The following is a 98516-nucleotide window of genomic DNA, read 5'->3' as shown; positions in this document are numbered from 1 at the left end:
CCGGCGACCGGCCTGCCGGGGGCCGTCGACGCGGCCGCGTACCCGCTCCCGAAGGAGGTGGACGCCGTGCCGCACTCGCGCTGAGCACGGTGCTCCGGTGGACTCGGCCCCCGCTCACCATGCCGCCCTGGAGGGTGAGTTGAGGCGGGTCGTCGGCAACCGCGACAGCCGGGGCGCATCGGCACGGAGATGTCAGCTGGTGGCCCACGGTGCCTCGGGGAGCTTCGCGCGGCCGTCGCGTCCGGAGAACTCCAAGGTGGTCGGGGTCCCCAGGCCCGGCATCCGCATCGTCACCCGTCGCAGGCCGCCGTCACCGTCGACCCAGTACGTCAGCGGCGACCGTCCGCCGTCGGGCCCCGCACCGGGCGTGGCACCCTGGGCGCGCGGCCCGGCGAACCGGTCATAGCTGCGGCCGTCGACGTGGTCGCGCCCCAGCCAGCGGGCTCCGGACTGTGCGAGCAACAGCGGGTTGTCGGGGCGGTCCGCGCCGAGCCCGATCAGCAACTGGAGCCCGGCGTCCAGGGGATCGGTCGTGTAGGAGCGCGCGGACCAGCCCGAGCGCGGGATGTGCTCGGCCTGTTGCCAGGCCGGGCTGTTGTCTCCCTTGGGTGCGGGGGCCAGGCCGAGGCCGCCGGTGTCCCAGACGATCAGCCCGTGGTCGAGCTGCCCGGTGGCGGGTCCGGAGGTCCCGGAGGAACCGGAGGCCCCGGTGACCTGGTAGCTCCCCACGGCCCGGTGGGTTCGGTAGTCCACGACCCCCTTGACCCGCACCACCACTCCGCCGCCCTCGGTGGCCGTGAGGGTCACCGCCACGGGACTGGCCTGGTACAGATTCAGCCGCGACAGCGCCAGCCTGGACGCCTCCTCCGTCGTCACCGGCCGCTCGGTGGCGGTGTCGTCGGAGAAGGTCCGGTAGGCGGCCAGGCCGCCCACTGCGACACCGCACGCCGTGATCGCGATCAGTGTTCTCAACCAGAGGGCCCGACGCGGCGTACGGCCGTCGGTCTTTCTCTTCCGAGCCATGCGGTCGCCTTCTCTCTTCGGTCGGTCACGCAGGAGGGCGGGTTCGCGAACCGCTGGTCCGCGAACCCGCCCAGTCCGGCCCGGGGGTCACCGGTGCCGGTTGCCCCGTTTCGGGGCTAGCGGTGCTGTGCCCTTCGCCTGCGCATCAGTACGACCAGAGCCCCGCCGAGGGCGGTGAGCGCGGCGCAGCCGGCCAGGGCCAGCAGAACCGCCTGGCTCATGCCGGTGGACGCCAGGCCCGAGTTGGACGCGTGGCCCGGTGCACCTGGTACACCCGGGGCGCCCGGAGCCCCCGGCGAACCCGGTTTGCCCGGTGCCGGCGTCGTCGGTGTCGGCGTCGGCGTCGGAGTGGGGCCGGGCAGCCGCTCGTTGACCGCGGTCACCGAGACCCCCTCGTCGAGGTTGTCGGAGGTCAGTACCAGCGGCCCGAACACCGCCACATCGGGTACGGCGTACCCTTCGGGCGGGCTGACCTCCTGCCAGTAGTACGTCCCCGGCGCGCCGGCGCCCTGGCAGATGCCGTCGGTCCCGGTCAGGCAAGGCTTGTCGACCGGCGTGTCCGGCTCCTTCCCGGTGGCCTGCAAGCCGTCGGAACCATTAGTCTCCTTCCACAGCTGGAACTTCGCCTTCGCCAGCGGCTTGCCGTCCTGGTCGTGCTTGACCAGGCGCAGCGCGCCTTCCTGTTGCCGGAAACCGAAGTCGTAGGTGTGGTCGTTCTCCCCGGGCCCGCCGGTGGTCAGCGCCCGCTCCGGGAACTTCGCGTCGCGCGGGACGATTCCCTTGGAGTCGATGAAGTGGTTGTCGCCGACATCCGCCTCTGTGGGCACCCACTGGTAAAGCGGGCCGCCCTTGGCGTAGTCGGCCGGTTTGTCGAGGCGGATGGTGTACTTGGTCCTCGGCTTCAGGCCGCCGGTGACATTGGAGTCGTCGAAGTAGTACTCGCCACGCGCCGTCGTCTCGGTCGTGCCCACGAGCTTGCCAGACTCGTCGTACAGGTTGACGGTCGCGCCCACGACCGGCCGCTGGCCCGGGTTCTGGATGCCCTTGCGCTCGGGGTCGTACCAGACCCGGTTGCCGATCTGGAGCGGGGCCTGATCGCAGAGCACCTCCAGGTCGCCCATCGAGGCACCCTTGCCGAACGGGGCCGCGGTCCCCTGCGGGTTGAGGCGCAGGCCGAACTTCGGGTCCTGCGTGCCGTCACGCTGGAGGAATGACGTGCCGTAGCCGAAAGCGGTGTGGTTGGGGTCGAAAGCGGAGGTCGCGATGGTGTTCTCGACCTTGGAGAGCGCCATGCCGGCGAACGCCGTGTTGTGGTGACCACCCCAGCCGGTGTCGAAGAACCGGGTGCCCCGGGGGGAGAGCCCACAGCCGTTGTTGGTGTCCATCACGTACCCGCCGTCCGCCAAGCACGCCTTGTTCAGGTCGCCGCCGGACATGACGTTGGCGACCGAGCCGGGCGTGGGGCCGGCCGGCGCGCGGTCGCCGAAGCGGTCGCGGAAGGCCAGCAGCATGGAGCCGTCGGACTCGAAGTCGATCTCGCCCAACTCCGGCTCGGGCTGGGCCAGATAGCTCTGGCATGCCTGGCCGTTCTGCGAGGTCGGGAAGGTGTTGGTCCAGGGGAACCAGCCCGCGCCGTCGCAGGGAGGTCCGCCGACCGTGGACTGGCGCGGATAGTCCAGTGGCTGGTCCAGCACCGGCTTCTGGAACGCTCCGGTGCCGAGGTCGAAGGGCATGACCACCGCGCGCAGGTCCGAGACCTTCCCGGTGGACTCGCCCGAGCAGACCCCGCCGAGGTAGCCGGTGCCGTCCTGCATCCCCAGGCCGAAGGGGCGCCAGTCCACCGCCGCCGGACAGCCCGGGTCCGGGATCGCGTAGACGGCCTTCGGCGCCGCCGCGGTCGCCACCGTGGCGTCATAGCGGTAGAGCTTGCGGTTGTTGAGGTTGACGACGAACAGGTCCTTGCCGTCATCGGTGATCTTGATGCCGCCCAGGCTCTCCTTGCCCGGTACGGCGAGGAAGGCGTCGTCAGTACCCGAGCCGTGCGCCGTCGTCCCCGCGTCCGGGACGACGGTGAACAGGGTGGTCTTCTTCTGCGCGCGATCGGTCACGTAGATGCCCCCGGCGCCACCCGGACCGTAGTCCGTGGTGCGCTTGGCCACCGCCGAGGAGAACACCCGTCGGTCGGCCTTGTTCCACGCGATGCCGAACAGCGTGCCCGTCTCGGCGTTGGTGGCGACGTTCGTGACATTGACGTCGACGCCGTCCTGGCCGCGCGCGTCGTACGGGAAGGAGACCAGCGTGCGCTGAGCCCCACCCTCGCGCGTGGTGGGCTGACAGGTCGTCATCAGCGGTGCGTTCTTCTGGCAGTAGTCACCGGGACTCCAGAGCCCGGTGGTGTACGCCACGGTCTTCCCGCCGGAGAGGTCGACGAACTCCTCGTTACTGCTCAACTGGTTGGGCGCACCGTCCAGTCCCTGGCGCGAGGCAAAGGCCGGGAACAGCACACCGGGTTTCGGATTCACCACCTGCACCCGGTACTTGCCGTTGGTGGTCCCGCCCGCCGCCGGGGTCAGAGTCACGGTGCCGTCGGCCGCCGTCACCCCCTCGATACCCGCCCCGGCGTCGTCGGTGAGGGCCACCTTGACGCCCGCGATGCCTGGTTCCAGCGCGGGCTTCCACACGCCGCTGGTGTCCACGGCCCGGATCACCCGGACCGTCACCGACCCGTCGTCCGCCTGCGAGTACGCCGCAGGCGCCATGGCTAACGAGCCACTACCGATTCCCAAGGCGAGCGCGACCACGCAGCCAACAGTGCGGCGACCGAGCACGCTCGGCCGCCGCCGACGTGACTCGGGCGCGGCTCCCTTCACTTGTTCATTTGTAGATGTCATCTCCTGCTCTCAGCGTTCAGAAGGGCCCGAAGCCCTGCTCGTGGGGGAGTACATAGAGATGCGGAGAACCGCCTTGCCAGCGATCTTAGAAGGGCTTTGGGCAAGATCGTGGCGGAATGGCGAACTCGTCCTCCGCCAAACCCTCGCGCAACGGCCGCTGAGCGCATCGCAGTCGGGGTGGCGAGGTGGCGAGCGAAGCTCCCACGCCTGTCGCACCGGTCGCTGCAGACGCGGACGCCGTCGCGGATGCCTCGTCGGCAGACACGTGAGGTTTACGGGGCCCGGTCGGACGCGACATCCACCGCACCGAGCCGAACGCCGTGCTGTCACACGCGCAGTGGAAGAAGGCGACCCGGAGGATCACCATGTCCGCCGTGACGAACGAGCCCGCAGCGCACTGTGCGACCCCGTCGCCACACTTCCCCGGTCCAGGCACTGCGCCTGTTCACGGGGCCGTCGGCCGTTCCGGGCGGTTCTGGTGGCCGACGTCGCGGACGAGGTCCAGGCCGAGGACGCGGTCGAGATGGGCGAAGGTCTCGAACTTGGCACCGGCCGGCACATCGGACCGTCCCGCGACGTCGGCCAGCAGATCCAGTACGGCGTCGACACCGAGATCGTCGAGGAGCGCTGCATGTGACTGTCGCAGCAGGTCGGCGGGGATCGGTCTGGACGGCTCCTGCGCCCAGTCGGCCACCTGCTGACGCCACTGCCGCAGGGTGCGCCGGGCGTCGGCCAGCGCTCCACCGGTGACCGTGACAGGTGTGCCATAGGGGCGGCCGAGCAACAGCAGGCGCACGGCCAGTGGGTCGGCGACCTCCGGTACGAGCACGTCCGGAAGATCCGGGGAGAGAAGGTGGCCAGGGTCCGGGACACCATCGTCCAGCGGCGTCGTACTGACCTGCCCCACATCGATCCGGACCCCGCCCATGGCGTCGTCCGTGTCGGCGCCCTGGGCGACCACGTGTACGTCGGCGGGGCCACCGAGCGCCCGGTCCGGATGATGGCCTGCGACGACGACGGGCGGATGGATGCCGAGCACCGCCATGACGCGGTCGAGCGCCCGCGCCTGATCAGGCGTCAGGTCCGGGGTGGTGAGGACCGTGACGACCTGCAGGCCGTTCAGCTCCGCGGTGCGCGCCAGCACGTCACCGACCAGCGGCACACGCAGGTACATCGGACCGGCCCCGGTGCCGATGGCCGGCAGATGGACGCAGCTGCGCAGCAGGCGGCGGGGGGCGGCGGGGATCTCCACGAGGTGACCGGTGCGGGTGTCGGCGATACGCAGCATGTTCGGAGGCTAGTCGCGGGCACCACCCACACGTGGGAGAAACCGGTCGGGGCAGCGGTGTTGCACATCATGGGGCCGCACGCGCAGCGGGGATGACGGGCCCGCACCACTTCGGCCCGTCCGCACCATGGACGCCGCCGACGGGCACGTTGCGCGGGACGACCGGCCGGCACGTGGGGTTCACGGTGGCCCGGGTGATCCGGCCCCACAGCGGATCCGGTACGGCCGTCAGCCGCGTGGCCATGGGCCGTGTCCGGAGAGCGGCTACCGCGCCGTTGTCGGCACCGGCCGGCGTCCGAGGAAGGCCACGAGCCGGTCGACGGCAGACGCGTTCGCGTCGACGCGAACGATCTGGCCGAAGGGCAGGTTCTCGCCCCGGTACTGCGGCGGCAGGGTGACCTCCGCGCGGGCGAGGGTTTCTGCCGCTTCCTGGTCGGTGTAGGGGATCGGCTGCCCGGTGGCGACCGCCAGGTCCCAGCCATGGGTCAGGTACTCCATGAGGGTCATGCTGAACACCGCTTCGCCCGGCATTTCGCCGCCCGTGACGCTGACCCGGCGGTCGAAGCCGTACTTCTCCCAGCCCTCGACGACGCCGGCAGCGGCGGCGCGGAACTCGCGGGCGGGGTCGGCGCCGCACATGTGGTTGGCCGCATCGACGTCGTGGGGCCGGCCCTGGGCGCCGGCCTCGAACACGATGAGCCACCCGACGATGTGATTGATCAGGGCCTCGACGTCGTAGTCGTCGCACGGAGTCGGAAGGCTCAGCTGGTCGGCTCCGACTCCCTCGATGACGTCGCCGGTCTTGGACAGCACACCCGCAAGGAGATCGACTTCACTCATGGTCGGAGCCTAGGCGGGACCGAGGAAGGAGTCTTGAAGAAACCCGACACCGCGGCCTCGTTAGCATGGTTCCGTGACCCCGCCGACCGATCAGGACACTCGCGGCATCGTCGACCCCCGCACCGGATTCGAGCACTTCGAGCTGACCCGGCACCCGCCCTCGCCCGACCTGGCCTGGGCGGTGGACTGCTACTGGGTCGTTCGCTGGGACATGCCGGACGGGGAGTCCTACGAGCAGCGCGTGATCCCGCACGCCGCCGTACATCTGGTGTTCGAGGCCGGTGCCGCCACGATCGAGGCCATTTCGCCGCACGAGTTCGTGCGACGGCTGGAGCGCCGTGGCCAGGTCTTCGGCGTCAAATTCCGGCCGGCGGGATTCCGGCCCTTCCTGCGTGGCCGGGTGTCCGCCGTCGCCGGGCAGCGGTTCGCGGCGTCGGCCGTGTTCGGCACGGAGGCCGACGACACGGCGCGTGTGCTGGCCGGGGCCGACGACGTGAACGGGGCGACGGCCGTCGTCGAGAGCCTTCTCCGTTCCCTTGACGCACAACCGCTGCCCGCGACCGGGCCGTTGAACGCCGTGGTCGGCCTCATCGTCGCCGACAGGTCGCTGACCAGGGTCGGCGATCTCGCCGATCGGCTGGGAATGAACACGCGCAAGCTGCAACGGCTGTTCGCCGATCATGTGGGTCTCAGTCCCAAGTGGGTCATCAACCGGTGCCGGATCCACGAAGCCGCGGAGGCGGCCATGCGAAGGGCATCCATCGACTGGGCGGAACTGGCCACCGAACTCGGTTACAGCGACCAGTCCCACCTCGTCCGTGACTTCACCGCCACCGTGGGCACCTCCCCGGACCAGTACACCCGCCGGGCCGCGCGACCCCCGACGCACTGACCGTCACCCCGCCTCACGGTCGGGACGCCGAACCGCACGGATGTCCCCCGTACCGACCGCGCCCGCTCCCGGCCGGAGCGCGGCGCGCCACGACTGCCGACGGCGGGAGAGGGTCAGCGCTCCTCGGTCAGCTGCTCGTCCAGTTCGTCGAAGAGCAGCTCGCTGTGGCCGGTCTGACCGGTCCGGTACGCGGATCGCGCCACCAGGTGGGCGGCGACCGGGCCGGTCATCAGCTGGAAGAAGCCGATCAGCGCGAGGGTGGCGAGATCCATGCCGCTGCGCAGCCGCAGGGCCACCCCGGCGAGGACCAGGAGCATGCCGAGCGTCTGTGGTTTGGTGGCGGCATGGCTGCGGGACAGCACGTCGGGCAGCCGCAGCATCCCGATCACACCGAGCAGACAGATGACCGCACCGATGAAGACCAGCACCGCACCGGCCGTGTCGAGGATCTGGAGCCGGGCACTCACCGGGCATCCCCCTGGCGTCCGTCGCTGCTTCCGGTTCCGTCCGCACCTCGCCGCGGCGTCGGCCGGTCGCGTGCGGCGATGAAGCGGGCGATGCCGACCGACCCCGTGAACCCGAGAAAGGCCAGCACCAGCATGATCGGGAAGTAGAACGGGTCGCGCGCGAAGGCGGACTTGGCGCCGAGACCCGCGATGATGAGGGCGGCGCACACATCCAGCGAGATGGCCCGGTCCAGCATGGAGGGGCCTCGCCAGATCCGGCTGAGGAGCCCCGCTCCGGCGATGAGGATCACGACGACGGCCGCGGTGAGCAGCACCCGGTCGACGGACTCCGGCACGCTCATGTGCCGTCCCCCCTGTCGTGCCTGATCGGTGGCGGTGGTTCGGCGACGCGGGCGATCTCGTCGGGGGTGCCGAAGGCTCGTACCGTCAGCTCCTCCAGCCGCCAGACGGAGTGCCGCGCCGCGTCGAGTGCGGCGGGTCTGTCCGCATCGAGGACATGCAGGAAGACGGTCGCGGTGGCGCGACGCACTTCGACGACCGATCCGCCGGGCACATTCGACACGGCGACGGCGGTGGCCGCGAGCATCAGGTCGGAGCGGCAGCGCAGCGGTACGGCGATGACGGCGGCCCGGTGCGGATGGTCGACGAAGATCTGCCGGGTGACGCGTACACCCGAGGTGTACATGTCGTAGAGCAGATAGCCGGCCAGCATCAGGATGCCCCATGGGTGCAGGCGGAGCCCGAGGTCGACCCGGGGCAGCGGGAAGGCCAGGCAGACAGCGACCGCGACGAGCACACCGGTCAGTAGGTTGGCCCAGTTCAGGCTGGACCACAGCAGCACCCAGATGAGGGTGAGCCAGGCGATCAGTGGGAGGTCGAGCACCCGTCCCCGCCCGCCGAACTCACAGCTGAAGGGCGGCAGGTCCTTGTTCCGGAAGGACAGCTTGATCAGGCGTTTCACCGACCGAGCACCGCCTCGACATAGGGGGCGCGTGCGAGGAGTTCGGCGGCCGCGCGGTCGGTGTAGGAGGTCAGCGGCCCGGCGAACACGGTGAAGGCGAGTCCGAGGGCGACAGCTGCTGCGGTGGCCGCGGTCATCGGCCGCGGCAGTTTCGTGGTGGTGGTCACGGCGTGTCCGTGCAGGGTGGCCGCAACCGCGCGTCCGGCGGGCTGATGGCGGGGGCTGACCGGTTCGTCGCCGCTGCCCGGGATGTGGTCGGGGCCCTCGTCGGCGTCGGTGTCGTCCTCGTCGGAGTCGGACTCCAGAACGGTGCCGTACGCGGCCTGCCCGGGGGGCGCGGCCCGCCAGAACGCCAGGTTCCAGACCTTGGCCATCACGTACAGGGTGAGGAGGCTGGTCACGGCCGACCCGACGACGAGGATCCACGCCCAGACGCTGCCGTCGGCGACACCGGCCCGCATCAGCCCGAGCTTGCCGATGAATCCGGACAGCGGCGGGATGCCGGCCAGGTTCATGGCGGGTACGAAGAAGAGGACGGCGAGCAGCGGGGCGGCCTTGGCCAGTCCGCCGATCCGGGTGAGTTCGGTGGTGCCGCCCCGGCGTTCGATCAGCCCTGCCACCAGGAAGAGCGTGGTCTGGACGGTGATGTGGTGGGCGACGTAGACGATCGCGCCGCCGTACGCGTCCCGGGTGGCGAGGCCGATACCGAAGACCATGTAGCCGATGTGGCTGATGAGGGTGAAGGAGAGCAGCCGCTTCAGGTCGGTCTGCGCGACGGCTCCGAGGATGCCCACGACCATCGAGGCGAGCGCGGCGGCCATCAGCAGGTCACCGAGCCGGTTGCCGGGGAAGAGCAGGGTCTCCGTACGCAGCATGGAGTAGACACCGACCTTGGTGAGCAGACCGGCGAAGACCGCGGTGACGGGTGCGGGCGCGGTCGGATACGAGTCGGGGAGCCAGGCGGCGAGCGGGAAGACGGCGGCCTTGATGGCGAAGACGGTGAGCAGCATCCCCTGGATCAGGGTCTGTACCCCGAGCGGGAGTTCGGCGAGCCGTCCGGCCAGCTGGGCGAAGTTGGCGGTGCCGGTCGCCGCGTACGTCATGGCGATGGCGGTGAGGAACAGCATCGACGAGAACAGCGAGATGATCACGTAGGTGGAACCTGCGCGGACGCGGGGTCCGGTGCCGCCGAGGGTGAGCAGGACGAAGCTGGCGACCAGCATGATCTCGAAGCCGACATAGAGGTTGACCAGGTCACCGGCGAGGAAGGTGCAGGAGACCCCGGCAACCAGGATCAGATACGCGGGGTGGAAGACCGCGACGGGTGTCACCTCGTCCCGGTCGGCCATGCCCTGGCCCAGGGAGTAGACCAGCACACAGAGCGTGATGGCGGAGGAGACGGTCAGCATCAGCCCGGACAGCCGGTCGGCGACCAGGGTGATGCCGAGCGGTGGTGCGAAGTCGCCGAGGTGGACGGAGAGCGGGCCGCGGGTGTCGGCGACGATCATCAGGGTGAGGGAGAGTCCGAGTACGGCGCTGAGCACGGCGACGCTGATGAGGCGTTGGACCTGTTTGAGCCGGGTGCCGAAGGCGAGGCTCAGGCCGGTGGCGCAGAGCGGCAGCAGCACCGGCAGGGGGACGAGTGCGTTCATCCGGTGGCTCCCGGGTCGGCGTCGGCGGGGTGGTCCTGCTGCTGGGCGTAGTCCGCGGGGTCCGCGCCCAGTACGTCGTGCCAGAGGTCTCCGGTGGCGTACCGGCCGCGGGCCTGCAGGGCTCGGTCGGCGCGCAGCCTGGCCCTCAGGCGGCGGCGCTCCTCGCGGTACCGGGCGCGTTCCTCGTCCGTGACGGCCGGGGCGGCCCGGTAGCGCTCACGCAGTTCGTCCCGCTCCCCCAATACCTCGGAGCGCAGCGCGATGCGCCGGTCCTCCAGGTCGTCGTGGACCTCGTCCGTGCCGGTCAGCTGGTGGCTGCGGTAGGCCATGGCGAGGAGGAACGCCGTGGTGGCGAGGGTGATGACGATCGCAGTGAGTGCGATGGCCTGCGGCAGGGGGTCGGTGACCTGTCCCAGCGGGACGCCGTAGAGGAGTGGTTCCCGGCCGGCCGATCCGCTCGCGGCGAGGACGAGCAGATTGATGCCGTTGCCCGCGATCACCGCGCCGAGCAGGATGCGGGTGAGGGGCCGGGTGAGCATGAGGATGCCGCCGACCGCGCACAGCACCGAGGCGGTGGCCAGGAGCGAGAAACTGACCGTCATCCGGGCCTTCCTCCCGTACCGGGTGCTGTTCCCGGCGGGGTGGAGGTGCTCGCCGCGGTTGCCTTTTCGACCGCTGCGCGCTCGATCTGCCGGTCGATCTTGGCGCCGAGGGCGCGCACGATGTCCAGCACCACGCCCAGGACCAGCAGATAGACGCCGAAGTCGAAGAGGACCGGGGTGCCGAGGTGGTACTCGCCGATCAGGGGCAGCCGGCCGTGGTGGGTCCAGGCGTGCAGGACCGTTCCCTCGCCGAGGCCGAGCAGGGCGACGCCGGTGGAGATGAACAGGCCGAGGCCGGTGAAGAGTCCGGGCTGCAGCGGCGCGGCCTCGGCGAGTTCGAAACGGCCGCCCGCCAGGTAGCGGGTGATCAGGGCGAGCCCGGCGACGAGCCCGCCGACGAAGCCGCCGCCCGGCATGTTCTCGGCGCAGAACAGCAGATAGACCGAGAGCACCAGGATCGGGTGGAACAGCAGCCGGGCGACGACCTCGAAGACGATCGAGCGGTGCTCGGGTGCGAGAGTCGAGCCGGCCGCCAGCCAGCTGCGCTCCGGCGCCCCTTCGTCGCCGTGTGGGAGTCCCGTCATCTCGGGGGCCGTGAGCGACCACGCGGTGCGCCCGTGCAACTCCTCCCGCAGCGACGATCCCTCGGTGCGGCGGTGCAGGTAGATCAGGCTCGTCACCCCGATCGCGGCCGCGGCGAGCACGGCGGACTCCCCCATCGTGTCCCAGGCGCGCAGGTCGACCAGGATGGTGGCCACGACGTCCTTGAGGCCGTGGTGAGCGGTCTCCTCCACCATGGCCGCGCCCGCCGGGGCGGCCATGCGGGCGGCCGCGGCGACCCACACCACCACGCCGAGCGTCGCCGCTGCGGCCAGCGCCACCGGAATGCGTACGGCACGCCGCCAGGTACTGACCGACTCCTGGAAGTGCACCGGCATCCGCCGCAGCACCAGCACGAACACGATCATCGACACGGTTTCGACGCAGAACTGGGTGAGCGCCAGGTCCGGGCCGCCCTGGACGACGAAGAGCAGCGCCGCGCCGTACCCGGTCAGCCCGGCCAGGACCACGGCCTTCATCCGGCGCCTGACGGTGAGACAGAGGAGTGCGGCGGCACAGGTCAGCACGGCGATGGCGCCCTGCAGCGGGAGGTCCCAGACCCTCGGGACGGCCGCCCCGTGCCAGGGCCGGTCCACTCCGAGAACGGTGAGCTGGCCGGCCAGCATCACGAGCAGGGTGGTGGCGAGGTAGACGGAGAGCGAGCCGCGCTGAACGAGGCCGGTGAGCTGGAGGGAGAGCCGTTCCAGGCCGAGCAGCAGGTGCCCGAAGACGCTGTCGGCGGTCGGCCAGGCGATCCGCCGGGACAGCCGGGTCACGGTGGTGCGTACGGCGAAGAGCACCACGCCGCCCGCCAAGGCGACGGCCGAGAGCAGGAGGGCGGTCCCGAATCCGTGCCAGAGCGAGAGATGGTACGGATGCGGGGATGGCGGGAACGTGTCCGCGTACGCACTGAGCAGCCGGTCGGTCCATCCGACGCCGGGTCCCAGCACCAGCCCGCAGACCGCGAGCAGGGCGGGCGGCGCGAGGAACGCCCAGCCGACCCGGTGCACCGGGGTGTCCTCGACCCCGGGTTTTCGGGCGAAGGCGCCCCAGACGAACCGCACGGTGTACGCGACGGTCAGCGCCGAGCCCGCGACCGTGACACCCAGCGCCCAGCGGTCGGCGGTGTCTCCGTGCAGCAGCGCCTCGAACGCGGCCTCCTTCGCGGCGAAGCCCAGCAGCGGGGGCAGTGCGGCCATGGACGCCGCGGCCGACACCGCGACCGTGCAGACGTGCGGCAGCGCCCGGCCGACACCGGAGAGCTTGCGCAGATCCCGGGTGCCGGCCGCATGGTCGACGATTCCGGTGACCAGGAACAGCGGTGCCTTGAACAGGGCGTGGGCCAGGATCATGACGGCGGCGGCCAGTGCGGCGTCCCGGTTGCCGACCCCGGCGAGCAGAGTGAGGAAGCCGAGCTGGCTGACGGTGCCGTAGGCGAGGACGAGCTTGAGGTCGTTCAGGCGCAGCGCGCGCCAGCCGCCGAGCAGCATGGTCGCGGCGCCGAGGACGATCACGACGGGGCGCCAGACCGGCACGTCGGCGAAGCCGGGCGCAAGCCGGGCAACCAGGTAGACACCGGCCTTCACCATCGCGGCGGCGTGCAGATAGGCGCTGACGGGGGTGGGCGCGGCCATGGCGTTCGGCAGCCAGAGGCTGAACGGCCAGATCGCCGACTTCGACAGGGCCCCGCACAGGATCAGCACCACGGCGACCGAGACGGCGAGGCTCGCCCCGGGCGGGCCGGCGAGGATGGCGGAGATCCGGTAGGTACCAGCCGACTGACCGATGATCAGGAAGCCGACGAACATCGCGAGGCCGCCGAGCGTGGTCACGGTGAGCGCCTGGAGCGCGGAGCGGCGGCTGTGTTTTTGCTCGCTGTCGTACCCGATCAGCAGGTACGAGAAGACCGTGGTCAGTTCCCAGAACACATAGAGCGAGATCAGGTCGTCGGCGAGGACCAGGGCGAGCATGGCGCCCGCGAACGCCAGGAGGTTCCCGGCGAAGCCGGCCAGCTGTGGGGTCCCGTCCGTGAAGTACGAGGCGCAGTACAGCAGGACGAGCGTGCCGATTCCGGCCGCGAGCAGCACCATCAGTTCGGCGAGTGCGTCGAGCCGCAGATCGACGGTGACGTCGTACGCCGGCATCCACTGCCACGACGAGGTGACCGAGCCGCCGGACGCCGCGGTGTTCCACTGTGTGGCGGCCCATACGGTGGCGGCGGCCGGTGGCAGCGCGAGCACGATGAAGGCGCGCCTGCCCAGCGCTCGTACCAGCGGGCGCGCGCAGGCGGCCAGGACGAAGTGGCAGACGACGAGCGCGGTCATACGGCCCCGGGGGGCGTTCCGCGCCCGCCCCGGTCGGGCGTCCGGGGCCTGGGTGATGCGTCACGGGCAAAGGGCACTAAATACAGATATATCCCCGACCGTGCTTCACCCGTACGGCGCGCCGCACCCCTCTCGGCGCGGTGGGTTCACTTGTGCTCGCCGCAGACCCCGCCGTGGTCGCAGTGCGGCGCGTTCCCGTGCGTTCGCAGCCGCGCGGCATCACCCGGATCTCCTGGCGCGGCCCGCCGTGGGTGACCGCTTCGAGATCGCCCGCAGATGGAATACGCCGTCGGCATGCGGCGGGACACGGGTCGGCACCTCCGGCTCCTCGTCGGGGGCACCGTCGGTGCGGTGGTACTGCAGGGCGCCGCTCGGGCAACGGTGGATGACGTCGGCGATGTCGTCGGCCGGGGCGTTCCCGGGCTGGATCCACGGCTTGCGGCCGGTGCCGAAGACCGTTGGGAGACCGCGGGCGCATTCGGCGGCGTGCAGACAGCGGTGGACGTCACAGCGGACGGTGACGCCTTCACCGTCGTACGACCTGGCCACGGGGCGCGGGGGTCGTTCGGTGACCACCGTTGACCTTCCCGGCGCGGTTCGTGACTCCGTACGGACACTTCGCGCGTCCCTCGTGGTCACCCGGCCCACTGCTCGGACCGGTCCGGACCGGGCATCTCCGGGTCTTGACAGTGGAGATGTGTCTGATCAGTGATGCACTTGTGAGCCCACTTCCCTTTCATTTTTGCAGTGTGACTAACATCTATGTGTCGGAGTTCTCAACGGATTTGACCAGTCGCGAGGCTGGCATCATCGTCAAGGAGCACGCCCTGCGCACGCGCGCCTCACGGCGGACCGAATCGACCACCATGTCGCTGCGGACGGCCCTGCTCGTACCGGCCGTCGTTCCCGGCGTCGCTCCGACCGCTCTCTGGGCCGTCACCAGCGGTCCGACCCTGCTGGACTTCCAACCATAGGCGGTTCAGGGCCAGTTGGCCCAGAAGGTGGGCCGGCCGTCCGAGGCCAACTGCCCGCCCGGCGCTCACTCGTCGACGACGGCGGCAGCGATCAGCAGAAGGCCGTGTACGGCTACGACACGGACCTGATCGTGGCACGCCGGACGAGATCAGGACCGCTCTCGACCTCGATCCGCAGGTACCGCCGCTGGTCGGCCACGTCCGTCGGCGACCGTTCGGCCGGGACATGCTGCCGGCCCTGGTGGACCCCCTGAGGAACTCGCCCGTCGCGCCCGGCTGACCGTTCGTTCCCCCTTACTTTTCTCGCTCTGGAGAGATCTGAGATGGCATCACCCCTGCGTGTCCTGATTCACGGCGGCGGCATCGGCGGACTCACCCTCGCCACCGCGCTGGCCCGGCGCGGCCACACCGTCGAGGTCGCCGAGTTCCGCGACAAGCTGGACCCGCTCGGCGTCGGCATCATCCAGCCGTCCAACGCCCTCCATGTGATGCGGGAGATCGGGGTTCTCGACGACTGCCTCGAGGCGGGCTTCGAGTGGGAGATCCTGACCATCGCCGACCCGGCGGGCAACACGCTCGCCGAGATACCGCAGCCGCGGATGGGCGACGCCCCCTCCAACAACGGCATCCCGCGCCCCGCCCTGGCCCAGGTGCTCAGCGCCGCCGCCGTCGCCGCCGGGGCCACGATCCGCTTCGGCACCACCATCACCGAGCTGACCGACGACGGCTCCGGCGTGGACGTGGCCCTCTCCGACGGCTCCACCGGCCGCTGGGACCTGGTGGCCGGCTTCGACGGCATCGGTTCGCCGCTGCGCACCCGGCTGTACGGGGACCGTTACGCCCCCGAGTACACCGGCTTCGCCAACTGGCGCGTAACGGTGCCCCGGCAGCCCCGGGTGCGGGGTGTGGTGATGGGCACCGCGGGCAAGGAGGCCAAAGCGCTGCTCACCCCGATCACCGATGAACTGATGTACCTGGGTGCGGTGTTCGCGGAGTCCGAGGACTTCCGGCCGGACCCGGAGCGGGCCCATGAGCAGCTCACGGAGCGGCTGGCGATGTTCTCCGGACCGGTCGCCGAGGCGCTCGCCACCGTCACCGACCCGGCCGCGGTGGTGTACTCCCGGATCTCCCAGGTGACGGTCGAGGAGCCGTGGCACGTCGGCCGGGTGGTACTGGCCGGTGACGCCGCACACGCCTCCACCCCGCACATCGCGCAGGGTGCGGCGATGGCCGTCGAGGACGCGCTGGTGCTCGCCGAGTCGCTGGACGCCGAGGCCGATGTGGCCGCGGCCCTCGATGCGTGGGAGGCGCGCCGCCGTCCCCGGGCCATGTGGGTGCAGGCCATGTCGCGTGCGGTACTCAAGCAGGAGACGGGCACCGGAACCACGCCCGAGGAGGACGAGCTGCTGAAGGTCGGCATTCCGGGCGCGGCGCATGTACTGGTGAAGCCCTACTGATCCGCACTGATCCGCGCGTTGCCGGACGGGCCCGGCATGCCCGGCCCGTCCGGCGCGTTCACGGCAGTACCGCCACCCCGTCGATCTCGACGAGAGCCTGCTCGTCCCAGAGTCTCGCCACGCCGATGACCGCCATCGCCGGATAGTCACGGCCCGCCAACTGCCGCCAGATGCGGCCCAGTTCCCCGGCATGGGTCCGGTAGTCGGCCACGTCGGTGGCGTACACGGTGACCCGGGCCAGGTCCGCCGGGGCGCCGCCCGCCGCGCGCAGGGCGGTCAGCAGATTGGTGAGCGCCGTCGCGAACTGCTCGGGCAGGGCTGTGCCGATGACCTTGCCGTCCTGGTCGAGGGCGGTCTGCCCGGCCAGGAAGACCAGTTGGCCGCCGGTGGCGGTGACGGCGTGCGAGAAGCCCGCGGGCGGCGAGAGTTCGGCGGGGTTGATCCGGTGGACCGGACTCATGCGGACGCCTCCCGGTTCGCGTACAGCTCCTTGGCGATGATCGTGCGCTGGACCTCGCTGGCGCCCTCGTAGATCCGTGGCGCGCGGACCTCCCGGTAGAGGTGTTCGAGGAGATGGCCGCGGCGCAGGGCGCGGGCGCCGTGCAGTTGTACGGCGGTGTCGACGACGTACTGCGCGGTCTCGGTGGCGTACAGCTTCGCCATGGCCGCACGGCGCGGCACTCCGGCCTCCCCCGCGTCGTATGCGGCGGCGGCCGCGTACACCAGGAGCCGGGCGGCCTCGGTGCGGGTGGCCATCTCGGCGACCTGGTGGGAGACGGCCTGGAGGTCCTTCAGCGGACCGCCGAACGCGGCGCGTTCGGCGGTGTACGCGACCGTGGCATCGAGGGCGGCGCGGGCCATGCCGACGGCGAAGGCGCCGACGCTGGGGCGGAACAGGTTGAGGGTGTTCATGGCGACCCGGAAGCCGCGGTCCGGTTCGCCGAGCACATCGTCGGGGGTGACCGGGACGCCGTCGAGGACCAGGGCCCCGATGGGGTGCGGCGAAAGCATGTCGAGTGCGGTGCCGGTCAGTCCGGGCCGGTCGGCGGGGACCAGGAACGCGGTGACGCCACGCGATCCGGCGCCCTGGGTCGTACGGGCGAATACGGTGTAGAAGTCGGCCTCGGGTGCGTTGGAGATCCAGCACTTCTCGCCGGTCAGCCGCCAGCCGTCGGGGGCGTGTTCGGCATTCAGGGCCAGGGCCGCCGCGTCGGAGCCCGCGCCAGGTTCACTGAGCGCGAAGGCGGCGACGGCGCGGCCGGCGCGCACCTCGGGGAGCCAGCGTTCGCGGTGGGCCGGGGTGCCGGCCTGGACCACGGGGTGGGTGCCGAGGCCCTGGAGGGCCAGTGCGGTTTCGGCCTCCGTGCAGCCGCGGGCCAGGGACTCGCGAAGCAGGCAGAGGTCGAGGGCGCCGGAGTTCAGCAGCCGGTCGAGGAGGCCGGACTCGCCGAGTGCGGCAATCAGGGGGCGGTTGACGTGGCCCGGTTCGCCTTTTTCGGCGAGGGGGCGCAGTTGCTGCTCGGCAAGGGCTCTTAGCTCTTCACACCAGGCGGTTTGTGCCGGATCGAGCGAGAATGCCGTCATACCGGCGCCTCTCTTGTCGCGTCTCGTCTTCTCTTCTTATCGCGGACCGTTGACTACCGTCACCCAAACGATACGCTCCAGAGGCGACAAGGGGGCGATCCGTCATGGACCCGAAGACCTCAGCGCACCTCGACACCTTCGCCAGGGAGCACCTGCCACCCGCGGACCAGTGGCCGGAACTGCTCTTCGACCTTCCCGAACTGCAGTATCCGGCCCGCCTCAATTGCGCGGCCGAACTGCTGGACCGTACGGTCGACCGTTTCGGCCCCGGGCGCCCCGCCTTCCGTACCCCCGACGGCGGAGTCTGGAGCTACGGGGAGCTGCAGGACCAAGTGGACCGGATCGCCCATGTCCTCACCTCCGATCTGGGGGTCGTACCCGGCAACCGCGTCCTGCTGCGCGGCCCCACCACGCCCCATCTGGCCGCCTGCTGGCTCGCGGTGCTGAAGGCGGGGGCGATCGCCGTCACGGTGCTGGACCGGCAGCGGTCCGCCGAGCTCGCCACCATCTGCTCGATCGCCCGGGTGAGCCACGCACTGTGCGACTTCCGGGCGGTCGACGACCTGGTGAAGGCTCAGGTGCCGGGGCTGCGGATCACGGCGTACGGAGGTGGCGCCCCGGACGATCTGCTGAACTTGGCCGGGGCCAGGACGGGGCCGTACCGTCCGGTGGACACGGCGGCGGACGATGTCGCACTGATCGCTTTCACCTCGGGCACCACCGGGCGCCCCAAGGGCTGTATGCACTTCCACCGGGATGTGCTCGCCATCGCCGACACGTTCTCGCGCCATGTCCTGCGCCCCACGTCCGACGATGTGTTCGCGGGCAGTCCGCCTCTCGGCTTCACCTTCGGGCTCGGCGGTCTGGTGGTCTTCCCGCTGCGGGCCGGTGCCAGTGCCCTGCTGCTCGAACAGTCCGGCCCGGCGCAGCTGCTGCCCGCGCTCGCGGCCCACCATGTCTCGGTGCTGTTCACCGCGCCGACCGCCTACCGCGTGATGCTCGACCACATCGACGAGCACGATCTGAGCGCGCTGAGGCGCTGTGTCTCGGCCGGTGAGAACCTCCCGGTCGCCACTTGGCGATCCTGGTACGAGCGGACGGGTCTGCGCATCATCAACGGCATCGGCGCCACCGAACTGCTGCACATCTTCATCTCCGCCGCCGACGACGCGGTCCGCCCCGGCACCACCGGAGTTCCCGTGCCCGGCTGGCAGGCCCGGGTGCTGGACCGCGAGGGCAGGCAGGTGCCGGACGGGGAGCCCGGACTCCTCGCCGTCCGCGGTCCGGTCGGCTGCCGCTATCTCGCCGATGAGCGCCAGCGGAACTATGTGGCGCACGGCTGGAATCTCACCGGCGACACCTATGTGCGCGAGCCGGACGGCTACTTCCGTTACGTAGCCCGCGCCGACGACATGATCATTTCCTCCGGCTACAACATCGCGGGCCCCGAGGTCGAGGAAGCACTGCTGCACCACCCCGCGGTGGCCGAGGCCGCGGTGGTGGGACGGGCGGACGAGCTGCGCGGCCAGATCGTGGTGGCGTACGTGGTGCTGCGCGAGGGCGCGGATCTGGACGCCGACGAGCTGCGCACGTACATGAAGAGTGAACTGGCCCCGCACAAGTGCCCGCGCGTCATCGAATTCCTGCCCGCTCTCCCCCGCACCGCCACCGGGAAGCTGCAGCGCTTCCGGCTGCGGGACGACTGACCCGGAAATACGAGTGCCTCGCTCCACGCACACCCGGCAGGATGAGGGATGACCTGGACCTTCACCGATGATGTCGACGCCTTTCTCGACGCGGCCGGCGCCTCGCTGGCCGCCCGGCCCGCCGAGAACACCCTGGTTCTGACCGTCACCGCGACCCTGCGCCACAGCGGCCCGCACGCCTACGGGGACGCCGCCCCGCTGCTGGGCTGGTGGCGCGGGGCGGACGGCGAGGTCGCGGGGACGCTGGTGCAGACCCCGCCGCATCCGCCGGTACTGACAGCCGTCGCCCCGGAGGCGGTCGCTCCGCTGGCCGCCTCGCTCCCCCTGACGACCGTCAACGCGGACCGGGCCATCGCCGAGGTGCTGGCCGCTGCCTGGCCCGGCCACAGGGTCGTCCAGGAGCAGCGGCTCTACCGGCTGGAGACGCTGATCCCGCCCTCCCCCGCCCCCTCGGGCCGGCCCAGGACCGCCACCACCGCCGACCGGGAACTGCTGGTGCGCTGGCACCTCGCCTTCGCCGATCAGGTCGGCCAGCCCGGCACCCATGCCGAAAGGGTGCTGGACGAGCGGACGGCGTCCGGCAGGCTGACCCTCTGGGAGGTCGACGGCGTGCCCGTGTCGATGGCCGGCGTCTCACCGCAGATCGCGGGCATGGTGCGGGTCGCGGCGGTCTACACACCTCCTGAGCATCGCGGCCGGGGGTACGCGGCCGCGGTGACGGCGGAGATCAGCCGGGCGGCACGGGAGGCGGGCGCGCAGGAAGTGCTGCTCTTCACCGACCTCGCGAACCCGACCAGCAACGGCGTGTATCAGCGCATCGGTTACCGGGTGGTCTCGGACCGGCTGCTGATCAGCGCGGCGGAGCGATGAGCGGACCGCCAAAACCCGCGCGGCCGGTTGCGGCGAATGCGGTGCTGTGGCGGCGGTACAGGAACGGGATGCCCATCATGGGACCCCGCACCCCGTTGCCCGTCCCTGCCGCACATGCCTGCCCGTCATCCCAGAGTGAGCCGTGGCTTCGGTGCGTCCGTACGGCCCGTCGGCGGGGTGCGGCTGCCCGCGCGGTACGGGAGCGGCCAGGGCGCGCCCGGTCCGCTGTAGCCCTGGTCGGCCGCCGCGTGCAGCGTCCAGTGCGGGTCGTAGAGATGCGGACGGGCGAGGGCGCAGAGGTCGGCCCGGCCCGCGAGCAGGAGTGAATTCACGTCGTCCCAGGAGGAGATGGCACCGACCGCGATGACGGGCACGCACAGGGTGTTGCGGATCCGGTCGGCGTACGGGGTCTGGTAGGAGCGGCCGTACTCGGGGCGCTCGTCGGGGACGACCTGACCGGTGGAGACGTCGATGGCATCGGCCCCGTGGGCGACGAAGGCGCGGGCGATCTCCACGGCGTCCTCGGCCGTGGTGCCGCCCTCGGCCCAGTCCGTGGCGGAGATACGGACGGTCATGGGCCGGTCGTCGGGCCAGTCGGCGCGCATCGCGTCGAAGACCTCGAGGGGGAAGCGGAGCCGGTTCCGGAGCGACCCGCCGTAGCGGTCGGTGCGGTGGTTGGTGAGCGGCGAGAGGAAGCCGGAGAGCAAGTAGCCGTGGGCGCAGTGGAGTTCGAGCAGGTCGAAGCCGCAGCGGTCGGCGCGCCGGGCCGCCGCCGCGAACTGTTCGCGTACGGCGTCGAGTCCGGCCCGGTCCAGGGCGTGCGGGACCTGGTTGACGCCGTCGGCGTACGGGATCGCAGAGGCGGCGGTGAGCGGCCAGTTGCCGTGGTCGAGGGGCTGGTCGATGCCCTCCCACATCAGTTTGGTGGAGCCCTTGCGCCCGGAGTGGCCGAGCTGGATGCCGATGGCCGTACCGGGTGCGCTCGCATGGACGAAGTCGGTGATCCGGGTCCAGGCGGCAGCCTGTTCGGGGGTGTAGAGGCCGGTGCAGCCGGGGGTGATGCGGCCCTCGGCGCTGACGCACACCATCTCCGTCATGACGAGCCCGGCGCCGCCGAGCGCACGTCCGCCGAGGTGGACGAGGTGGAAGTCGCCGGGGACGCCGTCGACGGCCGAGTACATGTCCATGGGTGAGACGACGACACGGTTGCGGAGTTCGAGGCCGCGCAGCCGCAGCGGGGTGAACATCGGCGGGGTACCCGGGGCGCAGCCGAACTCCTCCTCGACGGCGGCGGTGAAGGAGGCGTCGCGCAGCCGCAGATTGTCGTGGGTGACGCGGCGGCTTCGGGTGAGGAGGTTGAAGGCGAACTGGCGGGGCGGCTGGTCGACGTAGGTGCCGAGCTCCTCGAACCAGCGCAGGCTGGCCGCGGCGGCCCGCTGGGTCGATTCGACGACCGGCCGCCGTTCGGCCTCGTACGCGGCCAGTGCGCCTGGCAGGTCGGGCTGTTCCTCGATGCAGGCGGCGAGCGCGAGGGCGTCCTCGACGGCGAGTTTGGTGCCGGAGCCGATGGAGAAGTGCGCGGTGTGGGCGGCGTCACCGATCAGGACCGTGTTGCCGTGCGACCAGCGGGCGTTGACGACAGTACGGAAGGTGAGCCAGGAAGAGTTGTTGGAGCGCAGCGGACGGCCGCCGAGCGCCTCGGTGAAGATCTTGGCGCAGCGCAGCGTCGAGTGCTCCACGTCGCAGGTGTCGAGTCCGGCGGCGCGCCAGACCTCCTCGCGCATCTCGACGATGACGGTGGAGGCGTCGGCCGAGAAGGGGTAGCCGTGGAGCTGCATCACCCCGTACGCGGTCTCGGCGATCTCGAAACGGAAGGCGTCGAGAGCGAAGTCGGCGGCGAGCCAGATGTAGCGGCAGCGGTGGGTGGTGAGGCGGGGGCCGAAGGTCTCGGCGTGAGCGGCCCGGGTGAGGCTGTGCACACCGTCGGCGGCGATCACCAGGTCGTATGCGGCGGCCAGCTCGGCGGCCGGCGGGGCCTCGGTGCGGAAGCGGAGCCGTACGCCGAGGGAGTCGCAGCGTTCGTGCAGGATCTCCAGGAGTCTGCGTCGGCCCAGCGCCGCGAAGCCGTGGCCGCCGGAGGTCTGGGTCACGCCGCGGTGGACGATGTCGATGTCGTCCCACCGTACGAACTCGTCCTGGAGTGCCCGGTAGACGACGGGGTCGGCGTGCTCGATGCCGCCGAGCGTCTCGTCGGAGAGGACGACGCCGAAGCCGAACGTGTCGTCGGGTGCGTTGCGCTCCCAGACGGTGATGTCGCGTTCCGGGTCGAGCCGCTTGAGCAGGGCCGCGGCGTAGAGTCCGCCGGGGCCGCCGCCGATGACCGCGATCCGCTTCACGCCGGTCCGATTCGCGGCGGGCACCGTCGCGACGGAGGGCCCGGTTCCGGTCACGCTCGTGTCGGGCGGCATCGTGCTACCGGCCTTGCCACTTCGGCGGCCGCTTCTCGGTGAAGGCGGCGTGGAATTCGGCGTAGTCGTCACCGTGCATCAGCAGGGCCTGGGTCGCGGCGTCCATCTCGACCGCGGCAGCGAGCGGCATGTCGAGTTCGGCGGTGAGCAGCGCCTTGGTCTGGGCGAGGGCGAGGGCCGGTCCGTCGGCGAGGCGGCGGGCGAGCGCTGCCGCGCGCACATCCGCCTGGCCCTCCTCGGTCAGCTCGCTGATCAGTCCGATCCGTTCCGCTTCGGGTGCGCGAACCTGTTCGCCGAGCATCAGCAGCCGGGTGGCATGGCCGAGGCCGACGACGCGCGGCAACAGATAGGCGGCGCCCATGTCGCCGCCGGAGAGACCGACCTTGGTGAAGAGGAAGGCGAAGCGGGCGGACGGATCGGCGATCCGGAAGTCGGCGGCCAGCGCAAGAACCGCGCCGGCACCTGCGGCCACGCCGTGTACGGCGGCGATGACGGGGAAGGGGGTTTCACGTAGGGCCCGCACCACCTGCCCGGTCATGCGGTTGAAATCGAGGAGCTGGGCGGTGTCCATGGCGAGTGTCGCGCCGATGATGTCGTCGACATCTCCGCCTGAGCAGAAACCGCGGCCCTCCCCCGCGAGCACCAGAGCGCGCACTGTGCGTTCGCGGGACAGTTCGGCAAGCAGGTCGCGCAGGTCGGCGTAGGCACCGAAGGTGAGAGCGTTGAGTTTCTCGGGGCGGGCGAGGGTGACGGTGGCAACTCCGTCGTCCGTCGTCAGCCGCAGATGGCGCCAGTCATCCGTATGGGGGGCGGAGCTGGGAAACGGGCTCATCGAGGGGGCTCCCCTTCAGCCGTCGGGCTGCTACCTGCGAACGAACTTATCACTCGTACGTGACTCTCGTCACGAGCACGCAATAGGCGGAGCGTGAGAACTCAGTGCCGAACGTCCCCTTCGTACCGGTCGGCGGTCCCTTGCCTGTGCCGTTGCAATTCGTAAGGTTGAAACCGAGAAGTCTTGACTTCCAGAAAGTTCGTGAACTCCGGAACGGAAACCGTGCTGTGCCCTCCGATGTCCCCCTCCCCGCCTCCTGGCGGATAGCCCTGCCGCATTCGACGGTGGCCGTACCGGTCGCCCGCGCCCTGATCCGTACGGCACTGGCGGACATCGAAGCACCGGCCGATTCCGATACCGCCGAGCTCCTCACCGCCGAACTGGTCGCCAACGCCGTGGAGCACACCCGCAGCGACGAACCCATCGAGCTGGTGGTGGAGCTCCTGCCGACCGGCTGCCAGGTGGAGGTGCACGACCGCGACCCGGCGCCGCCGGGCGATCTCTCCCATCCTGAGCCCGGCAGTGCGCCGGACCCCTGGCAGGAACACGGCCGGGGTCTGCTGCTGATCCGTACGCTCAGCTCGTCCTGCGGTCACCGCACGACGGAGCACGGCAAGGCGGTGTGGTTCACCCTGCCGTCCCGTGCGCCTCGGAGCTGACCGGACATCTCGGCGCCGACCGGCCGCCCTCATCGACCCGCGTCGGCAGCGGCCAGCCGGGAACGGCTGCGGCCGTAGAAGGCGTACACCGCCGCACCGACGATCAGGAAGGCGGCGAACTGCACCCAGGTCGCCCAGCCCGTCCCGTACATCAGATAGAGGCAGAAAACGACGCCCAGGAGCGGGCTCACCGGGTAGAGCGGCACCCGGAACGAGCCCGTCACCTCCGGGTTTCGACGGCGCAGCACGATCACCGCGATGTTCACCGCGACCATGGTGCCCAGCGTGCCGATGGTCGTCAGATTCACCACCACGTCGAGCGACGAGAAGGCCGCCGGGATCGCGAAGACGACCGCCACGATCCAGGTGTTCGCGACCGGCGTCGCCGTCCGCGGCGAGACCCGCTCGAAGACCCGCGGGATCAGACCGTCTCGGGACATCGACATCAGGATGCGGGTCTGCCCGTACATCACCGCGAGCACGACGGATGCGATCGCGACGACCGCTCCGAAAGCGATGATTCCACCGCCGACGGTCGAGTCGGTGACCTGGTCGACGACGATCGAGAGCGCGGCCGGCTTGTCGGCGACGGCCTCCGGGCCGAGGGCACCGATGGCCGCGAGCGCAACGGCGCAGTAGAGCAGGGTGACCACGCCGATGCAGACCATGATCGCGATCGGGATGTTCCGCCGCGGGTTCTTGACCTCTTCGCCCGCGGTGGTGATGGCGTCGAAGCCGATGTACGAGAAGAAGGCCAGCGACGCACCGGCGGTGACCCCGCCCGCCCCGTGGGCGACGAACGGCGTGAGATTCCCGTGCTCGAAGGCCGTGAAGGCGATGACGCAGAACATGATCAGAATGGCGATCTTGAGGACCGCCATCGCGGTGGTGGCCCCCGCACTCTCCCGGACGCCGCGCACCAGCAGGGTGGCGGCCATCATGACCACCAGGACCGCGGGCAGATTGATCACTCCGCCGTCGCCGGGCCCCGCCGAGAGGGCCTCAGGCAGCTGCCGGCCGAACAAACTGTTCAGCAGCTCATTGACGTACTGGCTCCAGCCGACGGCCACCGCGGAGACCGAGACCCCGTACTCCAGCAGCAGACACCAGCCGACGAGGAACGCGATGCGTTCGCCGAGGGTCGCGTAGGCGAAGGAGTACGAGCTGCCGGACACCGGGATCGCGCTGCCCAGCTCGGCGAAGGAGAACGCGGTGAAGATGCAGGTGATCGCGGCGAGCACGAAGGACAGCACGACCGCAGGGCCCGCCTCGGCGACGCTGTCGGAGAGACCGACGAAGATGCCGGTGCCGACGACGGCGCCGACACCGAAGCACACCAGCTGGAAGAGTCCCATGGTGCGCTTGAGGCCGTGCCCCTCCAGGTCGGCGCCGGACTCGGCGATCAGCTGGTGGGGGCTCTTGACGCGTGGCCCGGAAGGGCGCGGGAAGCTCGGTGGGCGCAGCGGACTCACGGGGATGGTCTCTTCTCTGGTGAAGCATGTGGGGGATGTGCACCCGGGGCCTTGTGGGGGAGCTCCGAGCTCTGGTGACACACACGAAAATGGGGTTCGAGCGTGCGAGCTCGAACCCCACCAAGAGACAACATATTAGTCGCCTTCGCGCATGTTCACCCAATCGGGTGCATGGTCATGCAGCGTTCAGCTTGCGGCCGCCAGGGTTGCCACCAGAATGGCCTTGATCGTATGCATCCGGTTCTCGGCCTCGTCGAAGACGACCGAGTGCGTGGACTCGAAGACCTCGTCGGTGACCTCCAGCTCCGTCAGCCCATGGGCGGCCTCGATCTCCCGCCCGACCTTGGTGCCGAGGTCGTGGAAGGCCGGGAGGCAGTGCAGGAACTTCACGTCCGCATTGCCGGTGGCGCGCAGGACGTCCATGGTCACGGCGTACGGCGCGAGCGCCTCGATGCGCTCGCCCCAGACCTCCTTGGGCTCACCCATGGAGACCCAGACATCGGTGGCGACGAAGTCCGCGCCCTTGACGCCCTCGGCGATGTCCTCGGTGAGAGTGACCGTCGCACCGCTGGCCTCGGCCAGCGTGCGGGCCTCGGTGATGATCTCCTCGGCCGGCCAGTACGACTTCGGCGCGACGATCCGCACATCCATGCCCAGCAGGGCGCCGGTGACCAGGTAGGAGTTACCCATGTTGAAGCGGGCGTCACCGAGGTAGGCGAAGGCGATCCGCTCCAGCGGCTTCTCGCTGTGCTCGGCCATGGTGAGGACGTCGGCGAGCATCTGGGTCGGGTGCCAGTCGTCGGTGAGTCCGTTGAAGACCGGAACGCCGCCGTGCGCAGCCAGCTCCTCGACGGCCATCTGGCTGTCACCGCGGTACTCGATGCCGTCGAACATCCGACCGAGGACGCGGGCCGTGTCCTTCACCGACTCCTTGTGCCCCAGCTGCGAGCCCGAGGGGTCGAGATATGTCGTGGACGCACCCTGATCCGCGGCCGCCACCTCGAAGGCGCAGCGGGTGCGGGTCGAGGTCTTCTCGAAGATGAGCGCGATGTTCTTGCCGCGCAGCCGCTGCACCTCGGTCCCCGATTTCTTGGCGGCCTTGAGCTCGGCCGCGAGGTCGATCAGGCCGCGGAACTCCTCGGCCGTGAAGTCCAGCTCCTTGAGGAAGTGGCGGCCTGCGAGGTCTATGGCCATGGGACTGCTCCTGGGTCGGATGAGGATCGTGCATACAGCGACCCTGGAAGTCTATACGAAGCATTGCATCGCTATACGGAGGCTCTTGCCTCGCACGCCGACTCCTGTGCGGAGACTCTTCGTGCGGAGTTTCTTTCCTTGCGCCGTGTCGCGCACCGCTGCACCAGGTCGTGCGCCGCTACACCGGATCACGCACCACGGGGCAGCTCATGCAGCGGGGGCCGCCCCTGCCCCGGCCGAGTTCGCTGCCGCGGATCTCTATGACCTCGATGCCCTCCTTGCGGAGATAGGTATTCGTGGTGGCGTTGCGCTCGTACGCGACGACGACGCCTGGCTCGACGGCCAGCACATTGCAGCCGTCGTCCCACTGCTCGCGCTGGGCGGCGCGCACATCCTGGGCGGCTGTGAGGACCCGGATCGAGTCCAGGCCCAGGGCGTGCGCGATCGCGTCGTGCATGTGCTCGGGCGGATGGTCGGTGACCTTCAGGTCCCTCGGCCCTTCACCGGGCTGGATGGTGTACGAGCGGAGCATGCCCAGGCCCGCGTACTTGGTGAAGGTGTCGCCGTCGATCATCGTCATGACCGTGTCGAGGTGCATGAACTCCCTGCGCTTGGGCATGTCGAGCGCCACGATCGTGTGCGCCGAGCCGGCGTCGAACAGTCCACGGGCCAGCATCTCCACCGCCTGCGGGGTGGTGCGCTCGCTCATCCCGATGAGTACGGCGCCGTGGCCGATGACCAGTACGTCGCCGCCTTCGATGGTGGAGGGATAGTCGTCCTGCCCCTCGGACCAGTGATGGAAGACGCCTGCGTCGGGGCCGGTGAAGAGGGGGTGGTGGCGGTAGATCGCCTCGAAGTGGACGGTCTCGCGCTGCCGGGCCGGCCAGCGCATCGCGTTGATCGACACCCCGTCGTATATCCAGGCCGAGGTGTCCCGGGTGAAGAGATGGTTCGGCAGCGGGCCGAGCAGGAAGTCGTCCAGGTCCATGACGTGGAAGCGGACGGAAGTCGGCTCGCGGTGCCGCTCCAGGAACTCCCGCTTGGTCATCCCGCCGACCAGCGCCTCGGCCAGCTCGGCGCTGGGCAACTCCTCGAAGGCGGCCCGCAGATGCTCGGTGGCGAGCGGGCCGTACTCCTTCTCGCCGAAGACCCGGTCCAGGACGAGCCGCCTGGCCACCGGGATCTCCAGCGACTCACGCAGCAGATCGCCGAAGAGGTGCACCTCCACGCCTCGGTCGCGCAGCACGTCCGCGAAGCCGTCGTGCTCCTGGCGGGCGCGGCGCACCCAGAGCACGTCGTCGAAAAGGAGCGCGTCCTTGTTGCCGGGGGTGAGCCGCTTCAGCTCAAGATCGGGGCGGTGCAGGATGACGCGGCGCAGCCGCCCGGCCTCGGAGTCGACATGGAATCCCATGCATCCATCCTCACCGTGCGGAGCGCCGTTCACCCGGCGAATCGCCAGCGGTTTTCCGTTGATCTCATCGCAAAGCCCGCCGGCACCACTGTCTACAGCCGCGGGTCGACCGGCTCCGACTCCAGGGCCAGCACCGCGAACACCGCCTCGTGGACCCGCCACAACGGCTCCCCGTCGGCCAGCCGGTCCAGCGCTTCGAGCCCCAGCGCGTACTCCCGGAGCGCCAACGACCGCTTGTGGCCGAGGAACCGGCCGCGCAGCCGCTCCAGGTTCTCCGGGCGGGTGTACTCGGGGCCGTAGATGATCCGGAGGTACTCCCGGCCGCGCACCTTGATGCCCGGCTGGACCAGCCTGCCCTTGCCGTCCCGTACGAGCGCGGCAAGCGGCTTGACGACCATGCCTTCGCCACCGCGGCCGGTCATCTCCAGCCACCAGTCGATGCCGGAGCTCACCGACGCCTCGTCACCGGTGTCGACGACGAGCCTGCGGGTGACCTGGAGCAGCCCGGTCGGATCGTGCTCGACCAGCCGGTCGAGCCAGGCCAGCTGCTCGTCGTGCGGTACGGAGGCCAGCGAGCGGCCCTGCACGGCGAGGATCTGGAACGGCGCGAGCCGCACCCCGTCCAGGCCCTGGGTGCTCCAGCAGTAGCGGCGATACGCCTCGGTGAACGCGGTCGCGTCCGCGGCCCGTCCCTGCTGGCGGTCCGCGAGCGCGCCCACGTCCACCCCACGGGCCACCGCTGCCGCGAGGGCCGCGTTGGCCTCCGGGAAGACCGCCCCGGATGCGGCACCGACCGCGGCATACTGCGAGCGCAGCAGCCCGGCCGCCTTGAGAGACCACGGCATCAGCTCGGCGTCGAGCAGCACCCAGTCGGTGTCCCACTCCTCCCAGAGTCCGGCGGCGGTGACGGCGGTGCGCAACCTGCCGAGGATCACCTCGGTCAGTGCGACGTCGTCGAGGAACGGCCTTCCGGTGCGGGTGTAGAGCGCCCCGGTCGGACCTCCTTCGCCGCCGGAAGGGTGGGAGGTTCCCCCTGCGCCGAACCTCTCACGGGCGGTGTTCGCGTCCCGGCAGACCAGCGCCACCGCACGCGAGCCCATGTGCTTCTCCTCGCACACGACCTTGGTGACACCGTCCGCCCGGTACTGGGCGAAGGCCTCCGCCGGGTGCTCCAGGTAGCCGTCCTCGTGCGAGGTGGCGGTGGGCGCCATGGTCGGCGGGAGGTAGCCGAGCAGCCGCGGGTCGACGGCGAACCGGCTCATGACTTCGAGCGCCGCCGCGGCGTTCTCCTCGCGGACCGAGATGCGGCCCATGTGCCGGGTCTCCACGGTCCGACGGCCGTGCACATCGGCGAGGTCCAGCGGCCTGCCCTCCCTCCCCCCGGGCGCCTCGGTGGTCAGCGGCTTGGCCGGCTGGTACCAGACCTTCTCGGCCGGTACGTCGACGAGCTCGCGCTCCGGCCAGCGCAGCGCGGTCATCTTCCCGCCGAAGACCGCACCGGTGTCCAGGCAGATGGTGTTGTTGACCCAGGAGGTGTTGGGCACCGGGGTGTGGCCGTAGACCACAGCGGCACGGCCGCGGTACTCCTCCGCCCACGGGTAGCGCACGGGCAGGCCGAACTCGTCGGTCTCACCGGTGGTGTCCCCGTACAGCGCGTGCGAGCGGACCCGCCCGGAGGTGCGCCCGTGGTACTTCTCGGGCAGCCCGGCGTGACAGACGACGAGCTTGCCCTCGTCGAGCACGTAGTGGCTGACGAGCCCGTCGATGAACTCCCGCACCTGCTCGCGGAAGGCAGGATCCTTCTCGTCCTCCCGCTCCAACTGCTCGATGGTCTCGGCGAGTCCATGGGTGTGCTGGACCTTGCGTCCCTTGAGGTAGCGGCCGAGCTTGTTCTCGTGGTTGCCCGGCACGCACAGGGCGTTGCCCGCCGACACCATGGACATGACGCGGCGCAGTACCCCGGGGCTGTCGGGGCCGCGGTCCACGAGGTCGCCGACGAAGACCGCCGTACGCCCTTCGGGGTGCGTGCCGTCGATGTAGCCGAGCTTGCCGAGCAGGGCCTCCAGTTCGGAACTGCAGCCGTGGATGTCGCCGATGATGTCGAAGGGTCCGGTGAGGTGGCGGAGGTCGTTGTAGCGACGCTCCAGCACCACTTCGGCGCGCTCCGCCTCCTCCTCGGTGTGCAGAATGTGCACCTTGCGGAAGCCCTCGCGCTCCAGGCCGCGCAACGAACGGCGCAGTTCGCGGCGGTGGCGCTGGATGACGTGGCGCGGCATGTCGGCGCGGTCGGGGCGGGCCGCGTTGCGCGCGATGCAGACCTCTTCGGGCAGGTCGAGAACGATCGCGATGGGCAGCACGTCGTGGCTCCTGGCCAGCTGGACCAGTTGCTTGCGGCTCTCGGACTGGACGCTGGTGGCGTCCACGACGGTCAGCCGCCCGGCGGCGAGCCGCTTGCCCACGATGTAGTGGAGGACGTCGAAGGCGTCACGGCTGGCGCTCTGGTCGTTCTCGTCGTCGGCGACCAGGCCACGGCAGAAGTCCGAGGAGACGATCTCCGTGGGCTTGAAGTGCTTACGGGCGAAGGTGGACTTGCCGGAACCGCTGGCTCCGATGAGCACCACGAGGGAGAGGTCGGTCACCGGCAACGTGCGCGAAGTACTGGTCATGCGACTTTGGCCCCCTTCTCGGTCTCGTTGGCAGTCTCGTGCCAGGACTCGTTCTTGCTCTCGTTCTCGTTCCTGCTCTCATCGGCCGCGGTCATCGTGAACACAGCCATCTGCGTGGGCGGCCCCACCTCGGGGTCATCGGGCCCCACGGGCACGAAATCAACCCCGTATCCATGCCGCTGCGCCACCTCGTGGGCCCAGTCCCGGAACTCGGCCCTGGTCCACTCGAACCGGTGGTCGCCGTGGCGCACATGCCCGGCCGGAAGGGTCTCCCAGCGGACGTTGTACTCGACGTTCGGCGTCGTGACGAGCACGGTCCGCGGTCGGGCCGAACCGAACACGGCGTACTCCAGCGCCGGCAGCCTCGGCAGGTCGAGGTGCTCGATGACCTCGCTGAGCACGGCCGCGTCATACCCCTTGAGCCGCTTGTCGGTGTAGGTGAGCGAGCCCTGCTGAAGCGTGACCCGTCCGGCCTGCCGCTCCCCCATCCGGTCCAGCTTCAGCCGTCGTGAGGCAATGGTGAGGGCGCGCATCGAGACATCGACGCCGACGATCTCCGTGAAGCCCACGTCCTTGAGCAGTGCCTGCACCAACTGGCCCTGACCGCAGCCCAGGTCGAGAATCCGGCTCGCCCCGGCGGTGCGCAGCGCGTCGAGGATCGCGGTGCGCCGCTGCTCGGCGAGCGGCACCGGCTTCTCCTCGGTGTCGGTCGTCTCGTCCACCGCGTTGTCGATGCTCTCGACGTCCAGGTCGTCCGACTCGGCGAGCCGCACCAGTTCGAGCCGCTGCATCGCCTGCCGGGTCAGCCCCCAGCGGCGGGACAGATAGCGGCTGGTGATCAGCTTCTGCTCGGGGTGACCGGCCAGCCAGCCCTCACCGGCGCGCAACAGCTTGTCCACCTCGTCCGGTGCGACCCAGTAGTGCTTGGCGTCGTCGAGCACCGGCAGCAGGACATACAGCTGCCGCAACGCGTCCGCCAGCCGCAACTCGCCTTCCAGCACCAGCCGCACGTACCGCGAGTCCCCCCACTCCGGGAACTGCTCGTCCAGAGGTACGGCCACGGCGTCCACGCTCGCCCACCCGAGCGGCCCGAAGAGCTTGCGCACCAGTTCCGCGCCGCCGCGCGCCGGCAGTGCGGGCACCTCGATCCTCAGTGAAAGCGGTGCCTGTACACGTTCGGGCAGTGCGCGGCACACACCATTCAGCGCGGTCTTGAACACCGTGCTCATAGCGACGGAGAGCAGCGAGGACGCCGCGTACGGACGGTCGTTGACGTACTGCGCGAGCGCCGCATCGGGGGCGCCGCCCCGGCCCTTGCCCTTGCCGCGCCGCACCAGCGCCACGGGATCCACCTCCAGCAGGAGCCCCGCTGTGCAGCGCTCGGCGGATGCCTCGGGGTAGAAGACATGCGCGGAGCCGTGGGAGGTGGAGAACGTCTGCGCCTTCTCGGGATGCTTGTGCAGCAGAAAGCCGAGATCGGTCGCGGGACGTTCCGGGTTGCCGGTCGTGCTGATTGTCAGGAACACACGTCCGAGTATGGTCCGCTTCACTTGCCCCCCACCAGGTATTTTCATCTGTCTACGGCACTGTTGACCCTCCTTTCCCTTCGCCTGCCGTCGCTGCGCCGAGCAGCCAGGCCAGCTCCGCGATGCTCTCCGGGCCGACCCGGCAGCAGCCGCCCACCAGCCGGGCGCCGGCATCCTGCCAGGCCCGCACTCTCGCCGGATCGAAGGTGGGGGCACCAGTCCACTCCCGTCCGCCGGCATCCCACCGCTCACCGCTGTTCGGATAGACCACGACCGGTTTCCCGGCCACCTCCGCCGCCACCCGCACCGCCCGGTCCGCGTCCGCCGGATCACAGCAGTTCACCCCGACTGCCAGCACACGGTCATGCCCCGAGGCGACGGCGAAGGCCGTCTCCAGCGACTGTCCCGCCCTGGTCCGGTCCCCCGCCACGCTGTACGAGAGCCAGACGGGCAGCCCGCACCCCTCGACCGCCCGCAGCAACGCCTCGGCCTCGTCGATGTCCGGCACCGTCTCCAGCGCCAGCGCATCGGGCCCTGCGGCGGCCAGCGCCTCCACCCGCGGCCGGTGAAACCGCTCCAGCTCCCGGACGGAGAGCCCGTAGCGGCCCCGGTACTCGCTGCCGTCCGCCAGCATCGCCCCGTACGGGCCGACCGAGGCGGCGACCCAGATCTCCCGCTCCACCGCACCCGCGGCCCGCCGCGCCAGCCGCACGCTGCGGGCGAACAGCTCCGCCGCCTGGGCCCGTCCTATCGCCCCGCCCCTCGAATCCCTCGAAGGTCGCCTGGTAACTGGCCGTGATGAGCACCTGCGCACCCGCCCGCGCATAGGCAGTGTGCGCGGCCTCGATCTGCCCCGGCCCGTCGGCCAGCAGCCGGGCCGACCACAGAGCGTCGGACAGGTCGCAGCCCTGCGCCTCCAACTGATTGGAGAGACCACCGTCGAGCAGGACCGTCCCCTCCAAGAGGGCACGATCGAGCGCGCGGGCGGGCGAACCGTTGGCTGAACGGACGGGTTGCATGGATGGCTCCCTCGTGAGCCGGACCCGGACCTGGCTCGGGTGAGCGGCGACCGACCTCTGACTCGGGCGAGCCGGGATGCCGGGATGGTTCCGGTTCAGGTGAGCCGGGATGGTTCCCGGCTCAGGTGAACTGGGACTGGACCTGGGAGGAGATCAGCTCCAGGTGCTCCAGGTCGTCCAGATCCAGGACCTGGAGGTAGATCCGGGACGACCCGATCGCGCCGTACCTGCCGATCTTGTCGACCACCTCGGCGGGTGAGCCCGCGAGCCCGTTCGCCCTCAGCTCCGCCACCTCACGGCCGATGACGGAGGCGCGCCGCGCCACCTCGGCGTCGTTCTTGCCGACGCAGACCACCAGGGCGTTGGAGTACACCAGGTCGTCCGGTCCGCGGCCGGCCGCCTTCGCCGCCTCCTTGACCCGGCCGAACTGCTTCTCGCTGTCCTCCAGCGACGCGAAGGGAATATTGAACTCGTCCGCATACTGCGCTGCCAGCCTCGGTGTGCGTGTCGCACCGTGACCGCCGATCAGGACCGGCACCTTGGACTGCGCCGGCTTGGGCAGCGCGGGCGAATCGGTCAGCTGGTAGTACGTGCCGTCGAAGCTGAACGTCTTGCCGATCTCGGTCGCCCAGAGCCCGGTGACGATCTCCAACTGCTCCTCCAGCCTGCCGAACTTCTCCTTGGGGAACGGAATGCCGTAGGCCTTGTGCTCCTCCTCGAACCAGCCTGCGCCGAGGCCGAGCTCGACGCGTCCGCCGGACATCTGGTCGACCTGCGCGACCTGGATGGCGAGCACGCCGGGGAGCCGGAAGGTCCCCGCGGTCATCAGCGTGCCGAGCCGGATCCGCTTGGTCTCGCGCGCCAGCCCGGCCAGGGTGATCCACGCGTCGGTCGGGCCGGGCAGCCCGTCCCCGGCCCCATGCGGAGGTAGTGGTCGGAGCGGTAGAAGGCGTCGAATCCGAGGTCTTCGGCCGCCTTGGCGACGGTGAGCAGGGTGTCGTAGTCGGCCCCTTGCTGGGGCTCGGTGAAGATTCGAAGATCCATGCATCCATCCTGCACCTCCGGATGCCGGTCACTCCCCTCCTTCTCCCTGCCACGCGCCGCCACTGCCGAAGCCCTCCACGGCCACGGCCGTCCCGTACACCGTCCCGTCCCTCGTCACTCCCCGAATCCTGCGCGGTCACAGCCGGCCCGCCGCCGAGCCCGCCGGTCCGCGGATCGCACCGTAGGGGCCGTCCCGCTCCCGGCTCCGCTCCAGATCCTGCTGCCGCTCCCGGTCCTGCTCGTCGAGGCGCCGGAGCATTCCGTGCACCCGGTCCATGGACTCGTCGGCCGCGTCGATCGCCTCCATGCACTGCCAGTAGAGCCCCTGCTCGTCGGTCTCGCAGGCCACCCCGACCAGGGCCATCCCCACCTCCCCGAGCAGTGTGCCCAGCCCCGTCAGCGTCGCCCTCGGTTCGGCGAGCTCGGAGAGCTGCGCCGCCCGGGCCACTCCGGCCCGCGCCGCCGGGTGGTCCAGCGCCCCGCCGCTCCTGCCACCGATCTCGCTGAGCCCACGCGCCTCTCCCCGTAGCTCCTTGGGCCCGTCCGCCGCCAGCCTGCTGCCGATCGCCTGAGCGAGCGCCTGGGCCTGCCATGCCTCGGCGATGATGTCCGGTGTGCAGCGGCTCTGCGCCAGAGCACGCCGACTGACTCCCACAAGCCGCTCCGCTTCCATGCGTTACCCCCGTCCGTACGAAAAGCCGCTCAACTCATCCATTACCCACAGTGAGGGAATCGGTACCGAAAAGCCAGGGGAATTCGGAAATCTGTGGACACGAAGTCGACTGTGAATAAGTTGATCACTCCGAAGAGTGACGATCCGGCGAATCAAGGGTGTCCGGGCGCTCCGGCACCGGGAATCGGGCCTCGTTCCGGTCGATCTTCTCCGCCAGCGCCGTCAGTGCGTCGATCCCCAACACCTCGCAGAACTGAAGCAGATAAGCGAGAACATCGGCGACCTCGTCGGCCACCCGGTGCGCCGTCTCGGGTGTCTCCATCACCCGTGCCGACTGCTCCGGCGTCAACCACTGGAAGATTTCGACCAGTTCGGACGCCTCGACGCTCAGCGCCGCCGCCAGATTCTTCGGGGTGTGGTACTGCTCCCAGTCCCGCGCAGCCGCGAAAGCGGCGAGCCGTTGCTGCAGGGCACGTACATCAAGTTCTGTCACGCCTTCAGGTCTACCACCGTCACCCCGGCGGTCTCCCGGGCTCGCACCGCGCCCGGCTCCGTGACCGTGCCCACCAGCCTGAGATGCCCGGCCGCCCCGATCGACACCGCCGGATCCAGCAGTCCGCGCAACTGCCGTCCGTCCAGGTCGCGGTCGAGTCCGTCGGCCGGCACGGTGAGGGTCTGCACGGCCGACGGCACCTCGCCCGCGGCATCCACAGCCAGCACCCCGGGGCCGGTGAGCAGCACCGGAGTGAGCGCCGGATACCTCAGCTCACCGTCGCCGAGCCGGCCGACCGGCGTCGCATGACCCCCGTCGCGCCGGATGGTCGCGCGCAGCAATCCGTCCGCGAGCCGCTCGACACCGAGTGCGGTCACCGGCCCCGCGCATCCGGCGTGATCCGCCGCGACCAGCCGGGCGTGGTGTGGGGCGCCCTGTGTGTGCGTGCGCTCCAGCACCGCCGCGAGGTTGTCGCAGCCGCGGCGCAGCCGGCCGTCGCCCGCGGGTACGGGGCCGCGCATCCGCGGCGGCTACGGTCCGCAGGCGAAGACCGACCGCAGGGCCCCGATCGAAGGACGTCCATCGCCGCGCCCGCCCTGCCCCCGGCGGCCTTCCTACGACCCGGGTACACCTGCCGCCGTGACCCCCTCGACCTCCATGCCGAGCGGCGACAGCAGGAAGACGTTCCGGTCGACCCGGTGCATTCCGCTGCCCAGACCGAAAACCACCCCGCTGGTGAAGTCCAGGATGCGCTTGGCCACATCCGTCTCCGCGCTGGTCAGATCGAGCAGCACCGGGATCTGTGCGACCAGGTACTCCGCCACTTCCCGCGCGTCCGCGAAGACCTGGACCCGCAGCACGACGAGGCGCCGCTGTTCGGCTGCCGCGCTCTCGTCGGGGACCGTACGGTGATCGACCCTGGACGGCCACTGGTCGCGGCCGCGCAGAGGTACGACCTGGGCAAGCCCCTCCCACTGCTCGTCCGTGACGTCGTACCTGTCGTACCTGCTCACCGGACCACCCCGTCTGTGCTTCGGTCGGCGTTGCGCTCGCTGTTCATCGGGCAATTCTCTCGCCCCTCACCCGTTCGGCGTACCACCGACACGGTTCACGGGCTGATCGACACCTCTGACGGCCCGTCCGAAGCAGCCTCGGCCGCGTCGTACCGGTCCGTCTCCATAGTCATGTCGACAGGCGTGAAACGTACCGGAAGCCGTACCAGAGCACGGTGGAACGGTCCCGGCCGCCACTTCAGTCCGCTGACCGGAACGTCCAGTTCTGCATCGCACAGCTGACTGGTGAGCTGCTCGATCGCGGTCATGGCGATGAGCAGCGCCGGCTGCTTCGCCGGGCACCGGTGCGGACCGGCCGACCAGGCCAGATGGGCACTGGCTCCGGAGCGGACCCCGGGGTCCGAAAGGTCGGGCACGGACTGGGTGTTGGCGGCGGCGTAGGAGACGAGGAGCAGTTGTCCGGCGCGCAGCCGGACGCCGTGGAACTCCGTGTCGTGGCGCGGGTAGTGGGCCGCGAAATTGGCCAGTGGCGGATCCTGCCAGAGGACCTCGTTGATCGCCTCGTGCGCCGTCATCGCGCCGCCGTGCAGCGAGCCTGCGTAGCGCGCGTCGGTGAGCATGTGCAGCAGCGCGTTGCCGATCAGATTGGTCGTCGGATCGTGGCCCGCGCTCATGATCAGAGTGATCTGACGCACAGTCTCGTCGTTGTCGAGCTTGGCCGGGTGGGCCAGGAGGTACGAAGTGAGGTCGCGGCGCGGCCGGGCACGCCGGTCGGCGACCAGATCGGTGACGACCTCGACGAGGTCGGCGTACGCGGTGGCGGCGTCCTCGGCGGAGTTGAACATGCCGGCGATGCCGTTGACGATGCGTTCGCTGTCGCCCGGCGGTACGCCGAACCAGGTGACGAAGACGTGTACCGGGAGTCGTCGGGCGTACTGGGCGATCAGGTCGCCGCTGCCGGTGGCGGCGAATTCACCGATGAGCCGCTGGGCGACCCGGGCGACCTCGGCCCGCAGGACGTGCGGCTCGATCAGAGCGAGGCTGTCGTTGATGGCGTCGCGGTAACGGGCGTGTACGCCGCCGTCGCTGAAGAGTGCGGTGGGCCGGTAGCCGAGCATGGGCAGGACCGGCGAGTCGTCGGGGACGGTGGCCTGCCAGGCGCGCGGGTCCTTGGTGAAGGTGTGGGTGTCGCGCAGCAGGTCGACTGCGGCCTGGTAGTCCGTGACCAGCAGGGCGTCGATGCCGGGCGCGAGCCGGACGGGGGCCAGGGGGCCGTGTTCACGCAGGCGCCGGTAGTGGCTCTGCGGGTCGGCTGCGAAGTCCGGGCCGTACAGCGCGAGGGGCTGCGGCGGTTGTACGAGCGGTGTCATGACGGGTCCTCGGGCCGGGGCATTCCGGCCAGCACATGCTCGGCGAGCGCGATCAGTGCGTCGATGCTGCCGCGGCGTTCGCGGGCGTCGCACTGCACCAGCGGGGTCTCGGGGGCGAGGTCGAGGTGTTTGCGCAGGACCTCGTCGGTGTGGGCGGGGGCGTCTGGGAAACGGTTGACGGCAACGGCGTACGGCAGTCCCTGCTCCTCGACCATGTCCATGACCGCGAAGGAGTCGGCGAGCCGACGGGTGTCGACCAGGACGAGAGCGCCGAGTGCGCCGCGTGCGATGTCCTCCCAGAGAGGGAGGAACCGCTGCTGGCCCGGCGTGCCGAACATGTAGAGCACCAGGTCGTCGAGGACGGTGAGCCGGCCGAAGTCGATGGCGACGGTGGTCGTGGTCTTGTCCGGCATGCCTGCGGTGTCGTCGAGCCGGGTGCTGGACTGGGTCATCGCCTCTTCGGTATGGAGCGTGGCGATCTCCGACAGCGTACGGATCAGGGTGGTTTTGCCCACGCCGAAGGGACCCGTGACGACGAGCTTCATCAGGGTTTGGGCGGCAGGCGGCAGATAGCCGATGCCGGTCCGGTCAGTGGAGGGAGCGGAGTCCAACGAGCAGCCTCTCGACGAGCGACCGGTCGATCTCCCCGGCGCTGGGGATGGGCGGTCGGGTGTGCAGATGTCCGGCGGCCGCGAGGTCCGTGGCCAGGAAGACGGTGGCGCTGACCGGCAGATCCAGGTGGGCCGCGGATTCGACGACGGTGAGCGCGCCCGGTTCCAGCAGCTCGCACAGCCTGCGCTGTTCCGAGCCGGTGTCCGGGGGCAGGTCCGTGTCGGTGCGTACGAGCACGGCGAGCCGGTCGAGCGCGGGACCGGCGGGCCGGGTCCGGCCGCCGGTGACCAGATAGGCGGGGATCAGACGGCGTCCGGGGCCGGAGGTCATGGCCGGGCGGTGGTGTCCGGTTGGCGGGCGGGCGCGTTCATCGCCCGGGTCAGGGCGGTGACCTGCACCTGCATCTGGTAGGCGATGTCGCCGAGTTTGGCTCCGGGTTCCGCGAACAGGGCGAGTGTGGTGTTGTTCCCGGCCGGTACGACGATGGCGAAGCCCTGGTCGGACTCGACAACCGTCTGGGCCAGGCGCGGAGCCTCGACGTCGGTGAAGGCCGTGGTGAACGCGCGGGCCGCGGCGTGCAGCGTGGCGGTCATGGCGGCGACCCGCTCGCCGGACGCCCGGTCCAGGCCGGGTGAGGCACCCTCGACGAGGCCGTCGCCGGTGGCGACCACGGCGTGCTGGACTCCGGGCAGCTCCAGCAGGGGGGTCAGCACCCATGCGAGGTCACCGGTGGTGGGAGTGGGGGCGCTCACTTCTCGTCGTCTCCTTGGTCGTCCTGGTCGTCGTGTTCGTCCGGGTGGTGATCGTCCGCGGCCGGTGCGGATGACCGCCCGGCGACGCTCCTGCCATTGAGGGTGCCCTGTTGGAGCGCCGCCCAGGAAGCCTCGGCCTGCTCGGGTGTACGGGACACCTGCTCCCGGTCCCGGGCGACGGCGGCGGACGCGGACCGGGCCGGGGTCGGACGTGGTGAACGTCGGCGCCGGCTGGGCAGCTCGGCGGGGTGCCCGCCGACGGCTTGCGGTGCCGGTGCGGGGTCCGGCTCGGCGGGGGCGGAAACCGACGGAGCGGCGTGCGCCTGCATCGGCTTCGGAGCGAGGGCGGAGAGGCTGCGGTCGTCCTCCATCACGGTGAGCAGATGGGCGGGGACGCGCAGGATCGTACGCATTCCACCGAACGGCGATGCCTCGATGTGGCAGTTGAAGCCGTACTGCACCACGAGCCGGCCGACGACGGCGAAACCGGTCTGTGGTGGGTCGCCCAGCTCGGTCAGGAGCACTTCGGACGGGCCCGCCAGCAGGGCGCGGGCCCGGTCGAGCGCATCGTCGTCCATGCCGATGCCCGCGTCGTCCACGACCAGGAACGCGCCACGGCCACCGCTCTGCTGGACGGTCACCTGTACATCGGTGTCGGGGTGCGAGTAGGCCGTGGCATTGGCCAGCAGTTCGGCGAGCGCGATCGCGAGAGGTTCGGCGGCGCGGGCGACGAGCGCGAGCCGTTCGTCGCGCAGATGGTTGGCGACCTTGATCCGCTCATAGCCGGCGACCCGGGACTGGGCGCCGAGCACGATCTCGACGAGCGGCGAGTTCTGGCGGGCGAGCCCCGGCCAGGCGTCGCAGAGCACGGCGGTGGCCTGGGTACGCCGCAGGGCCAGTTCGTTACGGAAGTCCAGCTGCAGGATCCGTGGGTCGTCGTACTCGTGCTGGAGCTCGTGCAGCAGTTGCTGGGACTGGTTGAGCAGTGACTGGATCTTGGCCGAGGTGCCGCGCATCGCCGCCCGGGCGGCCGCGTCGACGCGTCCGCGCTCCTCGACGACCGCCGTGCGAGCGGCCTGTACGGCCTCGGTGAGCAGCCGGGCGGAATCGCCGTCGACCTCGGCCGCCTCCCGCAGTCCGGGGACCTGGGCGGTGGGGTGGGAGAGGGCGAGCGCCGCGGCAGGTATCCGCTTGCGGGCCAGCTGCCGGATCTCGTCGGTGAGCGCGGCGGTACGGGCCTCGGCGGCCTTCGACTGCCGTTCGGCCAGCTCGGCGCGGGCCAGGGCCAGGTGCTCCGAGCGCGCAGCGTTCTGTGCGCGGACAGCCGCCGCCACGGCAGCAGCGACGGCGATCACCGCCACGATCCATCCCATGCCGTCCCGCATTTCTGTTGTCGGATCGGTCTTCCGGCCGAAGCGGCGGCAAAAGCTCCGCTCGTTTCTCCGCCGGGCCTGTCTACTTCTCCGCCGGCCCCGCCGACTCACGGGCCTGCTCCACCTCTTGAGCGACCACGGCGACATCGGTCATCACCTGGAGCACTCCGGGCAGTTCGGAGCCGTCGAGCTGCCGGTACTCGCTTCCGATGGTCACCACCAGCCGCTCGGGGAGGCCGAGCTCCGGGTAGCGCCCCTCGGCGATGACCCGGCGGGCCGCCTCACGGGCGGGAATCCCGGCTGTGTGAAAGGCGTGGGCACGCTCGCGCACGTACTCCAGATACACGATGTGATCGCGCACCCCGGCCTGGTCGAGGACCGGTCCGTGCCCCGGGACGATGGTCTCGGCGCCGGTGGCCAGCACCCGCTCGCAGGCCCCGATCACATTGCTCAGCGGACCCGCCCAGTGCACCGGGTGGTCGCCCGGCCGAGCGGGGGTCGAGGAGAAGATGATGTCCCCGCTGAACACGGCACGCTGCGCGGGCAGATGGACCATCAGGTCGCCGGTGGTGTGCGCGGACGGCAGGGCGGAGAGCTGTACCGGGTACTCCCCCAGGGTCAGTTCGAGCTCCCCGGTGAAGTATGTCGTCGGCTGCACCGGCTCGGTCTGCGACCAGTCGAAGGGGCCGAAGTGACGTCCGAGGTAGGCGCCGAGCGCGGTGGCCGGATCGCCGGTGGCGACGAGCGCGTGCTGCTGCTGGGGCGTGGGCTCGTAATGGATGTGTTCGCGGGCCTCCCGGGTCGCGATGATCTCCGCGTCCGGGAGTACGCCCGCTCCCCAGAAGTGGTCGCCGTTCGCGTGGGTGACGATCACCCGGTCGATGGAGACACCGTCGGGCAACCGCTTCGTGGACTCGGCCAGGAACTGGCCGGCCAGCACGGCGTCGTACGGGGTGTCGATCCAGAGCGCCCCACGGGGCGAGACGAGGAGACCGCAGTTCGCCAGCCCCCAGCCCCGTTTCGGCGGGAGCCATGCGTACAGGCCCCGCCCCAGGTCAACGACGTCTCCACCGGTGATCGACATGGACGCGATTATGCCGACCGCGATCCGGCCATGCGTTCGAACTCGGCCACCACGAGATCCCATTGGCGCAAAATCGCCGCTCACACTCTCCGATACTGGAGGCTCGGTGACCCTACGAGACCGGCACCCCACATCCCCATACGACATCTTCCGGATGATTACCCGCAATTCACCCGACGGTGTCACGCATCGCGGCGGACACCGATCGAGCCGTCGCCAAACCGGAAAGAGCCGACTACCCACCGAGCATGGCTGAAAACAGCCGTACCAAGACCTTCGGTGACAGCGCCGGAAGCGCGGTCACCGAAGGTCGTCGAAACGTCTCGTGCCGGTTCCTAGCGGACCTGACCACGTTCGAAGTACGCGATCAGCTCCGGGTCGAGGGCCGGAACGTCGTACGGAGCACCGCCCTCGCGCAGGGATCGGGTCGCGAGCACACCGGCGGCGACGCTCATCCGGGCGGCGACCGGCGAGGTGTCGGTGACGCCCCCGTCGCGCACGAACCGGCAGAACTCCTCCATGATCCGGGTGTCCCCGCCGCCGTGCGAACCGCCGGCGTCCGGCACCCGGTAGGTGATGTCGGCGTCACCGCGGTATCCGCTGGGGCCGGTGTTCCAGACCTTGACCTCGTCACCGGGGCTGTCACCGAAGTTCTCCAGACGGCCCTCGGTGCCGATGACGGTGTAGTTCCGCCAGTAGTCCGGGGTGAAGTGGCACTGCTGGTAAGCGGCCACGACGCCGTTGTCGAGCTGCATGTTCATCACCGAGACGTCCTCGACGTCCACGATGTGGTGCAGGTCCTTGCGGGCCGTCGGCGGCCAGTCGAACTCGCGCAGCCAGTTCGCCGGGCGCGGGGTGTCCGGCTCGCGGCGCGGCAGGTCGCCGTAGACGAGGAGGTCGCCGAGCGCGTTGACACGGCGGGTGTAGCCGCCGGCCAGCCAGTGCAGGACGTCGATGTCGTGGGCGGCCTTCTGGAGCAGCAGCCCGGTGGTTCGGGTCCGGTCGGCGTGCCAGTCCTTGAAGTAGTAGTCACCGCCGTAGCCGACGAAGTGCCGCACCCACACGGCCTTGGGCTCGCCGATGTCGCCGCGGGCGATGATGTCGCGCATCAGCCGCACGACACCCATGTGGCGCATGTTGTGTCCGACGTACAGCCGGGTCCCGGTCTCGTACGCGGCACGCAGGACGTTGTCGCAGCTCTCGACGGTGATGCCGAGCGGCTTCTCGACGAAGACGGCCTTGCCGGCCCGGAGCGCATCGATGGCGATGGTCTCGTGGGTGTCGTCCGGCGTGGCGATGATGATCGCGTCGAGGTCGTCCCGGTCGAGGAGCAGCTTGTAGTCCTCGACCGCGACATCGGTGCCGAAGCGCTCGGCCTCACGCTGCCGCACCTCGGGGTCGAGGTCGCAGACGGCGGTGATCGCCGAACCCTGTCCGGGGTGGTGGGCGGACATCGCGATGGAACGGCGCAGGCCGAGCCCGATGACGCCGAGTCGCAGGTCTGACACGGTGGTCCCTTCTGTCTGTACTGGTGGTGCGGGCGTGTCCGTGCTGGTGGTGCGGACGGAGGCTACTTACCGGCGAGCGATGCCTCGTACTCGGCGCGCATCTTGTCGCCGCCACCTGAGCGCCACTTGCGCAACTCCTCCTTGTAGGCGGAGATCGGCTTGCGGCCCGCGATGATGTCCTTCTGGACGTCGCTCATGGCCGTGGTGAGCGAGGCTCCCTTGCTGGTGTACGTGTCGGAGAAGTGACCGCTGACCGGGCTCGACTGGTTGATCTTGAGGAGCTCCTGCTGCCAGCCGTGGATCTTGCCGGCCAGTTCCGCCTTGCCCGGCAGGTAGATGTACTCGGGTCCGGCGGCCAGGAAGGCGAGCGGCATGGCGGTGGTGACTGCTTCGGCGTTGCCCTTGGCGGTCAGCTCGACGTCGCCGCCCGACGTGCGGGTGAAGTGCTTGCCCTCGATGCCGTTGTCGAGGAAGAGCCGCTCCTCGGTACCGAAGGGCGCCGCCAGGTAGTCCAGCACTCCCAGCAGCATCTTGACCCGCTTGTCGTCGGCCTTCTTGCTGATGGCGGTGTAGCCGACGGAGCCGTAGCCCATGGTGTATCGCGGCTTCGCGCCGTTCTTCGCGGCGAACGGCACGATGACGCCGAACGGGAAATCGTACGTCTTGACATCCACCAGGAAGCTGGGGAAGGACTGCACATAGGCGCCCAGCGAGCCCTGCGCCATCTTCTCCATGGTGGTGGAGAGGTTGGGGTCGGGCCAGAACAGACCGGCCTTGGCCACCTTGACGCCGAATGCCAGGGCCTCCTGGTACTCCTCGGTCTCGTACATGTGGGTGAGCTTGCCCCCTTCCAGCCGCCAGCCGGCGGGGGCGCCGAACCACTGGCCGAACATGCCGACGTGGTTCACGTACGCCGGCTCCAGGACGTACTTGTTGCGCTTGGCGTCGAGCAGTTCCTTGCCCTTGGCCAGGAAGTCCTCCGCGCTGGTGAACTCGGCGCCGCCGACCGGCTTCCAGAAGTCCTGGTTGACGACGTAGACCTGGCCCATGGAGCCGTAGGCGACGGTGACGCCGCGTATCTTGCCGTTGATCACAGCGGTCTTCCACGCGGTGGTCGGCAGGTTCGCCAGGTTGGGGTACTGCTTGACCGCGTCGCCGGACAGGTGCGGGGTGAGGTCGTGGAACTTGGCGTCGAGCAGCTCGGGCACCCGCTGGATGCCCTGGTTCGGGGGGAACCAGACCAGGTCGGGGATGTCACCGCTGGCCATCATGGCGTTGAACTTGGTGAGGTAGGCGTCGACGCCCTGGTCGACGACGATCGTCATGTCGAACTGCGCCCCGAGTCGCTTGTTCAGCTCCTGCCAGTAGGCGTTCTTGCCCTGCGGCGGCGCGGGCGTGGTGAACGTCTCGGTGAGGGCCGTGATGCGGCTGCCGTCGCCGGGCACCTTGGCCACGGACCTGGTCAGCTTCTTCGGGTACCGCAGATATGTGGCGTCCAGCCCGGCCGCATTGCCCGCGAGGTCCGCGGGGGCGGTCTGCGCGGCGACGTACGTCGGGAGCTTCAGCTTGGCGGACGCCTTGGCTCCGCCCTTGCTGATGGTGGCGCCGCTGCCGCACGCGGTCAGGGAGGTCAGACCGGCCGCGGTCAGGCCGGCGATCCCCGCCGCGCCCATGAAACCGCGCCTGGACAAGTTGGTGGACATGGATGCTCCTTGAAGTTTGTGAAGTGCGTGGGGCGGTGACCGGGCGGGCGGATCAGCCCTTGATCGCCCCGGTGAGGACGCCCTTGACGAAGAACTTCTGCAGGAAGGGGTAGACGCAGAAGATGGGCACGATGGCGATGATCAGCACGGCCATCTGCAAGGAGGTCGCGGGCGGCACCGCGTGAACGCCCATGGCCTGCGCGTTGATGCTCTGGCCGTTGAGGACGTAGCTGCGCAGGATCACCTGAATGGGGAACTTGCTGGAGTCGTTGAGGTAGAGCACCGCGTTGAAGAAGCTGTTCCAGTAGCCGACCGCGTAGAAGAGGCCGACCACGGCGAGGACCGCCTTGGAGAGCGGGAGGACGATCCGGAAGAGGACGGTCGCCTCACCCGCGCCGTCGATCCGCGCGGCGTCGTACAGCTCCTCGGGAATGCTCTGGAAGAACGAGCGCACGACCACGATGTTGAACGCGTTGAGCAGTACGGGCAGGATCAGCGCAGCGTAGGTGTCGAGCATCTTGAACTGCTGGACGGCCAGGTACGTGGGGATGATGCCCGGGGCGAAGAGAAACGTGCCCAGTACCAGCAGCAGGATCGGCTTGCCGAGAACGGTGCCCGGCCGCGAGGTGCCGTACGCGATCAGCACCGTGCACGCCAGGCTCAGCGCGGTGCCGATCAGCGTGATGAAGATGGAGACCACAGCCGCCTGGGTGACGACGCCGCCGGAGAGGATGACCCGGTATGCCTCAAGCGTCGGGTGCTCGGGCAGCAGGACGTAGCCGCCGTTGGCGTTGAGCTCCTCGCGCCCGGCGAGGCTGGTGCCGATGGCGAGGACGAACGGGTAGAGCACGATCACTGTCAGGACGACCAGGGCGGCTGCCTTCGCGCCCTGCCCGTACCAGTGCGGGCGCTCCATCCACGGCGGGCGGCCGGACGAGGCGCGGCGGCGCTCGCCGCCACGGGGGCCGAACCGGGCGGTGCGCAGCCGTGACGCAAGGGTCTGCTGACTCATCGGTACACTCCCTGCTCACCGAAGCGGTGGGCCAGCTTGTTTGCGGCGAGGATGAGGGCGAATCCGATGACGCCCTTCATGAGACCCGCGGCCGTGCTCATCCCCCAGTCGCCGTCGATGACGCCGTGGAAGTAGACGTAGGTGTCCATGACTTCGGAGGCGTCCGGGCCTACGGCGTCGCGCTGCAGAATGATCTGCTCGAAGCCGACCGAGAGGATGTCGCCGAGCCGGAGGATCAGCAGCATGAGGATCACCGGCCGGATGCCCGGCAGGGTGATGTGCCAGATCCTGCGGAGCCAGCCGGCTCCGTCCATCGCGGCGGACTCGTACTGGGCCATGTCGATCGAGGCGATGGACGCCAGGAAGATGATCGTCCCCCAGCCACAGTCCTTCCAGATGGCCTGGGCGGTGATCAGCAGCTTGAAGGTGCCGGGGTCCGTCATCACGTTTCCGATGTTGACCCCGTGCTCCATCAGGAGCGTGGTGACCGAACCCGCGCCACCGAGCACCTGCTTGAACATCGCGACCACGACGACCCATGACAGGAAGTGCGGGAGGTAGACGACGGTCTGGATGAACCGCTTGATCTTCTCGCTGATGAGCGAGTTGAGCAGCAGCGCCAGGGCGATCGGTGCGGGGAAGTAGAGCAGCAGCTGGATCGCGGTGATCTGCAGGGTGTTGGAGACCGCGCTCCAGAAGTCCGGTTCGGCGAGCAGCGCGGTGAAGTTCGCGAGGCCGACGAACGGGCTCTGCTTGAAGCCCAGGAACGGCTGGTAGTCCTGGAAGGCGATGACGTTGCCTGCGAGCGGCAGGTAGAAGAAGAGCGCGAAGTACAGAACACCCGGCAGGCAGAACAGCAGAAGTGCCCTGTCCCGCTTGAGGCGGTGGCGGAGCGGCTGCTTTGTTCGTATGTCTTTGCGCTTCTTCCTGGCGGAGCGATCCGCGTCGTCGGGATCACGGGGCTGCGGCACAGGCGACCGCACGGCCGAGACCGGCGCATCTGCCATCGTCACAGGCACCTCCAGGGCTGATGGAGCAAGGGAGTGTCCCGCATCCACGGAGGCGGCCCGCATCACTGTGGATGCGGCCGGCGCTCCTTCGCGGCGACAGGCACATAGTTCACGACTGTGCGCCCCGATGGCAAGAGTTGTTCATTTCGCAGAGGTAACGAACATCTATTGGCATAGAAAAGTTTCTACGTGGCCCCCATGAGCACCTCGTCGGCGCTACCCAAGACCCGCAAAGGGCACAGAAGTGGCACGGAAGCGGCACGAGGCGACCGTCGGGAAGTCCTGCTGGCAAGTCAGGAGCCGATCCTGAATGCTCGATCGTGCACGATCACGCACTCAAAGTCACTTCTGACGACATCCTCAAGCGCAGTCCGGGACGCCGTCCCTACCCCCTTCTGCGTGGCCGCACCCGGTTCCGGCCACGCAGAAACAAAAAACGGCGGGTCGCCACCCCGCGGTGGCGACCCGCCGTTCGAACAACTGGTTCAGACAGCGATGACGGTGACGCCGGCTTCCGTGAAGCGGGCGGTCGCCTCGGGCGTGATCCCCTTGTCGGTGACCAGGAAATCGACCTGCCCGAGATCGCAGACCCGTGCGAAGGCCCGCTTGCCGATCTTCGAGGAATCGGCAGCCACGACCACTCGTTGCGCCTGCTCGGCGAGCAGCCGGTTGATGCTGGCCTCGCCCTCGTGGTGTACATATGCACCGCGCTCGGTGTCGATCGCGTTGACGCCCAGCACGGCGACATCCAGCGTGATTTCGCCCAGTACCCCGCTGGCCAGGGGGCCCGTCAGCTCGTACGACTGCGGCCTGGCCACTCCGCCGGTCACCACGATCTTGATCTGCGGCCGGATGACCAGCTCGTTGGCGATGTTGAGCGCGTTGGTGACAACGGTCAGGGTCGGCTGACCGCCCATCCCGGCCGCGGTGTCACCGACGACATCGGAGCGCACCGCCAGCGAACGGGCCACCTCGGTCAGCGTCGTACCGCCGGTCAGTCCCACCACTTCGCCGACCGCCACCAGTTCCGAGACGGCGCGGCCGATGGCCTGCTTCTCCGGGGCGTGACGGCCGGTCTTGTAGCGCAGGGCCAGTTCGTAACTGACACCGTGCGCGACCGCGCCACCGCGGGTGCGCGTGAGCAGCTGCTGTTCGGCGAGCTGGTCCAGGTCACGACGGATGGTCGCGGCCGAGACATCCAGCGTCGCGGCGGCGTCCTCGACCTCCACCCTGCCGTTCTTACCGACAAGTTCCAGCAGCGCGTTCCACCGGGCATCCCTGGACAAGAGAAATCTCCTTACGAGCCCGGGCTTCGGGCACCCATCCCCTTGGGTACGTGTCACCGGACACGCGCAAGCGTCGCACAAGGCTTCCCCCAGTCAAGCCTCCTGCAAGCAGGATGCTTGATAATGCTTGTACCACGTGTATAACGTGCGCAAACGAGCATGCATCCCACTACGAGTACGGAGTGCAAGAGTGTCATTTGTCGAGATCGAGACAGCCAGTCAGCCGGAGTGCTGGCGACGCGCCGCCGAGCTGGCCCAGACGCAGGCGGCCGCTCTGCCCGCCACCGGTGAGCGCATCGCGGTCGTCGGCTGCGGCACTTCCTTCTACATGGCTCAGGCATACGCCGCGCTCCGTGAGGAATCCGGGCAGGGCGAGTCCGATGCCTTCGCCGCCTCGGAGTTCCCCTTCGGCCGCAGCTACGACCGGGTTGTCGCCCTCACCCGCTCGGGGACCACGACCGAGGTGCTGCAACTGCTCAACCGGCTCCGCGGTGCCACCCGCACCGTGGCCATCACCGCCGACCCGGACACCCCGGTCATGACGTCCGCCGACGAGGTTGTCGTGCTGGACTTCGCCGACGAGCAGTCCGTCGTGCAGACCCGGTTCGCCACCACACTGCTCACACTGCTCCGCGCCCACCTCGGTCTGCACACCGACGCCGTGGTCCGCGATGCGGAGACCGCACTGGCAGAGCCGCTGCCCGAAGGCCTGCTGGACTGCACCCAGTTCACCTTCCTCGGCCGTGGCTGGACGGCAGGTCTCGCCAACGAGGCCGCGCTCAAGATGAAGGAGGCGTCCCTGTCCTGGACGGAGGCGTACCCCGCGATGGAGTACCGCCACGGTCCCATCAGCATCGCCACCACCGGCACCGCGACCTGGATGTTCGGCACCGCCCCCGAGGGCCTTTCCGAGCAGGTGCTCTCGACCGGCGCCCGCTGGGTGGAGAGCGGCCTGGACCCGCTGGCCGAGCTGGTACGCGTCCAGCGTCTGGCGATCGCCCGTGCCGCCGCCCGCGGTCTGGACCCGGACAGCCCGCGCCACCTGACCCGCTCGGTGGTGCTCGCCGGCGCCTGACCGACCGATGGACATAGTCGAGCGCACCTTCAACGGTCTGAACGGGGGCGCTCGTAAGGCTGCCCACGGAACCCCTTGCGAAGTGCCTCACCCGGGCATTCGCGAGGGGTTTTTGGCCATGCCCGCGCGTGGCCGCGTACGTGGCGGCGACAGCGGGGTGCTCGTCCTCTCCGGGTCCAGTGGGCGCATCGAGGACGAGCGGTGCCGGCTCCTGGCCAGGGCGGGCCTGACGGCCTTGTCGATCCGCTGGTTCGGCGGGGTCGGGCAGCCGCCCGGCATCTGTGAAGTCCCGCTGGAGACTTTCGGGTCCGCGATCGAGGCGCTCCGCGCGGGCGGTGCCCGGCGGATCGGCGTCCTGGGTGTGTCCAAGGGGGCTGAAGCCGCCCTGCACCTGTCCGTGCTGCTGCCCGGTATCGACGCGGTGGTGGCGGTCTCCCCCACATCGATGACCTGGGCAAACGTCGGCCCCGGCCGGGACGGACAGACCCGGCCCCACCGGTCTTCCTGGACCTGGCGGGGTGAGCCGCTGCCGTTCGTCCCCCATGACACTTCCTGGGCGCCGACGCCCGCACAGCCCGAGGGTGTTCCCGTCGCCATCCGTGGCTGGTACGAGCGCAGTCGGCAGACCTTCGCCGACCGCGTCGACGCGGCGACGATCGCGGTGGAGAAGTCCACCGCCGAATTCGTGCTCGTCGCCGGCGGGGACGATGCGATGTGGCCCTCGCTGCCCTACGCCGAGGAACTGGCCGCCCGTCGCAGGGCGGCCGACCTGCCCGTACGGGTGATCAGCAGCCCCGACGCAGGCCACCGCCCGCGACTTCCGGGCGAGGGCCCTGCCCCCTCATCCGCGCACTTCCTGTACGGAGGCTCAGCCGCGGCGGACGCGGCGCTCGGCGCGGCAGCCTGGCCCCACATACTCGATGTGCTCCGCGGCGCGTGTCAGGGCGGCGTCTGACGGCACTTGAGCGCGTCGGGTGTCTGCTGCGACGCGCGTGCCGTCGCTTGAGCGTCCCTGTCCGACGCGGCGCTTGAGTGTCAGGCTCCACCGCTGTGTTTGGGGGCAGTCGTCCGCTGCGGCGACAGCCGAGGCCCCGGACGGGCACCCGGTCCCACCGCGCGCTGCGCTGCCGCACGCTCCGTGTCGGCCTCTCAGCCGCTCCACCGCCCGGCATACGCTCGGTCGGGGGGCAGGGGTCGGGGCCATGCCTGCGGTCGTGACGGGGCCGGCGGCCGTTTCGGCCGCCGGCCCCGTCTCTCGGGCGACACCGCCGTGGTCAGGACTCCTCGAAATAGACGTCCAGGACCGCGTCGAGTTCCCCTGCCCACTGCTTGAGATCGTTCCTGGACGGTGCCTCGACCTCGGCGTTGAACCATCGGCGGGTCGACATATGAACCGTGACGGTGAACCGGCGGCCGAACCGAGGAGTCTTCACCTCAACCGCACCGATCTCGTCCCAGCGGAATTCGGCCTCCTGGTCGTCCAGCCGGAACCGGACGCCGTCACGGTTCGCGGCGATCGACCCACGGCGGTCGCTCACCTCGAAGACGGGGCCGTCCTCTGCCTCCTTGTCGTCAGCCGCCGCTTCGGCAGCGGCCGCCCCGTCGGCTGCCGCGTCCTCGGATACGGCCTCCGCAACAGCATCGTCGGGGGCGGCGGCGCCGGGCGCCCGCTCCTCTGTCCTTTCCTGGTCCGTCCGTTCCTGGTCCGTCTGCTCCTGGCTCGTATCCGGCTTTCCGGCAGTAGCGGGGGCCGTGAGACCAGGGATGTACGCCGGGTCTGTTCCCGCGGCGTAGCCGGGCTGAGTGTTCGGATCTATGCGCTGCTCCACGGCGGGCAGTATGGCCGACGAACCTGTACGAGACCAGTGACCACCACGCCCTGCGCCTGTCTCCACCGGCTACGACCTCCGAATGCGCCGCCTGCAGCGCCTTCCGCACGGCGTCACTGTCCGCGCGCCGCCAGGAGTTCGGTCACCTGGTCCAGCGGGAGCGCCGGGACGTGGTGGCCCGCCCGGCCGGTCATCGAGTGTGCGCCGGTGAGCACATTGAGCACCGCCTCCTCCACCGACTCGACCACGGCACCGTAGAAGGGATCCATCCGGCCCCAGGGCACGAAGCGCATCGACTCGTACGGCGTGCTGCCGTCGTCCACGGGAAACGTACTGGTCAGCGCGGACGGGTTGGCTGTGGAGAAGGCCAGGAAGAGGTCCCCGGAGAAATGGCTGCCGGTGGTGCCGGTCCGGGCGAGGCCCAGCGTCACCCGGCGGGCCAACGCCTTGCACTGCCCCGGCAGCAGGGGCGCGTCGGTCGCCACGACCACGATCACCGAGCCCGCGCCGGGCGGCACCTGGGGCTCCCCACCGAGCGCCGGTTCAAAGGCCGGTGCCTCGGCCGGATCGGACAGCTCACTCCCCATCGTCACACCGGCGACCACCAGTTCGCGTCGCGCGCCGAAGTTGGCCTGCACGAAGGCGCCGACGGTGTAGCGGTCCTCGCCGTACTGCACCACCCGCGATGCGGTACCCGAGCCGCCCTTGAAGCCGTAGCAGCGCATGCCCGTTCCGCCACCGACGCATCCCTCCTCGACCGGGCCGGAGGCCGCCGCCTCGATGGCGTCCGCCGCATGACGGGATTCCACGGCCGAGCCATGGATGTCGTTGAGGTGGCCGTCCCAGGTCTCGGTGACCACCGGCAGCAGCCACTCCGGCGCCATACCGCGACGGTTGGCGCGCACCCACTCGACCACGCCTCGATGCACTGGGCCGACCGCGTACGTGTTGGTGATGACCACCGGCACGGCGAGCGAGCCGCTCTCCTCGATCCAGGCGGTTCCGGTCATCTCACCATTGCCGTTGAACGAGTGCCAGCCGGCCGCGCAGGGCGTACCCACACCGTCCCGCCCGCGCGGCAGCAGCGCCGTCACTCCCGTGCGTACGTCCTCGCCCTCGACCAGGGTGACGTACCCGACCTCGACACCGGGCACGTCCGTGATCGCGTTCCACGGCCCCGGCTCACCTACCAGCGGGATACCCAACTCACGTGCACGTTTGCGGTCTTCGCTCATGCGGTCTGCGCTCATGCGGTCAGAGATTACGGGTGCACCCGCACGGAGGACGAGGTGCGAGCCGATGATTCGTCGTATCCGGCCTTCCTGCCGCTGATGTCCGAGACGACGCGCCCGGTCACCGGCATGGCTCTCGCCGGTCGGCGCACGCGTCGCCCCTGACGGTGCGCCGTGCCAGGTACCGCAGCGGTGACCGCCTGCGGCGCCCCGCTACCCGGTGGGCGCGTTCGGCTCGCTCCCGACGGCAATGGCGGTCACCATGAGACCGTCCGCAACCAGCCAGCGGCCGGTGAAAGCCGTGGGGATCGCCGTTGCCTCCGCGGCCAGTTCCGGCTCCATGGTGGAGATCAGCAGCCCGGCGGTGAAGCTGCCGTTCGAATGGAGCACGATGTCGGCCTGCTCGAAGCCGAGCCAGCGGTGGGTGAGCGGGAACCACGCCTTGTAGACGCTCTCCTTCGCGCTGAACAGCAGGCGGTCCCAGTGGATCTCGGGGCAGACCCGACGCAGCTCGAGCTCGCGCTGCTGTTCCGTCGCGAGCGCGATGGACTCATGCACCCCGTCGGGCAGCGGCTCATGCGGTTCGGCGTCGATGCCGACGGTGAGCACATCCGCCCTGCGGGCGACTGCAGCTGCTCGGTAGCCGGCGCAGTGGGTCAAGCTTCCGACCACTCCTCCCGGCCATATCGGCGCACCTCGTTCGCCTTTCAGGATGGCCGCGGGTGCGAGACCGAGTTCACCGAGCGCGCGCCGGGCGCACCAGCGTCCGGTGGTGAACTCCTTGCGGCGGCCCTCCACGGAATTTCGGATCAGCTCGGCCTCGCCAGGAAAGAGAACCGCGTCGGGCGGGTCGGAGAACGCCTCGGCAACGGCCACCTGGGACGGCAGAATCTTCTCGATCATGTTCCCCCTCGTACCGGCTGGTTGATCCATCCTCTGCATCGTCTCTGAAGCCTGCCCGAAGCCTGAGCAATTTTCAGTTCGCGGCTAACCGGACCGGTGTTGCGACTGTCACGTCAGGACCGAAGGATCGGGTTTCGTCTCGACGAGGCTCGGCCAACGGATCTGTGTGGCACACAGGGAGACGAGGACGACCGGGGCGGCAACGGCGCCCATGCCCCACACCAGGCTGCCGGCGCTCGCTATGAAGCCGATCACCGCGTCCGGCCGGCAGATCCGTTCGGAAACTCCTGGCACCCGGGAGGCCGGCTCCGCCGCCCACCGGAGCGGGCCGTTACGAGTGCGCGCCTGCGGTGTCGGCTACCGGGTGCCTTCGGTGCGAGGCGCCCGGACGACGGGCGGATCGATGGGCCGCGGACGCCTGGGGGCGTTCGGCAGCGCTCAGAGTCCTGTAGTCGTGGGTCCATGACGTGGGACATATGCCTGGGGTGCAGCACACGGGCGTGCTGCACCCCAGAGGGTTTCGGTCAGTGGCTGCTGCTGTACTGCGGGAGCTTGTCCTCGTCCTTGTGCTGCTTGTCCGGTGCCTGCTGGGCGAGCTTCTCGCCTTCGATGTCGACGTCGGGCAGGATGCGGTCGATCCAGCCGGGCAGGGACCAGGCGCGCTTGCCGAGCAGGGCAAGCGCTGCGGGCACGATGGTCATGCGGACGACGAAGGCGTCGAAGAAGACCGCGATCGCGAGGCCGAAGCCCATCGACTTGAGCATGGCGTCGTGCGAGCCGACGAAGCCGGCGAATACGGAAATCATGATGAGGGCCGCGGCCGTGACGACCTTCGCGCTGTGCCGGAAGCCGGACTCGATCGCCGTGCGGGCATCCGCGCCGTGAACGTATGCCTCGCGCATACGGGTCACCAGGAACACCTGGTAGTCCATGGCCAGTCCGAACACAATGCCCACCATGAGGATCGGCATAAGGCTCATGATCGGGCCGGTCTGGTCGAGGCCGACCAGGTCCTTGAGCCAGCCCCACTGAAAGACCGCGACGAGTGCACCGAGGGCGGCCAGCACCGACAGCAGGAAGCCGAGCGCGGCCTTGAGCGGCACGAGGACCGAGCGGAAGACCAGGATCAGTACGAGAACGGCCAAGCCGACAACAAGGGCGAGATAGGGCGTGATCGCGGCGCTGAACTTGTCCGAGATGTCGATGTTGAGCGCGGTGGTGCCGGTGACCATGGAGCGGGCCCCGGAGGCCGACTCCGTGTCGGCGGCCAGCGAGCGGATGTCGGCGACCAGATCCTCGGTGGAGTCGCTGCTCGGTCCGCTCTTGGGGATGACGTTGATGATGGCGGTGTCGCCGGCCTGGTTGAAGACGGCGGGTGCCACGGTCGCCACGTCCGGGAGGTCTGCGATGGCCTTGCCCATGTCAGCTGCGGCGCTGCGGGCGGTACCGGGGGCTTCGTCGTCGACGGTCACGGTCAGCGGCCCGTTGAAGCCCGGGCCGAACGACTCGGCCAGCATGTCGTAGGCCTTGCGCTGTGTGGAGGAGGTGGCTTTGGATCCGTCGTCCGGCAGTCCGAGCTGCAACTGCGTGGCAGGCAGGGCGAGGGCGCCGAGGGCGGCCACCGCGAGTACCAGGACCTTCACCGGCTTGCGCAGGACGTATGCGATCCATCGCTGCCCCGGCGTTGCTCTGGCCGGCCTGGCCGCGGGCGTCTCCCGGACAGTCTGCTTGCGTGCCTTGCCCCGCACCCGGTCGGGGGCGAATGCCAGCAGTGCGGGTACGAGGGTGACGGCCACGAGTACAGCGATGATGACGGCGCCGCCGGCGGCGAGCCCCATCGCGGTGAGGATGGGCAGGTTGACCACGGCCAGGCCCGCGAGGGCGATGACCACGGTCAGGCCCGCGAAGACGACGGCGGAGCCGGCCGTGCCGTTCGCACGCGCGGCGGCCTCCCTCGCGCCGTATCCGTCGGCACGTTCGGATCGGTATCGGGAGACGATGAACAGGGCGTAGTCGATGCCTACGGCAATGCCCAGCATCGTCGCCAGTGCGGAGGTGTTGCTGTTGAGGTCGAACGTCGCGCTGAGAGCCTTGATGGCAGCGATGCTCACGCCGACCCCCACGACGGCGGTGAGCAGGGGGAGGCCCGCGGCGATCAGGGAACCGAAGGTCATGACCAGGATGACGGCGGCAAGGGCGAAGCCGATGGCTTCGGCGGAGGCGCTCTCCTCCGGCGCGGCCAGCGCGTCCCCCGACGCCTCGATCGTGAGTCCCCGGTCACGGCCGTCGGCAAGGGCGTCGTCGATGCCGGTGTGATCGGCGTCGGTCAGGTCGGTGCCCTTGACGGTGTAGGTGACCTGGGCGTAGGCGGTGGTGCCGTCCGCACTGACCGTCTTGGCCGCGAAGGGATCGCTGACCTGACTGACGCGCGGAGAGGAATGCTTCAGGTCCTTCAGGGTCGCCTCCACGGCAGCCCGGGGGTCAGCGCTGCTGATCTTCTGACCGTCGGGGGCGCGCAGGACGACGTCGGCACCTGCGCTGTCGGCGTTGGCCGCCGGGAACTTTTCGCCGAGGAGGTCGAAGGCGCGCTGGGCCTCCGTACCGGGCAGGGTGATGCCTGAGCCGGCAGAGCCCGTGCTGCTGGCGGCTGCGCCGCCCACGGCGCCGAGGACGACAGCTCACAAGAGAACGACCAGCCAGCGCCGTCGGAAGGCGAGCCGGCCGATCCTGTGCAGGAAAGTAGCCATGAGAGTGTGAGACTCCGTAAGGAAGGTGCTTGGTCGAGGGACAGGCGCCGTCCACACAGCGCGGTACGAGTGCGGCACGGGTACAGGGCTGCTGACTGCACGGGCGATGGCGCGGGTCCCGGATGGCTCCGGCCGTGTGCAGCCGGACCGCGGATTACTGGCCGGGCCCGGCGAGGCCTGTGGTGACCGCGGTGGTGCCGGTGATCACTATGCTGGCCCGCTCAGCCGTCCACCGGAGTCAGCCGTACGTACCGTCCTCGCGCCGGTCTGTCGGTCATTCGGCCGACACCGCAATTCGGACCGGTCCCTACGCTGGTGGGCGTGGACTGGCACCTTCCGTTGACTCCGGCTGTTAAGCGCCTCATCACCGTCTGCGGTCTGCTCGCGTTCGCCCTGACGTGGCTGGCGGACATTGTTCTGCTGACTCGCAGCCCCGATCCGTTCCACCCCGCCACCAACTGGCTGCCGATCCTGGTCACCGGTCCTGTCGCAACGCTCGCCGCCCTGGAGACACGCTTCTCGCCCCCCTTGCTGCGGCGCATCTGGGTGATCGTGGTGATGTCGCTGGCACTGAGCTGCGTCAGCATCGCCGCGCCCCAGCACGGTTCGTCCTGGGGCGCACTGGAAAGCGCCGGGTTGGCAGTTCTGGTCATCCGCACCACAGCCCAGACACCGCGCACAGCCACAGCGGCCGCCTCGGCGGCCGCCCTGATTTTCGCCGTCCTGACGCTGCCTGTGCGCAGGGGTTCATGGTCGGCAATCGTGGGGGGCGGCTACGTCCTGACCGTCGTGCTCGCCGCAGCCGTCACCCTCGGCTGTGCCATCCGCGCCCTGGAAGCCCGCCGTCGGCGGGCCATCACCGATGTCCGGCAGGCCGAGCGTCTGGCGCTCGCCCGCGACCTGCACGACCTGATCGCCCATCACATGACCGGCATCATCGTCCAGGCCCACGCCGCGACGGCCGTCTACCCCACCGCGCCCGACAAGGTCGAGCCGATCCTGCGGAACATCGCCCGGGCCGGGACACTCGACGGAACCCTCCACTCCGGCACCTGGGGGCGCAACCGACGTGCCAGATCCACGCACTCCACACCGTCCGCGGCTTCGCCGACCACGTCGATGCCCGGCTGCGCCTCCAGAATCATGCGGAAACCGGCCCGCACCAGCTCCTGCTCATCAGCAATCACTACGTCAATCCGCATATCGGCCACACGCCCGTTCCTAGCACGGCAACTACGGATGGCTGTCATTGCGGCCGGGTGCGATCGGGGAATGGCTACCCGGCATCGGTGACACCTCGCAGCGCGTACCGCGGTTGTGCACATCGATGAGGTGGCCGACCCGGTTCCGGCGGAGGCGGTCGGCTCCTGCACCCGCTTGCACGCCCGGCCCTCCACACGGCGGCGGGTGCGTGTGCGGCCGCCCTCGGCCGCGAGTACCCGGCGAGGTCCAGGTCCTCTCCCCGCAGTTGACACTCAGGGCTTCTCCGGGCGGGCGGCTGACCCGTACTGCATCCGCCGCAGCGGTCTCCCCCGGCAGGTGTACCTCGCGCCGCATGATGAGCCGCTCGATGGCCGTCTTCGAGCGAGCGGGGTCGCCGACTCCGACAGGGTCAGCCTCCGGGCCCGGGACGGACGAGCTGTCGTATCCGCGCTCGAGCACAGAGTCGCACGGCATGGGCGCCGCCGCCCCTCGTCGGCGCTGGGCTGCCCGGAGCCGGTACGGGAGGTGCCGCTACGGGAGCGGGGACCCACCCGGAGGCCAGTCAGGCAGCAGCCCCGTCACCCGGCTCAGCAGCGGCAGGTGGGAGCTCCTGCTCCATCCGGGTCGCGGCGTCCACCACGGTCGCAGCACCGGGCGGCAGGCTGGTGGTCGCCGCGGCGCCCTGCAACCGGATCCCCGGCGCCGGCGGTGCCATGACCAGCAGGGCCACCGCTGACGTCGCGCCGGTCGGCACGGGCCGACGTACGGCCGTCCGCGCCGCCCGGCCTCGAAGGCGACTCCTTCCCGGCGCGGTCCTGCGCCTGCCGAGCCAGGGCGTACGAGCCCCTTCGACCCGGTCGCCGAGTGCGGCGAGCTGCGCGGGCAGGACCGCCACGGAGCTGAGCAGCGCGAGGCCGACCACCAGGACGGTGACCTCGCCGAGATGGCCACGCAGAGGTCCGCATGCGGAGCGGAAGCCGTCCTCGATGGCCTCGAAGCCCGGCTGTCCCGCATCAGCGACCCTTGACCGCCGTCACCGAAAGTTGATCACCATTGGCGCAACCTCGGCCGGGGGCGAGCCGTACCCCATTCGCCTCGCAGTGGTTGCTGTAGCGCGGACGTGGAGGTGGGCTGTCAGAGGACGCCGAGCGACAGTCGCAGGCGCCGAGGAGGTGCGTCCCTCGCCGAACGAGCGGGGTCGGCCCTCCGTCAATCCACACGAGACTTGGAGATTCCATGACATACCGCCAGGGACAGCGCGTCGAGTACCGGGACCAGCAGAACCAGAAGCAGCAGGGCGAGATCCGCCAGACCGAGGGCAGCGGGGCGCAGACCCGCTACGCCGTCCAGAACGAGAAGACCATGCGGGAAGAGAAGATCAACGAAAGCCAGATCGAGCGAGAGCTGTCGTAACGGCCTTGTGGATGCGGCCGCCGTTGCACAGTGCAGCGGCGGCTGCTCGCTCTCGCTCAGCAGTGGCACCCCTCGATTCCCGCTGTTCGCGGCCGAACTGCGTTGGCATCGGGGGGTTTGCCGTCGCCGGGGTGGGTAGCGACCGCCTGCGCCACGGCTCGCCGGAGATGCCGGGTTTGTGTCAGCTGCCGAACCAGGCGAGGGCGGCCACCGTCATGGCGCTGACGCCGGTGTCCAGGGTGGGCTGGATGACGGGGGCGAAGGTCGGGCTGTGGTTGACCGGGATGTCCTGGGCGATGGTGCCGTTCTTGGCGGCCCGGGCGTACAGGTCGGCGTCGATGCCTCCGATGCCCCAGTAGGTGAACGGCGCGCCGAACGCTTGGGGGAGCTCGCTCATGTCCTCGCTGGCGGTCTGCAGGTCGATGGTGTGTGCGTCGTCGCCGAAGTGGGCGGCGAACGCCTCGGCGACGCGCCGGGTGGCTTCCTCGTCGTTGACGGTGGGCGGGAAGGCGGCCGTCTTCTCGATCTCGGGTGCCTTCGGCGACCCGGACGCCTCGCACTCGGTCCGGACGATGCGTTCGATCGCCTTCAGGACCTGGGTGCGCGTGGCATCGTCGTAGGTACGGACGTTGAGCTGGATGACGGCGCTGTCGGGGATGACGTTGGGGCCGCTGCCCGCGTGGATGCTGCCCACGGTGACGACGGCGGGGGTGGTGGCGGCGAGTTCCCGGGAGACGATGGTCTGCAGGCGCACGACGATCATGGCGGCCATCACCACGGGGTCGACCGCGGCCTGGGGCATGGAGGCGTGCGCCCCTCGACCGTGGACGGTGATGCGCAGGCTGTCCGCGGCCGACAGGAAGGACCCCGGACGGGTGCCGACGTAGCCGGCCGGATATGGCAGGACGTGCTGGGCGAGCACCACGTCGGGCCGGGGCGCCTTTGCTGTGAGCCCGTCGTCGATCATGGCCTGGGCACCGGCGCCGTTCTCCTCCGAGGGCTGGAAGAGCGCCACGAAGGTACCGCGCCAGGCGTCCTTGGCCTGAGCCATCAGCCGTGCGCAGCCGATCAGAGCGGTCACGTGCACATCGTGCCCGCAGGCGTGCATGACCGGCTGCTCGGTGCCGTCCGGACCGATCAGGGTCACGGTGGAGGCGTAGGGCAGACCGGTCTGCTCGCGTACCGGGAGGGCGTCCATGTCCGCGCGGGTCATGACGGTAGGTCCGTCGCCGTTGGCCAGCACACCGATCAGGCCGGTGCCGCCGATGCCGTCGACGACCTCGTAACCGAAGTCCCGCAGGGCATCGGACGCCTTCTTCGCCGTGCGGTGCTCCCGCAGGCCGAGTTCGGGATGCCTGTGCAGATCCTGGTAGAGGTCCTCGAGATCCGAGCGGATTTCGGCGAGGCCGGACAGCACGGCATGGGCACGGTCGGTCATGACGGCTCCTTGCGCGGGTGGGACTGCTCTTCTTTCCCGTTTCGGATGGCGGGATCGGTGCGGCGCCGCAGCATCGCGGCCGCCTTGGAACGGGGCTGCCAGTCCAGGCTGTTGGGCAGGTTCCAGCCGAACCGCACGGCGGTGAGCCGGAAGGCCAGGGCCAGGGCGACGCCCAGGCCGACGCCGATCCCCGGCACGCCGAGGTACACGCAGATCACCGTGACTCCGGCCACCGCAACGGCGACGGTGGCGTAGAGACCGTTACCGCCGAAGACGGCCGGCACCCGGCCGAGGACGACATCGCGCAGGGCGCCGCCGCCGACGGCGGTCACGGTGCCCAGCAGGACGGCCGGCAGCCAGCCCAGGCCGACGGCCAGCGTCTTGTTCACACCGGTGATCGCCCAGAACCCGATGACCGCGGCGTCGAGCGCGGTGAACAGCCGGCTCCAGGACTCCTCGCTGATCTTGATGAGAAAAACCACCACGGCACCGGCGACGGCGGTCGGCAGGTAGGCGTAGTCGGTCAGCGCGACAGGGGTACCGTGCTGCAGCAGCACGTCCCTGATCAGGCCTCCGCCCAAACCGGAGATGATGCCCACCACCAGGAACCCGAACAGGTCCAGGCCCGCCGTACGGGCCACGGCACCACCCAGCAGCGCGCACGAGAAGACACCGGCAAGGTCGAGATAGCGGGTCGCGACCGTGATACCGGCGGGAATCAGGGAAGCCGACATCACGCACACGCTGGACACGATGACGAGCCTAGTGACTCAGCCTCTCCGCAGCACCTGGGCCGGACACAGAGCGTGACAGCCAGTACCGACACGGGGCTCGCACGGCCTACCCGTGGCCGAGACTCGCGCCTCCGATCGACGGACGGCCGGCTCGGCACCGTCTCCTGCAGGCAGCCGCAGGCGGCCGCGGTCACACGGCTCTCGTTCGCGAGCGGGAGATGGCCCCCTGGGCCTGTGCGGTGTCGAGCTCGACACCGCACGGCGTGCCGTCGACGCGGCGGTACGGGTGCCCGAGGTACAGGTGCTGCGGACGGATCTCGTCACGCACGTACTCCAGGCTGGTGCGGTGGGCGACCGGGTCCGTGTAGCCAGGGAAGCCGTTGGCGGCCCCGTGGATCTGCTCTGCACGGCGTCACCGACGAACACCGAACCCTGGCCGTCGACGACCTGTGGGCCCGCGACACCGTGCCGGTGTTCGTGGAGCAGGACGGCGACGTCGTCGGCGTCGATTTCAACTTCAACGGATGGGGCGACAAGCAGGTACACACCAACGATGCCCGGGTGGGCCGCACCCTGCCGGCGAAGTACGACATCCCCCGCAGGCAGGCTCCTCTGGTCGCCGAGGGCGGCTCCTTCGAGACCGACGGCGAGGGCACTCTCCTCATCACCGAGAGCTCGATCGTCAACGACAACCGCAACCGCGGAAAGAGCCGGGACCAGATCGAGGCCGAGCTCGAGCGGACCCTGGGCATCAAGAAGGTGATCTGGCTGGCCGGCGTGCGCGGCCAGGACATCACCGACGCTCACGTGGACAGCCTCGTGCGGTTCACCGAGCCCGGCGTGGTGGTGCTGGACAAGGCACACCCCGACACGCCCGCCGACTCCTGGTCGCGCGCGGCCGACCAGGCGAAGGCCGTGCTCAGCAAGGCGACCGACGCCAGGGGCCGGCCCTTCGAGATCGTCGACCTGCCGCAGCCCGACCTGTACGAGATCACCGGTGAGGGCGACGACTTCGTGTCGACGTACGCCCACCGCGGACGTGCCCGTCACCTTGAAGTCGGGGTCGAACAGGGATTGCCGCTGAATCCCGGGAAGCGATCAACAACGTGGCTCAGGTAACCACGGGGAAAACATCACACGGTGGTATCTCCGGTCACCAGGACCGGAGATACCACCGTGTTCATTTTCAGGGCAGGAATTCGTAGAACGGGCGGTCAGGCGCGAAGTTGCGAGAACACAACGTCACGTCTCTACCCTTGAGATAAGCCAGCAACCACTCGCTGAACGTCATCTCGTAGAGAGTCCATGCCGGACTGTCCATCTCCTGAACCAGGACGCGCCAGGGCGACGAGGGTTCATCAGGAACGCGGAGGAAAACCATCTCCCCCGTCGTGGCCGTCGCCACCGGCATCAACTCACCGGGGGCCGCCCCTGCCGGACTGGGCAGGAACTCGGCCATGTCCTCCTCGCGCCAGAACTCGAGATCCAGCCTGATGTCCTTTCCCAGGCTGTGCAGAAGATGGCCGGCGGGGTGTTTCAGATACAACTGCCCGTTGATCGAGATCGAACCGTAGGCGTCCACGATCTCGCGGAAGTCCGCAGGGAATTCGATGCCGAGTTCCTGCTCCAGTTCGGTCCATGGTGCCGGATCCGACCAGTTGAACCGGGGTTCACCCAACAGGGCCTGTATCTCTGAGAGCGTTGCCACGACTAGGCCCCTTCTAGCACGTCGAGCCGATGCCGGTCGGGGAGTTGATCGCAGTGCACGAGAAATTGTCCACGATATCCCCCTGAGGTCCGTATGCAGTCATTCCCACCTGAACGAGCGTAGGAACAGCCGAATGCGGGTCACCGTAGATGGGAACGACCGACATGAACAGTTTGTTGTCCCCAGTCAAATGCTTCCACCCGAAGGATTCAACCTTGCTGGCCATCCTTGCATTCGCCCTGCCATGCAAAGCAACCAGATTTCGGACATCCTGCCCAGTTCCCTTGCCCCAGTAACCTATCAGGTGGCCGGCTTGCGGGTTCCCGCCTCCTGCCGCGATTTCTCCCATTCCGTCCGGCTGGACGGACGGTTCGCATTCGGAGCACTTGGGCAGACCGCCCGCCCCTGTGCGCGACCTGCGGTCGGCCTTGGTGAGGAACGCCCAGGCACCGGTCGCCCTGCAGCCCTTGTTCCCCTGGTGATCCGTGTACTCCTCAAGGCCGCCGTAGACCCGTCCTCCGTCGATCAGAGGCAGCGTGTTGCACGTGGGGTTGTTGGTGTCGGTGGTCCGCGGCGCGGGCCTGGGCTGGGGGCCCGGCGACGGCTGGGGGGTGGGACCCGGACGCGGTTCGTCGGACGAGTCGCTGGAACCGGCATCGTCCGCTGACGGCATCAGCATGCTGCCCAGGGCCGCCCCCGCGTCCGCCAGATTCTGCTGGCCCTGCGGAGTCGACGCGTAAGCGGCGGTACCCAAGAGTGCCGCCGCCGCCCAGTAGATGGCCGGGATCGCGAAGAGGAAGTGGCCGTCGAGCTCGACGAGGCTGGTGGGGTTTCCGCCGCCGAAGGCGTAACGGTTGCTGGTGTACGGGTCCGCGCCCAGGCTCATGTCGGCGAGGGCGCCGTTGTACATGTCCCGGGTGGTGAAGCGGTTGAGGCCCGGGTTGTAGTCGCGGAAGCCCATGTCGTACGTGCCGGACTGGGCGTCCCAGCGCTTGGCGTTGAAGCGGTAGGGGTTGTACTCCTCCTTGTCCGGCTGGCCGGCTTCGGGCTTGTCGATGCCGGTGAACTCGGTGGCGTCGTTGTTGCCGTAGGCGGTGTAGCCGTAGGTGGCCTTGGTGTCGCCGTTCTTGTCGGTCAGGGTCTCGACGTCGGTGTGGCTGTTGTAGCCGTAGTAGCCGTCCTCGGTCGAGCCGTCGGTGTTGTGCTTGCTCTGCGACAGTCGCTCGCCCCACGGGCTGTACTGGAACGACTTGGTCAGCGCGCCGGCGACCTTCTCGTCGAGGACCTCGCCGGACAGACCCAGGTACTCGAAGTCGGTCGTCTTGCCGTCCGCCGTCTTCGACGCGGTGCGGTCCAGCGGGTCGAAGGTGTACGTCGTCGACTTCATCGCGCCGCCGGCGTCCATCTTCTGGGACTCCACGACGTGGTCGAAGCCGTCGTAGACGCTCCGCTCGATGACCTTGCCGCCGGAGATGACCGACTGCTGACGCCCGAAGGGGTCATAGGCGTAGTTGGCGCCGACGCCCGACGTCGTCGCGGTCAGCAGCCTGTTGCGGTCATAGCGGAACGTGGTGCTCGTTCCCTTGACGGTCTGACTGATGACGTTGGCGTTGTCGTCGTGGACGTACGTCTCCGTGCCGGCGCCGTTGCCCGTCTTGACCGACTTGGTGAGCCGGTCGGCCGGGTCGTAGGTGAGGTCGGTCGTGGAGTCGAGGTACGCCGCGCGGTTGTCGGCGTTCATCTTCTTCGCGACGTCCTGCGCCTTGTTGCCGTTGGCGTCGTAGGCGTAGGTGTGGGAGGCGACCAGCGTGGTGCCGTCCGCCTTCTTCTCCGCTGTCGACTTCAGCGCACCGTCGAGGAAGTAGGTGTAGTCGACGGTGTTGCCGTTGGCCTTGGTCTCCTTCAGCTTCTGGGCGCGGTCCGTGTACGTGTACGACGTGACCTTGGGGGCGCTGTCCGTCGCGGACTTGCCGACGGACACCGTCTTGACCTTTTCCCGCAGGTCGTAGGTGTACTTGGAGAACTGGCTGGGATGGGTGACCGTCTCCGACTGCCCGTTGGCGTCGTAGGTGTACGACGTCGCCTTCTTCGCCGCGCCGGACAGCGACTCCGTCACCTTCTGGACCTGGTTGAGGCCGGTGTAGGCGATGGCGTAGGCGTCGACCTTCGCCCCGGACGACGTGTCGTCGATCGACGTCAGGTTGCCGTTGACGTCGTAGGCGTAGTTGAAGGTCCGCTTCTCGTTGTCGGTCTCCGCGGAATTGTCACGGACCAGCTTGACACCGTCCGCGACCACGACGCCGGCGCTGTTCTGATCCAGCTTCAGCTTGGTGTCCTCGCCCTGCTTGAGGGCGTAGTTGCCGAGGCTGACCCAGGTGCCGGTAGCGGCATTCTGGTCCTTGGTGACCGCCGCTTCGGTGGTCGTGCCATGGACAAGCGTGTACTTCGCGGTCGTGGCGGCCCCGGTCACCTTCGGGTACTTCACGTACGCGGTGTACGTGCCGTCCTTGGGGATGTCGAGCGTCCACGTGAAGGCGTCCGTGCCCGTGCCGGCCGCGTGGGTGCGGTGGTCGTAGCCCTGCTGCCCGGTGATGTCCCCGGTGGCCCAGGTGCCCGTGGAGGAGGTGTGCTGGGTGTCGGAGTTGTCCACCAGGACCACCGACTTGCCCACCGGAACACCGTCGTCGGAACGGGACTTGACCTTTCCGTCGGGGTAGAACGACCACGTCATCGTGCGGTTGGAGGAGCCGCCCGCCGACGTCAGCGTCCTGGCCGTCTGCTGGCCCAGGTCGTTGTAGTCGTAGGTGACGGCGATGTCCCACGGGTCCGTGGAGCTCTTCGTCCAGCCGTTGTCGAAGTACTCGAAGGCGGTGTCGTTGCGGACCGTCTGCCCCTCCGAGGGCGGCATCGAGGTCTTCGCGACCCGGCCCACGGCGTCGTACACGGTCTCGGTGTAGACGTTGGGGTCGTTGTGGCGGGTGTCCGCCGGGTCGTACGGCTGGTACTGGCGCTTGGGCCGGTTCAGGGCGTCGTACTCGGTACGGACGGTGAACGCCGTGGTCGTGCCCGCCTCGACCGCTCGCGGGGTGATCACCTTGGTGGTGTTGCCGACCTGGTCGTACTCGTACCGGGTCGTGCGGTAGGTGATCGGCGAGGTGCCGCTGCGCGGGACCTTGACCTCGGTCTGCTTGCCGCGCTCGTCGTAGCTGACGAGCGTGGTGTTGTTCTCGGCGTCCGTCGTGGAGACGACCAGGGAGTCCTTGTCGTAGGCCTTCTTGGTGGTCTTGCCGGCGGCGTCCGTGACCGTGGTGGACCGGTGGTTCAGGTCGTAGGCGGTCAGGGTGCTGTAGTCGGCCGTGTCGGCCGTGGCGTTCTTCTTCGGGTCGACGACCTTGGTGGTGTTGCCGACGTCGTCGTACTCGTAGCTGACCTTGTCCCCGTTCGCGTTGACGACGGAGGTGAGCTGGTAGATCTCGTTGTAGTGGTTGGTCGTGACGAAGTCCGTCGCGTCCGCCGTGGTCAGCGTGCCCTTCGGCTCGGTCGTCGTCTTGAGGTTGCCGACCTTGTCGTAGGTGTACGTCGTCTTCCGCTCGTCCGACGTCGTGGTGTACTTCGGCGCGGTCGCCGAGGTCATCTGGTCGGCCGCGTCGTACACCGCGGTGGACACCGCGCCGTTGGGTGCCGTCGACGTGGTGACGTTGTCGTTGGCGTCGTACACGGGTGCCGGAGCGCTGATCAGGTCACCTGTGGCCTGGTCCTTGGGCTCGGTCTTGACCAGCGGACGACCGAAGGTGTCGTACGTCTGAGTGACCTTCTTGCCCAGCGCGTCGGTGACCTCGGTGACCTGGCCTCGCTCGTCGTAGACGAACGTCGACGACTTGTTCAGCGCATCCGTCATCGTCCTCGGGAAGCCCGTGGGACCGAAGTCGCTGTTCGTGTCCGCGTTGCCGTTGGCGTCGGTCGCCCTGGTCAGCTGGCCGTAGGAGTCGTACTCGTACGACGTGGTGTAGTCACCCGCCGTCGTGGTGGCGACACCCTTGGGGTCGGTGACCGTCTTCAGGTTGCCGAAGGTGTCGTAGCCGAACTGCCACTTCCGGCCCTCGGGAGAGGTCTTGGTGAAGAGATCGGCCGAGTAGCCGTCGGCACGGGTCTGGTACACGTACCGGGCAGAGTTGGCCGGGTAGGTGCCGGGGGCGCAGTCCGAAGCGGTCGGCACACCCGCCTTGTTGTTCTCCGCGTCGCGCTTCCAGAGCGGGTAACCCGTCTTCTGGTCGTAGCAGTACGCGGTCTTGGCGCCGTTGCCCTCCTCCATGTACGTGACGTTGTTGTCCGCGTCCCACGACAGCTTCATCGTCTGCGACTTGGCGTTCGTCGTCTGGACGGCGCGGCCGAAGTCGTCGGTGACGTAGTCGGTGGCACGCGACTCGGCGTCGGTGACCTCGGTGTCGGTGAACTTGGCGTTGCCGGCGTTCACCGCGTACGAGAAGCCCGTGGCGCCCTGGAGACGGTCGGTGATCGTCTTGGTCCACCAGTGGTACTTCGGATCGTCGCCGGTCTGCGGGGCGTAGTACGCCATGGTGGTGGCGTTGCCGCGCGGGTCGGTGGCCTTGACGAGCTTGACGTTCTTGTTGCCCTGGGTGGCGTCGTACTCGAAGCCGAAGACCTTCGGCTGGGTGGACCCGGCGCCGTCGGTGAGCTTGGTGAGCAGGCCCTTGTCGGAGTACTCGAAGGTGAGCTTGCGGCCGGAGACGTCGGTCATCGACTTGATGTGGTCGATGATCTTCGGGTTGTTGCCGTCGGCCTTGGAGTAGTACTCGACGGTCAGCGACTGCCGGCCGGTCGGGTCGGTGATGTACTTGAGGAACTTCGTCGGCTTGTTGTTGGACTTGCGTTCCTCGTACGTGTACGTCTGCGTGTTGCCGTTCTTGTCGACCAGCGACGTCATGTAGCCGTCGCAGCCGAACAGGAACCGGGTGCCGTCCGGACGGGTCATCGTCCAGGCGTCGGGGATCGGGTCCTTCAGCGGCGTGCAGTCCAGACCGGGCTTGGCCGTCAGCTTGTAGTGGACGCCCGCCGGGGCCTTCCAGGAGCCGTCGGGCTGCTCCCGGAAGACGTGGGTCGTGCCGTCGCCGTCCGGGAGCCTGATCTCGGTCGGGTGCGGCTTGGGGTGGAACTCCAGCGGTGCGCCGAGCCGGATCGGGCCGGCGGCCTGGAAGGACCAGCCGGGGCCGGAGACGGTGTCGGAGGTGTCGAGGCTGTTGTAAGCGAACCGGGCGAACGTGGTGACACCGCGGCCGGGGTTCGTGAAGGCGTTGTACTGCCACACGCTGTTGCCGGACGCCGTGTTGTTCATGACGGTCGAGCCGGCGCCGGTGTTCTTGCCCGTGTAGGAGTAGAACTTCTCCATGCCGAGCTGGTTGGAGGTCGGGTCCTCCACCGCCACGTTCTGCTTCAGACCGGGGATGCCCGCGGTGCCCGAGGTCCAGGTGCCGGTCGTCTTGTTGTACACGTCCCACGTCAGGACGTAGTCGGTGCGCTTGTTGCCGTTGTCCGAGTTGATCGGCGTCTTCACCTGCGCCTGCAGGCTGACGGAGCCACCGGGCACAACGCTGGACGGCAGCGCCGTCTGAACCTGGTTCCCGCCGCCTGTGACGTCCGTACCGTCCGGCAGGGCCCACTTGTAGGTGAGGACCTGGTCGGCCGCGTTCCAGGTGGAGGCGGTGGTGTTGGTGAGGGTGAAGTCGACCGTGTAGTCGGTGTTCGGGGTCATGCGGGCAGGGGTCTGCGGCGCGTAGTACGTCGACTCGGTGGTGGAGTCGATGTACGTGACCACGATCTTCGGGTGGAGCCGCGGCTCGGCGCCCTCGGAGGACAGGAACAGGGTGCGCTCCTGTGAGGCGGCCTCGTCGGCCATCTTGAGGACCACGCCCTGCTGGGAGGACGGGGTGGTCACCCAGGACTGGGCGAGCGAGGTGACGTTCCAGTCGTGCCGGGCCGGGTCGTTGGTCTTCGCCCCGGTGTCGGCCGTCACAGCGCCGAAGTCACCACCCGGGGTGGTCCAGTTGGTGCTCGCGTCTGCCTTGACCCAGGTAGCGGTGGCCTCGTCGAAGTCCCGCGTCAGCGGACGCAGTTCGTAGATCGCGCCGGTGGTGTCCTGGGCTGTCTGCGTGCTCCACAGCCGCACGTTCGCGTCCAGCACCCGGGCCGTGGCGGGGATGCCGAGGGCCGGGAACTTCAGCAGGGCGCGGGTGTCGCCGTAGGTCGCGGAGTTGTTGCCGACCGACAGCCAGTTCTTCGGGCCGCCTTCGTCGATCGTGTCGTGCGTGAGCGTGGTGCGGGCCGAGGACAGGGTGGTGTCCTGCGACGCGGCGAACACCTTCGTCGTACGGCCCGCCTTCGGCAGCCGTGCCAGCTGCGTCGGAGCACCGACGACCTGTCCGTCCTTCGTCTTGACCGCGACCATGTAGTAGTACGCGCGGCCGAACGGATCGGGGTCGTCCGCCTTCGTCGGCACGCCCGTGGTGTCCGTGAACGTCGTCACCGTGGACGCGACGGGCGAGACGAGCGTGGCGGCGGAAGGAGTGAAGGTCTGGTTGATGGAGCGGTGGACCTGGTATTCGACGATGTCGTCGCCGGTGTTGATCGGGTCCTGGTCCTGGTACGCGGACCAGCTCAGCTCCGCGCCCGTGTCGTGGATCGTGGTCGGGGCCGCGAGGTCCACACCCTGCCGGCCGAAGGTCAGAACCAGCTTGGGATAGTTGGCGGTCTCGCCGCCGTACCCGAACTCGCTGCCCTCGTAGCGCGGACCGCCCTTGGGGCCGGTCGCGGACTCGTCGCCGGCCTTGATCACGAAGCCGTTGTTGGCGTTCGTGCCGTCGATCCAGGACTGGACGGTCTTGGTCACGGGGAAGGTGTGCCAGGTGTTCAGCTCGCCCGGCTGCTTGGTGACCACGCCGCCCTTGGTGAAGCGGACCGCGTCCGCGATCACCGACGTGGTCGTCGACGCCGGGCCGTCACCGAGGACGACCTTGCCCAGGGTGCCCGCCTTGAACGGGTGGGAACCCAGCGTCTTCCACACGCCCGCCGCACCGGCCTGCTGGTCGACCGTGTACGCCTTGCTGCCTCCGTCGTACGTGACGGTGTACGGCGTGCTCGTGGCGCGGTCCGAGGCCGGGACGTAGTGCGTCTCGACCTGATAGGTGCCGTCCTCCGGGAGGCTCGGCTGCCAGGTGTACGTGTCACCCGCGACCGAGTCCTTGTTGTACAGGTAGTCCTGGTTGACCGCGTACTGCGTGTACGCGGTGTTCCCCGAAGCCGGCCAGGCGCCGACGGCGGCCGTCCGTCCGGCGTCGCCGTCGTCCACCACGACCGCCGTGCCCGAGAGCTCGCCGGTGATCGTGTTGGCGCTGTTCCAGGTGGCCTGCTCCTCGGTCCACGCCTGCGTGGCGCGGTGCGCCTCCAGCTGGACCTCGGTGTCACCCGTGGTGTGCGTCTGGTCGTAGTACAGCTTCAGATCGGCCGTGTCCAGCTTGGTGCCGGCCGGGACGCCCGTCAGCGGGAACCGCAGCAGAGCGCGGGAGGCGCCGGTGCTGGTGTTGCCGACCGACAACCGCCAGTTGTCGTTGTAGTTCGTCCCCGGACCGTCCGAGGAGATCATCACGTCCTGCGCCGTCGTCGGCGTCGGAGCGATCGAGATCGTCGGATCGACCGCGACCGGGTACTGCCGTTCCGGCGAGGCCAGCCACTTCGCATCCGGCGTGACCGTCAGCTTCCAGCCCTTGCCGGCCCGGGTCAGCTTCTGGGTGACCTGCTTGCTGTACGCGAACCCGTACGGCGACGCGGCGTCCTTCTTCGCGTCCGTCATGAACGCAGCCGGGATCACCAGGACCGGATTCGCGGCCTCGCCGTAGAAGGAGACCGAGCCGTCCTTGCCCGCCTTCGGCGTCAGTCCGCCCGCATCCAGCGTGAACGTGAACGACACCGGACCGTCCGGCCGCTCGGCCAGGACGATGTTCTCCTTCACCCGGCCCGGACCGACCTGGTACGACAGATCGGCACCACGGACCGCGTCCTTGTACGTGACCGTGTCGCCCTTGGCGACCGGTGCGAGCCTGCCCGCGCCCTGAAGCCCCAGGGTCACCGCGTGCCCGTCACCGGACTCGAAGCGGAGCAGCCTGTCGGCGTCCGACCCGAACCAACTACTGGCAGTATTCTTCGTGTTGGCGAAGGAGAAGCCCTTGACGTCGGTCGGGGTGACCGTCGGGTCGATGTCCTTCCACGACTTCCCCGCCCGATACCCGGTCGGCACCGCCGACACCTCGGCCTGCACCCGGCCGTCGGACAACTTCCAGTACCGGGCGTTCGCCGTGCGACTGCCCGTCAGTTCCGCAATGCGCTTCGCCTTGCCGGCCGCCTTGCCCTGCGGCAGCTTCTCCCGGCTCGGCAGCACCGGAGTCCCACCGGTCTGCGGCGACTCGGGCCTGTCCGACTCGCCCTCGTCTTCCGAGAACCAGCCCGCGAAGGCGTCGACAATACCCTCGCCACCGCCACTCGAAACCGGTGCCGCATAAGCGACTTGTGGAAGCATGGTCCCGGCGACCGCCGAAACCACGAGGCAGGCTATCGCCCGCCCGTATCTCACTTTCACGCCATTCCCTTCTTCGGCACCCGTCCCGCACCAGGCGAAAAGGGCGCACCGACGCGCCGGCGCGGGCATTCCGTCGCCGGTCGCGGTGGACCTGACCTCGACCGGAGCACCTCAAGGCATGCCAAACCAGGCCACCTTCCGCATACGGGAAAGCGACCTCGCCAGAGGTGTGCCAATCGCGGCGGGGGGATTGTTCAACACGGAGTTGATGCCACGTCAACCCAAAAGGCATTCAGGGCATTTCGCTGACCGGATCGATGTCGTTTGAGGTCGCCTTGCCCGACTTCTCCGCCGCCTGGCATCCGTCGAATCCGATGGTGTATAACCCAGGCGAATTCACACTCGACAGAAAGCGCGGCCATGCCGACGACCGAAGAACCGGCAGGACCGGAGGAGTCCGAAACTCCGGACACCACAGAGGTTTCCGAGACCCCGGACGCCCGACGTATCGACCGCGGCGGCATCGCCATCGCGGCGGCTCTGCTGCTCGCGTGCGGCGCGTTCGTCACCTACGGAGTCCTCGACTCCGAGGACAAGGCGACGGACAAGCAGGCCGCCACGACGCCCACCGCCGCGGTGACCTACGAGGTACTAGGCAAGGGCTCGGCCGACATCTCCTACCGCGGGACCGACGGCGACAAGGCGCACGTCGCCACGAACGTCGGCCTGCCGTGGAGGAAGACCGTGAGCGTTCCGCTCGGCGCCTCCCCGATCGTCGACGTCACCCTCGGCGAAAAGGGCGGCACGGCCAGCTGCACCCTGACCGTACGCGGCAAGCACGTCCAACGCGCCACTGCTACCGGGGCCTTCGGCCGGACCACGTGCAGCAGTGAACTCCCCACCCCCGAAGCGTCCGCAGCCGCTGAAGGAGCTCAGTGACCCCGCACCTCTTCGACCCCGCCATGGGGCTGATCACGGGCACGGTCTCCACGGAAGAGAAGACGCGGCTCGGCGCACAGGCCTCGGCCTCAGACGGGGACTAGTCTCAGGCGGAAATTATGCGCGCACTGGACGCCGACCTCGGTCAGCAGCCCGTCACGCTCCCCCCTCAGAAGTACGGCAAGCTGTTTCTCCAGCAGGCAGGGAGACAGCGGTACCGTCAGCCGAGGCTGAGCGACCGCCAGAAAACCGGCAGCCGACCACGAGCATCGAACTCGGTACCACTCAAGAGGCAATTGTGGTGCCGTCCGACCCACGGTGCGGGCAGCAGGAAACACAGCCCGCCGACTCAGATGACCACGCCATCGCCATCGCCTTCGTGACAGGAACATCGAGCGTCACATGAGCGTCAAGAATCCGCGGCATCACCCTGGTGCCGTGACCGGTACGGTCGCTGGTTCACCCTGAGCATGCAGGTCAGGACATCTCCACAATGAGGCTGTCCACTCGACCCGTTGCCTGCTCGGAAACAGGTCAAGCAGCCCACCGTCCGCCGCGAAACCGCAGGTCAGGAGCCTTTGGCGGTCGGCTCGAGAATAGCCACGCACTCCACGTGATGCGTCATCGGGAACACGTAGAGCCAAAAGCAGGTTAAAGAAAACTGCAGGCCAGAGACGCATTGGATGCAAAGCGAACTCAAGATCAACGTGCGCTACGGGCGCTACGCGCGACCTCTCGACGCACGCCTACAGCCCCTCGACGGTCTGGAGCCCTCCACCAAGCGGGGCGAGCTCATCAGCGTGACCTCTTCCGAAATCGGGGTGGCCGCGCGAGCAGCGTACCTTCATCGTTTCACGGCGAAGGCCTGCCAAGACTGCGCAAGCGACCGCGAGGTCGACAAGTCACTCACCGCCACTAGCGACGCCGACCTTTCAGTGATCACCTCGGCAGCCGTGCTCGCCGAGGTTATCCACCCCCACGTCGATGCCGCCGCGATAAGCGGACACTCTCACGACTGCTGTTAGAGCCCGCAGTTGGGCCCTTGCCCAGCCGGGCGGTCACGATCCTCACGCGAGATCGGACAACAGCAGATCCAGTTCCCTCTCCTCCTCGACACGAACACCTAGTTCGGCGATGGCCGCAGCGAGTGCGGGCTCCCAGGGGGTCTGAGTCGGGGTGCTGACGAGCGGTGACAGTGGGGGTGAGGCGCAGCGGAGCACGGCGGCGCGGTAGTCCGCGGCCGTGTAACGCCAGGGCCGCCACGGGACGCGGCGGCGAAGGACGCCGGCGATCCGGAGCCCGCCCCAGTCGAAGTCCCCGTGGTAGTACAGGGTCGCTCCGTGGTCGTGCAGCCCCCGGAGCAATGTGAGGGCGGCGGCGGAAGGCTGGCCTTGGAGGCAGACCAGGGGCGGGCAGGCAGGACCGAGCACGTCGGCCGCCGCCGCGAGGACGGTCGGATTCTCGCAAATCCGCACCATGGGAGCGGCGATGGCCGGAGGCTTGCGGGTGAGCTGGCGAAGGGTGAGCACGCAGGGTTCGCCGTCTTCGGCCAGGCGGTCCAGGGCTGGGGTGCCGCGCAGGTTCAGGGTCAGGACCGTCGAGGACAGCTCGTCCCGCAACAGTCCCACCGAGGCCCAGGCCTCGCGTCGCCATTCGGCGCCCTGGCCATCGTGCAACCCGGTCAACGCACGAGCTCCGGACAGGGTAATGGTGGCCAGCGGTGTGCCGTCGTCAAGGGCGTGAGCCCAGCCGAGGACCTGGGCGGCGAAGGCAGGTAGCGAGACGACCGGGACGGCGGGGAGCGCGCGCAGGGCGGTGCACACCCCGGTGAGCAGGCCGAACGTGACGTCTGGAGTGCGCCCCAGGCGCCGCGCCAGGCCGTCGGCGCGTATCCGGGCCGCCCACTCCGCAAGCGCAGGGACCGTAGCGACAAGTTCGTCGAGCGGCGTGTGCGCCCGCTCCCAGGCGTCCTCCTCCTCTTGGCGGGCCTGGACGAGCGATGTGACAGGCCCGGTGAGCGCCTCGACCGCGGCGGCGAGGCCATTCGGGCTTGCGCCCGAACGGCGGAGTACGGCATCGACCGCTTCCAGCCGTACGGTCAGAGACCTGCCACCACCGGGGGACCGGGCGAGAAGTCGTTCAGCCGCCGTCCGCTGGGCCGGAGTGGGATCGGGCAGGGACACGGAACCAGTCAGGGGCTGCCCGGCCACCAGTCGACGGCGCGCTCGTTCGACGAGCCAGGAGAGGTCCGGTGTGCCGAGCAGCCGGGCGAGCCGCGGGCTGTCGACTGCTTCGGTGCCGGGCTCAGGCCCGTGGGTCAGTTCCACAGCGGCTCGGGCTCCTCTACGCCGGGCGCGTCCTGGGGCGCGTGCCGTACGGGGTCGTCGCGGCGCTGCCGTCGCGTGCCGTCCCACTCCCAGCGGGTGACAAGGACCGCCGCCACCTCGTCGATCCGGGACAGCTGGGCAATGGCGATGCCGGGCACCTGCGGGTAGCAGGCCCACTCCCGTTCGCTGGTCATGACCACATCGAGGTCGAAGGCGCTCAGCAGGCCGAGGCACTTGGCGCGGGAGTCGTCGTCCACGCCGGCGAACGCCTCGTCGAGGGTGACCAGACGGGGCGCGTGCGGGCTGCCCGCGCTGGCGTAGTGCGAGGAGGCTGCGGCGAACAGCGGTACGGACACGGCGAGGACGCGTTCTCCGCCGGAGGCGGGGCCGGTGGCCGGGACCCAGCGCCCGTGCTGGTGGCGTTCGACGCCGAATTCGTGCCAGGAGCGGTAGTCGAGCGCGGCGGTGAGGTGCTCGAGCCGGCTGCCCGAGCCCTCGTCGGACTGCTGGCGGGCGATCTGGGCCTGGAGGAACTCGCCCACCGCCGCGCGGTCCTCCGAAGTCCAGGCGTCCGCCGACTGGCGCAGCCGCTCGCGGGCCTGGGCCAGTCCGGACGGGGCCTTGCGTGAGGCCCGCCACACCAGCCGGAGTCTCATGCCGGTGGAGGTGGGACGGTCCTCCAGTTCGGTGTTCATGTCCCGCACCTGCCGTTCGGAGGCACCGATGAGTTCCTGAAGGGTGCCGGCGACCTCGGCGATCAGGTGGGTCTCGAGGATCTCGCGTTCGTGTGCGGACAGGATGCGGGTGAGCTCTCCGACCTCTGTGGCGAGCGCGTCGGCGAGTTCGGGTACGGCACGCTCGCGCCCCTGGTAGACGATGTCGACGACCATGCCGTCCTCCACCATGCGGGCGGACGCGCTGTGCCCGTGCCGGGACAGGGTGTCCTGCAGGGTCTTGAGCTCCTCGCCGAGTCGGCGCTGGACGCGTTCCCAGGCGGCGTCCGTGTCGTCGACGGACGACAGGCCGGAGTCGATGGCGCGGGCGAACGCGATGGCCGGGGTCGCAGCCCAGTGGCCGTCGTCCGAGGCGGGGACGGTGGCCTCGGGCAGCGCAACCGCGACCAGGCCAGTGGCCGTGAAGCGCTGAAGCGCGGCGATGGCCTCCGCACGTGCGTCGACGGCTTCGGCGAGGTCCTTCTCCAGCTGCTCGATCCGCCCCTCGGCCCGGCTCGCCTCCCGGTCCGCCTGGGCGTGACGCTGTCGGGCGTTCTTCTGGTCGGTCTCGCAGATCCGCTGTGCCTCGGCGGTCTCGGCGAGGCGCCGTTGGAGTTCGGCGACGGCGGCGCCGACGGTGGAGCGCAGGGTCCGGTGCCGCTCGTCGGCCGCCGCTGCCTCGCGCGCCGACTCTTCGGCCCGCTGGGCAAGGTCGATGACCCGCTGCTCCGCCTCGGCCGCCTCGGCACGCTCGTCGTCCGCCTGCCGTGCGGCCTCCCGTTGTTCGCGCAGCGCGGGCCACAGAGCCGCCAGCGCGGTGGCGAGGGAGCCGAGGGCGTGGCGCACAGCGGTGAGTCCGGCCCGGTCGGCGGGCAGCCCCAGATCGGCGGCGGCCTCGGCGAGTTCGGCGGCGGCTCGCTCGGCGTGCTCGGCCGCCTCGGTGACCTCGGCGGCACGCCCTTCATACCGGGCACGGGCCTTGCGTACTGTCCCGGCGGCGGCGCTCACGAGCGCATGTGCCTTGGTGAGCGACGACTCGTCGGGGACGTCGGCGAGCTCGGCGTCGAGCCTGCGCCGACGTGCCGCGATCGCCTCGGACCGAGCCGCGAGATTCTCCGACTCTTCGCGCAGGGAGGCGAGTTCGATGCCGAGCATGGCAACGCGGGCCCGGCGCGCCGCCTCGCGCGCGCCCTCGCCGATGTACGTGGCGGCGGGCTTGGCCCACGTACCGGTGAGTGCGCCGACCCGGAAGCGCCCGTCGGGTGCCACCCATGTCGCGGCTTCTCCCCCGCCGTCGAAGCCGATGACGGCGAGCAGTCGGGTCACCGTCACCTCGTCCACGGCGGCGGCCTGTCGATCGCCGTGGTCCACGGCCGGGCACAGCACGTCGGCCAACGAGGGGCCGCTCACCGGTCCGTTCGACGGGGAAAGCAGGATGTCGTGCCCGTCCACCGCGAGCGCGGAGCCGTCGGGCAGCACCCAGGCGTCAAGGAGGCCGGAGGCTTCGAGCGCCGCTTCGAGCCCGGCACGGTCCGCTTCGGGCAGTTCGTCACGGAAGTCGACCAGGCGCCAGAGCGGCGCGCCCGGCAACGTTTCGCGCAGGCCGGGGGTGCGCGTCGCCGGGGGCTGGGGCTCGCGTCCGGCGCCGGCTTCCAGTGCGGCGAGCTCCCGACGGGCATCGGCGGTGCGCTCTGCCAGCTCCGTGGTCTCGCGGGCGGCTTCGGCCGCCTGGTCGGCGAGGGCCGCCGAGCGGGCAGCGTGCGCCCGGGTGGCACGAACCCGCGCCGGGTAGGGACCGTCGAGGTGACGGGTCCACTCCTGGAGGTCGTCCAGGAGGCCCGTCTCGTCGGAGTAGGCCAGCTCCTTCCAGGCGCGGGCGCGCTCGCGTACGTCGTCCAGGAGGGCCCGGCCTGCCCGCGCAGCGTTCTCCTCCGCCTCGCCGTGCGTCTCGGCGGCCAGCGTGAGGTCGGTCTCCGCCTCGTCGAGACGGCCCGACGTCCGGCGGTGCGAGTCGGCGGCCCGCTCGGACGCTTCGAGGCGGTCCTCGACGTGGGCGAGCGCCCGCTGGGCGCGGGCCACGGCGTCCTCGACGGCGCGCTGCGATGCGGGCTCGGGCAGCGGGTCGTCCGCCGGCAGGGCGACGTGCGCGGCGGCTGCCTGCTCCCGCGTGTGGGCGTAGGCATCCTCGGCCCGGCCCCGCGCGGCACGCAACCGGTTGTCCGCGCTGCCGAGCCGCCCGAGCGCCTTGGTGTGGAGGGCGCCCGCCTTCTCCCGGTCTTCCCGCGCCGTGTCCGCCGCCTGCGCCGTTCGCGTCACGGCCTGCGCGGCATGCTCCAAGTCCCGGGCGTCGCGCATCGCGGGCGCCTCGCGCAGCGCTTTCTCCTGAGCCCACAGACGCTCCCCGGTCTCGGCGAGAGAGCCGATCTCCTCTTCGGCCGCCGCTCGCTTCTCCTCGGCGCGGGTTCGACGCTCCTGGTCCTCGGCCAGATCTCGCTGCACGCGCTCGTAGCGGGAGTGCTCGGCGCGCGGGAGCCGGGCGCGGCGCCGGGTGGCGATCCGGGCGTACCGCCGGTAGTACTCGAGGAAGGCGGAGGCGGCCCGCTCGGCGGCGGACGCGGCGGCCAGCTCGTCCTTCTCCTCGTCCAGGGACCGGAACGCCTCGGCCACGTCGGCGATGACGGCCTGGTCCACGGGCGGCAGCGCCTCGGTGAGAGCGCGGGAGAGAGCGGCTTCGTTGGGCCGCTTGGAGAGCTGGGGCTGGCGCAGTTGGATGAGCAGGTCGACCAGGGCGGCGTACCGCTGCTCGCCGAGGCCGAAGAGTGCTTCGTCGACCGCTCTGCGGTATACCTTGGCCTGGTCGTACACCATGCCGTGCCCGGCGACGGCCTCCGCGAGGCGGTCCCGGGACAGGGCCGTGCCGGTGGCGTCGAGCAGCCGGAAGGTCTCCTCCGTGCGTTCGGTGGCCCCGTGGTCGACGCGCTGGCGGGTGACGGCGTACCAGTGCCGGGCGATGCCCCGCCCGCTGACGGCTTTGAGCCCGCACAGCAGCGTACGGAAGTGCTGCTCGCCGGTCGTGTCGTCGAGCCTGCCGAACTCGATCCAGGTGTAGCCGAGCCGTTCGGAATGCGGGTGCTCGCCGCCGAGGAGCAGGTTCCACTCCATCCGCTTGCCCGGGTCGCCGTCGGGTTCGACACGACGCGGGGTGAGGTCGCCGTCGAGCAGGAACGGCAGGGTCAGGGCGAGCACCTTGGATTTGCCGGTGCCGTTGTTGCCGCGCAGCAGCAGGCGCCCGTCCCGGAAGTGGAACTCCTCCACGTCGTAGTGGAACAGGTCGACGAGCCCGATGCGCAGGGGTTGCCAGCGGGAACGCCGCGGGGTGGGGAGGCGGGTCACGAGGTGGCCTTTCGCTGCGGAGGCACAGGGGCGGAGCCAGGTTCGCGGATGACGGTCTCGCCGACCGCGTACCGGGCGAGGGCGGGTCGCACCACGACCGTGTACGGAGTACGGGAGACCAGGCCGAGCGCGGTGAGCCGGGCGACGGCCTGTTCGACGAGCTCGGTCTCCATGCCCGGCTCCCGGGCGGACTTCGACCAGAAGCCGCCGTGCTGGGAGGCGAGTTCACGGACTCGGAGGGCGAGCTCGTCGAGCTGGACGGGTCCGTCGGCGGCGGCCAGGTGCTCGGCGAGCAGCAGGGTGACGTGGCCGAGGGTGCCCTGCTCGGGCATCCGGAGGTCGGTGAGGTCGTCCTCGGGGTCGACCATGGCGATCCCCTCGGCCCGCACCTCGGCGACCAGCCCGGTCAGCTCGGTGATCTTGGCGGTGAGGAAGCCGCGTTGCCGGGTGAGGTAGCCGAGTTCGGCGTCGGTCAGGTCGTCGTAGTACAGCACCGGGTCGTCGAGCAGCCTGCGGGTGAGTGAGCGGCGCATGGCGCGGAAGCGCAGTTCGTCGCTGTCCAGGGCGGCTTCGGCGACGAGTTCGGTGAGGCGGTCGTCGAGTTTCTCCGCGCGGACGGTGGAGGGGCCGCGGCCGGAGGCCAGAAGTCCGGCGAGGACTCGGCGTTCGACGTCGTACAGGACGTCGCCCGCCCCGTTGACGTAAGCCTCTTCCTCGCCCGCGACCCGACGCAGCACGCCGAGACCGAGCAGCAGCCGTACGACGGCGGCGAGGTCGAGGCGCTCGTCGCGGCGTTCCAGCGCGAACTCGATCCCCGTCGCGGCGAGTCGGGGGTCGGCGGCATCGAGGACGACCTGGTCGGCGAGGCGCCCGAGGGCGATCTGGGCCTCGCCGCGTTCGAGGGCGGCGAGCGCGAGACAGAGCAGGACGTAGCGGCGGCGGGTGAAGGGTGTGGCACCACGGGTCGCGTCCCGCGCGGGGTGGGTGGGGTCGGTCAGGACACCGGGGCTCTTGCGCAGCCGGGCGGCTTCGGTGTCCACCTGGAGTGCCCAGCCGGTGTTGCGGTCGAACCACACCCGTAGTTCCGATGCGTGCCGACGCACGAGGCGGAACTCGTCGGCGTACCGGCCGCGCGCGAGCAGAAGTGGCTGCTTGAGCAGGGCGCGGGCCGCCTTGCGCAGCTCGGCGGCGTGCTGGCCGTCCAGTACCTCGGCGAGTGGTGCGGTCATCGGCCGGGTTCTCCGTCCGCCAAGCCGTCTTTGCCCATCGGGCCGTCTCCCTCCATGAGGTCGACGATCTCGATGAGGTGGTCCGGGCCGCTGAAGACGCCGCCGGGGGTACGGACTTCGGCGGTCGTGCCGTCGGCGAGAGCCGTGAGTCTGATCTCCATGGAGCCGTCGTTGCTGGTGGCCGTAGTGTGCCGCATGCCGGGCCGCCATGTCGCCAGGGCGTCCCCGAGCAGCTGGAGGAACAGCCCGAAGGACGCCGGGTCGAGCTCGCCGAGACCGGACAGGCGCGTGATGCCATGAGTGACGAGCCGGGCGCGGGCGGCGGCCGTCTCGGCGGCCTGCTTGGCGGCGGTCTCGGCGAGCGAGCGCCGCCGCTCCTCCCGGTCCTCGACCTTGCGGGGCTTGCCACGCCGCTCGTAGCTGCCGGTGCGGCGCAGCTGTGGGCTGATGCGCAACGGCTCGGCCTCGGCCCACGGGGTGGCGGCCGGGACGGGCCGCGCCGCGCGGGCGGCGAGGGTGTCGGCGTCGACGGTGAGGTGCCGGGCCGGATAGAGGCCGAAGGCGGCCCGCCACAGCCGGTGCCGGGCGTCGTCGTCGGGTGCCTCGGCGAACCAGCGCGCGAGCGTACGAAAGTCGGCCGAGCGGTCGGAGCGGCCGGCCCGGCGCTCGTTCAGCGCTCGTACGACGGCCAGGAGCTGGGGAATCGCGCCGAGTGCCCGGCCGCGCAGGAGCCTGGCCTGCGACTCGCGCCCGTCCCTGCTGATGAACCATGCACCAAGCCCTGACCAGCGGGCGGCCCACCGCTCGTACACCTCCCGCTCCGCGGTCGCGGCCTCGTCCGGCGAGGCATCGGCGGCCTCCCGCTCGGCAGCTGCCCGCAGTAGGGGCTCCACCCTCCCGTCCTCTTCCAACTCCAGGATCAGCCGCGCGATCCGCCCGCCCAGCGTGATCAGATCCTGGATGAACCGCTCCAGGTACTGGATGAGCTGGTCTTTGTACGCGAGGAAGACCGCTTCCTCGACATCGTGCAGGTCGATGGTCCGCTGGAGCGATCCCATGAAGGCCCGGGCGTTGTCGGCGAGCGCGGCGAACCGGCTGGCCAGCGCGTCGAGCGCCAGATGCGTCTTGGCCGGATCCGGCTCCTCCTCGGCAGCCAGAACGAGAAGGGCGCGAAGCTGGGTGACGATGTCGTGCAGGGCCACGGCCTGGAGGGCTCCGCGCCGCCCGAGCGCGTCGTCGTAGGCGGACAGCGCCTCCTCGGCGGCCTCTCCCTCCCGCGTGAGCTGGTAGATGAATCGCTTCCGGTAGAAGTCTTCGACCGCGGTCACACGGGCGGTGTCAGGGTCCGCCCGCAGATTGCCCCAGCCGACGAGCTTGTCGAGCGCGCCGGCGACGGCGTCCAGCTCGGCGGGACGGATGCTCGCCGGCAGCGCGGTGTGCACGTCCTCAGGCCGTAGGTGGACCGCGAACCGTTCCTTGGCCGTCAGGAACGCCCGCATCACCTGGCGGTAGAGCGGGGTGTTCGGCACAGTGAGGTGAGCGAAGGGGCCGAAGCCCGAGGGCTCGGGAAGCGGGGCGGTGGAAGCGCTGGGGGCGGTGACGGTCATCGCCCGCCATTGTCCCTCGGGCGCGGCGACCGCGGAAACAGACCGAAGTACCTGGCTGATTCGCGCTACCCTGATCGGCTCGGGAGGGCAGGACGAAGCCGGAAAAGGCTGCCCGGTGCGGGGGGCGACCGCGGCGCCGCCCGGCGACATCGCACCGCCGGTTGGGGTACCGGCGTGACGTCGCGCCGTTGCCGCACACCGCGTCGACCACCAGCGGAACCGCATGCCCGAGTCCTCGATCTCGCCGGCCTGGGCGAAGCTCGCGGGAATCGTTCTCGATCGCCCGCGGGCTGTATCCGGCCAGGGCATGGGCGGCCTGCCCCGAACCGGACCTGACGTCGGACACCGCCGATACCCTTGGCGCGTACGCACGCGACCATCGCGCGACCTTCGGCAGATCTTCAAGGTGGGGACCAGAGTGAACACAACGCCGCTGAGCCCGGACGATCCGGCCGAGCTGGGCGGGTTCACGCTGCTGGGACGGATCGGCCACGGCGGCATGGGCCAGGTCTACCTCGGCGAGTCCGCTGCCGGTGAGGCCGTCGCCGTGAAGGTGATCAAACCCACGGTCGTCGATTCGGAGACCCGGCAGCGGTTCGCCCAGGAGATCGAGGTCCTCAAGACGATCTGGGGACCGCGCGTCGCCGCGTTCGTGAAGGCCGACACGGAGTCGGAGCAGCCGTGGCTCGCGACCGAGTACGTGGAGGGCCCCGACCTGCGTCGGCTCCTCGACACCCGGGGTGTCCTGCCGCCTCTGGCGGCCGCTTCGCTCGGAGCGACCCTCGCCGAGGCGCTGGCGGGAGTCCACAGCCAAGGGCTGCTGCACAGGGACCTCAAGCCGGCGAACATCCTGCTCGGCCCCAACGGCCCCAAGATCATCGACTTCGGCCTCGCCGTCTTCGCCGAGTCCAGCGCCTCCCTCACCGCGCCGAACATGGTGATGGGCACTCCTGCCTGCATGTCTCCGGAGCAGGCGAACGGGGAGAAGCCACTGACGGCCCCGGTGGACGTGTACGCGCTCGGAGCGGTGCTGCTCTTCATGACCACAGGCCACTATCCGTATCAGGCCGATCACGTGCAGGTGCTGTTCAGTCACATCGTCAACCCCGACAAGGCTCCCGACCTGTCGGGGGCCCCCGAGGAACTGGTCGGTCTCCTGTCGTCCATGCTCAGGTACGCGCAGCACGACCGTCCGACGATGGACGAGGTGGTCACCCAGTGCGTGGCGGTCATCAAGGCGCATGGGGCGACCGTGGCCCAGGCCCGACGGCAGCTGGCCTCCCTCACCACGGTCGCGTACGAACCGCCGGAGCCCTCCCCCGTGCCGGCTCCCGCCCCGCCGCCCACGGACGCCGAGGCCTTCGCCGAGGTGTCGACTCTCCTGGCCCCGAACCCGGTGACCGTTGCACCGACCGTCCCGCTGCCGCAGCAGTCCGCCGCCCGCCCGCCGGGCTACACCCCGACGGTAGCGGTGACCACCCAGGACGCCGAGCCCACAGCTGAAGCCGCGCCGCAGCCCACGCCCGCGCCGCCTGCCGGCCCGCGCCGTTCCGCCGCCGCGCTCCGGATCGCGGCACAGCTGCGGGAGACGTACGCGTCGACAGCGCCGTTCTGAGCGGGCCGGCAGGCCACGAGGCGCCAGGGCGCGCCGGACAGAGGTGACCATCGCCCCTTGTCCGGGCCCGCGGCCCGCACGAAGATCTATCCAGTTCAGCAGCTATCAGGAGGTACCGCGGGTGACCGCCCAGCAGTCCAGTCGGCAGCCCGGTCGGCAGCCCATCCCGGGCACCGGTACGAGTCTCCCGCCCGGCGCCCAGATCGTCGTACGCGATGAGGAATGGCTGGTCAAGAACGTCACCCGGACCGATCATGACGGCGACCGCATCGAGGCCGTCGGGATCTCCGAGTTCGTCCGCGATCAGGAGGCCGTCTTCTTCACCGGCCTGGAGCGCACCCGCGACGGCGCGCCCGGCATCGAGCTGATGGACCCCGCCAAGACCACCCTGATCAGCGACGACTCCCCGAACTTCCGCCGCAGCCGACTCTTCCTCGAAGCGATCCTGCGCAAGACCCCACTGCCCCAGTCCGAGCGCGGCCTGGCCCTCGCCGACAGCTTCCTGCTCGACTCGCTCCCCTACCAGCAGCGGCCCGCACAGCTCGCGCTCTCGGGCCGGAACCTGCGCCCGCGCATGCTGATCGCGGACGTCGTCGGCCTCGGCAAGACACTGGAGATCGGGCTCACCCTCGCCGAGCTGATCCGCCGCGGCCGCGGTGAGCGGATCCTCGTCGTGACCCCACAGCACGTTCTGGAGCAGTTCCAGCACGAGCTGTGGACGCGGTTCGCCATCCCGCTGATCCGCCTCGACTCCGCGGGCATCGAGCGGATCCAGCGGGAGATCCCGGCGGGCCGGAACCCCTTCACGTTCTTCAAGCGTGTGATCGTCTCGATCGACACCCTCAAGAACACCGATCAGTACAAGCACCACCTGGAGCACATCCGGTGGGACGCCGTCGTCATCGACGAGTCTCACAACCTGATCAACCGCGGCTCGCTGCGCAACCAGCTCGCGCAGCTCCTCGCCCCGCAGACGGACGCCCTCATCCTCGCCAGCGCCACCCCGCACAACGGCAACGCCCGCTCGTTCGCCGAGCTGATCGCACTGCTCGACCCGGCGGCGATCCGTGACCCGGAGCGGTACTCGGCCGAGGACATCAAGCACCTGTTCATCCGCCGTACCAAGGTCAGCGCCGAGGTACGGGAGAAGATGTCTGGCCAGTGGGCCGACCGGGGCCCTTCCGAGTCGGTGCACTGTCCGGCGACCCCGGCCGAGGAGAAGATCTTCGAGGAACTGGCCCAGGTCTGGCTGCCCGCCGAGGGCCGCTCGGTGAGCGAGGTCCCGCTGTTCCCGTACACCCTGCTCAAGTCCTTCCTCTCCTCGCACGCCGCGCTGAGTTCGACGGTCGAGACCCGTATCAAGACGCTGGAGAAGAAGAACGACCCGGACGCCACGGGCGCCGAGCTGGCCGCGCTCCAGCGTCTGCGGGAGCTGACGGCCGGTCTGACCGCGCAGGACTCGGCCAAGTTCGCTGCTCTCGTCGAGCAGTTGAAGGCGATCGGGGTCGGACCGCGCAGCGAGACACGCGTCGTGGTCTTCTCCGAGCGTATCCAGACCCTGGAGTGGCTGCGGTCCGCCGTGCCGGCCGCGCTCGGTTTCAAGGGCAAGGCCCTGGAGGAAGCGGCCCGTGTGATGCACGGCGGCCTCTCCGACGAGCAGCAGATGCAGTGCGTCGAGGACTTCGGCCTCGCCGACGCACCCGTACGCATCCTCTTCACCGGTGATGTGGCCTCCGAGGGTGTCAACCTCCACCGGCAGTGCCATCAGCTCATCCACTACGACGTTCCGTGGTCGCTGATCCGCATCGAGCAGCGCAACGGCCGTATCGACCGTTACGGGCAGGTCCACAAGCCGCAGTTCCGCGCCCTGATCCTGACCAGCGAGGTGGACGGCGCGAAGGACGACCGCACCGTCGCCGAGCGTCTCCTTGAGCGGGAGGACGAGGCACACCGCTCGCTCGGCACGGCGGAGGCGGTCTCCGGCCTGTACCGCGCGGAGGTCGAGGAGAAGTCGCTGATCCAGGACCTCCTCAAGGGCCGCACGGTCGACGAATCGCTCCAGCACACCGCCGATGAGGCGGGCGGGGCGGACGACTTCCTGGCCGACTTCTTCGCCCAGGTCGACGACGTGTCCGCCGAGCCCGCCGTCGAGGCTCCCGCATCGGACGGTTCCTCGGCCGCCCCGCCGAAAGCCCACGTGCCCCGTCTCTTCACGACCACGCGCGAGTTCGTCGACGAGGCGGTACGGGAGGTCTTCCCGGACGCCCAGCAGTCCCTAGGGATGGACCACGATCCCGAGAACGGCCTGATCTCCTTCAAGCCCCCGGTCGACCTGGTGCACCGGCTGAAGGCGCTGCCGCCCGACTACCGCCGCGAGCAGCGCCTGAGCGAGCGCCTGCTGGTCACCCTCAACCGCAAGCTGGCCGACCGCGCGCTCGTACGGGCCCGCGAGTCGGGCACCTCCAGCTGGCCGGAGATCTCCCTGCTCACCGACCTCCACCCGGTGGTGGAGTGGCTGACCGACAAGGTCCTTGTGAAGCTGGGCCGCCAGGAGGCCCCGGTCATCACGGCCGATGTCGAGGCCCCTGTGTACCTCGTTCAGGGCATCTACTCCAACGCCCTTGGCCGCCCGACTGTCGTGAAGTGGATGGCCGTCACGGGCGAGGACGTCACGGACGACATGGTGGGGACGCTGCGCGAGGCGGGCATCGTCCCGACGATGGCCAACCCGTTGAGGCCCCACGACGTGGACCGCTTGCGGGCCGGCATCCCGGCGGCCCTGGACGCCGCCGAGGCCTTCCTCTCGCGCCACAGCTCGGAGTGGGACAAGGCGCTCCTCGCCCCGATCGAGGAGTACCGGCAGCGCCTGGGCCAGTGGGAACAACCCACCCTCGCGGGCGAGGAGACCAAGGACGACCTCTCCCGCCTCGCCGACTCCCTGCTGACGACGGGCCGCCCGATGCTGCGCGTCCTGGCCGTCCTCGACTCCGCCCACGGCTCCGCCGCGCACGCCTAGGAGAATCCCCATGACGTACGACTCCCTGGTCAACCGCGGTGACTACTTCTCCGCGCACTACCTGGCCGAGGTCTTCCCGAAGGACCTCAAGTCCGGACTCCTCGCGGCCTGGAAGACCCGCGAGGAGGAGGCCAAGTCCTTGTCCTCGGACTCCGAGCAGGAACCGGACCCGGACGCCCTCCCAGTCACGCCCCGCCTGGGTCTGCGCGCCCTGCGCCGCCCGTACTTCCGCACCCGCGCCTTCTTCGCGGAGGCGGCGCTCACGCCCGACGACGCGACGACGTACGACGCACCCGAGTGGCGCGAGCGCGCGACCTCCCTCAATGCCTCCGTTCTCCGTGCCTTCGGCTACGACACCAAGCCCCGGACGTTGACGGTGTCCCGGGCGGACCACACGTACGAGATCCCCGTCGCGCACGCCGAACCGGGCCTGGTGGCCGTCGACTGCGGCTGGGCTGCCGAACCCGACGCGGCCCTGGACCCGGACGGCCCCGGCCGCCTCCTCACCCCCGTACAGCTGGACGCGTCCAGCTCCCTCCGTACGGGCTCGAAGCTGGCCTCGTTCCTCTTCGCGAGCGAGGACGCGCCACGTTACGTGCTGCTGCTCGCCGGCGGCGTGATCGTCCTCGCGGACCGGGCGGCATGGGGTGAGGGCCGCTACCTGGCGGCCTCCCTGGACACGGCCCTGGACCGCAACAACACCAAGGACGGCCAGGAACTCGACACCCTGGCCGCCCTGTTCGGCGCGGACTCGCTGCGCACTCCGGAGGAGGGCGGCGAGAACCCGCTCGCCGGGCTCGTCGACAAGTCCACGAAGCATGCTGTGGGCGTCTCTTCCGAACTCCGGGACGGCCTGCGCGAATCCGTGGAACTCATCGCGAACGAGGTCCTGGAACGGATCACCAGCCATGACGGAGTCCGCCTGGAGGACGTGAAGGAACTCCCGGAACTCTCCCGGCAGCTCACCCGCGAGTCGCTCCGCTACCTGTACCGCATCTTGTTCCTCCTGTACGCGGAGGCCCGCCCGGAGCTCGGCATCCTTCCGTCCGACTACCCCGAGTACCACCAGGGGTACGGCCTCGGCCGCCTCGGCGAGCTGGTCGCCGAGCGGGATCTGCTGGGCGAGAAGGCCCGCGAGGGCGTGTACCTGTACGAGTCCCTGGACCTGCTCTTCAGCAAGGTCCAGGAGGGCTACCGGCCGCGCCGCACGCACGGGGTGACGGAGAAGGATTCCGAAGACGTCGGCCTCCGCTTCGAACCCCTCCACTCGAAGCTCTTCGAACCGGAGTCGATCCGCCTCATCGGCGCGGAGTCGGTCAAGGACCCCCGCCACGACGACGACTCGGACGAGGGCCCGCGCTACCTGGACACACGGCTCCGCAACGCCACCCTGTACAAGGTCCTGCGGAAACTGATGCTGACCCGGGGCAGAAAGGGCGAACGCGGCGGCTTCATCTCGTACGCGCAGCTCGGCATCAACCAGCTGGGCGCGGTGTACGAGGGGCTGATGTCGTACGCGGGCTTCATCGCGGGCGAGGAACTGTACGAGGTCGCGAAGAACGGCGACCCGAAGGACGGTTCCTGGCTGATCCCGTCCTCGAAGGCCGACGAGTACGCGGATTCCGTCTTCGTGTGCCGCCGGGACGAGGAGACGGGCGCCGATGTCCGGGTCCGGTACCGCCCGGGCTCGTTCGTCTACCGCCTCTCCGGCCGCGACCGCCAGACCTCGGCGTCGTACTACACGCCGGAATCCCTGACGAAGGTCACGGTCCAGCTGGCCTTGCAGCACCGCCTGGACCAGGACGACACGGTCACGGAGGCCCGGGAACTCCTGGACTGGAAGATCTGCGAGCCGGCCCTCGGCTCGGGCGCGTTCCTCAACGAGGCCATCAACCAGGTCGCGGCCGAGTACCTGCGCCGCCGCCAGGAGGAGACCGGCCGGGCGATCGACACCGAGCAGTACCCGGTGGAGCTCCAGAAGGCCAAGGCGTACATCGCGTTGCACAACTCGTACGGCGTGGACCTCAACTCGACGGCGGTCGAGCTGGCCGAGGTCTCGCTGTGGCTGAACACGATGCACCCGGGCATGGAGGCGCCGTGGTTCGGCCTCCACCTGCGACGGGGCAACTCCCTGATTGGCGGCCGTAGGGAGATCTACGGCCCGGAACGCCTGAAGAAGGGCGGCTGGCTGGGCGCCACGCCTGAACGCTTCCCTCTCTCGGATGCGGGGTCGGGGCTGCCGTCGGGCTCGGTCCACCACTTCCTCCTCCCGGCGAAGGAGTGGGGCGCTGTTGCCGCCGAGAAGGAGGCGAAGGCCCTGGCGCCGGAGGAGGCGAAGGCACTCGGCGCCTGGCGCAAGGCGATCACGAAGTCGCCGAGCGCGAAGCAGACGGTCCGTCTCCAGGGACTCGCGCGCCGAGCGGAGTACCTGTGGCAGCTGGTGGTGCGCCGCCTGGAGATCTCCGAGCGGGACATCAGCCGCAAGATCGACGTCTGGGACGCGGAGCCGGAGTGGCTGCGGCAGCCGGTGGAGGCGGTCCAGCGAGAAGAGGTCCTGGCGGACCTTGAGGCGGTAGACACCCCGTACTGGCGCCTGAAGACGCTGATGGACGCGTGGTGCGCGCTGTGGTTCTGGCCGGTCCAGGAGACGTCGCTGCTGAATGGTACGAATCCTCGTTACCGGCAGGCGGCGGAGTTGGCCGAGCAGTCGGCCGCGTACGAGGTGGTCGTCTCGGGGGCGGAGGACGAGGACGCCGGAGTCCTGATGTCCTGGGAGGAAGAGGCCCTCCCCGGTTTCGGCACGGAGGCCAAGCAACTCTCCCTCACCCAGGAGGCCGTGGCCAAGCGCCGGATGGGCCGCCGCAAGGAGTCCATCGCTGATCGGCGCCGCGAGGTGATCCCGCTGGCGAACCTGGACGACTGGATCGACTTCGCGGAGTCGCTGCTGGGGACGCAGGACGTGCCGGCGGAATCGCTGGTCGCCGAGTTCGAGTCCTTGACGGAGCTGACGCCGTATGAGGACGCGCTGCCGGACTTGATGGGGATGGATCGGTCTTACTGGTTGGAGTCCAGGTTCCCGTGGGCGGCCCAGTCGAAGGACATCGCCACGCAGCAGGGGTTCTTCCACTGGGAGCTGGAGTATGCGCAGGTCTTTGAGCGGGGCGGATACGACCTCCAGGTGGGCAACCCGCCTTGGGTACGTCCCGACTGGGATGAGCGCACCATACTGGCCGAGCTGGATCCGTGGTTCTCCCTCACGGACAAGCCAGACATGACAGAGTGGCGCGAGCGGAAGGAGGAAATAATCAAGGGAGGCGCAAGGAAATCGTTCTTCCTGAATGAACTCTCGAACAATTCCGGCACGGTAGCCACACTCGGAAGTGAATCCACATATCCCCTAATCGCCGGAACCCGCGCCAATCTCTACCGCGCATTCATGTGTCAGACATGGAAAAATTCAAGCCCACCCGGAATGACTGGCCTAATCCACCCAGACACTCACTTCAGCGGAGCACAGGAAGGCCTGCTCCGGGCGGCAACATACACACACCTGCGCCTCCATGCACATTATTGGAATCAGCGTCGCATTTTCACCGAGATTAAAGAAACGCGACAATTCTCGATCAATATCTACAGCCACCCAGGTGTCGTAAACTTTAAGCACATGAGTTGGCTTTTTGCGCCGGAGACCCTATCTGCGTCACTATCCCACAACGGGGCTGGAAATTCCCCCGGCATCAAGCATGAGGGCTCTTGGGATGTCCGCCCACACCGGGCCCGTCTTGTAATTGTCAACGATGACCTCCTAGCCCAATGGCAAGAACTTTCCGGTGAGGCAGATGGGTCGGCCCGTCAGGCCACCATGCTCTATCCGGTAACCGGCAACGAGCAAGGCGCCATCACTGCACTCTCTTCGTTCAGAAATCGCCTGGGAGCACAGAACCCTCGCATCAGCGTCGGAATGTTCGAGAATCTGGCTACGAAGAAGCTCGGACTGTACCGTCATGCCACTGGCGCGCCCTTCACACTCTCAGAGGCCATTCTCCAAGGACCCCATTTCGGTATCGCCACCCCGTTCGAGAAGCAGCCGAACATCCCGCTGCGAAATCGGAACGACTACGAATCTTGGGACCTCACACGGCTCCCCGAGGAAGTGGTTCCTCGCACTAACTACGTGCGCGCGTGTGACCCAGATCGCTATCTCAACGCCCAGGATCAATGGGATGGTGCCCCGTACACGAAATATTTCCGTCTCGCCTGGCGAAGCATGATCCCCCTCGACACTGAGCGGAGCCTGTTCGCAGCTCTGATTCCGCCAGGTCCGGCACACCTCGACACGGTGCGCTCAATGGCACTCGCAGACAACCTCACCACTGCCTTGAATGCCGGATTCTGGGCTTCCCTGCCCCTCGACTACCTACTCCGCATCACGAGCCGTTCCCATCTTGTGGTTTCGGACGCAGTCAAGATGCCTGCACCCGCTTCAAATCACCCCCTGGCTCCCGCGCTCCTTCTTCGTACACTGCGCCTCAACTGCCTGACCAACGCTTATGCCCCCCTCTGGGAGGAGCTATTCCACGCCACGTGGCCACATTACGAGGACTGGGCGCACTCTTGGCCTAATCTCTCACTCCTCGCGCAGCACCTAGCACCAGCTTGGGCACACGACACTCCGCTTCGCAGCGAGTACGAACGGCGTGCCGCACTAGTCGAATTGGACGCCCTTGTCTCAGTGTGGCTCGGCATCAGCGCCGACCAATTGACAACGATCTACAGGTCGCGCTTTTACATCCTGGCCCAACGCGAGTCGGAGATGTATTTCGACGCCAATGGCCGCAAGATCGCAGCTAGCCACCACACCCACGGGTTCGGCCAGACCAAGGAGACCTACCCGGCTCTCCTCGATCACCTGGCCAACCCGGCCACCGTCCCGCCGCCCGAGGGGTACACCGCGCCCTTCTACAAGGCCGACCGCGAGACCGAGATGCGGGCTGCGCACGCGCACTTCTCCGCTCGGCTCGACGCGGAGATCGCTGCTGGCCGGTGGACGCCGCCCGTGAAGGCTGACGCGTAGGAAGACGAACGGGCCGCGCCAACCAGGGTTGGCGCGGCTCGCGTTGCTGTGCAGGTCAGCGCGACGCGAAGGCGACGAACGTCGCCCAGTGGCCCGCGTCGAAGCTCAGCATGGCCCCGGCCTTGTTCTTCGAGTCACGGACGTGCGTCGAACCGACGGCGTTCGCCACCTCCACGCACTCGCCGCCCGATCCGGTGCTGTAACTGCTCTTGAACCAGGCCGACTCAGGCACGGTTCCAGCAGAATCTTCGGTGTTCATGCATCTCCCAGCAGCTTCTCGACGAGGGCAAGAGTTTCGCGCGGAGTGAGCGCCTGTGCCCTGAGGATGCCGTACTGCTCCTCAAGCTCTCGGACCGACTTCCGCTCTGTGTACAGACGGCTGTCCTTGTACCCCTCCACGTAGGCGATCCTCCGCCCCTCTCGTGTTTCGATCAAGGTGAAGGGACCTTCAAGTCCAGCGTGCTCCTCCACCTCGGTCGGCATCACCTGGATTTCGACGTTGCGCCGCTGCCCGCAAAGAAGGATCAGCTCCAACTGGCCGCGCATGACAGCCCGCCCTCCGAACGGGCGGTGCAGGAGCGACTCCTCGATGACGAAGCTGATGGTGGGCTGCGGCATCCGCGAGAAGATCGCCTGCCGAGCCAGACGCGCCGCCACTCGCTGCTCGACGGTCTCCTCGGCCAGCAACGGCCGCCACATCACACAGACCGCCCGCGCGTACTCCTCCGTCTGCAGCAAACCCGGAATGGCCTTCGTTGCAAACACATGCAGTTCCACGGCCCCCTTCTCCAGCTTTGCCGCGCCCTGGAAGAACGCCGGGTACTGAGCCCGCGCCACCTCCTCCTTCATCTCCTTCAAGATGCCGCGCGCACCCAGCAACTCATCCGCCTGGTCGATGAACTTCCCCGGCGGGATCCGCCTCCCCTGTTCGAACGCCGCGATGGTCGACGCCGAGTACCCCGTCCTCGCCCCGAACTCCGGTCTTTCAAGTCCCGCCCACTCCCGGAACCGCTTCAGCTGCCGCCCGAAGACCTGCAGGATGCCTGTCGCCCCCTGCTCGGTCTCGTACCCGACTTCCGCCTGCTGATCGTCCATGATCCGCACCTCCCACGCCCAACGCCCCGGCCGTCCCGCCGGTCACGCCCCGTACCGCCGACACCCTCCGCACCGACGCATACAGCCCGTACCCGTCCGCGCGTCACTCCTGGTCAACGGTACTCACGCAACGCCACCGTTGGCGGCATGAAATCCACAACTCACCCCACACAGCCGGAGCACGAACCCAGTGCCCCCGCCCAGGAGTTCGACATGCGTTTCACATCCACCCCACGCGGCGCACGGCTCGCCCGGCGTCTCGTCTCGCACCGGCTCCACGATTGGGGCCACCCGTACAACACGACCGCCAACGACACCGTCACCCTCCTCGCCGCCGAGCTCACCGCGAACGCCGTGCGCCACGGCCACGTCCCCGGCCGGGACTTCCATGTCCGCCTCACCGTCGACTCGGACGCCGACGCCACGACCATCCGTATCGAGGTCACCGACACCCGCACCGAGCGGATTCCCGACCTCGCCTCCCCCGTGCCGGACGCCGAAGCCGGCCGTGGCCTGCTCCTCGTGGCGGCCCTCGCCACCCACTGGGGCACCACACCCCGCGTAGCCGCCCCCGGTAAGACCGTCTGGGCGGAGATCAGCACTCCCCCGGACCGGTGATCCCATACGCTGCCGTCCGTGGTCTACGCAATCTCCCTCTCCGCAGAAGAACTCGACGACATCGACTGGCAGTTGCAGCTGGACCAGTTCATGGGCAAGACCATGGGTTCGTCCATGCGGCCACGAGACCTGTCTCCCCAGGTCACGCTCGTGTTCGCGCGTATCCGTCCCGCGTCAGGCACCGCCGACCCCGCCTACCAGCTGCGCTGGCTCGGCGTGGTGAAACACCCCAAGGGCAGAAAGATCGCCACCCGGGACGCCCTGATCAGGGTGGAGCCGCTGTGGCGCAGTCCCGCGCGGGTGGAGCTGGCCGCAGTGACAGCGTCGCTGTCCCGGGAGGACGCCGCAGAACTCACCTCCATGCTCTCCAGCGAAGTCGCTGTACTCCCCGACGAGCTCGGTCAGTGCCTCGTCGCCGCGCTGCGCGGTCTCGGACCACGGTTCGCCGAGCTTCTCGACCATCTGACCAGCGTCGCGAATCAGGCCCCCTTCGACAGTTCCCGCGTCGAGGACCGCTCCTGGCAGGAGCAATACGACTCCGCGCGCCTTGCGCTCACCATCGGCGAGTTCCCTCTCGCTCCTCTCAGCGCATGGCTCCGTCCCCCGAGTCGCCACGACACCTACCTCGCCGGGCTGATCCCCGAACCCACCGAACAGAGTCTGATCGAGCACGATGCCGCCCATTCCATGCCCGGCCCGAGGCTCCTCCGGCCCTGGGACGGCCCGGACTTCCGCTGCGACATCCACGTATTCGAACACGAAGGGCGGTACATCGAAGTCGCCAACGTCAACGCCACTCCCGTTGAGGGACGGCTGGGCAGCGACCTGATCTACTACCACGAGGCCACCGGAAGTTTCGTGATGGTCCAGTACAAACGCCTCCCCTCCATCGAGCGCTGGGTGTACGTGGACGACCGCCTGCGCGACCAGCTCGACCGGCTGGAGGCCGTGGCGCAGGCCAGCCGGCAGCCCCACGCTCCTCACGACTGGCGGCTGGGAAGCGATCCCTGCTTCCTCAAGCTCGCCTACTGGCCGGAGGACAGCCAGGCCGACCCCGGCGGTCCCGCAGCGGGCATGTACCTCCCGTTGTCCTACGTACGCCTGCTCCTCCAGGACGACTGCACTCTGGGACCGAACGGCGGCAGACGCCTCGGCTACTCCTACGCCGACCGGCACTTGATCAACAGCCAGTTCGTCGAGCTCGTCAAGCACGGCCTGGCCGGGACCGTGGGCACGTCCCGGGAGGAACTGCTCGCTCTGGGGTCGGAGCGTGCCTTGGAGGGGTACTCCGTCACTATCGCGGCGGAACTCGGGGACGGCCGCCTCCCTGGGGAGACGGTACGGGAGCGGCAACGGCGCGCCCACTCCCGCAAGGCTGGTAAACGCCAGGCCAAGAAGCGTGCCCCCGCCACTCCCTCGAAAGTCGGCAAGTCGAAGCCGGCGCTGCTCGGGGACCAGATGTCGTTCTTCGAACCCGACGAGCGTTCCCCGGGCTGACAGGGGTCAGCCGTCCTTCAGCAGGGTCCCGTACGAGAAGGTGCACCGGACCCGGCCGTCGGCCGCAGGAACGAGGCGTACCTGCTCGGCGGGCATCTGCAGTGCCGTGCCCGCCGACTCGTCCCAGAGCGACACCGTTCCTCCTGCCTCCCCGAACGACAGGTACGGACGCTCGGGCTTCAGAACACCACCCCGGCTGCCGAGTTTCGCCGCGGGAACCGTCGGCTCGGCACACACCCACTCCGGTTCCACCCCGAAGTACGAAGGTGGCGCCGTCTTCCGGACCGCGGCCGTACGGAAGTCCTCGACCGCCTCACGCGCCGAGTCCAGGGCCCCCAGCCCACACACCGACACCACCATTACCTGGGTGAGCACGTACAACGGGACACCCAGCCGCGCGACGGGGCTGACGAACGGTGCGTGCGCGTGCTTCGCGATGCCCCAGAGGGCCGGAACGAACAGGGCATAGCTGAGCAGGCTCAACAGCTTCACCGCCGACGCGGCCTGCCCGATCCCGGGGACGCCGAGGTCATCGGGTGCCACGCCGAGACTGTCCGCGTACAGCGCGTGCAGCACCGATCCGGAGGCCACCACAAAGGACACGGCGACCGTGAAGACGAGCGGCGCCGCACAGGCGAGCCATTCACCCCATGTCCACTGGCGGACCAGCAGCCAGATCCCTCCCACCGTCGCCATGACGGCGAAGACCGACAGCATCTCCACCGGAGTCCAGCCTCTGCCGTTCCCCGTGCCCGCGCCGAAGGAGACGGCACGGAGGTACACCGCCACCACACCGCACATGAGAAGACCCCCCGCACGGCCGCCGACCGCGAACAGGCCATATGCAAGCCGGGCTCCCCCGACGAAACACAGCACCGCGATGCCGGCCCACACCCATGCCCGCACACCGCTGTGTTGCCGGGCGATCGTCGCGCAGAAGACCATGGCGAACAGCCAGGCCACGACGCGGAACATTCGCTGCCAACCGTCCTCCTCGCGACGCGGAACAATGTGGCTTCGCTCCCGACCGTAGAACGGCCGTACATCGACGGCAGCCCCGGGAGCGGAACCTCCGGGCAGGTTCATTCGGGAGAGCCGACGGGCTTCCGATGCCGTACCCGTGACCACCATTCCGGTGTCGCGGTAGCCGCACCTCTCCGAAATGCGCGCACGTGACACTGTGGCCGCTCGGCGCAATCTCGCCATCCACGTCAGCGGCCTCGAGGCGGGTGCGCGAGGTGGTCTGTGATCAACCGTATGCACCCGCCAGCCGGTCAGCTGTTCCCGGTCCCGGTCCACCAGCTCGCAGCGCCGGGCGTACATCTCCAGATCGGCCGCCCGTGCCAGCTGCTCCACCCGCCAGGCGGCCGCCTGCTCGGTGCGCCGGTTGCGGGCTCCGAAGAACCGCACCTCGACGGAGTACAACCGTGCCGAGGCGGACTCGCGCAGCACACCCCGCGACGCGCCCTCACCACGGGCGAACGCAGTCACGACCGGCCATCCCCGCTGGTCGAACACCCGCTCCGCCTCGTCCCAGTCGCGTTGCTCCCCCCGTACCTCGACGAGCACCAGCACACGCTGGTCATAGCGTTTCCCCAGCACCAGCTCCCCCTCTCACCGGGCTCCGAAGGTACAGCGACCTACGATGTGACGGTCACGGTGGAAGGAAGCCACTCCTACGAGGGAACGGACACGAAGACATGTCACCGGAGGACAGCGGCAGCCACCGCGCACCCCAGCCGAAGGACCAGCTGTCGCTGTACGGCCGCTATCTGGACGATGCGTCCGCCGAGGACAGCGGGGGCTTCCTGGTGGAGATCGGAGCTGGCGGGCGGAGCACCGATGTCGAGCTGGAGCAGCCCGACGAGGAGCCGGACATCGCGGATGAGCGGATCACGGCGCCGTACGACCCGTCCAAGATCGAGATCCAGACCCTCAACCCGACGATCAACCTGCTGATCTCCCGGCTGGTCAACGGGATGATCGATCTGGCCCCGGACTTCCAGCGCAAGGCGGGCATCTGGTCGGACGAGCAGCAGAGCCGTCTGATCGAGTCCCTGCTCCTGCGCATCCCCATCCCCTCCTTCTACGCCTCCGAACTCACCGACAGCTCGTGGGCCCAGGACAGTTCCTGGGCCATCGTCGACGGCATCCAGCGCCTCACCGCCATCGCACGGTTCATCGCCCCCGGAGCACTGGCGGAGGTGGGGATAGAGTCCGGGCCGCTGAAGTTGCGCGGCCTGGAGTACCTCAAGGACGACTTCGAGGGCAAGGGGTACGACGATCTGTCAGGACGCATGCAGATCCGTCTCAACGAAAGCCAGGTGGTCGTCCACCTCATCCGTCCAGGGACTCCGGAAGAGGTCAAATTCAACATCTTCGCGCGCATCAACACAGGCGGCCTCCCGCTGACGCGCCAGGAGATCCGGCATGCGCTCATCCCCGGCCCGGCACGGCAGCTCCTGTCCTCGCTCGCCGAATCGCCGGAGTTCGCCTCGGCCACCAGCTACGGCGTCTACAGCGAGCGGATGGCGGACCGCGAGATGGTGCTGCGCTATCTCGCTTTCCGACTCACCGACCCCAACCTGTTCCGGAGTCAGGACTTCGACCAGTTCCTCGCGCTCACCATGCGCCAGGTCAACCGGCTCACCGAGGGCGAGCGGGAGGGGCACGCCCATGACTTCCGGCGGGCCATGGTCACGGCTGAAAAGATCTTCGAAGGCCATGCCTTCCGTAAGCAGTTCCCTGGTCAGACTCGACGCTCACCGGTCAACAAGGCCATCTTCGAGACAGTTTCCGTGAATCTGGCCGTTCTCTCGGACCGTGATCGATCTGCGCTGGTAGCGTCACGCGAACAGGTGGTCGAGGGTTTCCAGCAGCTCATGACCGACCGGAACTTCGAGCGGGCCGTGTCCGTGGGCACCGGCGACCGAGTCAAGGTGGTCGACCGCTTCGCCAAAGTCCGCGAACTCTTCCGCACCGTCCTGCAGACCAACGGGGGCAGCAACCAGTGATCGAACAGTTGTCACTGACCAACTTCAAGGCGTTCCGGTCCGCCGACATCCGGCTGGCCCCGGTCACGCTCCTCACCGGTCTCAACTCCTCGGGCAAGAGCACGGTCCTGCAGTCCCTGGCGCTGCTGCGCCAGTCGTACGACTCGGGCATCCTCATGTCCACCGACGGGGACGCCGACAGCCGTGGGGGTTTCCTCCTCGACGGTGACCTCGTGGAGCTGGGCACGGGCCAGGACCTCCTACACGAGGACCCCACCATCGAGCGGCCGGGCACGGACCCGCTGATCTCCGTCGTGTTCGAAACCGCCGACAAGGAGTCGTACGCCTGGTCCGCCCGGTACGCGCCGGAGCAGGATGTCCTGCTGCTCGAAAGCTCCACCCGCCCGGCGGACTGGGGTGACGTCCCTCTGTTCTCCCGGCGCTTCCAGTACCTCAAGGCCGACCGGATCACGCCGGCCACCACCTATCCCCGGTCTCACCACCAGGCGATCGGCCGCGGTTTCCTCGGGGCACGCGGCGAGCACGCCGTCAACTTCCTGCGGCACCACGCGCAGGACGTCGTACCGGACGGCCACCCGCTCCGACACCCGGAGGCCGGCGGGCACACCCTGCTCGACCAGGTCGTCGCGTGGATGCAGGAGCTGTGCCCCGGGGTCAACCTCGAAGCCTCGGAGATTCCCGGGATCGACTCGGTACGTCTCAGCTTCGGGTTCGGCGGCACCGCCGGCCTGGATTCCACCCGGCGCCGACGCCCGACGAACGTCGGCTTCGGTCTCACGTACGCCCTCCCCATCGTCGTGGCGTGTCTCACCGCCGGGCCCGGCAGCCTCATCCTGCTGGAGAACCCCGAGGCCCATCTCCACCCGCGTGGCCAGTCCCGTATGGCCTCCCTCATCGCCGCCGCGGCGTCCGCCGGCGCGCAGCTCGTCGTCGAGACCCACAGCGACCATGTACTCGACGGGACCCGGCTCGCGGTCAAGCAGGGGCGGCTCGCGGCCGGGGACACAGCGGTTCACTTCTTCCGGGGCAACGGGGCTGGCGTGGAGATCATCACCCCGACGGTTGCCGAGGACGGATCGCTCTCCGAATGGCCGGAGGGCTTTTTCGACGAGTCGGACCACACACTGGACCAACTACTGGGCTGAACGCCCTTACCGGATCCCGGAGCTCACCAGGGGGAGAGCGCTCAGTGGTGCTCA

Annotated in this window: 71 protein-coding genes and 6 pseudogenes (1 of these 77 cut by a window edge); 21 read left to right on the top strand and 56 right to left on the bottom strand. The window is 69.4% G+C overall.

What is annotated here, in order from left to right; genetic code table 11:
• Positions 1–192: 192 nt before the first annotated feature.
• The 4 genes from GA0115254_RS33615 to GA0115254_RS33600 form a co-directional block, all read right to left on the bottom strand.
• A complete protein-coding gene (locus tag GA0115254_RS33615; protein ID WP_093899042.1) occupies positions 193–1023 on the bottom strand; it encodes a hypothetical protein in 831 nt (276 codons plus the stop codon).
• A 116-nt stretch (positions 1024–1139) separates the two neighbouring features.
• Positions 1140–3782 (bottom strand): SdrD B-like domain-containing protein, encoded by a 2643-nt coding sequence (locus GA0115254_RS33610; RefSeq protein ID WP_256102909.1) that lies wholly within the window; start codon positions 3780–3782, stop codon positions 1140–1142.
• Positions 3783–4359: 577 nt separating this feature from the next.
• On the bottom strand, positions 4360–5202 hold the full coding sequence (locus GA0115254_RS33605) for a hypothetical protein (RefSeq protein ID WP_093899041.1): 843 nt from the start codon (positions 5200–5202) through the stop codon (positions 4360–4362).
• 264 nt (positions 5203–5466) lie between these two features.
• Positions 5467–6042, bottom strand: a complete 576-nt coding sequence (locus GA0115254_RS33600; protein WP_093899040.1) for a TIGR03086 family metal-binding protein — start codon at positions 6040–6042, stop codon at positions 5467–5469.
• A gap of 73 nt (positions 6043–6115) precedes the next feature.
• Between GA0115254_RS33600 and GA0115254_RS33595 the strand changes: the two genes are divergently transcribed.
• Entirely contained in the window at positions 6116–6934 is an 819-nt protein-coding gene (locus GA0115254_RS33595; protein ID WP_093899039.1) for an AraC family transcriptional regulator, read from the top strand.
• Between the two features lie 113 nt (positions 6935–7047).
• On the opposite strand, the gene mnhG is transcribed toward GA0115254_RS33595, so the two are convergent.
• The 7 genes from mnhG to GA0115254_RS33560 form a co-directional block, all read right to left on the bottom strand.
• A complete protein-coding gene (gene mnhG / locus GA0115254_RS33590) occupies positions 7048–7401 on the bottom strand; it encodes a monovalent cation/H(+) antiporter subunit G (protein WP_093899038.1) in 354 nt (117 codons plus the stop codon).
• Complete coding sequence (locus GA0115254_RS33585; RefSeq protein ID WP_093899037.1) at positions 7398–7742, bottom strand: MrpF/PhaF family protein; 345 nt, start codon at positions 7740–7742, stop codon at positions 7398–7400. The genes mnhG and GA0115254_RS33585 overlap by 4 nt, the downstream gene beginning before the upstream one ends.
• Entirely contained in the window at positions 7739–8362 is a 624-nt protein-coding gene (locus GA0115254_RS33580; RefSeq protein ID WP_093899036.1) for a Na+/H+ antiporter subunit E, read from the bottom strand. The genes GA0115254_RS33585 and GA0115254_RS33580 overlap by 4 nt, the downstream gene beginning before the upstream one ends.
• Entirely contained in the window at positions 8359–10014 is a 1656-nt protein-coding gene (locus GA0115254_RS33575) for a Na+/H+ antiporter subunit D (RefSeq protein ID WP_093899035.1), read from the bottom strand. The genes GA0115254_RS33580 and GA0115254_RS33575 overlap by 4 nt, the downstream gene beginning before the upstream one ends.
• A complete protein-coding gene (locus GA0115254_RS33570; RefSeq protein WP_093899034.1) occupies positions 10011–10616 on the bottom strand; it encodes a Na(+)/H(+) antiporter subunit C in 606 nt (201 codons plus the stop codon). Before GA0115254_RS33570 ends, GA0115254_RS33575 begins: the two co-directional genes overlap by 4 nt.
• Positions 10613–13540: a Na+/H+ antiporter subunit A gene (locus GA0115254_RS33565; protein ID WP_093899033.1), complete on the bottom strand. Its 2928-nt coding sequence runs from the start codon at positions 13538–13540 to the stop codon at positions 10613–10615. The genes GA0115254_RS33570 and GA0115254_RS33565 overlap by 4 nt, the downstream gene beginning before the upstream one ends.
• 219 nt (positions 13541–13759) lie before the next feature.
• Positions 13760–14116: a (4Fe-4S)-binding protein gene (locus GA0115254_RS33560; protein WP_256102908.1), complete on the bottom strand. Its 357-nt coding sequence runs from the start codon at positions 14114–14116 to the stop codon at positions 13760–13762.
• A gap of 173 nt (positions 14117–14289) precedes the next feature.
• Between GA0115254_RS33560 and GA0115254_RS46820 the strand changes: the two genes are divergently transcribed.
• Both GA0115254_RS46820 and GA0115254_RS33550 read left to right on the top strand, forming a co-directional pair.
• Positions 14290–14514, top strand: coding sequence for a hypothetical protein (locus GA0115254_RS46820; RefSeq protein WP_256102907.1), 225 nt, complete (start codon positions 14290–14292; stop codon positions 14512–14514).
• Between the two features lie 323 nt (positions 14515–14837).
• Positions 14838–15971, top strand: a complete 1134-nt coding sequence (locus tag GA0115254_RS33550; protein WP_093899032.1) for an FAD-dependent monooxygenase — start codon at positions 14838–14840, stop codon at positions 15969–15971.
• 58 nt (positions 15972–16029) lie between these two features.
• Here GA0115254_RS33550 and GA0115254_RS33545 read toward each other — a convergent pair whose 3' ends face one another.
• Together GA0115254_RS33545 and GA0115254_RS33540 are read right to left on the bottom strand one after the other, a co-directional pair.
• On the bottom strand, positions 16030–16431 hold the full coding sequence (locus tag GA0115254_RS33545) for a RidA family protein (RefSeq protein WP_093899031.1): 402 nt from the start codon (positions 16429–16431) through the stop codon (positions 16030–16032).
• Positions 16428–17555: an acyl-CoA dehydrogenase family protein gene (locus GA0115254_RS33540; RefSeq protein WP_093899030.1), complete on the bottom strand. Its 1128-nt coding sequence runs from the start codon at positions 17553–17555 to the stop codon at positions 16428–16430. The genes GA0115254_RS33545 and GA0115254_RS33540 overlap by 4 nt, the downstream gene beginning before the upstream one ends.
• Positions 17556–17659: 104 nt before the next feature.
• Between GA0115254_RS33540 and GA0115254_RS33535 the strand changes: the two genes are divergently transcribed.
• Entirely contained in the window at positions 17660–19261 is a 1602-nt protein-coding gene (locus GA0115254_RS33535) for an AMP-binding protein (protein WP_093899029.1), read from the top strand.
• Between the two features lie 48 nt (positions 19262–19309).
• Positions 19310–20131, top strand: a complete 822-nt coding sequence (locus GA0115254_RS33530; protein WP_093899028.1) for a GNAT family N-acetyltransferase — start codon at positions 19310–19312, stop codon at positions 20129–20131.
• 125 nt (positions 20132–20256) lie between these two features.
• Here GA0115254_RS33530 and GA0115254_RS33525 read toward each other — a convergent pair whose 3' ends face one another.
• Both GA0115254_RS33525 and GA0115254_RS33520 read right to left on the bottom strand, forming a co-directional pair.
• Positions 20257–22599 carry a bifunctional salicylyl-CoA 5-hydroxylase/oxidoreductase gene (locus GA0115254_RS33525; RefSeq protein ID WP_093899027.1) on the bottom strand — a complete coding sequence of 781 codons (2343 nt, stop codon included), beginning with the start codon at positions 22597–22599 and terminating at the stop codon, positions 20257–20259.
• A gap of 4 nt (positions 22600–22603) precedes the next feature.
• Positions 22604–23431 carry an enoyl-CoA hydratase family protein gene (locus GA0115254_RS33520; protein ID WP_093899026.1) on the bottom strand — a complete coding sequence of 276 codons (828 nt, stop codon included), beginning with the start codon at positions 23429–23431 and terminating at the stop codon, positions 22604–22606.
• Between the two features lie 227 nt (positions 23432–23658).
• Here GA0115254_RS33520 and GA0115254_RS33515 point away from each other — a divergent pair, with 227 nt between their 5' ends.
• Positions 23659–24090: an ATP-binding protein gene (locus tag GA0115254_RS33515; protein ID WP_093899025.1), complete on the top strand. Its 432-nt coding sequence runs from the start codon at positions 23659–23661 to the stop codon at positions 24088–24090.
• Between the two features lie 29 nt (positions 24091–24119).
• Here the strand turns inward: GA0115254_RS33515 and GA0115254_RS33510 are convergent, their stop codons facing one another.
• The 22 genes and pseudogenes from GA0115254_RS33510 to GA0115254_RS33405 form a co-directional block, all read right to left on the bottom strand.
• Positions 24120–25562 carry an amino acid permease gene (locus GA0115254_RS33510; RefSeq protein ID WP_093899024.1) on the bottom strand — a complete coding sequence of 481 codons (1443 nt, stop codon included), beginning with the start codon at positions 25560–25562 and terminating at the stop codon, positions 24120–24122.
• A gap of 186 nt (positions 25563–25748) precedes the next feature.
• Positions 25749–26756 carry an ornithine carbamoyltransferase gene (gene argF, locus GA0115254_RS33505; RefSeq protein WP_093899023.1) on the bottom strand — a complete coding sequence of 336 codons (1008 nt, stop codon included), beginning with the start codon at positions 26754–26756 and terminating at the stop codon, positions 25749–25751.
• A gap of 178 nt (positions 26757–26934) precedes the next feature.
• A complete protein-coding gene (locus GA0115254_RS33500) occupies positions 26935–28167 on the bottom strand; it encodes an arginine deiminase (protein ID WP_093899022.1) in 1233 nt (410 codons plus the stop codon).
• 92 nt (positions 28168–28259) lie between these two features.
• Complete coding sequence (locus tag GA0115254_RS33495; RefSeq protein WP_093899021.1) at positions 28260–30833, bottom strand: polynucleotide kinase-phosphatase; 2574 nt, start codon at positions 30831–30833, stop codon at positions 28260–28262.
• Complete coding sequence (locus GA0115254_RS33490; RefSeq protein ID WP_256102906.1) at positions 30830–32359, bottom strand: 3' terminal RNA ribose 2'-O-methyltransferase Hen1; 1530 nt, start codon at positions 32357–32359, stop codon at positions 30830–30832. Before GA0115254_RS33490 ends, GA0115254_RS33495 begins: the two co-directional genes overlap by 4 nt.
• Before the next feature lie 52 nt (positions 32360–32411).
• A pseudogene (mmuM, locus tag GA0115254_RS33485) lies at positions 32412–33378 on the bottom strand (homocysteine S-methyltransferase).
• Positions 33379–33499: 121 nt separating this feature from the next.
• Positions 33500–34422: pseudogene (locus tag GA0115254_RS33480) on the bottom strand (LLM class F420-dependent oxidoreductase).
• Positions 34423–34558: 136 nt separating this feature from the next.
• Positions 34559–35095, bottom strand: coding sequence for a DUF6099 family protein (locus GA0115254_RS33475; RefSeq protein ID WP_093899019.1), 537 nt, complete (start codon positions 35093–35095; stop codon positions 34559–34561).
• Between the two features lie 124 nt (positions 35096–35219).
• The gene (locus GA0115254_RS33470; RefSeq protein ID WP_093899018.1) at positions 35220–35588 is read right to left on the bottom strand and encodes a nucleotide pyrophosphohydrolase; all 369 of its coding nucleotides are present in this window, start codon (positions 35586–35588) and stop codon (positions 35220–35222) included.
• Positions 35585–36109, bottom strand: coding sequence for an AAA family ATPase (locus tag GA0115254_RS33465; protein WP_093899017.1), 525 nt, complete (start codon positions 36107–36109; stop codon positions 35585–35587). Before GA0115254_RS33465 ends, GA0115254_RS33470 begins: the two co-directional genes overlap by 4 nt.
• A 93-nt stretch (positions 36110–36202) precedes the next feature.
• Positions 36203–36601, bottom strand: a complete 399-nt coding sequence (locus GA0115254_RS33460) for a cell division protein SepF (protein WP_093899016.1) — start codon at positions 36599–36601, stop codon at positions 36203–36205.
• Positions 36602–36696: 95 nt separating this feature from the next.
• A complete protein-coding gene (locus GA0115254_RS33455) occupies positions 36697–37971 on the bottom strand; it encodes a cytochrome P450 (protein WP_256102905.1) in 1275 nt (424 codons plus the stop codon).
• The gene (locus GA0115254_RS33450; RefSeq protein WP_093899015.1) at positions 37968–38582 is read right to left on the bottom strand and encodes a GTP-binding protein; all 615 of its coding nucleotides are present in this window, start codon (positions 38580–38582) and stop codon (positions 37968–37970) included. The genes GA0115254_RS33455 and GA0115254_RS33450 overlap by 4 nt, the downstream gene beginning before the upstream one ends.
• On the bottom strand, positions 38560–38913 hold the full coding sequence (locus GA0115254_RS33445; protein ID WP_093899014.1) for a DUF742 domain-containing protein: 354 nt from the start codon (positions 38911–38913) through the stop codon (positions 38560–38562). The genes GA0115254_RS33450 and GA0115254_RS33445 overlap by 23 nt, the downstream gene beginning before the upstream one ends.
• Positions 38910–39335 carry a roadblock/LC7 domain-containing protein gene (locus GA0115254_RS33440; RefSeq protein ID WP_093899013.1) on the bottom strand — a complete coding sequence of 142 codons (426 nt, stop codon included), beginning with the start codon at positions 39333–39335 and terminating at the stop codon, positions 38910–38912. The genes GA0115254_RS33445 and GA0115254_RS33440 overlap by 4 nt, the downstream gene beginning before the upstream one ends.
• Entirely contained in the window at positions 39332–40708 is a 1377-nt protein-coding gene (locus tag GA0115254_RS33435; protein WP_256102904.1) for an ATP-binding protein, read from the bottom strand. The genes GA0115254_RS33440 and GA0115254_RS33435 overlap by 4 nt, the downstream gene beginning before the upstream one ends.
• Positions 40709–40790: 82 nt before the next feature.
• A complete protein-coding gene (locus GA0115254_RS33430) occupies positions 40791–41792 on the bottom strand; it encodes an MBL fold metallo-hydrolase (RefSeq protein ID WP_093899012.1) in 1002 nt (333 codons plus the stop codon).
• A 335-nt stretch (positions 41793–42127) separates the two neighbouring features.
• Positions 42128–43300: a Gfo/Idh/MocA family protein gene (locus GA0115254_RS33425; protein ID WP_093899011.1), complete on the bottom strand. Its 1173-nt coding sequence runs from the start codon at positions 43298–43300 to the stop codon at positions 42128–42130.
• A gap of 62 nt (positions 43301–43362) precedes the next feature.
• Complete coding sequence (locus GA0115254_RS33420; protein WP_093899010.1) at positions 43363–45003, bottom strand: type 2 periplasmic-binding domain-containing protein; 1641 nt, start codon at positions 45001–45003, stop codon at positions 43363–43365.
• Positions 45004–45055: 52 nt separating this feature from the next.
• The gene (locus GA0115254_RS33415; RefSeq protein ID WP_093899009.1) at positions 45056–46015 is read right to left on the bottom strand and encodes a carbohydrate ABC transporter permease; all 960 of its coding nucleotides are present in this window, start codon (positions 46013–46015) and stop codon (positions 45056–45058) included.
• Positions 46012–47022: an ABC transporter permease gene (locus GA0115254_RS33410; protein ID WP_370740986.1), complete on the bottom strand. Its 1011-nt coding sequence runs from the start codon at positions 47020–47022 to the stop codon at positions 46012–46014. Before GA0115254_RS33410 ends, GA0115254_RS33415 begins: the two co-directional genes overlap by 4 nt.
• A gap of 488 nt (positions 47023–47510) precedes the next feature.
• The gene (locus GA0115254_RS33405; RefSeq protein WP_093899008.1) at positions 47511–48311 is read right to left on the bottom strand and encodes a DeoR/GlpR family DNA-binding transcription regulator; all 801 of its coding nucleotides are present in this window, start codon (positions 48309–48311) and stop codon (positions 47511–47513) included.
• Between the two features lie 190 nt (positions 48312–48501).
• Between GA0115254_RS33405 and GA0115254_RS33400 the strand changes: the two genes are divergently transcribed.
• Positions 48502–49386, top strand: a complete 885-nt coding sequence (locus GA0115254_RS33400; protein ID WP_093899007.1) for an SIS domain-containing protein — start codon at positions 48502–48504, stop codon at positions 49384–49386.
• Between the two features lie 118 nt (positions 49387–49504).
• Positions 49505–50341, top strand: coding sequence for an acyl-CoA thioester hydrolase/BAAT C-terminal domain-containing protein (locus tag GA0115254_RS33395; protein WP_093899006.1), 837 nt, complete (start codon positions 49505–49507; stop codon positions 50339–50341).
• Positions 50342–50660: 319 nt separating this feature from the next.
• Here GA0115254_RS33395 and GA0115254_RS33390 read toward each other — a convergent pair whose 3' ends face one another.
• The 5 genes and pseudogenes from GA0115254_RS33390 to GA0115254_RS33375 form a co-directional block, all read right to left on the bottom strand.
• On the bottom strand, positions 50661–51215 hold the full coding sequence (locus GA0115254_RS33390) for a hypothetical protein (protein WP_093899005.1): 555 nt from the start codon (positions 51213–51215) through the stop codon (positions 50661–50663).
• Between the two features lie 113 nt (positions 51216–51328).
• Positions 51329–52450, bottom strand: a complete 1122-nt coding sequence (locus tag GA0115254_RS33385) for a DmpA family aminopeptidase (RefSeq protein ID WP_093899004.1) — start codon at positions 52448–52450, stop codon at positions 51329–51331.
• A gap of 210 nt (positions 52451–52660) precedes the next feature.
• Entirely contained in the window at positions 52661–53350 is a 690-nt protein-coding gene (locus GA0115254_RS33380; RefSeq protein WP_093899003.1) for a 4'-phosphopantetheinyl transferase family protein, read from the bottom strand.
• 108 nt (positions 53351–53458) lie between these two features.
• Positions 53459–53644 (bottom strand): hypothetical protein, encoded by a 186-nt coding sequence (locus GA0115254_RS43505; RefSeq protein ID WP_370740985.1) that lies wholly within the window; start codon positions 53642–53644, stop codon positions 53459–53461.
• 230 nt (positions 53645–53874) lie between these two features.
• Positions 53875–56097, bottom strand: a pseudogene (locus GA0115254_RS33375) (MMPL family transporter).
• 558 nt (positions 56098–56655) lie between these two features.
• Here GA0115254_RS33375 and GA0115254_RS47280 point away from each other — a divergent pair.
• Positions 56656–57102 (top strand): annotated as a pseudogene (locus GA0115254_RS47280) (histidine kinase dimerization/phosphoacceptor domain-containing protein); the annotation flags it as partial.
• 44 nt (positions 57103–57146) lie between these two features.
• Here GA0115254_RS47280 and GA0115254_RS47950 read toward each other — a convergent pair.
• Together GA0115254_RS47950 and GA0115254_RS33365 are read right to left on the bottom strand one after the other, a co-directional pair.
• A pseudogene (locus tag GA0115254_RS47950) lies at positions 57147–57299 on the bottom strand (DNA-binding response regulator); the annotation flags it as partial.
• A gap of 563 nt (positions 57300–57862) precedes the next feature.
• Positions 57863–58222 (bottom strand): hypothetical protein, encoded by a 360-nt coding sequence (locus tag GA0115254_RS33365; protein WP_093899001.1) that lies wholly within the window; start codon positions 58220–58222, stop codon positions 57863–57865.
• A gap of 314 nt (positions 58223–58536) precedes the next feature.
• On the opposite strand from GA0115254_RS33365, the gene GA0115254_RS44870 reads away from it, so the two are divergent.
• Entirely contained in the window at positions 58537–58713 is a 177-nt protein-coding gene (locus GA0115254_RS44870; RefSeq protein ID WP_157987183.1) for a hypothetical protein, read from the top strand.
• A gap of 181 nt (positions 58714–58894) precedes the next feature.
• Here GA0115254_RS44870 and GA0115254_RS33360 read toward each other — a convergent pair whose 3' ends face one another.
• The 3 genes from GA0115254_RS33360 to GA0115254_RS46815 all read right to left on the bottom strand — a co-directional run bounded on the left by GA0115254_RS33360 (position 58895) and on the right by GA0115254_RS46815 (position 61213).
• Positions 58895–60151 (bottom strand): M20 family metallopeptidase, encoded by a 1257-nt coding sequence (locus GA0115254_RS33360; RefSeq protein ID WP_093899000.1) that lies wholly within the window; start codon positions 60149–60151, stop codon positions 58895–58897.
• Complete coding sequence (locus GA0115254_RS33355; RefSeq protein WP_093898999.1) at positions 60148–60885, bottom strand: trimeric intracellular cation channel family protein; 738 nt, start codon at positions 60883–60885, stop codon at positions 60148–60150. Before GA0115254_RS33355 ends, GA0115254_RS33360 begins: the two co-directional genes overlap by 4 nt.
• A gap of 190 nt (positions 60886–61075) precedes the next feature.
• A complete protein-coding gene (locus GA0115254_RS46815) occupies positions 61076–61213 on the bottom strand; it encodes a hypothetical protein (RefSeq protein ID WP_256102910.1) in 138 nt (45 codons plus the stop codon).
• A gap of 104 nt (positions 61214–61317) precedes the next feature.
• Here GA0115254_RS46815 and GA0115254_RS33350 point away from each other — a divergent pair.
• A pseudogene (locus tag GA0115254_RS33350) lies at positions 61318–61917 on the top strand (agmatine deiminase family protein); the annotation flags it as partial.
• A 154-nt stretch (positions 61918–62071) separates the two neighbouring features.
• Here the strand turns inward: GA0115254_RS33350 and GA0115254_RS33345 are convergent.
• Positions 62072–62593 (bottom strand): SMI1/KNR4 family protein, encoded by a 522-nt coding sequence (locus GA0115254_RS33345; protein ID WP_093898998.1) that lies wholly within the window; start codon positions 62591–62593, stop codon positions 62072–62074.
• Positions 62594–62606: 13 nt separating this feature from the next.
• Positions 62607–71180, bottom strand: a complete 8574-nt coding sequence (locus GA0115254_RS33340; protein WP_256102902.1) for a golvesin C-terminal-like domain-containing protein — start codon at positions 71178–71180, stop codon at positions 62607–62609.
• A 420-nt stretch (positions 71181–71600) separates the two neighbouring features.
• On the opposite strand from GA0115254_RS33340, the gene GA0115254_RS33335 reads away from it, so the two are divergent.
• Positions 71601–72119, top strand: a complete 519-nt coding sequence (locus GA0115254_RS33335) for a hypothetical protein (RefSeq protein WP_256102901.1) — start codon at positions 71601–71603, stop codon at positions 72117–72119.
• A 683-nt stretch (positions 72120–72802) separates the two neighbouring features.
• On the top strand, positions 72803–73144 hold the full coding sequence (locus tag GA0115254_RS33330; RefSeq protein ID WP_093898996.1) for a hypothetical protein: 342 nt from the start codon (positions 72803–72805) through the stop codon (positions 73142–73144).
• Between the two features lie 42 nt (positions 73145–73186).
• On the opposite strand, the gene GA0115254_RS33325 is transcribed toward GA0115254_RS33330, so the two are convergent.
• Genes GA0115254_RS33325 through GA0115254_RS33310 form a run of 4 tightly spaced genes read right to left on the bottom strand, consistent with a single transcriptional unit; the run spans position 73187 to position 81388 of the window.
• Complete coding sequence (locus GA0115254_RS33325; RefSeq protein ID WP_218105598.1) at positions 73187–74446, bottom strand: TIGR02679 family protein; 1260 nt, start codon at positions 74444–74446, stop codon at positions 73187–73189.
• Positions 74437–78552 carry a TIGR02680 family protein gene (locus GA0115254_RS33320; protein ID WP_093898995.1) on the bottom strand — a complete coding sequence of 1372 codons (4116 nt, stop codon included), beginning with the start codon at positions 78550–78552 and terminating at the stop codon, positions 74437–74439. The genes GA0115254_RS33325 and GA0115254_RS33320 overlap by 10 nt, the downstream gene beginning before the upstream one ends.
• Positions 78549–79781: a TIGR02678 family protein gene (locus tag GA0115254_RS33315; RefSeq protein ID WP_093898994.1), complete on the bottom strand. Its 1233-nt coding sequence runs from the start codon at positions 79779–79781 to the stop codon at positions 78549–78551. The genes GA0115254_RS33320 and GA0115254_RS33315 overlap by 4 nt, the downstream gene beginning before the upstream one ends.
• Complete coding sequence (locus GA0115254_RS33310) at positions 79778–81388, bottom strand: TIGR02677 family protein (protein WP_093898993.1); 1611 nt, start codon at positions 81386–81388, stop codon at positions 79778–79780. The genes GA0115254_RS33315 and GA0115254_RS33310 overlap by 4 nt, the downstream gene beginning before the upstream one ends.
• A gap of 418 nt (positions 81389–81806) precedes the next feature.
• Here GA0115254_RS33310 and GA0115254_RS33305 point away from each other — a divergent pair, with 418 nt between their 5' ends.
• From GA0115254_RS33305 to GA0115254_RS33295, 3 genes are all read left to right on the top strand, one after another.
• Positions 81807–83003, top strand: coding sequence for a serine/threonine-protein kinase (locus GA0115254_RS33305; RefSeq protein WP_093898992.1), 1197 nt, complete (start codon positions 81807–81809; stop codon positions 83001–83003).
• A 121-nt stretch (positions 83004–83124) separates the two neighbouring features.
• Positions 83125–86019 (top strand): DEAD/DEAH box helicase, encoded by a 2895-nt coding sequence (locus tag GA0115254_RS33300; protein ID WP_370740984.1) that lies wholly within the window; start codon positions 83125–83127, stop codon positions 86017–86019.
• Positions 86020–86029: 10 nt separating this feature from the next.
• The gene (locus tag GA0115254_RS33295; protein WP_093898991.1) at positions 86030–91093 is read left to right on the top strand and encodes a restriction endonuclease; all 5064 of its coding nucleotides are present in this window, start codon (positions 86030–86032) and stop codon (positions 91091–91093) included.
• A gap of 55 nt (positions 91094–91148) precedes the next feature.
• Here GA0115254_RS33295 and GA0115254_RS33290 read toward each other — a convergent pair whose 3' ends face one another.
• Positions 91149–91325, bottom strand: a complete 177-nt coding sequence (locus GA0115254_RS33290) for a DUF397 domain-containing protein (RefSeq protein ID WP_370740983.1) — start codon at positions 91323–91325, stop codon at positions 91149–91151.
• Positions 91326–91348: 23 nt separating this feature from the next.
• Positions 91349–92188: a helix-turn-helix domain-containing protein gene (locus tag GA0115254_RS33285; protein ID WP_093898989.1), complete on the bottom strand. Its 840-nt coding sequence runs from the start codon at positions 92186–92188 to the stop codon at positions 91349–91351.
• Between the two features lie 147 nt (positions 92189–92335).
• Here GA0115254_RS33285 and GA0115254_RS33280 point away from each other — a divergent pair, with 147 nt between their 5' ends.
• Entirely contained in the window at positions 92336–92806 is a 471-nt protein-coding gene (locus GA0115254_RS33280) for an ATP-binding protein (protein WP_370740982.1), read from the top strand.
• Between the two features lie 18 nt (positions 92807–92824).
• Entirely contained in the window at positions 92825–94303 is a 1479-nt protein-coding gene (locus tag GA0115254_RS33275) for a hypothetical protein (RefSeq protein ID WP_093898987.1), read from the top strand.
• 6 nt (positions 94304–94309) lie between these two features.
• Here the strand turns inward: GA0115254_RS33275 and GA0115254_RS33270 are convergent, their stop codons facing one another.
• Positions 94310–95905: an NnrS multi-domain protein gene (locus GA0115254_RS33270; RefSeq protein WP_256102899.1), complete on the bottom strand. Its 1596-nt coding sequence runs from the start codon at positions 95903–95905 to the stop codon at positions 94310–94312.
• Between the two features lie 98 nt (positions 95906–96003).
• On the opposite strand from GA0115254_RS33270, the gene GA0115254_RS33265 reads away from it, so the two are divergent.
• The 3 genes in view from GA0115254_RS33265 to GA0115254_RS33255 are tightly spaced (at most 53 nt apart) and all read left to right on the top strand, a layout consistent with a single transcriptional unit that may run on beyond the window.
• Positions 96004–97317 (top strand): DUF262 domain-containing protein, encoded by a 1314-nt coding sequence (locus tag GA0115254_RS33265; protein ID WP_093898986.1) that lies wholly within the window; start codon positions 96004–96006, stop codon positions 97315–97317.
• On the top strand, positions 97314–98462 hold the full coding sequence (locus GA0115254_RS33260; RefSeq protein WP_093898985.1) for an AAA family ATPase: 1149 nt from the start codon (positions 97314–97316) through the stop codon (positions 98460–98462). Before GA0115254_RS33265 ends, GA0115254_RS33260 begins: the two co-directional genes overlap by 4 nt.
• A gap of 53 nt (positions 98463–98515) precedes the next feature.
• Position 98516 carries a 1-nt sliver of a hypothetical protein gene (locus GA0115254_RS33255; protein WP_141720957.1) on the top strand. It continues 926 nt past the right edge of the window, so a 1-nt sliver of its 927-nt coding sequence is all that appears in the window; its start codon straddles the right edge of the window (only 1 of its three bases is visible, at position 98516); its stop codon lies off the right edge, out of view.

Origin of the sequence: Streptomyces sp. Ncost-T10-10d, assembly GCF_900091955.1 — a bacterium.
Taxonomy (GTDB): Bacteria; Actinomycetota; Actinomycetes; order Streptomycetales; family Streptomycetaceae; genus Streptomyces.
The sequence above is the reverse complement of the archived record's forward strand: the minus strand, read 5'-3'. Positions and strand labels throughout refer to the sequence as shown.

Bases quoted from the DNA above. Each gene is read 5' to 3' on its own strand.
- GA0115254_RS33615 (WP_093899042.1), bottom strand. From the start codon at position 1,023: ATGGCTCGGAAGAGAAAGACCGACGGCCGTACGCCGCGTCGGGCCCTC.
- GA0115254_RS33610 (WP_256102909.1), bottom strand. From the start codon at position 3,782: ATGGCGCCTGCGGCGTACTCGCAGGCGGACGACGGGTCGGTGACGGTC.
- GA0115254_RS33605 (WP_093899041.1), bottom strand. From the start codon at position 5,202: ATGCTGCGTATCGCCGACACCCGCACCGGTCACCTCGTGGAGATCCCC.
- GA0115254_RS33600 (WP_093899040.1), bottom strand. From the start codon at position 6,042: ATGAGTGAAGTCGATCTCCTTGCGGGTGTGCTGTCCAAGACCGGCGAC.
- GA0115254_RS33585 (WP_093899037.1), bottom strand. From the start codon at position 7,742: ATGAGCGTGCCGGAGTCCGTCGACCGGGTGCTGCTCACCGCGGCCGTC.
- GA0115254_RS33575 (WP_093899035.1), bottom strand. From the start codon at position 10,014: ATGAACGCACTCGTCCCCCTGCCGGTGCTGCTGCCGCTCTGCGCCACC.
- GA0115254_RS33570 (WP_093899034.1), bottom strand. From the start codon at position 10,616: ATGACGGTCAGTTTCTCGCTCCTGGCCACCGCCTCGGTGCTGTGCGCG.
- GA0115254_RS33565 (WP_093899033.1), bottom strand. From the start codon at position 13,540: ATGACCGCGCTCGTCGTCTGCCACTTCGTCCTGGCCGCCTGCGCGCGC.
- GA0115254_RS33550 (WP_093899032.1), top strand. From the start codon at position 14,838: ATGGCATCACCCCTGCGTGTCCTGATTCACGGCGGCGGCATCGGCGGA.
- GA0115254_RS33545 (WP_093899031.1), bottom strand. From the start codon at position 16,431: ATGAGTCCGGTCCACCGGATCAACCCCGCCGAACTCTCGCCGCCCGCG.
- GA0115254_RS33540 (WP_093899030.1), bottom strand. From the start codon at position 17,555: ATGACGGCATTCTCGCTCGATCCGGCACAAACCGCCTGGTGTGAAGAG.
- GA0115254_RS33535 (WP_093899029.1), top strand. From the start codon at position 17,660: ATGGACCCGAAGACCTCAGCGCACCTCGACACCTTCGCCAGGGAGCAC.
- GA0115254_RS33530 (WP_093899028.1), top strand. From the start codon at position 19,310: ATGACCTGGACCTTCACCGATGATGTCGACGCCTTTCTCGACGCGGCC.
- GA0115254_RS33525 (WP_093899027.1), bottom strand. From the start codon at position 22,599: ATGCCGCCCGACACGAGCGTGACCGGAACCGGGCCCTCCGTCGCGACG.
- GA0115254_RS33520 (WP_093899026.1), bottom strand. From the start codon at position 23,431: ATGAGCCCGTTTCCCAGCTCCGCCCCCCATACGGATGACTGGCGCCAT.
- argF (WP_093899023.1), bottom strand. From the start codon at position 26,756: ATGGCCATAGACCTCGCAGGCCGCCACTTCCTCAAGGAGCTGGACTTC.
- GA0115254_RS33500 (WP_093899022.1), bottom strand. From the start codon at position 28,167: ATGGGATTCCATGTCGACTCCGAGGCCGGGCGGCTGCGCCGCGTCATC.
- GA0115254_RS33495 (WP_093899021.1), bottom strand. From the start codon at position 30,833: ATGACCAGTACTTCGCGCACGTTGCCGGTGACCGACCTCTCCCTCGTG.
- GA0115254_RS33475 (WP_093899019.1), bottom strand. From the start codon at position 35,095: ATGGAAGCGGAGCGGCTTGTGGGAGTCAGTCGGCGTGCTCTGGCGCAG.
- GA0115254_RS33465 (WP_093899017.1), bottom strand. From the start codon at position 36,109: ATGCGCGGCCCCGTACCCGCGGGCGACGGCCGGCTGCGCCGCGGCTGC.
- GA0115254_RS33455 (WP_256102905.1), bottom strand. From the start codon at position 37,971: ATGACACCGCTCGTACAACCGCCGCAGCCCCTCGCGCTGTACGGCCCG.
- GA0115254_RS33445 (WP_093899014.1), bottom strand. From the start codon at position 38,913: ATGACCTCCGGCCCCGGACGCCGTCTGATCCCCGCCTATCTGGTCACC.
- GA0115254_RS33435 (WP_256102904.1), bottom strand. From the start codon at position 40,708: ATGGGATGGATCGTGGCGGTGATCGCCGTCGCTGCTGCCGTGGCGGCG.
- GA0115254_RS33430 (WP_093899012.1), bottom strand. From the start codon at position 41,792: ATGTCGATCACCGGTGGAGACGTCGTTGACCTGGGGCGGGGCCTGTAC.
- GA0115254_RS33420 (WP_093899010.1), bottom strand. From the start codon at position 45,003: ATGTCCACCAACTTGTCCAGGCGCGGTTTCATGGGCGCGGCGGGGATC.
- GA0115254_RS33415 (WP_093899009.1), bottom strand. From the start codon at position 46,015: ATGAGTCAGCAGACCCTTGCGTCACGGCTGCGCACCGCCCGGTTCGGC.
- GA0115254_RS33410 (WP_370740986.1), bottom strand. From the start codon at position 47,022: ATGGCAGATGCGCCGGTCTCGGCCGTGCGGTCGCCTGTGCCGCAGCCC.
- GA0115254_RS33395 (WP_093899006.1), top strand. From the start codon at position 49,505: ATGCCCGCGCGTGGCCGCGTACGTGGCGGCGACAGCGGGGTGCTCGTC.
- GA0115254_RS33385 (WP_093899004.1), bottom strand. From the start codon at position 52,450: ATGAGCGAAGACCGCAAACGTGCACGTGAGTTGGGTATCCCGCTGGTA.
- GA0115254_RS33380 (WP_093899003.1), bottom strand. From the start codon at position 53,350: ATGATCGAGAAGATTCTGCCGTCCCAGGTGGCCGTTGCCGAGGCGTTC.
- GA0115254_RS44870 (WP_157987183.1), top strand. From the start codon at position 58,537: ATGACATACCGCCAGGGACAGCGCGTCGAGTACCGGGACCAGCAGAAC.
- GA0115254_RS33360 (WP_093899000.1), bottom strand. From the start codon at position 60,151: ATGACCGACCGTGCCCATGCCGTGCTGTCCGGCCTCGCCGAAATCCGC.
- GA0115254_RS33355 (WP_093898999.1), bottom strand. From the start codon at position 60,885: ATGTCGGCTTCCCTGATTCCCGCCGGTATCACGGTCGCGACCCGCTAT.
- GA0115254_RS33340 (WP_256102902.1), bottom strand. From the start codon at position 71,180: ATGCTTCCACAAGTCGCTTATGCGGCACCGGTTTCGAGTGGCGGTGGC.
- GA0115254_RS33335 (WP_256102901.1), top strand. From the start codon at position 71,601: ATGCCGACGACCGAAGAACCGGCAGGACCGGAGGAGTCCGAAACTCCG.
- GA0115254_RS33330 (WP_093898996.1), top strand. From the start codon at position 72,803: ATGCAAAGCGAACTCAAGATCAACGTGCGCTACGGGCGCTACGCGCGA.
- GA0115254_RS33315 (WP_093898994.1), bottom strand. From the start codon at position 79,781: ATGACCGCACCACTCGCCGAGGTACTGGACGGCCAGCACGCCGCCGAG.
- GA0115254_RS33310 (WP_093898993.1), bottom strand. From the start codon at position 81,388: ATGACCGTCACCGCCCCCAGCGCTTCCACCGCCCCGCTTCCCGAGCCC.
- GA0115254_RS33295 (WP_093898991.1), top strand. From the start codon at position 86,030: ATGACGTACGACTCCCTGGTCAACCGCGGTGACTACTTCTCCGCGCAC.
- GA0115254_RS33285 (WP_093898989.1), bottom strand. From the start codon at position 92,188: ATGGACGATCAGCAGGCGGAAGTCGGGTACGAGACCGAGCAGGGGGCG.
- GA0115254_RS33280 (WP_370740982.1), top strand. From the start codon at position 92,336: ATGAAATCCACAACTCACCCCACACAGCCGGAGCACGAACCCAGTGCC.
- GA0115254_RS33265 (WP_093898986.1), top strand. From the start codon at position 96,004: ATGTCACCGGAGGACAGCGGCAGCCACCGCGCACCCCAGCCGAAGGAC.